Source organism: Winogradskyella sp. J14-2, assembly GCF_001971725.1.
Taxonomy (GTDB): Bacteria; Bacteroidota; Bacteroidia; order Flavobacteriales; family Flavobacteriaceae; genus Winogradskyella.
On the sequence record NZ_CP019388.1, the window covers coordinates 2,853,187 to 2,968,529 of the forward strand.

The 115,343-nt window shown below is 34.6% G+C and carries 94 protein-coding genes and 1 pseudogene (2 of these 95 only partly in view); 37 read left to right on the forward strand and 58 right to left on the reverse strand.

Features of this window, described 5'->3' with window-relative positions; translation table 11 throughout:
• Positions 1-106, reverse strand: partial view of an MDR family MFS transporter gene (locus tag BWZ20_RS12855; protein ID WP_076620516.1) — the start only. The gene continues 1,106 nt to the left of window position 1, outside the view; the window shows 106 of its 1,212 coding nt (coding positions 1-106); it begins with the start codon at positions 104-106; its stop codon lies off the left edge, out of view.
• Positions 107-340: 234 nt separating this feature from the next.
• On the opposite strand from BWZ20_RS12855, the gene BWZ20_RS12860 reads away from it, so the two are divergent.
• Positions 341-940: a DUF1684 domain-containing protein gene (locus BWZ20_RS12860; protein WP_076620517.1), complete on the forward strand. Its 600-nt coding sequence runs from the start codon at positions 341-343 to the stop codon at positions 938-940.
• Between the two features lie 110 nt (positions 941-1,050).
• On the opposite strand, the gene crcB is transcribed toward BWZ20_RS12860, so the two are convergent.
• A complete protein-coding gene (gene crcB, locus BWZ20_RS12865; RefSeq protein WP_076620518.1) occupies positions 1,051-1,416 on the reverse strand; it encodes a fluoride efflux transporter CrcB in 366 nt (121 codons plus the stop codon).
• Positions 1,417-2,430 (reverse strand): SRPBCC family protein, encoded by a 1,014-nt coding sequence (locus BWZ20_RS12870; protein WP_076620519.1) that lies wholly within the window; start codon positions 2,428-2,430, stop codon positions 1,417-1,419.
• 88 nt (positions 2,431-2,518) lie between these two features.
• Here BWZ20_RS12870 and BWZ20_RS12875 point away from each other — a divergent pair, with 88 nt between their 5' ends.
• Positions 2,519-4,558, forward strand: a complete 2,040-nt coding sequence (locus tag BWZ20_RS12875; protein WP_076620521.1) for a dipeptidyl-peptidase 3 family protein — start codon at positions 2,519-2,521, stop codon at positions 4,556-4,558.
• A 119-nt stretch (positions 4,559-4,677) separates the two neighbouring features.
• Here BWZ20_RS12875 and BWZ20_RS12880 read toward each other — a convergent pair whose 3' ends face one another.
• From BWZ20_RS12880 to BWZ20_RS12915, 8 genes are all read right to left on the reverse strand, one after another.
• Positions 4,678-5,088, reverse strand: coding sequence for a response regulator transcription factor (locus tag BWZ20_RS12880; protein WP_076620523.1), 411 nt, complete (start codon positions 5,086-5,088; stop codon positions 4,678-4,680).
• 119 nt (positions 5,089-5,207) lie between these two features.
• Positions 5,208-7,871, reverse strand: a complete 2,664-nt coding sequence (locus BWZ20_RS12885) for a T9SS type A sorting domain-containing protein (RefSeq protein ID WP_083677222.1) — start codon at positions 7,869-7,871, stop codon at positions 5,208-5,210.
• Positions 7,872-7,889: 18 nt separating this feature from the next.
• The gene (locus BWZ20_RS12890; RefSeq protein WP_076620527.1) at positions 7,890-8,954 is read right to left on the reverse strand and encodes a hypothetical protein; all 1,065 of its coding nucleotides are present in this window, start codon (positions 8,952-8,954) and stop codon (positions 7,890-7,892) included.
• Positions 8,955-9,083: 129 nt separating this feature from the next.
• On the reverse strand, positions 9,084-12,431 hold the full coding sequence (locus tag BWZ20_RS12895; protein WP_076620529.1) for a T9SS type A sorting domain-containing protein: 3,348 nt from the start codon (positions 12,429-12,431) through the stop codon (positions 9,084-9,086).
• Between the two features lie 109 nt (positions 12,432-12,540).
• Positions 12,541-13,161, reverse strand: coding sequence for a response regulator transcription factor (locus BWZ20_RS12900; RefSeq protein WP_076620531.1), 621 nt, complete (start codon positions 13,159-13,161; stop codon positions 12,541-12,543).
• Positions 13,158-14,966, reverse strand: coding sequence for a sensor histidine kinase (locus BWZ20_RS12905; protein ID WP_076620533.1), 1,809 nt, complete (start codon positions 14,964-14,966; stop codon positions 13,158-13,160). Before BWZ20_RS12905 ends, BWZ20_RS12900 begins: the two co-directional genes overlap by 4 nt.
• A gap of 24 nt (positions 14,967-14,990) precedes the next feature.
• Positions 14,991-15,545, reverse strand: a complete 555-nt coding sequence (locus BWZ20_RS12910; protein ID WP_076620534.1) for a hypothetical protein — start codon at positions 15,543-15,545, stop codon at positions 14,991-14,993.
• Between the two features lie 150 nt (positions 15,546-15,695).
• The gene (locus BWZ20_RS12915; RefSeq protein WP_076620536.1) at positions 15,696-15,881 is read right to left on the reverse strand and encodes a hypothetical protein; all 186 of its coding nucleotides are present in this window, start codon (positions 15,879-15,881) and stop codon (positions 15,696-15,698) included.
• A 110-nt stretch (positions 15,882-15,991) separates the two neighbouring features.
• Here BWZ20_RS12915 and BWZ20_RS12920 point away from each other — a divergent pair, with 110 nt between their 5' ends.
• Positions 15,992-16,378: a nucleoside triphosphate pyrophosphohydrolase family protein gene (locus tag BWZ20_RS12920; RefSeq protein ID WP_076620538.1), complete on the forward strand. Its 387-nt coding sequence runs from the start codon at positions 15,992-15,994 to the stop codon at positions 16,376-16,378.
• A gap of 29 nt (positions 16,379-16,407) precedes the next feature.
• Here the strand turns inward: BWZ20_RS12920 and BWZ20_RS12925 are convergent, their stop codons facing one another.
• Positions 16,408-17,478: a branched-chain amino acid aminotransferase gene (locus tag BWZ20_RS12925; protein WP_076620540.1), complete on the reverse strand. Its 1,071-nt coding sequence runs from the start codon at positions 17,476-17,478 to the stop codon at positions 16,408-16,410.
• Between the two features lie 119 nt (positions 17,479-17,597).
• On the opposite strand from BWZ20_RS12925, the gene BWZ20_RS12930 reads away from it, so the two are divergent.
• The 4 genes from BWZ20_RS12930 (at position 17,598) to BWZ20_RS12945 (ending at position 20,491) form a co-directional block, all read left to right on the forward strand.
• Positions 17,598-18,101, forward strand: a complete 504-nt coding sequence (locus BWZ20_RS12930) for a DUF4920 domain-containing protein (protein WP_076620541.1) — start codon at positions 17,598-17,600, stop codon at positions 18,099-18,101.
• A complete protein-coding gene (locus BWZ20_RS12935) occupies positions 18,079-18,534 on the forward strand; it encodes a hypothetical protein (RefSeq protein WP_076620542.1) in 456 nt (151 codons plus the stop codon). The genes BWZ20_RS12930 and BWZ20_RS12935 overlap by 23 nt, the downstream gene beginning before the upstream one ends.
• Entirely contained in the window at positions 18,535-19,233 is a 699-nt protein-coding gene (gene mnmD, locus BWZ20_RS12940; RefSeq protein WP_076620543.1) for a tRNA (5-methylaminomethyl-2-thiouridine)(34)-methyltransferase MnmD, read from the forward strand. It abuts the gene before it with no gap.
• Between the two features lie 352 nt (positions 19,234-19,585).
• Entirely contained in the window at positions 19,586-20,491 is a 906-nt protein-coding gene (locus tag BWZ20_RS12945) for a TIGR01777 family oxidoreductase (RefSeq protein WP_076620544.1), read from the forward strand.
• Positions 20,492-20,570: 79 nt separating this feature from the next.
• On the opposite strand, the gene BWZ20_RS12950 is transcribed toward BWZ20_RS12945, so the two are convergent.
• On the reverse strand, positions 20,571-21,347 hold the full coding sequence (locus tag BWZ20_RS12950) for an anti-sigma factor (protein WP_083677223.1): 777 nt from the start codon (positions 21,345-21,347) through the stop codon (positions 20,571-20,573).
• Positions 21,347-21,901: an RNA polymerase sigma factor gene (locus BWZ20_RS12955; protein WP_076621359.1), complete on the reverse strand. Its 555-nt coding sequence runs from the start codon at positions 21,899-21,901 to the stop codon at positions 21,347-21,349. Before BWZ20_RS12955 ends, BWZ20_RS12950 begins: the two co-directional genes overlap by 1 nt.
• Positions 21,902-22,026: 125 nt before the next feature.
• Here BWZ20_RS12955 and BWZ20_RS12960 point away from each other — a divergent pair, with 125 nt between their 5' ends.
• A complete protein-coding gene (locus BWZ20_RS12960; protein WP_076620546.1) occupies positions 22,027-22,536 on the forward strand; it encodes a fasciclin domain-containing protein in 510 nt (169 codons plus the stop codon).
• Between the two features lie 252 nt (positions 22,537-22,788).
• On the opposite strand, the gene BWZ20_RS12965 is transcribed toward BWZ20_RS12960, so the two are convergent.
• Positions 22,789-23,442, reverse strand: coding sequence for a YceI family protein (locus BWZ20_RS12965; protein ID WP_076620547.1), 654 nt, complete (start codon positions 23,440-23,442; stop codon positions 22,789-22,791).
• A 172-nt stretch (positions 23,443-23,614) separates the two neighbouring features.
• On the opposite strand from BWZ20_RS12965, the gene BWZ20_RS12970 reads away from it, so the two are divergent.
• The 9 genes from BWZ20_RS12970 (at position 23,615) to BWZ20_RS13010 (ending at position 33,133) form a co-directional block, all read left to right on the forward strand.
• The gene (locus tag BWZ20_RS12970; RefSeq protein WP_076620548.1) at positions 23,615-24,163 is read left to right on the forward strand and encodes a nucleotide exchange factor GrpE; all 549 of its coding nucleotides are present in this window, start codon (positions 23,615-23,617) and stop codon (positions 24,161-24,163) included.
• Positions 24,164-24,261: 98 nt separating this feature from the next.
• Positions 24,262-25,377, forward strand: a complete 1,116-nt coding sequence (gene dnaJ, locus BWZ20_RS12975) for a molecular chaperone DnaJ (RefSeq protein WP_076620549.1) — start codon at positions 24,262-24,264, stop codon at positions 25,375-25,377.
• A gap of 263 nt (positions 25,378-25,640) precedes the next feature.
• Positions 25,641-26,567, forward strand: coding sequence for an ABC transporter ATP-binding protein (locus tag BWZ20_RS12980; RefSeq protein WP_076620551.1), 927 nt, complete (start codon positions 25,641-25,643; stop codon positions 26,565-26,567).
• A gap of 2 nt (positions 26,568-26,569) precedes the next feature.
• Positions 26,570-27,883 carry an ABC transporter permease gene (locus BWZ20_RS12985; protein ID WP_076620553.1) on the forward strand — a complete coding sequence of 438 codons (1,314 nt, stop codon included), beginning with the start codon at positions 26,570-26,572 and terminating at the stop codon, positions 27,881-27,883.
• A 4-nt stretch (positions 27,884-27,887) separates the two neighbouring features.
• Positions 27,888-28,766, forward strand: a complete 879-nt coding sequence (locus BWZ20_RS12990) for a mechanosensitive ion channel family protein (protein ID WP_076620555.1) — start codon at positions 27,888-27,890, stop codon at positions 28,764-28,766.
• A 63-nt stretch (positions 28,767-28,829) separates the two neighbouring features.
• Entirely contained in the window at positions 28,830-29,663 is an 834-nt protein-coding gene (locus BWZ20_RS12995) for a DUF6268 family outer membrane beta-barrel protein (protein WP_083677224.1), read from the forward strand.
• Positions 29,664-29,665: 2 nt separating this feature from the next.
• A complete protein-coding gene (locus tag BWZ20_RS13000) occupies positions 29,666-30,829 on the forward strand; it encodes a sigma-54-dependent transcriptional regulator (RefSeq protein ID WP_076620559.1) in 1,164 nt (387 codons plus the stop codon).
• 11 nt (positions 30,830-30,840) lie between these two features.
• Entirely contained in the window at positions 30,841-31,719 is an 879-nt protein-coding gene (locus BWZ20_RS13005; RefSeq protein ID WP_076620561.1) for a PPK2 family polyphosphate kinase, read from the forward strand.
• Positions 31,712-33,133 (forward strand): M20/M25/M40 family metallo-hydrolase, encoded by a 1,422-nt coding sequence (locus BWZ20_RS13010; RefSeq protein ID WP_076620564.1) that lies wholly within the window; start codon positions 31,712-31,714, stop codon positions 33,131-33,133. The genes BWZ20_RS13005 and BWZ20_RS13010 overlap by 8 nt, the downstream gene beginning before the upstream one ends.
• A gap of 43 nt (positions 33,134-33,176) precedes the next feature.
• Here BWZ20_RS13010 and lysA read toward each other — a convergent pair whose 3' ends face one another.
• Positions 33,177-34,382, reverse strand: coding sequence for a diaminopimelate decarboxylase (gene lysA / locus BWZ20_RS13015; RefSeq protein ID WP_076620566.1), 1,206 nt, complete (start codon positions 34,380-34,382; stop codon positions 33,177-33,179).
• Positions 34,383-34,501: 119 nt separating this feature from the next.
• On the opposite strand from lysA, the gene BWZ20_RS13020 reads away from it, so the two are divergent.
• Positions 34,502-35,164 carry a hypothetical protein gene (locus tag BWZ20_RS13020; RefSeq protein WP_076620568.1) on the forward strand — a complete coding sequence of 221 codons (663 nt, stop codon included), beginning with the start codon at positions 34,502-34,504 and terminating at the stop codon, positions 35,162-35,164.
• A 102-nt stretch (positions 35,165-35,266) separates the two neighbouring features.
• Positions 35,267-36,457 (forward strand): ADP-forming succinate--CoA ligase subunit beta, encoded by a 1,191-nt coding sequence (sucC, locus tag BWZ20_RS13025; protein ID WP_076620569.1) that lies wholly within the window; start codon positions 35,267-35,269, stop codon positions 36,455-36,457.
• A gap of 98 nt (positions 36,458-36,555) precedes the next feature.
• Here the strand turns inward: sucC and BWZ20_RS13030 are convergent, their stop codons facing one another.
• The 3 genes from BWZ20_RS13030 to BWZ20_RS13040 form a co-directional block, all read right to left on the reverse strand.
• Complete coding sequence (locus BWZ20_RS13030; RefSeq protein WP_076620570.1) at positions 36,556-37,257, reverse strand: phosphoadenylyl-sulfate reductase; 702 nt, start codon at positions 37,255-37,257, stop codon at positions 36,556-36,558.
• An 85-nt stretch (positions 37,258-37,342) separates the two neighbouring features.
• Positions 37,343-37,585, reverse strand: a complete 243-nt coding sequence (locus tag BWZ20_RS13035; RefSeq protein WP_076621360.1) for a DUF1456 family protein — start codon at positions 37,583-37,585, stop codon at positions 37,343-37,345.
• Positions 37,586-37,587: 2 nt separating this feature from the next.
• Positions 37,588-38,400, reverse strand: a complete 813-nt coding sequence (locus tag BWZ20_RS13040; RefSeq protein WP_076621361.1) for an alpha/beta hydrolase — start codon at positions 38,398-38,400, stop codon at positions 37,588-37,590.
• 141 nt (positions 38,401-38,541) lie between these two features.
• Between BWZ20_RS13040 and BWZ20_RS13045 the strand changes: the two genes are divergently transcribed.
• Entirely contained in the window at positions 38,542-38,943 is a 402-nt protein-coding gene (locus BWZ20_RS13045; RefSeq protein WP_076620572.1) for a hypothetical protein, read from the forward strand.
• Between the two features lie 125 nt (positions 38,944-39,068).
• Here BWZ20_RS13045 and uvrB read toward each other — a convergent pair whose 3' ends face one another.
• The 14 genes from uvrB to BWZ20_RS13115 all read right to left on the reverse strand — a co-directional run bounded on the left by uvrB (position 39,069) and on the right by BWZ20_RS13115 (position 68,706).
• On the reverse strand, positions 39,069-41,075 hold the full coding sequence (gene uvrB, locus BWZ20_RS13050) for an excinuclease ABC subunit UvrB (RefSeq protein ID WP_076620575.1): 2,007 nt from the start codon (positions 41,073-41,075) through the stop codon (positions 39,069-39,071).
• 35 nt (positions 41,076-41,110) lie between these two features.
• Positions 41,111-43,465, reverse strand: a complete 2,355-nt coding sequence (locus BWZ20_RS13055) for a choice-of-anchor L domain-containing protein (protein WP_076620577.1) — start codon at positions 43,463-43,465, stop codon at positions 41,111-41,113.
• A gap of 66 nt (positions 43,466-43,531) precedes the next feature.
• Positions 43,532-48,436, reverse strand: a complete 4,905-nt coding sequence (locus BWZ20_RS13060; RefSeq protein WP_076620579.1) for a T9SS type B sorting domain-containing protein — start codon at positions 48,434-48,436, stop codon at positions 43,532-43,534.
• 110 nt (positions 48,437-48,546) lie between these two features.
• Entirely contained in the window at positions 48,547-53,382 is a 4,836-nt protein-coding gene (locus tag BWZ20_RS13065) for a T9SS type B sorting domain-containing protein (protein WP_076620581.1), read from the reverse strand.
• 428 nt (positions 53,383-53,810) lie between these two features.
• Positions 53,811-55,652 carry a gliding motility-associated C-terminal domain-containing protein gene (locus BWZ20_RS13070; protein ID WP_076620583.1) on the reverse strand — a complete coding sequence of 614 codons (1,842 nt, stop codon included), beginning with the start codon at positions 55,650-55,652 and terminating at the stop codon, positions 53,811-53,813.
• 37 nt (positions 55,653-55,689) lie between these two features.
• On the reverse strand, positions 55,690-58,152 hold the full coding sequence (locus BWZ20_RS13075; protein WP_232217113.1) for a T9SS type B sorting domain-containing protein: 2,463 nt from the start codon (positions 58,150-58,152) through the stop codon (positions 55,690-55,692).
• Positions 58,153-58,154: 2 nt separating this feature from the next.
• A complete protein-coding gene (locus BWZ20_RS13080; RefSeq protein ID WP_076620587.1) occupies positions 58,155-61,583 on the reverse strand; it encodes a T9SS type B sorting domain-containing protein in 3,429 nt (1,142 codons plus the stop codon).
• A 103-nt stretch (positions 61,584-61,686) separates the two neighbouring features.
• Positions 61,687-62,514: an ABC transporter permease gene (locus tag BWZ20_RS13085; protein WP_076620589.1), complete on the reverse strand. Its 828-nt coding sequence runs from the start codon at positions 62,512-62,514 to the stop codon at positions 61,687-61,689.
• A gap of 66 nt (positions 62,515-62,580) precedes the next feature.
• Entirely contained in the window at positions 62,581-63,498 is a 918-nt protein-coding gene (locus BWZ20_RS13090) for an ABC transporter ATP-binding protein (RefSeq protein ID WP_083677226.1), read from the reverse strand.
• Positions 63,499-63,633: 135 nt separating this feature from the next.
• Positions 63,634-64,149, reverse strand: coding sequence for an IS1096 element passenger TnpR family protein (locus tag BWZ20_RS13095; RefSeq protein WP_076620593.1), 516 nt, complete (start codon positions 64,147-64,149; stop codon positions 63,634-63,636).
• A 218-nt stretch (positions 64,150-64,367) separates the two neighbouring features.
• Positions 64,368-65,384 carry a COX15/CtaA family protein gene (locus tag BWZ20_RS13100; RefSeq protein ID WP_076621362.1) on the reverse strand — a complete coding sequence of 339 codons (1,017 nt, stop codon included), beginning with the start codon at positions 65,382-65,384 and terminating at the stop codon, positions 64,368-64,370.
• A 48-nt stretch (positions 65,385-65,432) separates the two neighbouring features.
• The gene (locus BWZ20_RS13105) at positions 65,433-66,845 is read right to left on the reverse strand and encodes a CCA tRNA nucleotidyltransferase (protein WP_076620594.1); all 1,413 of its coding nucleotides are present in this window, start codon (positions 66,843-66,845) and stop codon (positions 65,433-65,435) included.
• Between the two features lie 111 nt (positions 66,846-66,956).
• The gene (locus BWZ20_RS13110) at positions 66,957-67,805 is read right to left on the reverse strand and encodes a glycosyltransferase (protein WP_076620595.1); all 849 of its coding nucleotides are present in this window, start codon (positions 67,803-67,805) and stop codon (positions 66,957-66,959) included.
• A gap of 1 nt (position 67,806) precedes the next feature.
• Complete coding sequence (locus BWZ20_RS13115; RefSeq protein WP_076620596.1) at positions 67,807-68,706, reverse strand: polysaccharide pyruvyl transferase family protein; 900 nt, start codon at positions 68,704-68,706, stop codon at positions 67,807-67,809.
• Positions 68,707-68,793: 87 nt separating this feature from the next.
• Between BWZ20_RS13115 and BWZ20_RS13120 the strand changes: the two genes are divergently transcribed.
• Positions 68,794-69,552 (forward strand): lipopolysaccharide kinase InaA family protein, encoded by a 759-nt coding sequence (locus BWZ20_RS13120; protein ID WP_076620597.1) that lies wholly within the window; start codon positions 68,794-68,796, stop codon positions 69,550-69,552.
• A 1-nt stretch (position 69,553) separates the two neighbouring features.
• Here the strand turns inward: BWZ20_RS13120 and BWZ20_RS13125 are convergent, their stop codons facing one another.
• A complete protein-coding gene (locus tag BWZ20_RS13125) occupies positions 69,554-70,315 on the reverse strand; it encodes a glycosyltransferase family 2 protein (RefSeq protein WP_076620598.1) in 762 nt (253 codons plus the stop codon).
• A gap of 41 nt (positions 70,316-70,356) precedes the next feature.
• Between BWZ20_RS13125 and BWZ20_RS13130 the strand changes: the two genes are divergently transcribed.
• Both BWZ20_RS13130 and BWZ20_RS13135 read left to right on the forward strand, forming a co-directional pair.
• On the forward strand, positions 70,357-71,178 hold the full coding sequence (locus BWZ20_RS13130; protein ID WP_076620599.1) for a glycosyltransferase family 2 protein: 822 nt from the start codon (positions 70,357-70,359) through the stop codon (positions 71,176-71,178).
• A 7-nt stretch (positions 71,179-71,185) separates the two neighbouring features.
• Entirely contained in the window at positions 71,186-72,007 is an 822-nt protein-coding gene (locus tag BWZ20_RS13135) for a glycosyltransferase family 2 protein (protein WP_076621363.1), read from the forward strand.
• A gap of 2 nt (positions 72,008-72,009) precedes the next feature.
• On the opposite strand, the gene BWZ20_RS13140 is transcribed toward BWZ20_RS13135, so the two are convergent.
• From BWZ20_RS13140 to BWZ20_RS13150, 3 genes are all read right to left on the reverse strand, one after another.
• A complete protein-coding gene (locus BWZ20_RS13140; protein ID WP_076620600.1) occupies positions 72,010-73,074 on the reverse strand; it encodes a glycosyltransferase family 9 protein in 1,065 nt (354 codons plus the stop codon).
• A 123-nt stretch (positions 73,075-73,197) separates the two neighbouring features.
• Positions 73,198-73,899, reverse strand: coding sequence for a DUF559 domain-containing protein (locus tag BWZ20_RS13145; RefSeq protein ID WP_076620601.1), 702 nt, complete (start codon positions 73,897-73,899; stop codon positions 73,198-73,200).
• Positions 73,900-74,008: 109 nt separating this feature from the next.
• Complete coding sequence (locus tag BWZ20_RS13150) at positions 74,009-74,824, reverse strand: 2,3,4,5-tetrahydropyridine-2,6-dicarboxylate N-succinyltransferase (RefSeq protein WP_076620602.1); 816 nt, start codon at positions 74,822-74,824, stop codon at positions 74,009-74,011.
• Between the two features lie 366 nt (positions 74,825-75,190).
• Between BWZ20_RS13150 and ruvX the strand changes: the two genes are divergently transcribed.
• From ruvX to mazG, 4 genes are all read left to right on the forward strand, one after another.
• Positions 75,191-75,604, forward strand: coding sequence for a Holliday junction resolvase RuvX (gene ruvX, locus BWZ20_RS13155; protein WP_076620603.1), 414 nt, complete (start codon positions 75,191-75,193; stop codon positions 75,602-75,604).
• 38 nt (positions 75,605-75,642) lie between these two features.
• Positions 75,643-76,233 (forward strand): peptide deformylase, encoded by a 591-nt coding sequence (def, locus tag BWZ20_RS13160; protein ID WP_076620605.1) that lies wholly within the window; start codon positions 75,643-75,645, stop codon positions 76,231-76,233.
• A 10-nt stretch (positions 76,234-76,243) separates the two neighbouring features.
• Positions 76,244-76,672, forward strand: coding sequence for a DUF5606 domain-containing protein (locus BWZ20_RS13165; RefSeq protein ID WP_076620607.1), 429 nt, complete (start codon positions 76,244-76,246; stop codon positions 76,670-76,672).
• A gap of 148 nt (positions 76,673-76,820) precedes the next feature.
• Complete coding sequence (mazG, locus tag BWZ20_RS13170; RefSeq protein ID WP_076620609.1) at positions 76,821-77,594, forward strand: nucleoside triphosphate pyrophosphohydrolase; 774 nt, start codon at positions 76,821-76,823, stop codon at positions 77,592-77,594.
• A 252-nt stretch (positions 77,595-77,846) separates the two neighbouring features.
• Here mazG and BWZ20_RS13175 read toward each other — a convergent pair whose 3' ends face one another.
• The 14 genes and pseudogenes from BWZ20_RS13175 to BWZ20_RS13240 form a co-directional block, all read right to left on the reverse strand.
• On the reverse strand, positions 77,847-79,808 hold the full coding sequence (locus BWZ20_RS13175; protein ID WP_076620611.1) for a DUF349 domain-containing protein: 1,962 nt from the start codon (positions 79,806-79,808) through the stop codon (positions 77,847-77,849).
• A gap of 225 nt (positions 79,809-80,033) precedes the next feature.
• Positions 80,034-80,789: a shikimate dehydrogenase family protein gene (locus tag BWZ20_RS13180; RefSeq protein WP_076620613.1), complete on the reverse strand. Its 756-nt coding sequence runs from the start codon at positions 80,787-80,789 to the stop codon at positions 80,034-80,036.
• A complete protein-coding gene (locus BWZ20_RS13185) occupies positions 80,758-81,777 on the reverse strand; it encodes a DUF368 domain-containing protein (RefSeq protein WP_076620615.1) in 1,020 nt (339 codons plus the stop codon). The genes BWZ20_RS13180 and BWZ20_RS13185 overlap by 32 nt, the downstream gene beginning before the upstream one ends.
• Positions 81,777-82,745, reverse strand: coding sequence for a DUF368 domain-containing protein (locus BWZ20_RS13190; RefSeq protein ID WP_076620617.1), 969 nt, complete (start codon positions 82,743-82,745; stop codon positions 81,777-81,779). Before BWZ20_RS13190 ends, BWZ20_RS13185 begins: the two co-directional genes overlap by 1 nt.
• 36 nt (positions 82,746-82,781) lie before the next feature.
• Positions 82,782-84,188 carry a tetratricopeptide repeat protein gene (locus BWZ20_RS13195; RefSeq protein WP_076620619.1) on the reverse strand — a complete coding sequence of 469 codons (1,407 nt, stop codon included), beginning with the start codon at positions 84,186-84,188 and terminating at the stop codon, positions 82,782-82,784.
• 157 nt (positions 84,189-84,345) lie between these two features.
• Positions 84,346-85,521: an aspartate aminotransferase family protein gene (locus tag BWZ20_RS13200; RefSeq protein WP_076620622.1), complete on the reverse strand. Its 1,176-nt coding sequence runs from the start codon at positions 85,519-85,521 to the stop codon at positions 84,346-84,348.
• A complete protein-coding gene (locus tag BWZ20_RS13205; RefSeq protein ID WP_232217114.1) occupies positions 85,522-87,378 on the reverse strand; it encodes an OstA-like protein in 1,857 nt (618 codons plus the stop codon).
• Positions 87,379-87,418: 40 nt separating this feature from the next.
• On the reverse strand, positions 87,419-87,862 hold the full coding sequence (locus tag BWZ20_RS13210; RefSeq protein ID WP_076620627.1) for a hypothetical protein: 444 nt from the start codon (positions 87,860-87,862) through the stop codon (positions 87,419-87,421).
• Between the two features lie 14 nt (positions 87,863-87,876).
• Positions 87,877-89,157, reverse strand: coding sequence for an adenylosuccinate synthase (locus tag BWZ20_RS13215; RefSeq protein WP_076620630.1), 1,281 nt, complete (start codon positions 89,155-89,157; stop codon positions 87,877-87,879).
• Between the two features lie 13 nt (positions 89,158-89,170).
• On the reverse strand, positions 89,171-89,623 hold the full coding sequence (locus BWZ20_RS13220) for a Fur family transcriptional regulator (protein WP_076620634.1): 453 nt from the start codon (positions 89,621-89,623) through the stop codon (positions 89,171-89,173).
• A 105-nt stretch (positions 89,624-89,728) separates the two neighbouring features.
• Positions 89,729-91,934, reverse strand: a pseudogene (locus BWZ20_RS13225) (RelA/SpoT family protein).
• A 155-nt stretch (positions 91,935-92,089) separates the two neighbouring features.
• The gene (locus BWZ20_RS13230) at positions 92,090-92,530 is read right to left on the reverse strand and encodes a 2-dehydro-3-deoxyphosphooctonate aldolase (RefSeq protein ID WP_076620637.1); all 441 of its coding nucleotides are present in this window, start codon (positions 92,528-92,530) and stop codon (positions 92,090-92,092) included.
• 94 nt (positions 92,531-92,624) lie between these two features.
• Positions 92,625-93,857, reverse strand: coding sequence for a M48 family metallopeptidase (locus tag BWZ20_RS13235; protein ID WP_076620640.1), 1,233 nt, complete (start codon positions 93,855-93,857; stop codon positions 92,625-92,627).
• A 138-nt stretch (positions 93,858-93,995) separates the two neighbouring features.
• Entirely contained in the window at positions 93,996-94,793 is a 798-nt protein-coding gene (locus BWZ20_RS13240) for a TrmH family RNA methyltransferase (protein WP_076620641.1), read from the reverse strand.
• Between the two features lie 131 nt (positions 94,794-94,924).
• Here BWZ20_RS13240 and BWZ20_RS13245 point away from each other — a divergent pair, with 131 nt between their 5' ends.
• Positions 94,925-98,620, forward strand: a complete 3,696-nt coding sequence (locus tag BWZ20_RS13245; RefSeq protein WP_076620642.1) for a choice-of-anchor L domain-containing protein — start codon at positions 94,925-94,927, stop codon at positions 98,618-98,620.
• Between the two features lie 110 nt (positions 98,621-98,730).
• Entirely contained in the window at positions 98,731-99,528 is a 798-nt protein-coding gene (locus BWZ20_RS13250; RefSeq protein ID WP_076620643.1) for a DUF6503 family protein, read from the forward strand.
• A 99-nt stretch (positions 99,529-99,627) separates the two neighbouring features.
• Here BWZ20_RS13250 and BWZ20_RS13255 read toward each other — a convergent pair whose 3' ends face one another.
• The 3 genes from BWZ20_RS13255 to BWZ20_RS13265 all read right to left on the reverse strand — a co-directional run bounded on the left by BWZ20_RS13255 (position 99,628) and on the right by BWZ20_RS13265 (position 105,084).
• Complete coding sequence (locus BWZ20_RS13255) at positions 99,628-100,941, reverse strand: amidohydrolase family protein (RefSeq protein ID WP_076620644.1); 1,314 nt, start codon at positions 100,939-100,941, stop codon at positions 99,628-99,630.
• An 11-nt stretch (positions 100,942-100,952) separates the two neighbouring features.
• Entirely contained in the window at positions 100,953-103,940 is a 2,988-nt protein-coding gene (locus tag BWZ20_RS13260; RefSeq protein ID WP_076620645.1) for an amidohydrolase family protein, read from the reverse strand.
• A 76-nt stretch (positions 103,941-104,016) separates the two neighbouring features.
• Positions 104,017-105,084, reverse strand: a complete 1,068-nt coding sequence (locus BWZ20_RS13265; protein WP_076620646.1) for a DUF3810 domain-containing protein — start codon at positions 105,082-105,084, stop codon at positions 104,017-104,019.
• A gap of 210 nt (positions 105,085-105,294) precedes the next feature.
• Here BWZ20_RS13265 and BWZ20_RS13270 point away from each other — a divergent pair, with 210 nt between their 5' ends.
• Positions 105,295-106,761, forward strand: coding sequence for an aminoacyl-histidine dipeptidase (locus BWZ20_RS13270; RefSeq protein ID WP_076620647.1), 1,467 nt, complete (start codon positions 105,295-105,297; stop codon positions 106,759-106,761).
• A gap of 146 nt (positions 106,762-106,907) precedes the next feature.
• Here BWZ20_RS13270 and BWZ20_RS13275 read toward each other — a convergent pair whose 3' ends face one another.
• From BWZ20_RS13275 to BWZ20_RS13285, 3 genes are read right to left on the reverse strand one after another with little or no spacing between them, the layout of a single operon-like run.
• Complete coding sequence (locus tag BWZ20_RS13275; protein ID WP_076620648.1) at positions 106,908-108,068, reverse strand: peptidylprolyl isomerase; 1,161 nt, start codon at positions 108,066-108,068, stop codon at positions 106,908-106,910.
• Complete coding sequence (gene gldI / locus BWZ20_RS13280; protein WP_076620649.1) at positions 108,061-108,594, reverse strand: gliding motility-associated peptidyl-prolyl isomerase GldI; 534 nt, start codon at positions 108,592-108,594, stop codon at positions 108,061-108,063. Before gldI ends, BWZ20_RS13275 begins: the two co-directional genes overlap by 8 nt.
• Positions 108,594-109,610 (reverse strand): DHH family phosphoesterase, encoded by a 1,017-nt coding sequence (locus BWZ20_RS13285; protein ID WP_076620651.1) that lies wholly within the window; start codon positions 109,608-109,610, stop codon positions 108,594-108,596. The genes gldI and BWZ20_RS13285 overlap by 1 nt, the downstream gene beginning before the upstream one ends.
• 253 nt (positions 109,611-109,863) lie before the next feature.
• Between BWZ20_RS13285 and BWZ20_RS13290 the strand changes: the two genes are divergently transcribed.
• The gene (locus BWZ20_RS13290) at positions 109,864-110,283 is read left to right on the forward strand and encodes a nucleoside-diphosphate kinase (protein WP_076620652.1); all 420 of its coding nucleotides are present in this window, start codon (positions 109,864-109,866) and stop codon (positions 110,281-110,283) included.
• A 122-nt stretch (positions 110,284-110,405) separates the two neighbouring features.
• Here the strand turns inward: BWZ20_RS13290 and BWZ20_RS13295 are convergent, their stop codons facing one another.
• Complete coding sequence (locus BWZ20_RS13295) at positions 110,406-111,149, reverse strand: hypothetical protein (protein WP_076620653.1); 744 nt, start codon at positions 111,147-111,149, stop codon at positions 110,406-110,408.
• A 320-nt stretch (positions 111,150-111,469) separates the two neighbouring features.
• On the opposite strand from BWZ20_RS13295, the gene BWZ20_RS13300 reads away from it, so the two are divergent.
• From BWZ20_RS13300 to BWZ20_RS13325, 6 genes are all read left to right on the forward strand, one after another.
• Positions 111,470-111,892, forward strand: coding sequence for a DUF2141 domain-containing protein (locus BWZ20_RS13300; RefSeq protein WP_083677271.1), 423 nt, complete (start codon positions 111,470-111,472; stop codon positions 111,890-111,892).
• Positions 111,893-111,894: 2 nt separating this feature from the next.
• Positions 111,895-112,521, forward strand: coding sequence for a hypothetical protein (locus BWZ20_RS13305; RefSeq protein WP_076620654.1), 627 nt, complete (start codon positions 111,895-111,897; stop codon positions 112,519-112,521).
• A 25-nt stretch (positions 112,522-112,546) separates the two neighbouring features.
• Positions 112,547-113,905, forward strand: a complete 1,359-nt coding sequence (locus tag BWZ20_RS13310) for a histidine kinase (RefSeq protein WP_076620655.1) — start codon at positions 112,547-112,549, stop codon at positions 113,903-113,905.
• 62 nt (positions 113,906-113,967) lie between these two features.
• Positions 113,968-114,273: a 2TM domain-containing protein gene (locus BWZ20_RS13315; protein ID WP_076620656.1), complete on the forward strand. Its 306-nt coding sequence runs from the start codon at positions 113,968-113,970 to the stop codon at positions 114,271-114,273.
• Positions 114,274-114,280: 7 nt separating this feature from the next.
• Entirely contained in the window at positions 114,281-114,625 is a 345-nt protein-coding gene (locus BWZ20_RS13320) for a 2TM domain-containing protein (RefSeq protein ID WP_076620657.1), read from the forward strand.
• Between the two features lie 21 nt (positions 114,626-114,646).
• A protein-coding gene (locus BWZ20_RS13325) for an amidohydrolase family protein (protein ID WP_076620658.1) crosses the window boundary here: on the forward strand, positions 114,647-115,343 show its 5' portion. 440 nt of this gene lie beyond the right edge of the window; only the first 697 of its 1,137 coding nucleotides appear in the window; it begins with the start codon at positions 114,647-114,649; its stop codon lies beyond the right edge, outside the window.

Sequence of the window (115,343 nt, forward strand, 5' to 3'; positions counted from 1 at the left end):
TAATCATTGTCCCGGCTCTATTAATAAGCGAAATCAAAGATATATACCAAATCTCTTTAGATAATCCAGTAAAGGATTCTATATAGTTAGTGTAAAGTTTTTTCATTTTGATTGATTGTTATAAAAATAAAAAGTCCGACGGTATCGTCGGACTTTTAAATATTGTTTAATAGTATATAATTATAGCTACAATAGATAATGCATCCGAATGATTTCCGAAGAAATCGCACAGGTTTGCTTTGTATATCTATTGACTTGTTTCATTTTATTTTTAATAACTGTGACCAAAGCTACAATAAAATTTGATAAGTTGTATTTTTGAATTTTAAACTACGGTTAAATGAGACATCTTCTTTTATTATGTTTAGCGCTAATTACATTGAGTTGTGGACCAGGTAAGGAAGAATTATTGGGCGAGACGGAATGGCAACGAAAAACAAACGCTACGTTTAAAGATGCAAGTAAATCGCCCTTAAAGAAAAAAGATTTAAAGACTTTTAAATCCCTCGATTTTTTCAAATATGATTCTATTTATTATGTAGAAGCCAAATTGAAGCGTACACCAAATTCTAAATGGTTTAAAATGAAAACTACAACTGATGAAGAATCTGAAGAACGCATTTTTGGTGTTTTAACGTTTAAACTAAAAGGCAAAACGCATCAACTCAATGTGTATCAAGGTAAGGATTTAATGACAACAGAAGGGTTTGAAGATTATTTGTTCTTACCATTTTTAGATGATACTAATGGAGATACAACTTATGGTGGAGGGCGTTATATTGATTTGCAAATTCCTGAAGGTGATAGTATTATAATAGATTTTAATGAAGCTTATAATCCGTATTGTGCTTATAATGAGAAGTATTCTTGCCCAATCGTCCCGAGAGAGAATTATGTGCCTGTAAAAGTAGAAGCAGGATTAAGAGCTTTTAAAAAGTAGTTTTATTAGATGTTTATCCGTTGAATTGTTTAACTGTTTAAATCGTCTGTGAGAAAAGAGTAATCACGCTTTAAACGCTATATTAGATGCTATCTACTAATTACTATATGCTACTTAACCAAATATATTCCCAAGAACACAGCTAAAAATCCTACAATAAAACTAGCAATGGTATAAATGGCAAAATTCATAAAATCGCCTGATTTTAAAAACACGTGATTTTCATAAGCAAAGGTTGAAAACGTGGTAAAACCACCACAAAAACCTGTTGCAAGCAACAAGGTTTGGTTTTGTGTTAGGCTGTCGTTTTTAGCAGCAAGTCCAAGTATAATCCCAATTAGCAAACTACCCAATATATTAGCTGCGAATGTACCGTAAGGAATACCAGTTTCACTGCTGTTCAGCCATTTTCCAATGAGATAACGAAGTGTACTTCCAAATCCGCCACCAATAAAGACAATAATTAATTGTTTCATCTATTTTATAGGTACATAGATTTCAGTAACCCAATCTGCAGGATTTGGGTAATTTCCTGGGTCAGTAGTGTAAATTTCAAAAGGTTCTTGCTCTGTTTGTTCCAAGTTGTTCTTAGCTAAGTAAGCCATTGTTTCTTCCCAGGCTTTTGTTAGGTTAGTATAATTACCTTTTAAAGTGGTTTTTAAAACTTTGATATTTGGAATGTAGTTGAGAGAAACGTCAGAACCTTCAGGAAGTGTAATCTTTTCTTTCACTGGTATTCCGTTACTCATAATTACATTTGCGCTACTCATATCATTATAAACCGTTAATGGCATACCAGATTGTTTGATGTTGTTTTTGCCCATAAACAGCATTACGGCACCAAAATTTTCACCCATTTTGGCGCTAATATTTTGTGAATTGGCGTTAGTGGTTTTGTATAAATAATACCCACCACCATATTCAGTAACACCATCTATGGTTATTTCAAATTGTTTCATATCATCTTGTACAATGCTATCTAGTTTTTCTAAACTTCTTTCGTAATGAGGTCCAATCTGCTTTTCCATACCACCCATTAAGGTCGAAAATAATTTAAACACAAATGGTAGGTCCTTTCCAGAGATATTCCAGGTAACATCTGTTGAACCGTCCTCTTTGGCATCTAACTTCCAAGACACATCAGATTTAGGGAATTCAGCAAATTGCATTTCTTGAGTTATAGAATTGTGTGGATTGGCAGCTACGGTTGTCATGGTGCCAACACCATCTTTATCTTCCCAAGAGTATGAACCACCAACACCAACATGATTATCAGGGATAGTAAGGGTCATTTCAGGATCAGATTCAACCCAAGACGACCAATCTTCCCAAGTTTCAAAATCAATGATTTTATTGTAAAGTACAGCTTGTGGTGCTTTTATGTTTCGAGTTCTGGTAACTTCAAAAGAGTTTGGTTGTACTGCAATGTAAATTGAAAATCCTATAATTAGAACAAGCAGTAGCAGAAGAATATACTTAAGTGCCTTCATTTTTAGTATGATTTAGTAGTTACCCAAAGATAGTAATTTGTCTTATAAGTGTTACATTTGTGAGAATTCACAAAAAACTAACTTCAATATGAAACTTAAATCAATAGTTGTAATCTGCCTGATGGTGGTTTTTGCCTGGTCTTGTAAAAATGACAGTAAAGAACCTGTAAAGGACGATACTACAGAAAAAGTAGAAGATAAGTTTGATTTTAATGTAGAGCAATTTGCCGACATAAAAATCTTACGTTATCAAATTCCTGGATGGGAAAATTTGAGCTTAAAAGAACAAAAATTAGTGTACTATTTAACGCAAGCTGGCTTGGCTGGTCGTGATATTATGTGGGATCAAAACTACAGGCACAACCTTAAAATCCGTAAAGCTTTAGAAAATGTTTACACGACTTATTCTGGGGATAAAAATTCTGAAGACTGGAATGCTTTTGAAACCTATTTAAAGCGTGTATGGTTTAGTAATGGTATTCATCATCACTATTCTAATGACAAATTGAAGCCTGAATTTTCTAGGGATTACTTAAACGAATTATTCTTAGCAACCAATACAAAGTTAGACGGTGAAGCTTTTGATGTTATTTTTAATGATAAGGATACTAAAAAAGTAAATCAGGCCAAAGGTGTAGATAACGTAGCATTATCTGCTGTAAATTTCTACGGACCAAATGTTACTAATGCCGATGTAGAAAAGTTCTATGCAGCTAAAGAATCTCCAGACCCAAACAGACCACTATCTTTTGGGCTTAATTCGCAATTAGTAAAAGAAAATGGAGTTTTAAAGGAGCGTGTTTATAAATCTGGAGGACTTTACGGTTCTGCAATCGATGAAATCATCAAGTGGCTAGAAAAGGCACAAGGTGTTGCAGAAAACAAAGCACAAGGAGATGCTATCGGTTTATTGATTCAGTATTACAAAACAGGTGATTTACAAACCTGGGATGATTACAATGTGGCTTGGACAGCAGCTACAGAAGGAAACGTAGATTACATCAACAGTTTTATTGAAGTGTACAACGATCCATTAGGTTACAGAGGTTCTTACGAGACAATTGTACAAATCAATGATTTTGATATGTCTAAAAAGATGAAAGTTTTATCTGATAACGCTCAATGGTTTGAGGATAATTCGCCATTAATGGACGAGCACAAAAAGAAAAATGTAGTTGGTGTAACATACAAAGTGGTAACTGTCGCAGGTGAAGCTGGTGATGCATCTCCAAGCACACCAATTGGTGTTAATTTACCGAATGCCAACTGGATTAGAAAGGAAGTAGGAAGTAAGTCAGTTTCGCTAGGAAACATTATTAATGCTTACAATAATGCTGGTAGTACAGGTCGTTTAAAAGAGTTTGTACACGATGAAGAAGAGTTACAACTTGAGGAAAAGTATGGTCAGTTAGCTGATAAACTACATACTGCATTGCACGAAGTTATTGGGCACGCGTCAGGACAATTAAATCCAGGAGTAGGAGAGACCAAGGAGACCTTGAAAAATTATGCTTCTACCTTAGAAGAAGGTCGTGCAGATTTAGTTGGTCTATACTATTTATATGATTCTAAATTACAAGAATTAGGATTAGTGGACGATTGGAAATCTGTAGGAAAAGCAGCGTACGATGGTTACATAAGAAATGGATTAATGACACAGTTAATTCGTTTGAATTTAGGTGATGATGTAGAAGAAGCGCATATGAGAAACCGTCAGTGGGTTTCTGCTTGGGTTTTTGAAAAAGGAAAAGCGGACAATGTGATTGAGAAGGTTACCAGAGATGGAAAAACGTATTTCAATATTAATGATTACGATAAGCTACACGAATTATTTGGTCAATTATTAAAAGAAACGCAGCGTATTAAATCTGAAGGTGATTATGCCGCCGTTGAAGCTTTAGTAGAAGGTTATGGTGTTAAAGTAGACCAAGACATCCACGCTGAGGTTTTAGAGCGTAACAAGCAATTTACATCTGCACCTTATAGTGGATTTGTAAATCCTGTTTTAGTACCAGAAATGGATGAAAATGGTGAAATTACAGCAATCAAAGTAACACAGCCAGCTGGTTTCCCTGAGCAAATGTTAGAGTATAGTAAAACGTATAGTTTTTTGCCAGAAGTGAATTAACTTCTATGTAATATTAGTAATAAAAGGCAGCCTATTTTGGCTGCTTTTTGTTTGCTCTAAATTTTAAAAGAATTGTATTAATACAAAGAAGAATAAAAAGAATAATCATGGTGTGTGGTTTAAGAGTCAAAATTATGCAAGTATTGTAATCTGTAGATTAATCCAAAAACAATGAGTCCGTCTTTTCCTTTTATTTTTAGTTTTTTTCTTATGTTTTTGCGGTGTGTTTCTACTGTAGATTTACTCAAGTTAAATTCCTGAGCAATTTCTTTATTAGACAAGCCTTGACCGATCAGCAACACAACTTGTTTTTCACGCTCAGTTATTGGGCTTGTAACATGCAAGCTATTTTTTGATTGCAGTTTTAAAGAATTTGTTATTGCGTTTACAAATTCTGGATTTTTGCAAATTTGTTTAATATTCTCCAGAACTTCAATGAACTCATTTATAGTTAATAGTTTGCCTTCATTTTCTAAAGTTGAAATGAGCTTTACTAGTTGGTTTTTTGCTGTTTTTGACGGGTAATACATAACTTAAAAGTAGATATCTTTTGTATATAAAAAAATCCCCTTTAATGGGGATTTTTATCGATAGTTGATTTATTTTCACCTTAAGAGTAATAACACCTAACTATCGTGTTAACGACTCATTATTGTTTTATAAATCGTTTTGTAACTTGGGTATTATTGACATAAAGCGTAATAAAATAAACTCCTTCAGATATACTGCTAACATCTACATGAGTGCTTGGTTTTACTTTTTTAGTAACTGTCTTTCCTGTTATATCGAAAATGTGTAGCTCTGATATTTCGTGTTCTGATTCAATAAATAATAAGGATTGAACGGGATTGGGATAGAGCCTGATAACATTTTCATCGGTTTCAAAATCATTAGAGCTAAGCGTTGTATCAATGACGGTAACTATTAAAGTGATTATATCTGTATTACCAGAACTGTCTTCAATGGTTAGATCTACCGCATAATCTCCCGGTAGCGTAAACGTGTCTTGGTTAAGGCTCAACGAAAATGTACAATTATCATTAGACCCATTGTCTAAATCTGCAGCAGTAATCATAACAGAGGGTTGGCCTGCTAGATCAACGGTTATGTCCTGTCCCAAAGCTATTGGGCTTAAGTTATCAATTACAGTAACTATTGCAGGTGTACTATTAGAATTTCCGCTATCATCAATTGCAGTAAGAATTACCGTGTTGTCACCAAGGTCTTCGCAACTAAATGTAGTGTTATCTATTGAAATATCTAACAAACAGTTGTCCGATGATCCATTATCAATATCTAAAGCATCAATAGTAACTAAACCGTTGCTATCTAATGGTGCGGAAATATTTTGAGCTATTACTGTTGGAGTTTCTGTATCTATAACTGTTACGGTAACGGTAACTGAGTCACTATTTCCGTTTTGATCTGTTACTGTAAAAAAGACATCATTATCGCCTATATCATCACAGGTAAAGGCATTCAAATCTATGGTTCTATTAACAATTGAGCAGTTATCTGATGATCCATTTTCTATATCTTCAGCAGTTATAGAGGCCTCACCAATAGAATTGAGCTGTACTGTTACATCCTGAGCTACTGCAATTGGATTGGTTGTATCTGTGATGGTTACAATAGCTGTTGTCATTGCAGAGTTACCACTTTCATCTGCAACAGTGAGCGTAATTGTATTTTCTCCCAAATTTGTACAATCAAAATTAGTTATGCTCAGTGTTCTTGACACTATGCTACAATTATCGGTGGATAAGTCGATGTCGTCTGGTGTTAATGAAGCAGTGCCGTCAGTGTCAAGTGCAAGTGTTATGTTTTGTGCTAAGGCAATTGGATCTATATTGTCTTCTACTGTAATGGTTGCAGTTGTACTATTTGTGTTACCGTCTAAATCCGTAACTGTAAAGTTTACAGTGTTTGTCCCTAAATTTGAGCAATCAAAACTATTTGTGTCTATATCTATGCTAGCAATGCCGCAGTTATCTGTAGATCCGTTTTCGAGATCATTTGCTTCTACTAAAGCATTTCCACTAGCATCGAGTTGTACTGTTATGTTTTGAGCAATAGCAACAGGGTATATATTATCTACAACCGTAATGATTACATCTTCTGTACTTACTTTACCCTCTGCATCAGTGGCTGTAATTGTTACAGTATTTTCACCAAGATCATCGCAGGTATAATTAAATTGTGTTTGGTTTAGCTCAACAGAAACTAGTTCGCAATCATCAAACGTACCGTTATTAACATTGGCAACAGTAAGATTGCCTTCACCGTTTGCATCGAGCTCAACAGTAATGTTATCAAAAACAACAATTGTTGGGTTTGCATTATCAAACACATCGATTTGTAGTCCGTAATCATATAGCGACCAGCTGCCGTCTTCGTTGATAAGTCTAATGTAGAAATCATGTAAATCACAAGTTAAATCTACAGTGCTTAGATCTACAGTAAATTCATCCATGTTACCAGTAGGATTTAAGGGTACAGATGTTCCATTGCCAAAACCAGGATCTGTATCATAGAAATATTCTGCAGCAATAATAGGTGACACCTCTTGTTGTGGCGTAACAAAGAACAAGCGCTTATCATACAAACTCCATTCACCAAGATCATCTTGCGTTCTTAGATAGAGATTATGAAATCCTTCGTTTAGAGTCCCTATGGGAATGACAATATTCTGTGTTGTACTTCCAGAGTTTGACTCAACATTAATTGAGGTCGCATTGCCAAAACCAGGATCTGTATCAATGAAATATTCAATTTCGGTAATTGATGCTGCACCACCTCCTAGCTCTTCGGTAACATAAAATTTTACAGCATCGTACAGGCACCAAGTACCTAAATTGTCTTGAGCTCTAATATATAGGGTGTTAAAACCATTTAGATCTGTGCCAATAGGTATAGCGTAATTTTCTGTGATGTTGCCTGTATTAGGATTGACGGTTAAGGCTGTAGCATTACCAAAACCTGGGTCTGAGTTAATAAAATATTCTGCTGCTGTAATTTCTGTAGCGTTCTGTCCCATGGAAGTGTCAGTGATATAAAACAACCTATTGTCGTAAAGACTCCAAATATTGGTGTTATCCTTAGCTCTTACATAAAGCGTATTAAAACCAACAGCATCAGTTGGGACAGCAATAGTAAATGTTTGCGTAAGCTCTCCAGAATTACCGTTAACACTTAGCGTTGTGGCATTACCAAGACCTGGATCGGTATTAAAGAAATACTCTACTTCGCTTATAGATTGCCCAATACCCAACCAACAACACAGACAGCACAATAATGTGATATGCGTTTTCATAATAAAATGTGTTAGTTATTAATTGGTTTTTGCAGTAATGGTCACAGTAAGGTCTGAGTTTTTAGGAACGGTTGGGTCGTAACTATCTATTTTAAGGCTCGGTAGACCAGTAGGTGTACCCAAAGGTTTAAAGTTGTAACCTTCGTAAAGACCGTCATCACCAAAAGGAGAGCCAGCTTGTAGTGTAAGGTCGTCTAAAGATGAGTTAAAGGTACCAGAGGTACCGATACTTCCTGAAGCACCATCTCGATTGGTAAATAGTGGGTCTATGTTTTCTTGACTGTTACTTACCGTAATGTTAGAACCTGTTGCAAAGTTGTAGTTTGCTGTTGCATCGTAATTATATGTAAGACAATTTGTAATTTGGAAAGTTCCACTAGAACTGCTCAGGGATACTGTACCGCTTTGAAAATAGTCTGATACAAAGATACAATTGCTAATATTCATTAAATCTGGTGTATTATTACTAATAGAAACACCAAAAAAATAACTAAAAATATTATTGCTTATCAATAAGGTATCCACCATACTAAAAGATAATGAAGAACTATTAATGACATTGTTTGTGAGTAGAATATTTGATGTAGTACTTGTGATACTAATTGAGCCTTCAATAATATTACCTTGTATTAAAAAATTATTTAATGTTCTGTATTGCCCAAGACCTAGAAAACTAGTTATGCGGTTGTCTTGTAAGACAATATTTTCAATTAATGGAAATGTTCCCGAATTATCAAAAGGATCTGTAACAGTCTGAATTTTTAAACCTTTTATTGTGCTATTAGAACAGCCTTCAACTAAGTCTAGCGTGCCAATCTCAGAAACGTAAGAGGCATCACTATGTGAGCGGCCAATGATAGTTAATTCTTTATCTAAGGTAATATTTCCATAACTTGTTGAAGATTGTTGTACATGTATAATATCTCCATCTGTCGCAGCATCAATAGCAGCTTGTAAACCTGTAAAGTCTGCTGCTGTCCCAGCATTATTATTGACTATGTGCGTTGTCTGTGCAAATAATTTAGTAGCAAAAAGTAATAATGCACATAAAATTAAAGGAGTAAGTGTGTTTTTTGTTTTCATAATTAAGTATATATTGGTTAATAACATAGAGGCAAAGTAGTTGAGATATGCTAATCAAAAAATCCCCAATAATGGGGATTTTTGAATTTTCAGTACATGTAATGGTTTCAATATTATGAGTTTAATCCATTATTTTTTGATAAAACGTTGCGTGATAACTCCTAATTGTTCGTCTTCAATTTTAATTATATAGATAGCAGGTTGTAGCGTTTCTACATTCAGCGTGTTTTTCTCACCGTTTAGAATCTTAGATACGACCTTTTTGCCTTGTATATCATAAATTTCGAGTTGGGCTTCCTGAAGATGATGTGTAGAAATATTTAACCAGTTTTGTACAGGATTAGGATAAATCGATAGATTTGGCTTCTCTGACTCGTCTATGGTTAAGCTAGAGTCTACAGTAATAGTAATATCTGCTCTTATTAAAGTTAAATCTGGTAATACAGTATTCGTTATCTCACAATAATAAATTCCATTGTCAGATGTTTGCGCGTTTGTAATGGTATAGCTAGAAGCATTAGCACCAGTAATAGCCACATTATCCTTAAACCATTGGTACTGATTATTCATTGCCTCACCATTTCTATTAAGATCGTTATCGTTAACACTTATAGTAATATTAGATCCAACTGCAGTAGTGATCATTTCTTCTTGGTCATCGGTGTTTTGTGGTGAGTAGTTAAAACTTAAGTAATTACCGTTGGTTACAAACGGTTCTAAATCTCCAAAATCAAAGTTATTGTCCTGAAGGTTTATATTGGCATTTGGTGCATTAAAAGGGATTGGGCCCGAAAAGCTGCTGCCATTACCAAAAAATTCAAAACCTGTCATTTGTACATCAACCAATTCTGTGAGATTAGACAGTGAAGCAGGTAATTGACCTGTAAAATTATTGGCTAAAAAACGTATCTCTCTTAAATTAACGAGATTTCCGAAACTATTTGGTATTTCACCGCTTAGACCAGTACCTTGAATCCAAAATGTCTTTAAGTTAGTAAGGTTGCCGATAGTTGTAGGTATGGTTCCGGTTAGGTTAGTGTCGCCAAGCCCTATGTATAATGCTTCTAGGTTTGTTAGACTTCCTATATCCTCTGGAAGATTTCCATTTGGGTTAAAAGATTGTAATGCCAAACGTGTTACTTTATTGCCTGTTGTGGTAACTCCTTGCCATGTAGAAACAGGCGCTGCGGTATTCCAGTTTTCTGCGTTTGTCCAATTTGGGCCATTAGTAGCATTGTAAAGTGCAATTAGTGCATTTCTTTCGGTTTGACTTACAGCGCCTTTAAGCTCAATTAAATTTCGCCTAATTTCTAAACCAGGAACTAACGGACTAGTGGCAATGCACGTGTAGGCATCTAATTGGCTTTCTTGAATATTGTCTAAACTTAATTGGCTAGTAGTTTGGTCAGTTACTGCGGTAACACTTTGGTCAAACGTACTAAGGGTATGCCATTGATACTGTACGTTAGTCCCCTCTATACTAGACATATTGAATGTGTAATCATCACCAATTATAGCATCTAACACTATTTCTTCGTCTATGGGAGACTGTGGGCTATATAGGAAATTGGTTATGGTTGAATTATTTGAATAGTTAGGCTCAAAATCTAAAAAACTATAATCGTTATTAATGAGCCTTAAAAACTCTAGAGTAGCAATACTGCTAAAGTTTGGAATTATACCACTAAGATTATTATTGTTAAAAACTAAGCTTACAGCACTAGAAAGCTCAGTTAATGTGTTGGGTAAGCTTCCTTGTAAGTTATTATATGCCAAGTTTACATTGGTTACATTGTTGTTGCTTGTTGTAATACCAAACCAGCTAGATAGCGGAATATTTTGATTTAACCAGTTTGTGTTATTGGTCCAGCTGTCTCCATCAGTGGCAGCGTAAAGGTCTATTAAAATATTATAATCGGGACTTAATACTGGATCTTGGCCTATGATAAATTCTCCGGTTAGAAGGCTTAGGCCAGTAACAATACTGTTAGTTATACTGCAAAAATATGTGCCCATCTGCTCTGATTGTATATTGTTTATGGTAATAGATGGTGCAGTTTCACCTTCTATTGGGACATTATTAAAAAACCATTGGTATTGATTATTAGCACTTGTAAGTCCAGAATTTATTACAAGATTGTCGCCAACTTCTATAAAATTTACTTGGTCTTCTGTTACATTGGCTTGCGGTGCATATTGAAAATCATTAATATTTTGATAAGATGTAAATTGGTTTTCAAAATCTTCAAAAGTGAACATATTATTTTGTACCCATAGAAGGGAAAGTGGCAATGAAGTCATATCAGGAATTTCTCCGCTAAAACTATTATCTGCAAGATTCAAAAATTGTAAATTATTAATATTGCTAATGGTACTAGGTAAACTGCCTTCAAGATTATTTCCATTTAAACTCACATTGTTGAGATTGATAAGATTTCCGAATTCACTAGGAATAGATCCGCTAAGGTTATTAAAGAATAAAAATAATTGGGTTAGGTTGGTTAAATTACCAATTTCAGAGGGTATTGTTCCGGTTAGATTACATGCTCTAAAATCCAGATAATTTAGATTGGTTAAGTTAAATATTTCTACAGGTATAGAACCGCCAAGCGGATTATCACCTAAGTGTAGATAGGTAAGTGTATTTAGGTTTCCGAGAGCAGGTGGAATCCCACCAGAAAAATTATTAACTGCAAGTAATAGAACATTGAGCTCTTGCAAATTAGCTATGCCAACAGGTATTGTACCACTAATATTATTGGTGTTTAATTGTAACGAATTTAGATGCGTAAAATCTTCTATTGATGTTGGTAAGGTACCAGTGAGGTTATTCTGACCCAGATTAATTTGGGTTACATGTTCTGTACCACCAATATTATTGGTTGTAATGCCGTGCCATGTAGAAACAGGATTTGTAGTATTCCAATTGGTGTTATTGGTCCAATTAGCTCCATTGGTACTAGTGTATAGATCTATTAACGCATCTCTTTCTACTTGTGGTACATCAGAGACTTCGCTAAATGAAAAGTTGGTTAAGGCGTTTGCATCACTTCGGTGTATCATAATGTAATAAGATTGTCCTGTAAAAACCTGAAAACTGGTTTGTGTTCCAAAAACGCATTCAGATTCTGGCAAATGGGTTAATTCTGCCATGGATGTAGCATTTAGATCGGACGCTGTGTAGGCTATAACAAATGAATTGATTATAGAACCACCAGTTGCACCAACTGTGATACCCGCATTTACAAAAGTGTTTTCTGTAGCTGTAAATTTATAATAAACAGCACTAAAACCGCTGGTATTACAGCCGTTTGGATTGGCGGTATTTACTTCTGCGAGATCTAATCTAATACTAGACTCAATAAAGTTTAACGATGTCAGTTCGGTAGCATTACCAACAGTATCGTTTGTTGGTGCTTGTGTAAAGGATAGTTGCACCGTAATTACTACTATAATAAAAAGTATTTTTTGCTTCATAATGAGAGAGTTTTATATAACATTGTCGTAAACGTACAAAGCATAGTAAGACTAAAAAATCCCCATTATTGGGGATTTTAGTGAAATTAAATGAGATTTTACTGATTGACTAAAACTTATATTTCTTTTCTAGCGCATAGCGCATTAGTTCACCTTTGCCGTGTAGACCTAATATGCGAATCATATTTTTTCGGTGTGTATCTACTGTATGCACACCAATAAATAATTCGTCTGCAATTTCTCGAGAGGTTTTTCCTTGCCCTACAAGTGCTAAAATTTCGATTTGTCGTTTGGTTAGTTTGCCTTTTGTTTTTTTGTTGGTGTTGTTAACGTCGTCTACTTTAATGTTAGCATCAAAGTAAGTGTCGCCGTTGTATACTGAACGGATCGCTCTAAGCACTTCTTCTAAAGGTGAATTTTTAAGTAGATATCCTGAAGCACCAGCATCTAGCATTTGTTTGATTGCATCTTGCTGATCAAACATTGTAAACCCTAAAATTTTGGTGTGAGGAAAAACTTCCTTTATTTGTTTGGTGGCAGAAATCCCGTCTACTTTTGGCATTCTTATATCGGTAATAACAACATTGGGTTGTTTTAATTTTACCAATTTTAGTAGGTCTTCGCCATCATTGGTGGTACCAACTATTTCTATATCATCCTCGTATTCTAAAAGTAATTTTATACCATCAATTAATGATTGGTGGTCTTCTGCTATGGCTAGTCGTATCATAACGGTATATCTATAATTATTGTGGTTCCTTTATCTTTTTCAGACTCGATGGTCATTTTTCCGTCAAGGTGCTCAACACGTTTATCTATACTGTTAATGCCCATGCCTTTATTGGTTTTAGTGACTTGATTTGGGTTAAACCCTTTACCGTTATCTTCTACCATGATATTTATGGCATCATCATGATTGGTTAAATGAATAGTAGCTTCTGAGGCTTCAGCATGTTTTATAACGTTGGTAATAAGCTCTTGTATAATTCTGAATAAGGTTAATTCTAAACTATTTTCTAGTCGATTATCTAGACCGTAATCAATAACGTCTATTTGTATTTTGTTAGAAGCTGAAATTTTCTCAGCCATGTTCTCCACAGCTTTGAGTAAACCTTGCTTAGCAATAACACCAGAGTTTTTAGCATGAGCAACAGAACGTACTTTTTGATAGGCTTCTTCTATGAGCGTGTTTGTTTTTTCAAAAAGTTCTGGTGAGTCTTTATCCTTTAGAGCATTAAAATGTAGCTTAACTGTAGCCATAAGACCTCCTAAATCATCATGTAGGTCATTAGCAATACGTTGTCGTTCTTTTTCTTGACCTTCTATCATGGCATCAACAGCAGTTAATTCTTGCTCTTTTAAAACAGTTGCTAATTTTTGAGATTCTATTTCTTTTGCTTGTTCGGCAAGTATTTGTTTGCGTTTGGTGTTTTTTTGAACAAGTAAAAATGTTATACCGCTAAACAATAATACTCCTAAAGACCCGAATAATAAATTGCGATTTTGAATACGTTTAGCTTCACTTTCAAGGTTTTTTATTTTTAGTTCTTGATTTTCATATTTTGCAATACCCTCGGCAAGCGCTCTTCGGTTAATACTATCTGTTAGGTTAAAGTATTCTTTTTGAGCGTGATAGGCGTTTTTATAATCACCTAATTTGTAGTAAGTATCTGCTAAGCTTTCTTTTAAAATACTTCTGCCACTTAGTACATTTTCCTTAAACTTTATGGAGTCTGCTTTATGAAGATAGAGCAATGCGGCTTGAAAGTTTTTTTTGTTATGGTAAACGGAGCCGAGGTTAAGATACGTTGAGTAATAATTATCTGGATATTGAAATTTCTTGTTATTTTCTATAATATCTATCTTTTTTTGGTAGTAAAACAAGGCTGAATCTGGGTTGTTTAAAACTTCGTTATAAAGCACACCAATATTTGAGAGGATGTTAATAAATAAGGTGCTATCTCTTGGGCTAAAATTGTTTTTCAACGTCTGTTGGTAGTATGCTAAAGCCTTCAAATCATTATCTCTTAGCATATAATAGTTGCCTTTTAAGTACGAAACGACGATTTTGTATTTATTACTTTTAAATTTTTTAGCCTCGGTATCTAATTGTTCTAAATAATCCATTCTGTAGGCTATATCTTCATCATAATTATAAGATTGGGCAAGCCCAGATAGCGCTGCTAAAATGGTTAGAGTATCTTTAGTTTTTTTTCCTTTTTTTAGTGCTTCGTTATGATATTTAAAGCTTAGCGAGTCATTTTGAATAATTCGATAATAGTAAGCCTTAAAATAAGTAAATCTAGCTAATAAATTGGTCTGAAGTTTTTCTTGGGTATCAAGCTCATTGAGATAGTATTTTATAGAATCGATATTTCTGAGCTTACTGTGATAAACTAATCTGAAATAATTTTTGAGTACTGAGTTTTGCTCTCTTTTAATTCTTTCAGAAATGACTTCTTTTGGAGTAATCCTATCAAAATAATAATAAGAAGAATCACTTTGCGAAAGGCAAAGTGATTGTTGTAATAGCATCAGAAAAATTACGAGTGGCTTCAATTACTGCTCTCTTTTGTGCATTGATCTAAAAGGTTCACCTTCTACCTTAGACTTTTTCTTTTTTTCTTGTAGAATATCTATATTATCGCATCCATTTTCTTTAAAATTTTTAAAATTTACAGAAACGTAAATATCTTGTCCTTCTTTTCTAGGTAAATTAGCAACTGTTTTATGCTCAAGAATTAGGTCGTTCTCTCCATAAACTATTTTTCCGTGACCGTTACATACATATTTTAAAGTATCTACATCTTTTTTTATAAAATTTAAATTAGAGCCTTTAGGTATTGGAACACTAAAATGAGCTATGCCAGTAATTGTGTTGTATTTATTTTTACTTGTTATAGCGGCACTATCTTTACAAAATTCAAACATCGGCGGAATCCTTTCATTGAAACTAAAAGGTGTATCTAGATGGCCTTCGATTTCTTGTAGCTCTGCCTCACAACTCTCTTTGTTTTGATCTTGGTTGTTGCTTTTAGATGTTAATTCGTCACAATTAAATTGTAAAATTAATAAGAAAGCTACTAAACTGAATTTAATAAATTTGATATTCATAATTTTGGCATTTTACGGTTAATTTCAATACAAAGATGCAGCGCAGGAAGACACCAAAACATACCCATTAACAGGTATATTTCTGTCAATAAGTTATAAAATAAATATCAAATAATAAGAAAGTCAGGTCGTACGACCCAAAAAACGTGGTTATGTTAATAGAAACTTCACAGCAGCAATCATGCCAATAAACCCAATAAATGCAATAAGAATCCAAACAGTGCCTTTGTAATAGGCTTTATGGATTTTTAAATCTTTACGATATTGGTAAGCTACAGCAATAACAAAAGCTATAAAAAATAATATCCCAAAAATCAGTTGACCTGTAGTAAACATTAGCGTATTTTTATGCAAAAATAATTAAAATTAGAGCGAAATCACTAAAAAAAGACATCCTCTAAACATTATTTACGAAAAAATATTAACCTTGGTTTTTAACTAACATTATGCAAGATAAAATTAATGCCGTAAAAGCATTTCATACCGCTTTTAAAATAGGACACAGAGAAACACCGAAAGCTGATTTAGGAATAGAAAAGAACATGCTGCGCTATAAGCTTATGCGCGAAGAAAACGAAGAATATCTCGAAGCTGCTAATGATAATGATTTGGTAGAAGTTGCAGATGCGCTAGGCGATATGCTTTATATTCTTTGTGGTACAATTATAGAGCATGGACTACAGTATAAGATAGAAGAAGTTTTTGAAGAAATTCAACGTAGTAACATGAGTAAACTAGGTGAGGATGGAGAGCCAATTTATAGAGAAGATGGTAAAGTTCTTAAGGGACCTAATTACTTTAAACCAAATATTAAAGAGATTTTGGAGTCGTAAAAAAAGCAGCCAATCGGCTGCTTTTTTAATTATTTTACTTCGTGTTTCCAATCATGTTTATCTTCCGATAAATTATGTTGAATGCTTGTGAGTGTCTTTTTAAATAGCGCAGCATATGAATCTTCTAACTGTGGAATTTCAAAAATATCCTCAGCATGCTCAAATGCAGAAACAGGACTTATAACTGCCGCAGTACCAGCACCAAATATTTCTTTTAGGCTTCCATTTACAGCGGCTTCTTTAATTTCCTCAACACTTACAGGTCTTACTTCACATTCAATGCCTAAATCCTCAGCAAGTTGTATGACGCTTTTTCTCGTTACACCATCCAAAATTCTGTCACTAGTAGGTGCTGTAATCAATTTATCACCAACTCTAAAGAATATATTCATCGTACCAGCTTCTTCTAAATACTTATGAGTAGAAGCATCAGTCCAAATAATTTGATCAAACCCTTTTTTCTGAGCCAAACCAGTTGGGTAGAATTGAGCAGCATAGTTACCGGCTGCTTTTGCAAATCCTACACCACCATCTGCGGATCTACTATATTTTTCAGCAAACAAAACCCGAACAGGTTTGTTGTAATAAGCCTTTGCTGGCGAACAAATAATCATAAAACGATACGTTGCTGCGGGTGAAGCCGAAATAGCTGGCTCAGTAGCAATGACAAAAGGTCTAACATATAATGAGTTGCCTAATCCTGGTTTTATCCAGTCGCTTTCCATTTTCAATAAGGTTTCTAAACCGTTAAAGAAGTAATTTTCTGGAAATTCAGGTATAGCGAGTCTGGAAGCAGATTTATTTATTCTATGGAAATTTTGATCAGGTCTAAACAAAAATATTTTACCATCTTCATCTTTATAAGCTTTCATACCTTCAAAAACGGCTTGCCCATAATGAAACACACGAGCAGAAGGTTCTATCGTCATTGGTTGGTAAGGCATAATCTTTGGAGTTTGCCATTGACCATCTTCAAAATCGCAAACAAACATGTGATCTGTAAATACACGTCCAAATGTTAAATTATCAAAATCAACACTACTGATTTTAGAATTTTCTGACTTTACTACAACGATTTCGTTAGGGTTAGTTTCTACCATTTAAGAGGTGTTTTAAATTTGTGCAAAAGTACAAAATGATTGTGGTTAATAAAAGGTAATATTATCTTAAAATTCGTAATTTTGTAGTTCTATCGTAATCAATATTAAACAAATTAATAATGAAAAAATTAGTTATAATCTTAGCAATGGGCTTAGCCATTGTGTCTTGTAAAAACAATAAAGAAGTCACTGAAAACAAGGAGGAAGACATAAAAGAAGAGATCGCTTATGCCTCTTTCGGAATGGAAATAAATGATGCAGATGCGTTATCATCAGATCGTATGATGGAACATTATAAAGGCTTAAAAGCAGGTGATACCATCAATGCTAAAATGACAGGAAAAATCAACGAAGTGTGCTCTAAAAAAGGCTGTTGGATGACTTTAGACATGGGTAACGACAAAGAAGTTATGGTACGTTTTAAAGATTACGGTTTCTTTATGCCTTTAAATGCTGAAGGTGAAGTTGTTGTAAACGGAAAAGCCTTTGTTGAAGAAACTTCTGTAGACGAATTAAGACACTACGCAGAAGATGCAGGTAAATCTGAAGAGGAAATTGCTGCCATCACTGACCCTAAATTCGAATACAAGTTCTTAGCTGATGGAGTTCTTCTTAAACAATAAGATTCTTGCTTTTGCAGTAGTGTTGCTCTTATGTTTTAATTGTAAGAATGAAACTGAGCCAAAACCTGCTGAGAAAAAGGAAAAGCCAGAGTTAATTATGTATCAGCCGTCTGAGATGGCAAATCTTATGAATGGTATGTATGCCTATAATTTGCAAATAAAACAGCAGATTATCAACGGTGAAACACCTGTCTCTATGCCTTTAGATCTTATGAAACTCCATTCCGCAGAAATGAGTAATGGTCATGGAAGAACAGCAGTTTGGAATAGTAAGGTAGATGGTTTTATAACCGCCCAGCAAATGGTTGTAGATACCTTGTCTAATATTGAATTAAAGGAGCGTTATAATACAGCTATTAATAATTGTTTGGCGTGTCATAAAACCGAATGTACAGGACCAATTCCAAAGATTAGAAAACTTTTAATTCAGTAATTGAAGCGAAAAATAATAACCACGTCAGATGGTTCTAAAACCATTCAGATAGAAGATTGGAATGAGCAATACCATTCCATTCATGGTGCTATACAAGAAGCAAACCATGTGTTTATAAAACATGGTTTGCTTTTTTATTTTCAATCTTGTAATCCTGAACTTGATTCAGAATCTCACCCAATCAACATTTTAGAAATAGGCTTTGGTACAGGTCTCAATGCCTTTCTAACCTTTTTAAAAGCTGAAGAACTTCAGCAATCCATAAACTATGTTGGAGCTGAAGCCTATCCTGTAAAAAATGAAGAAATCCAACAACTGAATTATGTTGAATTAATTTCTAAACAGCATGAAACTGAATTTGAAAAAATGCATACGATTCCTTGGGAAGAGCAACACAATATAAGTCTAACTTTCAAGCTCGAAAAGCAAGAAAAATTCTTCAAGGATATCACTGATGAAAACAGGTTCGACATCATTTATTTTGATGCCTTTGGTGCACGCGTACAACCAGAACTTTGGACGGAAGACATCTTTAAGATTATGTATAAAGCCTTAAAAGACAATGGTGTTTTGGTTACTTATTCGGCCAAAGGAAGCGTAAGACGTGCTATGCAAGCAGTTGGTTTTACAGTTGAGCGACTTCCTGGTCCACCTGGTAAGAGGGAAATGTTACGAGCGCGTAAGCATTGGATGAAGTAAATTGAGTCAAATGATTTTTTTGAAAAAGAGCTTTTAGCATTCGGCGAAGTGCAACGAGCCAAATGTTTATTAGTAACATTCAGCGAACGCAGAGAGCTAAATGGAACTTAATGTCACTTCGAGTGATTGTGAAGCATGAACAATTGTATCGAGAAGTCTTGTAAACTGAGAATGTTCTCGATAGTTCTACTGAGCTTGTCGAAGTGTAAATTTTATCTGCTCTCGCATCTAAAATTTACTCGAACTGACATTGAGCACACCAAACGTTAAATCCAAATTAAAGTCTCCTTGCAGCCTTAATGCATGTTGTATCTTTGCTTTAAATAAAAAAGCTAAAGAAAAAGAATAAGTAATGACAGTCTTAATAACAGGAGCAACAGGATTAATAGGGCAAGAGATTGTAAAACAATGTCACGCCCAAGACATTTCTGTTCATTTTTTAACAACTTCAAAATCCAAGTTAACTACTCAGACAAACTACAAAGGCTTTTATTGGAATCCTAGTACCAATGAGATAGACCACAACTGTTTTAAAGGTGTATCTGCAATTATCAATTTGGTAGGAGCGAGTATCTCTAAACGATGGACAGACAGCTACAAAAAAGAAATCCTAGAAAGCCGTACTAAAACAGCACAGTTACTGCAAGACTCCATAAAAGCACATAATTACCAGATAGATTACGTGGTTTCTGCAAGTGCCATTGGTATTTACCCAACAAGTTTAACCAACTATTATGAGGAAGATGCCACACAAATCTCTGACACGTTTTTAGGCGACGTGGTAGAGCAGTGGGAAGCGGCTGTAGATGGGTTTAAAACTTTAGGTTGTAAACTTGCAAAAATCCGAATAGGTTTGGTATTAGCCAAAGATGGTGGTGCTTTACCAGAAATTGTAAAACCCATTAAGTTTGGTGCTGGTGCTGCTTTTGGAGATGGCAAACAATGGCAAAGCTGGATACACGTACAAGACCTTGCCAGTATTTTTATGTACGTATTGCAAAACCAATTAGAAGGCATTTACAATGGTGTAGCACCCAATGCCGTAACCAATAAAGAACTCACTAAAGCAGCAGCAAGCGTATTGCAACGTCCTTTAATATTACCAAATATTCCAAAATTTGCAATGAAATTAGCACTTGGTGAAATGCATATTCTCTTATTTGAAAGCCAACGCGTTAGCTCACAAAAAATAGAAAACAAAGGGTTTAATTTTACGTATGCTAATCTCAGACCAGCTTTAGAGGATTTGTTGGTTTGAGATTTAGCTAAAGGAAAACCATCGCTCATATTACTCTTGAATTGAGTAATGTCTAGATAGATTCTAAAACAATAATATATTAATCTAAATACACATTAGTCACCAACCGCTCAACGGTTGGGTGATCATTACCACCAGCAGGTTCAATGGTAATGTTTAGGGATTCGGCATAGTCTATATAGTTCATTGCCATAAGGTTTTGGTCTTTGGTAATCACTCCCATGTTTATCATTTCGCCTTCTACGTCTGCCCACATTTGGTAGTCGTGTTTAGCATCTAATTTTGGTAAGCGCTCTGTGTTAATTACCACAGATTTAGTGCTATGGTTTACGTAGCTTACCACTTTACCATCTGGCATTAAGGTGTTGCCTGTTAATACGTACTGTTCAGTATCAGGATGTGCTATGGTACTAAGGAGCGCAATTTCCTTATCTATTTGGTTGTTGAGGTTGTTGAGCTTATCGTTTAATTCGGTTTTTTCGGTTTCAACCGTTTGTAACAGGTCTTTTATCTCGTTTAACTCGTTATACATCCAAAAGTTTCCAAACATTAATAATGCCGCTATACTGGCTGCAATACCTAAATAATATTTAAGATTAGTGTTACTCTTATTGTTTTTAGTGTCTTTGGCTTCTCTAATATCTTGTATTAATTGGTATTTAATGCCTTTTGGTGGCTCAATGGCATTTTCTAAACCAAGGGTTTCAAAGTCTTTTTCTATAGCATCACAATATGTTTTTAGTTCGGTATCAGATGCTAAAACTTGCTCAATCTGTTCGTACTCTTGCGCATTGAGTTCACCAAGCAGGTATTGCTCTAATAGTCCGTTATCTAATATCGTTTTCTTATCCATCATCACAGCGCATTTAGTATTAGTAAAAGTACACTTAGGGTTTTGGTATAGGCTTTTCGTAATTGCTTTAAAGCTTGGCGCACATAAGATTTAAACGTGCCAAGTGGCACATTCATTTGCTGGTGTGCTTCCTTATGCGTTAAGCCTTTAAAATATACCAGCTCTATAGCTTCTTTATGGTGTTGCTCTAACGTGGTTATAGCACCATTAAGTTCTAAATACTTAGCGTCTATACTAATAGCTTCTTCTTTATTATCATATACACTAAAATCATCGGTTTGGATGAGTGGTTCTACTTTTCTGAGAAAATTTAACGTTTTGTTCCTGGCTATTCTAAATATCCAAGTATAAAAACGGCCTTTGCTAGCATCGTAGCTTTCGGCTTTATCCCAAACGGTCATAAAAGTATCTTGGAGTAAATTTTGGGCTTTGCCTTCGTCGCGTACCATTTTTACAATAACACTGTATATAGCGCCAGCATATTTGTCGTAGAGTAACGATAACGCAAGCTCATCCTTGTCTTTGAGTTGTTGAATAAGAAAGTTATCGTTCTGCATTAATGTTAAAGATTTCCCAAAAATAAAAGCTTGCTCATCCAGTAGTATCAAGCCTGTGTAAATATAAACGAAAGCACTTCAAAAACGAAATAAGTGCAATAGTTTAACCAAAAATTTAAAAAAACATGAAAAAGTTAGTATTTGTTTTAATGACAACTGTAGCCTTAACATTCTCACAAAAGACTATAGCGCAAGAAACCATTGTAGACGCAGCCGTTGGCAATGAGAATTTTTCAACTTTAGTTACAGCTTTAAAAGCAGCAGAATTAGTTGAAGCCTTACAAGGCGATGGTCCTTTCACCGTATTTGCACCAACCAATGATGCTTTTGCAAAAATCGACAAAGAAACTTTAGGCAACTTATTAAAACCAGAAAACAAAGAGACTTTAACTAAGATTTTAACCTACCATGTTGTACCAGGGAAATTAATGGCTAGTGATGTTGTAGCTGCTCTAAAGAAAGGCAACGGGTCAGTGGAGGTAAAGACATTAGCAGGAGAGATCTTAACTGTAATGCAAAAAGATGGGAAAATCTGGTTGAAAGACCAAAATGGTAATTATAGTGAGATTACTGCGACAGATGTAAAAGGTAGCAATGGTGTAATACACGTCATTGATACTGTAGTAATGCCGTAATATGGTTTTAGTGTTAATAGTTAGCGCATTACTACAACGTTATTAATCATTATTTTGGTTGATGATGGTTGATTAATAGCGAGGCAATTTTAGAGATAAGATTGCTATGGAGAAGAAAAGCACTTACGGAAACGTAAGTGCTTTTTGTATGTTATAATAGTTTATATGTCACTTCGAGTGATTGCGAAGGATGAGCAATTGTATCGAGAAGTCTCGTATGTTAAAATTCACTTGAACAGACGTTTCTTAACCTTAAGCCTTATTGGCTACAAGATTTACAGTCAACTCTATGTCATCATTGATAAACTTATCACCTAAGTCATCAAAAAACGATTTAGAACCATACTTTACGTTCCACTTAGAACGGTCAATAGTAAAAGTCTCACTTCTTAAAGTCATCTTGTCACCATCAATAGATGTTTTAACTGGGAAACTAATGTTATTTGTTTCACCTTTCATCGTTAAGTTACCAGATAACATAGTTTTGCCATCTTTCTCTTCTAAACCAGTAACTTCAAACTTTGCAGTCGGAAAACTTTTTGCATCAAAGAAATCAGGGCCAGATAGGTGGCCTTGCAAGTTTGCATTGTCTTCATCATCTTTAGGAATATCCGTTACAGCGATAGTTGCCATGTCTATAATAAAGTTTCCACTTTCTACAGCACCATCGTTTACGGCAACAGTACCTTCTTTTATATTAATTGTTCCTTCGTGCGATCCTGTAGGTTTAAAACCTTTCCACATAATAGTAGAGTTATCAGCATCTGCTCTGTAAGTTACAGCAGTAGCTTCTGCCACAGCAGCTTCTTCAGCGGCTTTTGTTTCTGCTTCTTCAGCTTTGTCTTTACAGCTAGAGAAGGCTACAAATGCTACTAAAGCGGTAATTTTTAAAAATGTTGTTTTCATGTTAGTGTTTTTTAAGAATTTGTTTGTTCAAAAGCAAAGTTAAGGATATAGCTGCTGCTAGTATTATAAAAAAATGTTAATGACATTTTGACATTATTATAATAATGGCAGTACTTTTGCAACCCTAAATCGTAGATTTAAAAATTCAGATTCAAAATAAAACAAACTCACGATGAGTAAAAAAGATAAAAATAAAGAGGTTGAAGAGCCACAAATAGACGATACTGTAACAGCAACTGCAGAACAAGAGCAAAAGGAAGAAAAAACTGCTGAAGAACAATTACAAAACCAACTAGCAGCTGAGAAAGATAAATTTATGCGTTTGTTTGCTGAGTTCGAAAATTACAAGAAAAGAACCAACAAAGAGCGTGTAGAATTATTTAAGACGGCTAGTGAAGGTGTAATGTTATCTATGTTACCAGTTTTAGACGATTTTGAGCGTGCCTTAATGCATATTGAAGAAGATAAAGAAGCCGAAGAGTTGCGCAAAGGCGTACTTTTAATTTATAACAAATTATTAAATACCTTAGAGCAAAAAGGCTTATCTAAAATTGAAGTTAACAAAGGTGACGCCTTCAATGCAGACGATCATGAAGCGGTAACTCAGATACCAGCTCCAAGCGATGATTTAAAAGGTAAAATCATCGATGTTGTAGAGCGTGGTTATAAGCTTGGTGACAAAGTTATTCGATTCCCAAAAGTGGTTATCGGACAGGCTTAGTAGATAAAGTATTAACGGTTCGTCAGTTCGATTAATTTTGAGGGGCGAAAAGTTGTATCGAGAACAATAAAAGACACCCAATTTTTTGGGCAATACACATGAAAGAAGATTATTACGACATATTAGGAGTAAGTAAAGGTGCTTCTGACGCAGAGATAAAAAAGGCCTATCGTAAGATGGCTTTAAAGTATCATCCTGATAAAAATCCAGATGATAAAGAGGCTGAGGAAAAATTTAAGAAAGCAGCCGAAGCTTACGAGGTTTTAAGTAATCCAGACAAAAAAGCACGTTACGACCAATTTGGTCATCAAGCCTTTGAAGGTGGAGGTGGCTTTGGTGGAGGTGGCATGAATATGGATGACATCTTTAGCCAATTTGGTGATATTTTTGGCGGTGCTTTTGGCGGAGGCGGATTTAGTGGCTTCGGTGGAGGCGGTAGACAGCGTGTAGTAAAAGGGAGTAACCTTAGAATACGTGTAAAGCTATCCTTAGAAGAAGTAGCTAATGGTGTTGATAAGAAAATAAAAGTAAAACGAAAAGTTCAGGCGTCTGGTACAACCTATAAAACTTGTGCTACATGTAATGGATCAGGTCAGGTAACCCGAGTTACGAATACCATTTTGGGTAGAATGCAAACAGCCACAACTTGCCAAACTTGTGGTGGCGCAGGTCAGATTATAGATAAAAAACCTTCGGATGCAGATGCTCAAGGCCTAAAAGTATTAGAAGAAACCGTTTCTGTAAAAATACCTGCAGGTGTTGTTGATGGCATGCAACTTAAAGTAACCGGAAAAGGTAACGATGCACCAGGAAATGGCATTGCAGGAGATTTATTGGTGGTAATCTCTGAAGAAGATCATCCAACATTAAAACGTGAAGGTGACAACTTACACTACGACATGTATGTAAGTTTGCCAGATGCGGTTCTAGGTACTTCTAAAGAAATTGACACGGTTACAGGTAAAGTAAGAATTAAGATTGAAGCTGGTGTGCAATCTGGAAAAATATTAAGACTTAGAGGCAAAGGCATACCGAGCATTAATGGCTATGGTAAAGGAGATTTACTAGTACACGTAAATGTTTGGACACCAAAGACTTTAAATAAAAAACAGAAAGAATTCTTCGAAAATATGAGAGATGACGAGCATTTTGAGCCAAAACCAGAAAGCTCAGACAAATCTTTTTTTGAAAAGGTTAAAGATATGTTTTCTTAAAAACCCAGTTGTTTAATAAAAAATACTATCTTTGAACTATCGCTAATGCTAATTAGCGGTAATTTTTCTTTTTCATAGCAATTTTTTCCCATCCTTATCTAACCATAAGGGTGGGTTTTGTTTTTTTACACAAACCTAAACCTAATTTCATTTTTCTTTATGTACAATAACTAAAAATATAGAATAAGTAAAATTCAAATAAAGAAAAACACATTACATTTAATATATTTACAACTTAACCTTTGTATAAAACCGCTACTCATATGAACGATTTATTAGTTGCTGATTCCGTATCTAAAAGCTTCGGAAATTTTAAAGCACTAAATGAAGTCTCAATCGCTGTTCCTAAAGGCAGTATTTTTGGATTGCTTGGCCCTAACGGAGCCGGAAAAACCACTCTAATTCGTATTATTAACCAAATAACAATGCCAGATGAAGGTGAAGTGCAATTAGATGGACAGCCTTTAAAGCCAGAGCACATAAGGGATATTGGTTATCTGCCAGAAGAGCGTGGATTGTACAAATCCATGAAAGTTGGAGAGCAAGCTTTATACTTAGCGCAGTTAAAAGGCATGTCTAAGTCCGAAGCCAAAAACCGCCTAAAATACTGGTTTGATAAGTTAGAAATTGGAGATTGGTGGAACAAAAAAATCCAAGAATTAAGTAAAGGCCAAGCACAAAAAATACAATTTGTAGTTACGGTTTTGCACAGACCAAAGCTTTTGATTTTTGATGAACCTTTTTCAGGATTCGATCCTATAAATGCCAACCTAATAAAAGATGAAATCCTTCAGTTAAGAGACGAAGGAGCAACTGTTATTTTTTCAACACATCGCATGGAATCTGTTGAGGAACTCTGTGATCATATTGCGCTCATTCACAAATCGAATAAAATTTTAGATGGTAAGCTCAACGATATTAAACGTCAGTTTAAAACAAATACTTTCGAAGTCGGTCTACAATCAAACAATAGTGAAGCGGTTATTGCAGATATAAAAAATAAGTTTGAAGTGTTGCCAGCAACCTTTAAGAATTTGAATGACGATATAAAGCTCAATGTTAAAATTGGTGCGTCAACGTCCTCAAACGATTTATTATCATTTTTAGCTTCAAAGGCAGAAGTACATCACTTTGTAGAAGTGATTCCATCAGCAAATGATATTTTTATTCAAACCGTACAAAATAACTAATAATGAATCACTTACTACTTATTATAAAACGCGAATACCTAACCAAGGTAAAAAATAAGTCCTTTATTATTATGACGTTTTTAAGTCCGTTGATTATGATTGCACTTATTGCTGTAGTGGCTTATTTATCGCAATTAAACAACGATAAAAAACGTACCATTACAGTATTGGATGAATCGGGTTTTTTAGAGGACGTTTTTCAGAATACAGAAAATACGACATACAATAGTCTTACGGATTTTAGTTTAGATGATGCAATTACTTTGGTTAAGGAAACTGAGGGTTACGGATTGTTACATGTATCTAAAGTAGATGCTTTGGGAGAGGTTACAGGAAATATTAAATTTTATTCGGAAGAGACACCGTCGTTAACATTAATATCAAGTATAGAAAGTAAGATAGAACGGCATCTGCGCGATATGAAACTTCAGAACGATGGTGTTACACTTGCTCAAATTGAATCGGCCAAAACAAATATAGACATTGCCCAAGAAAGTTTTGATGGACAGAAGAGTTCTAAATTAGATAATATTATAAAACTAGCTTTTGGTGGTGTTGCAGGATATTTATTATTCATGTTCATTATCATTTATGGCAACATGATTATGCGTAGTGTTATTGAAGAAAAAACCAGCAGAATCATTGAGGTTATTATTTCTTCAGTAAAACCAATTCAATTAATGATGGGAAAAATAATTGGAACCTCATTGGCGGGAGTAACGCAGTTTGCTATTTGGGTAATTTTGGGTGGCGTTCTAATGGTTGTAGTTTCGACAATTTTTGGAATAGATGTAGCCCAAGCTTCTTCTCCACAGCAAGAGTTAATGAATCAGGCTATCGAAGCAGAAGGAGCACAAGCAATGGCTGAAAATCTCATTAATGCCATAGGTAATTTACCACTAGTTAATTTAGTCATTGCCTTTATATTCTTTTTTATTGGCGGTTATTTATTATACAGTTCACTTTATGCTGCAATTGGTGCTGCAGTAGATAACGAAACGGACACGCAACAGTTTATGCTACCAATATTAATGCCTTTAATTTTGGCTGTGTATGTTGGTGTATTTACGGTTATTGAAGATCCTCATGGCACAGTGTCAACAGTATTCTCGTTTATTCCTTTTACATCTCCTGTGGTAATGCTAATGCGTATTCCATTTGGTGTACCGCTTTGGCAACAAGGTTTGTCATTGTTGCTACTTGTAAGTACATTTATGTTAGCGGTTTGGTTTGCTGCTAAAATTTACCGTGTCGGTATTTTAATGTACGGCAAAAAACCAACGTATAAAGAACTGTTTAAATGGTTGAAATACTAAAGTAATGACTCAAGATATTAAAGGTATAGAAGAAAAAATAACAGATAGTACCGTGTGGGAGAATATTAAAGAATTTCTTGGTCTGCATATAGATTTTAGCAAAGAAATTAGTATTTCGATTTTAGATATGCTCATTGTAATTACAGCCATTGTAATTACTACTGTAGTTTTAAAAGTATTACTTAGGGTTATTACCAGAAATCTACCAGAAGCCGATAAGGGAAAATTTAATGTTGTTTATGGCTACTTTAGGTGGCTAATCTATATCATCATACTTCTTATTACATTGCATTCTGTTGGTGTAAATGTAACAGCGGTATTTGCAGCCTCGGCAGCTCTGCTCATAGGTGTTGGTTTGGCTTTACAAACGTTGTTTCAAGATATATTTTCGGGAGTTTTTATTCTAATAGATCAGTCTGTTCATGTTGGCGATATTATAGAAATAGATGGTAAAGTTGGCAGGGTTGAAGAAATTAAATTAAGAACAACCAGAGCAGTTACTATTGATAATAAGGTGCTGGTAATACCAAATCATCTATATTTAACCAATTCACTTTACAATTGGACCCAGAATGGTACATTAACTCGAGAGAGTGTAGATGTTGGTGTTGCCTATGGCAGTGATGTACAGTTGGTAAAGAAATTACTATTACAAGCGGCAAGCACGCATCCAGATGTCATTCCAGAACCAGAGCCAGTTGTTTTGTTTATGAATTTTGGAGATAGTTCATTAAATTTTAAATTGGTATTTACGCTAAACGATAGCTTTAAAGCAACGTTTCCAAAAAGTGATATCCGTTTTGAGATTGATAGGCTTTTTAGAGAAAATAATGTCACAATTCCATTTCCACAACGCGACATTCACATTATACAAAAGAAATAAAATTATATGATTTCACGCTTTAAAAAATGTTATACAATACTCGCCTTTGTTGTACTGTGTTGTATGCATTCTGTTAAAGCACAACTTACGGACTTAGCGCGTCTGGAGTATTCTTTTATACCAAATAATAAGTCCGAAGATCAATACACAAGACTTAGGGCTTTATTTAATTATCCTATAGAAACCAGTAAAGATTGTTATTTGGTTTTGGGAGCTGAGTATAATAGAATTATACTTAATTTAGAAGACGATTATCCTTTTGATACAGCCTTACTAGAAACTATAAACATTATTGATGTTAACATTGGTTACACCTTTAAATCTAGTACTAAATGGCGTTTAGGCTTAAAATTTAATCCTAGGATTGCTTCTACCTTAACAGAAAAGCTAACTTCCGAAGACTTTTTTCTTAACGGTGGTGTGTTTGCAATAAATGATAGAACAAAGGACGAAACAGCTAAAAAACCCTATCGCTTGGTCTTAGGTCTTACCTACAATGCCACCACAGGTTTGCCTATTCCATTACCCTTTATAAGCTATTACAGACGAGTTAACGAAAAGTGGTCGTTCAATGCTGGTATACCTAAATCTAATCTCAAATATTTTTTTAATGAAAAAAATATGCTTCAAACATTTGTAACGTTAGACGGATATTTTGCGCACTTACAACGTCCACAACAAGTTAACGGCAAACAAGTAGATAATATATCATTATCTTTAGCTGTTGGTGGCCTTGGGTACGAGTATTTGTTTACTAAACATGTGGTGGCGTATATTTACACAGGTTACACGTTCAGGTTAAATAATGCCTTAAGAAACGAAGAAAGAGGTGAGATTTTTAAGTTAAATGATGTCAATACCTTTTATCTTAGAACAGGATTAAAATTTAAAATATAAATATGCCTAAAATATTAATAATCGAAGATGAAGCTTCAATCCGTAGAGTGTTAGTAAAAATACTTTCTGAAGAAAATGACAACTATCAAGTTGAAGAAGCCGAAGATGGCCTAGTTGGTATTGAAAAAATTAAAAAAGATGATTTTGATTTGGTATTATGCGACATTAAAATGCCAAAGATGGATGGAGTTGAAGTGCTTGAGGCAGTTAAGAAAATGAAACCCGAAACACCAATGGTTATGATTTCTGGTCATGGAGATTTAGACACAGCAGTAAATACAATGCGTTTGGGTGCCTTTGATTATATCTCAAAACCACCAGATTTAAATCGATTATTAAATACCGTGCGCATAGCTCTCGACCGAAAAGAACTTGTTGTAGAAAATAAGCGACTAAAGAAAAAAGTTAGCAAAAACTACGAGATGATAGGTGAGAGTGATGCTATAGCTCGCATCAAAGACATGATAGATAAAGTGGCACCTACAGATGCTCGTGTTTTAATAACAGGACCAAACGGTACAGGTAAAGAATTGGTGGCGCATTGGTTACACCAAAAAAGCGACCGCTCAAAAGGACCTATGATTGAAGTAAATTGTGCTGCTATACCAAGTGAGCTTATAGAGAGCGAGTTATTTGGTCACGTAAAAGGAGCATTTACTTCAGCAAATAAAGATAGAGCTGGTAAATTTGAAGCAGCAAATGGAGGTACTATTTTCCTTGATGAAATTGGGGATATGAGTCTCTCTGCGCAAGCTAAAGTATTACGTGCTTTGCAAGAAAGCAGAATTCAACGCGTTGGTAGTGATAAGGATATTAAGGTAAACGTAAGAGTCGTTGCCGCAACAAATAAAGATTTAAAGAAAGAAATTGCTGATGGAAAGTTTAGAGAGGATTTGTACCACAGACTGGCAGTGATTTTAATTGAAGTACCAGCGCTTAACGATAGGCGAGAGGATATTCCTTTATTAGTAGATTACTTTTCTAATAAAATTTCTGAAGAACAAGGAAATACCCAAAAATCATTTTCAGATAAGGCTATAAAACTACTTCAAAATTATGATTGGACGGGAAACATCCGCGAGTTAAGAAATGTTGTAGAAAGGTTAATTATTTTAGGAGGTAAAGAAGTTAGTGAAGCAGATGTAAAAGCGTTTGCTTCAAAGTAAAACACTAAGACATGAAAAAAATTAACATTGGCGATTTTAAAATACAGTCGCAAATTAATATCAAAGACTTACCAACAACCTATGATCTTGGTGCAGATAAAAAGGACATTAAGGAAGCTATGCGAGCGGTTAGTAAGGACTTGGCAGATATCCAAAACGCCATGTATGCTCACGGTAAATATGCTGTGTTATTTTGTATTCAAGGTATGGACACGGCAGGTAAGGATAGTTTGATTCGTGAAGTGTTTAAAGAGTTTAATGTAAGAGGAATTGTAGCTCACAGTTTTAAGAAGCCAACAGAATTAGAACTAAAACACGATTATCTTTGGAGACATTATATTGCGCTTCCTGCAAGAGGTAAGTTTGGAATCTTCAATCGGACACACTATGAGAATGTTTTAGTAACCCGAGTGCATCCTAATTATCTTAAATATGAAAATATGCCAGGCATTAAGAGTATTAAAGACGTAAATGAGGCCTTCTGGACTAGACGTTTTGAGGAAATCAATAATTTTGAAAAACATATTTCAGATAATGGAACAATTATTTTCAAATTCTTTTTAAACCTTTCTAAAGAAGAACAAAAAAACAGATTGTTAAGACGTCTTAATAGACCAGACAAACAATGGAAGTTTTCTGCAGATGATCTCAAAGAACGTAAGCTTTGGGATAAATATCAAGCCTGCTATGAAGATGTGTTAAACCGAAGTTCTAAGCCTCATGCTCCTTGGTTTAATATTCCGGCAGACGATAAACCAACAGCAAGGTATATAGTAGCTAAGATTTTGTACGATACATTAAAAACGTATACCGATATTAAAGAACCAGAATTACCAGAAAAAGAGAAAGCAAATATTGGTTTATACAAGCAAGAATTAGAAAATGAATAGAATCCTAAATATTCAATTAAAGATCATTGTATTAGGTATTATGTTAAGTTCGTTTTGCGTTTCTGCGCAATCAGACGAATCAGTATTGAAGGCTGTTTATAAAACATCTTTAACCAACGGAAAAAGTTATGAATGGCTAGATTATTTGTCTAATACTATTGGAGGTCGTTTATCTGGCTCAACCAACGCAGAACTCGCAGTGCAATACACTAAACAAGAGTTAGAAAAACTTGGCTTAGATAAAGTATGGCTACAACCTGTAATGGTACCTAAATGGGTGAGAGGAGAAAAGGAAATGGCTTACTTTGTTTCTAACAATGAATTTAATAAAGTTAATATTTGCGCATTAGGTGGTTCTATAGCAACTCCTGAAAATGGTCTAAAAGCAAAGGTTATAGAAATTAGTAGCTTTAAAGACTTAGAAAGCTTAGGTGAAGATAAGATTAAAGGTAAAATTGTATTTATTAATAGAGCGCTTCAACCAGATTTAATCAATACGTTTGAAGCCTATGGAGGCTGTTCTGTGGAACGTTACCGAGGCGCAGCTGAAGCTTCAAAATATGGTGCTGTTGGCACGATTGTCCGTTCATTAAGTTCTAGACAAGACGATTATCCACATACGGGCAGCATGAGTTATGGAGACTTACCTATAGAAAAACGCATTCCTTCTGCAGCCATAAGTACTAATGATGCGGTAAAACTCAGCCAAGCGTTAAAAGCGAATAGGGACTTAGAATTCTTTTTTGAGATGAGTTGCCAACAGTTTGATGATGTAGAGTCTTATAATGTCATTGGAGAAATTACAGGAAGCGAATTTCCTAACGAATATATTGTAGTTGGCGGTCATTTAGACTCATGGGATTTAGGTGATGGTGCACACGATGATGGAGCAGGAGTTGTTCAGTCTATGGATGTGTTGCGTTTGTTGAAAGAGAGTGGCATTAAACCAAGACGAAGTATTAGGGTTGTGCTTTTTATGAATGAAGAAAATGGATTGCGTGGAGGACGTAAATATGCAGAAGTTGCAAAAGCAAAAGGTGAAAAGCATGTTTTTGCTCTAGAGAGTGATGCTGGTGGTTTTACACCAAGAGGTTTTAGTTTTGATGGTAGTGATCTAATGCTTCAAAAGATTGATACTTGGAGACCGCTTTTTAAACCGTATTTAATCCATTATTTTGAAAAAGGGTATAGTGGTGCGGACATTAGCCCATTAAAGAATAATGGTATTTTGTTAGCTGGCTTAAGACCAGACTCGCAACGTTATTTTGATCATCATCATGCAGCCAATGATACCTTTGAACATGTGAATAAGCGCGAACTCGAATTAGGTGCCGCAACAATGACAGCTCTTATCTATTTAGTAGATAAGTATGGTGTAGAGACGTCTTTAAAAGCGAATGATATTAAGGATTAATTTAAAATTAAAAAGCGTTACAATTAGCAACGCTTATCAACTTTTACATAGCAATTTCAAGTTGATTTCTTAAGATGTCCTCAAAGGTTTCTCGTTGTCGTATAAGTTGAGGTTTGCCTTTATATATTAAAACTTCAGCAGGTCGGTAGCGTGAGTTGTAGTTACTAGACATGGTAAAACAATAGGCACCAGCATTTTTAAAACACAAAATATCTCCTTCGTTTATTTCCGAAATTCTTCTGTTATTGGCAAAAGTGTCAGTTTCGCAGATGTAGCCTACAACAGAGTAAAAACGTTCTCTACCTTTTGGGTTAGAAATGTTTACGATTTCATGTTGCGATCCATAAAGCATTGGTCTTATCAAATGATTGAAACCAGAATCTATCTGAGCAAAAACTGTAGATGTGGTTTGTTTTACAACATTTACTTTTGCTAAAAACACACCAGCTTCACTTACCAAGAATTTACCAGGCTCAAAAGCTAGTGTGAGTTCTTTGCCATAATCTTTGCAAAAGAGATTAAAGCGTTTAGACAATTTTTTGCCAAGTTCTTCAATATTGGTTTCTATATCTCCTTTTTTGTAAGGCACTTTAAAACCAGAACCGAAGTCAATAAATTCAAGGTTTTTAAAATTCTTTGCAGTTTCAAACAAAATCTCACTGGCATACAAAAACACATCAATATCTAAAATATCACTACCTGTATGCATGTGTATACCGTTTATGGTCATGTTTGTATTTTCAACAATACGAAGCAGTAAAGGAATTTGATGAATTGAAATCCCAAATTTACTATCTATATGACCTACAGAAATGTTGGTATTACCACCAGCCATAACATGTGGATTAATTCTTATACAAACTGGGATTTTTGGGTGTTTAGAGCCAAATTGTTCTAAAATAGAAAGGTTATCGATATTAATTTGAACACCTAATTCAGCAACATTTTCAATCTCTTCTAGCGAAACTCCGTTAGGAGTATAAATTATATCTTCAGGTTTAAAACCTGCTTTAAGACCAAGTTGTACTTCTTGAATAGAAACTGTATCCAATCCAGAACCCATGCTATTAAATAGTTTCAGTACAGATATGTTAGAAAGAGCTTTCACGGCATAGTTAATCCTTAAGTTGTTTACGGAATTAAAAGCTTTGGTTAAGCGCTTGTATTGTGCTGTAATTTTCTCAGCATCATATACATAAACTGGGCTTCCGTATTCTTTAGCAATTTGTAATAACGAATTGTTGTCCATTAATTTTTTTAATAAGAGCACAAACATAGAGTTAGATAAGTTATAATAGAATTTATTGTTGAATATTTACTAATTTTACACAATAAGTTAAATAATTAACAATTTTAATTCATAAAAGCGTGAAGACTATTGCCTCTTGCGTAGAAAGCATTGTATTAGAACAACCTTTTTTAGAAGAAGGTCTGGCAAAAGAAATTATTAATTATTCAGCACTAGCAGAAGCCTTGCAAGATGAAGTGTCTAAGCAACTAGGAAAACCAGTAAAAACTGGTGCGATTATGATGGCCTTGCGACGCTTTAGAGATCGTTTAGCGGTTAGTAAACCATACTACAAGTTAGATGCTTTACTAGGTCAGTTAGGAGATATTACGCTACGCTCTAATTTAAGCGACTTTACCTATAAAAATTCAAATACCTTAATAGATAGTCAGGCCGCAATCCTTACAAAAATTAAGAATAAGAGTAATATTTTTTACACATTTACAAGAGGTATTCAAGAAAGTAATATTATTATTTCGAGTTCTGAAAAATCTTCGGTACGTGAAAGTTTTAAGAACGAAGAATGCATTGCTGTAAAAGAAAATTTATCTGCAATTAGTCTCACCTTACCAAAAAGCAATACGACTGTTGCAGGTTTGTATTATCAAATTTTAAAGCGTTTGGCATGGCAAAATGTGGCCTTATACGAAGTGATTTCTACAACCAATGAATTTACAATTGTCGTTGAAGATGCCTATGTAGATAGTGCATTTTCTATTATAAAAAACCTGAATAAAAAGTAAAGTTTTCAGTCAAATACAAGGTTTGAAAATTCAACCCAAAAATTATTGGTTTAAACTAAGCGTATATGTATTTTTGTGCAACGAATTAATTTCAGATCACACATGAATTTACACGAATATCAAGGAAAAGAATTACTAAACAGCTTTGGAGTACGCATTCAACGCGGCATTGTGGCTCAAACTGCTGATGAGGCTGTAGAAGCAGCTAAGAAATTAACTGAAGAAACAGGAACAGGTTGGCATGTTATTAAAGCTCAGGTTCATGCTGGTGGACGTGGAAAAGGTGGTGGTGTTAAACTTGCCAAAAATCTAGATGAGGTTAAAGATCTTGCTGGTCAAATCATCGGAATGAATTTGGTAACACCACAAACCTCTGCAGAAGGTAAAAAAGTACATCAGGTTTTAGTTGCTGAAGATGTGTACTATCCAGGCGATAATGAACCAGAAGAATACTACATGTCTGTACTTTTAAATAGAGGTAGCGGTAAAAACATGATTATGTATTCTACTGAAGGAGGTATGGATATCGAGGAAGTTGCAGAGAAAACACCTCACTTAATCTTCACGGAAGAAATAGATCCTGCTTTAGGTCTTTTACCATTTCAGGCACGTCGTGTAGCTTTTAATTTAGGATTATCAGGTGTTGCATTTAAAGAAATGACAAAGTTTGTAACGTCGCTTTACACTGCATACGTAAAGTCTGATGCCTCTTTATTTGAAATCAATCCTGTTTTAAAAACAAGTGATGATAAAATTATGGCAGTAGACTCTAAAGTAACTTTAGATGCTAATGCATTATACAGACATAAAGATTTGGCCGAATTACGCGATAAGCGTGAAGAAAACCCAATTGAGGTAGAAGCAGGCGAATTAGGACTTAACTATGTAGACTTAGATGGTAATGTTGGTTGTATGGTAAATGGTGCTGGTTTAGCAATGGCTACAATGGATTTAATTAAGCAAGCAGGTGGTGAGCCAGCTAACTTCTTGGATGTTGGTGGTACAGCAGATGCTGCTAGAGTGGAAGCTGCTTTTAAAATCATTTTAAAAGATCCAAACGTAAAAGCAATCTTAATTAACATTTTTGGTGGTATTGTACGTTGTGACCGTGTTGCACAAGGTGTAATAGATGCATATAAAAACATGGGTAACATTAACGTACCAATTATTGTACGTTTACAAGGTACCAATGCAGATATTGCTAAAGACTTAATTGACAACTCTGGTTTAGATGTACTAAGTGCTACGGAATTCCAAGAAGCTGCTGATAAAGTACAAGAAGTTCTTTCTTAAGAAAAGAATAAATATAGAATTGAAAAAGCGCCTTAAATAAGGCGCTTTTTTTATGATAAAAATTAAAACAATTACTTTTAGATAACGTATTTTTTATTCTATAAGTGCAATCCGCATTCGGTTTTAGGGTTGTTGTTCCAACGGCCACTTCTGTCTTCTCCCGGAACTGTACAATGTTTACAACCAATAGAGTGATAGCCTTTAGCCACTAAAGGATGGAAAGGAAGGTTGTGCTCCTCTATAAAAGCATCTCGCTCTTCTTTAGTTACATCTAAAAGCGGATAAAACTTTAAAATATTGCCACGTTCTTCAAAGATATCTAAGGTTGCTCTATGGTCACTTTGCCATTCCATTAAACCAGAAATCCAAACTTTATAATCTTTCTTTATTTTTTCCAAAGGTTGAACTTTATTGATTGAACAACAGAAATCAGGATTTTTTTTCCAGGTTTCATCTTTGGTTGTAAACTCGTGTTCTTCTTTAATTGCAGAAATAGAAGTAACGTTGAGATTGTACTCTTTTTCTAAAGTAGTTTTGTATTTTAAGGTGTCTTCAAAATGATAGCCTGTATCAATAAAAAACACTTCTTGTTTATTGTTAATATCTGAAACCAACTTTAATAAAAATGCCGACGTTGCAGCGAAAGAACTGGTAAGCATTATATCTGCAATATCAAAATCTATGTATAATTGCTTTATACGTTCTTGTGCAGATAAGGGTTTGTATTTTTTATTAAATGCTTTTATTTCCTCTGCAGAAATATCTAACAAAGGAGTGTAATTTGAAGAGGTTTCAAACATGCTATTTATCAACTTTTATATTTTAAATATATAGGCTTGGTTTAAAACAAAAAAATCAATGGCTTATTTTTGCGAAGTTGATAATTTATCCTTTCTTTTTTTGTGGTTTTGGCATTGGACCTCTTAAATGAATAATTAATCCATTTAGAAAATTTCTTAGAATCTGGTCACCACATTCCATATACTTTGGATGATCTTCGCGTCTAAAAAAAGCATTAAGCTCACTTTTAGAAATTCTAAAATCTACGAGCTCTAGAATTTTCACTATGTCTTCGTCTCTGAGTTTGTGAGCAACTCTTAGTTTTTTAAATATATCGTTGTTTGTCATATTTAGTTTGTTTCTGAGAATAGCCAATTATAAGCCGCTGCAAAATTTATAGACCATAATTTCTCATTGTGTTGACCATCTTTTATAATAAGATTTTCAATTTGATTATTCTTAACACCTTTAGACTTTAATAATTCTATCATTCTGTTTAGATCTGGTACCATAGTATCACTTTCGCTGTCTCCAACTAAAAAATAGAATTTTGAAGTTGGTAATATTTCTGTAGTTTCTACCAATTCATAAATTTTTTCACTAAACCAAAAGGAAGGTGAAAAAACACCTGCTTTACCAAAGGTCTCAGGATATTTTATTGCTGCATAAAAGGATATTAATCCGCCAAGTGAAGACCCAAAGATAGTTGTATTTTCGGCTTCTGTTTTTGTGCGGTAAGTAACATCTACGTGTGGCTTTAATGTATTTTTTATAAACGTAATGTAAGCGTCTCCTTGTCCACCACCATATTTTTCGTGTTTATAAGGCGTTAACTCATCAATACGTTTTGCATTGCCGTGTTCAATTCCAATAATTATACTTTCGTTTTTAGAAAGAGTATCTAGGTACTCATCTATTTTCCATTCGCCAACATAAGAGGTTTCATCATCAAATAAATTTTGAGCATCGTGCATATAAATGACAGGATAGGCTTTTTCAGAATTTTCGTAATTCTTGGGTAAATACACCCAAATGGTTTTTAGAGTATCGAGTTGAGGTGCAGCAATTGTAAAAGTTGTAACCTGTTTAGAAGCAGTACTTTGCGCATTAATTTTAAAACAAATTAGTAGACAAAAAAATATAAAAAAATGGTTGAAACGCATGCTATTATAGGCTTTAGAGCTTGACAAAAGTTTAAAAATACCGACTAAGTACATTTAATTTTTCGACAAGATACATTATATCAACGACAATAAAATAATGTACCTGTGTAACTTTACACTATTAATTAATCCCCTCAATAAATGATCAACCGTGCTGAAAAATTGAGTCTGCTTTCTGAGATGATTGCATTTGCTCAGACAGATGAAAATATAAAAACCATTGAATATAATTTCTTGTTTAGCATAGCTAAGCAATTAGATATTTCTAAAGAAGATTTTGAATATCTTTTTGAGCATCCTGTAACTTATGTACATCTTAAAACGCATAGCGAACGCATTGTTCAATTTCATAGATTGGTCTTATTAATGAATCTAGACCACAAAATGTCTCCTAAGCAGTTAACTAAAATCCATAATTTTGGGTTACGTATGGGCTTGAGCCATGAGTCTATAAACAGAGTTTTAGATTTAATGGATAGTTTTCCTAATAAAATAGTTCCACCAGATTTTTTAATTGATATATTTAAGGTTCAGTATAATTAGATGTTTAGTCCTTGATAGGTTTATTCGTTGATGGGTGTAACTGTTTAATTGTTAAATAGTTGAAATGTTTATTTGGTGATTTGTTGATGCGTTTATTTGGTTAAGCCGTTTGTAAGTTTGACTAATCACTTCACCTTCAGTTTTTCTAACTTTTCTTGATAGGCTGTAATTTCATCTCTAAAGCGCGCTGCTTCCATAAAGTCTAAAGCTTTAGCAGCTTGTTCCATTTGCTTACGCTTTTCTCTGATTTTCTTTTCGAGTTGTGATTTTGTCAGGTATTCGCTTTCCGGTTCTGCGGCCAATTTAGCATCGAGTTCTGTTTTGTATGTACTTACAGAATTTTTAGCTAAAGCACTATCTAGACTTTTATTTAATGCTTTTGGAGTAATGTTGTTTGCCGTGTTGTATGCAATTTGTTTTTCGCGCCTGTAGTTGGTTTCGTCTATAGTCTTTTGCATACTTTGCGTTATGGTGTCGGCATACATTATTGCTTTTCCATTTAAGTTTCTAGCAGCTCTACCAACAGTTTGAGTTAGAGACCGGTTAGAACGTAAAAATCCTTCCTTATCTGCATCTAAAATAGCCACTAATGATACTTCAGGTAAGTCTAAACCTTCACGTAGTAAGTTTACACCAACCAAAACATCAAACAAACCTTTGCGTAAATCTTGCATAATCTCTACACGCTCTAGCGTATCTACATCACTGTGAATGTAGCGACAGCGAATGGCAATACGTGTTAGGTATTTTACCAATTCTTCTGCCATACGTTTGGTGAGTGTGGTGACTAAAGTGCGTTCGTCTTTTTCTACACGGTCTTGTATTTCTTCGATTAAATCATCAATCTGATTTAAACTTGGTCGTACCTCAATAATAGGATCTAATAGGCCAGTTGGTCTAATAACTTGCTCAACGTAAACTCCATCTGTTTTTTGCATTTCATAGTCTGCTGGTGTTGCAGAAACATAAATCACCTGATTTTGCAACGCTTCAAATTCTTCAAATTTTAATGGTCTGTTATCCATGGCAGCAGGCAATCTAAAACCATATTCTACCAAATTTTCTTTACGACTTCTATCTCCACCATACATGGCATGTACTTGAGAAATGGTAACATGGCTTTCGTCTACAACCATTAAATAATCATCTGGAAAATAGTCAAGCAAACAGAACGGTCTTGTACCTGGTGCTCTTCCATCTAAGTATCTCGAATAATTTTCAATACCAGAGCAGTAGCCTAGCTCACGGATCATCTCAAGGTCAAACTCAGTACGTTCTTTAAGACGTTTAGCTTCCAGATGTTTCCCAATATCTTTAAAATAATCGTGCTGTTTTACCAAATCATCTTGTATGTCTCTAATTGCGTTCTGTAGCACATCTGGAGAGGTTACAAACATGTTTGCAGGATAAATGTTTAATCTGTCATAGCGCTCAATTACCTCATTAGAATAGGGGTCAAAAGCTTCAATTTCTTCAATTTCATCACCAAAAAAATGAATTCTGAAAGCGTTGTCTGAATATCCAGGAAAGATATCTACAGTATCACCTTTAATTCTAAAGTTTCCGTTTTTAAAGTCTGCTTCGGTACGCGAGTATAAACTTTGAACTAACTGATGTAAAAGTTTTGTTCTGGAAATGACCTGATCACGCTCTAGTGTAATTACGTTTTTTTGAAATTCAACAGGATTACCAATACCATATAAACAAGATACTGATGCAACAACAAGTACGTCGCGACGCCCAGAAAGTAGAGAAGAGGTTGTGCTCAATCGCATCTTCTCGATTTCCTCGTTTATAGATAGGTCTTTTTCTATATAAACACCAGAAACAGGAATGTAAGCCTCTGGTTGGTAATAGTCGTAATAAGACACAAAATATTCAACAGCATTATTTGGGAAAAACTGTTTGAACTCAGAGTACAACTGTGCAGCCAAGGTTTTGTTGTGTGCCAATACTAAGGTTGGTCGTTGGACTTCTTCAATGACATTGGCAACGGTAAATGTTTTACCAGATCCCGTTACTCCAAGTAAGGTTTGGTAGCGTTCACCTTGTGTGATGCCACCAGCCAATTGTTTTATAGCTTGAGGTTGGTCTCCTGTAGGTTTAAATTCTGATTCTATCTTAAAGCGCATAGCACAAATTTACGATAAAGATTGTCAGCAATCAATTAACGTTTTAAAGCAAAGTGACCTTTAATTTCGTAGTTTGAAGTGTCTTGCCTAAATTTTACGATATACCAATAATCGCTTGATGGCATAGGATTGCCTTTATAATTTCCGTCCCAACTAAAACTGCCAGAATACGATTGTAGCATTATTTTTCCGAAGCGATCAAAAATCAGTAAGCTTTCAATTTGGTTGAGATCAGTATTTGTACCTACAATTTGCCATGTGTCGTTAACATCATCTCCGTTTGGTGTAAAGAATTTAGGGATGCCAACGATTGTTATGATTTCTTCAATGATACCACAACCATTCCTGTCATTTATATAAATGGTATGTTCTCCTTCAGGAATGTTAGTAAATACATTGCTCTCTTGGTAAAGACCATTAATATCATCAAGGGCATAATCGTAAAAGCCTTGCCCAGTAACATTGACGGTAATGGTATTATTTGGCGAAATACCTTCAATAGAAATACTCTCAATAATAGCTGTTTCTGATGCGCTTACAGTTATTGTTCGGCTTGAAGAACAACCGTTAGGATCGGTTACAATTACGGTATAGTTTCCTGCTTCATTGATGTCATTAAATGAGGTGCCAACATCTGTCAATGCACCATTAAAGTACCATTCGTAATAGTAGTTGTTTGGTAAGTCATTAAGAACACCTCCATTAATTGTAATGGTTTCAGGAAATGTATTTGTACAGTAAATTAAAGTTTCATCTTCTTCTAAGACAGGAGTGTAAAGTACATTAAGATTTACTGTTGAAATGCTGAAACACTGATTATCGTTTTTAATTTTCACAAAAATGGTTTGTGTATCGGCTGCTATGTTGGTGTAATTGTTTGGTAAAGCATTGCTTTCGCTTAAAGCATTTTCAAGTGTTTCATAATATGTTACTTGAGAACCTGTAGGAATTTGAGCGATAATGGAAGCTTCAATATTGTTTAAGGTAAATGTGGCAAAACCATCCATGTCTATACCATCACAAGCTCCCAAATCTGGAATTGATATTATGGTGTTTGTGGTTTGTAATTCTAAACTGGCAATAGAAAAACAATTGGCAGCATTGATAATGCGTGCATACACAGTTTGAAAGGGTAAACTATTCTGGAAATTTGCTGGATTACTTATTGGATTAGTGTTGTCTCTGGCATTTTGTTCTGAGAGATAAAAATCTGATATAACGAGATTACTGTCATTGTTTGTTAAATCGTTAGTGGCATCAAAAAGATTATAGGTTGTTAATCCATCAGTATCTATATCACATTCTGTTAAAACAGCATCTTGACCAAGAGGAAGAGGAGCGTATTCTACAATAATGTCTCCATAGGATATACAGTCATCTAATATGGTAACTTCAACATTATATGTACCTGGTTCGGTTACAGTAAAAAATCCGCAGTTAAAACAGTTTGGTGTGGTTTCTTGTAAAACACCATTTCTATACCAACTATAGGAACTTAAAGAAGGATTGTTAGCGTTTAGCTCTAAAGTTTCGCCTTCGCAAAGCGCATTGCCTGTTGCAATGAGTCTGTTTGGACCTAAATCTGTAGAAAGTTGAAAACTGCCTGCCTCTAGAAACACAGCCGAATCGTAACGATAGTTTTGCTCGTCTGCAATAACCAGCTTTACATGGTAGGACTGATTAGGGATCACATTTGCGGTTGCGGTTAAGACTGCTGTTTGACCGTTAAAATTTATTGGTGCATTATTGCCATTGTATGCGCCAAAGTAAAATTCGTTTTGAGGTGGACAAGACCCAGGAACACCCGGAGTTACCGTTGTTGCTTTTACAGGTGTATTAGTATCTGGCACCAATGCAATATTTTCGTATTGGTTTTGCCCAGTAGTTGGGCGAATTAAAAACCCAAATAGGTCGGAAAACTCACAACTGTTTGGGTTGTTTTCTTGATATTCTTCTGAAGCAAATAAATAACGAAAGCTTACTTGTGATGCTACGGCTGTAAAATCAAATTCTAGTATTGTGGCATTAAAGGTGTTACTTTCGTTTAGGGTGTTTTCTAAATCGAGATCGCCAGCCCAATTTGGTGCATCATCATCACTTAAATTATTATTTGGGCCAGGAACATTAGATAATCGACCAGTGCTCATTACTATGCCAGTTTCAAAAGGAAAATTTGTGCCAGAAGCATCAAAATAGCCATAGCTTTGATCATTTCCACCAAAATCGCCACCCACAACATTAGTGACATTGATATTTGTAATACAATTACTGTCTATTAATATATCTTCTATAAGCTGTTGTGGAGTATAGGTTTGGCTATCTACCACAATATTCTGTGCGTAGCTATAGAGTGCTATAAAAAAAACAACAAATCTTAATATTTTCTTCATCTCAATTTTTAGGGAGTGCAAAGATACGCATAGAAAGTATTAAAAAGTGTTAAGTGTAGATTATAACTATCGCCTTAAAGCAAAATGCCCTTTTACATCAAAAGACATGTTGTCTTGTCTCACTTTAGCTATATACCAATAATCTCCAGCAGGCATGGCACTTCCATTATAAGTTCCGTCCCAGCCTGGAGATGTGTGTAAAAGTGTTTTTAGAAGTTTCCCATATCTATCGAAAATATAGATGATTGTGCCTGGAAGCGTTTCTACACCAGTAATGTGCCAAGTATCATATTGGCCATCACCATTGGGCGACAGGTGTTTTGGAGTATCAATGACTAATACTTCTCTGGTAATCTGTGCACAGCCATTTTGATCTACAATTGTTACGGTATTGTAGCCAATAGGTACATTATAGAATATTCCTGAGCTTTGAAAAGGCTGGTCGTTTAATTGATATAGATAATTACCAATACCAATTACAGTAACTACAATATTATTAGGGTCTGCAAAATTAACGGTTTCTACTACTTCAATTTCTGCAGAGTTAGATTCTGAGACAGAAAATGTAGATGTGGTTTGGCACCCAAATTCATTGGTAACAGTTACCGAATAGGATCCAATAGATGTAATCTCAATTGAGGAACTGGTTTCATTCGTAGACCACTCATAACCATCAAGAGGATTGTTAGTTTCCGCAGAGACGACTAAAGGCAAATCATTGAGACAAAGCACTTGGTCTTGGATGTCTACTATAGGTTTGTTATTGATAATAACTGTAAACTGAGTTATATCAAAACAACCAGTTATATTATTTTCGAGCCTTGCGAAAATGACGTCATTGTTTGAAGCGAGGTATTGTAGGGATATCATATTATTGTTTGCAATAGCATCTTCTTCAGATTCATAATAATTTATTGAGAATTCATCAGGGTTTTGCCCGTTGAGAATAAGAGTATTCTGCTGAGATAAATCAACGGTTAACTGTCCATCAAAATCATCATCACATGCAATTATACTGTCTGGCTGATTGGCAATAGGAATTGTATTTACATGTAGTTCAAAAGGATAAATAACATAGCAACCTGTGGTGGTATATTCTACTCTTGCAACTAGGTCTTCGGTATTGTTTGTGTATACATAATCTGTATTTAAGGCATTATTGTCATTTTCGGCATCGTCTATAGTTTGGTAATAGCTAATTAAAATGTTGAAGGTATTATCTACCAAGAGTAAATCGATGTTGTGCAAGTCTATAGTGTTACTATTATTTTCACAGACATTGTAAACACCAAACTCATTAATTATTGGTGGTGCATTGATAATTAGCTCAAACGGAACAACAGAAAAACATTCAGTAGTGGCATTACGCACTCTGGCATATACGGTTTCTGGACTACTAGTATTTATATATGCAGTCGGGTTGGCAATAGCATTAACGTTGGTTTGTGCATCAGCTTCAGACGTAAAATAGGTAAAGTCGATATTAAATTGCCTCCCATCTAAAATATCGAGTTCGATAGCGGTTAAATCCCATTCTACAGAGGTATTAAAATTATTACCACAAGCTACTAAGGATTGTCCAAATATAACTTCTGGTAAGGAAAGTGTATTAATATTAAAGCTCTCAACGTTGTAACAACCAGAGTTTGCATTTTCAATTTTTGCATATATTGTTTGAGGATTGCTTGTTACCGTATAATTTAAAGAAATAGCGTTTGTGCCAAGTTCTGCATTGAGCGGTGTTGCGTGAAAAGAAATGTTTAATTCTGTGGTACTACCAAGTTCTATTTCTTCAATAGTATTGCTTAAGTCTGTGGTGGCAAAGCCAGTATTATTTATATCGCACTCAAAAATATCGGAGGGTGTGTTGTAATCTGGTGTCTCTCGTACTTCAATCTGCATAGGTGCGACTTTGTAACAGCTATTGCCAGATTCATTTTCTAGTCTAACGTATATGATTTGAGGATTTGAGGTGTTTTGATAAGGAATAGTTTTGTCTATGTTATTTTCTCTGTTTATAGCATCGTTTTCGGTTTCATAATAGAGGACTTGCATGCCAATTTGGTTGCCTATGATTTGAGCGTCGGTAGTTTCAAAAACAAAATTAGAAGGAATGCTTGGATCTGTTTCACAGTTTACCACAGTGGGTAGCTGATTTAGTTGTGGATCTGCATAGATTAAAACATCAAAATTAAAAATACTGAAACAATTTTCGGATTCTATATCTGCTCTAATAAATAGTTCTTTACTTGATGTTATATAGGCATTGGGATTGTCTATGGCTAAAAAATCATGATTTTCATTAATAGCATCATTAAATGATTCGTAGAACGAATAACTAATATCTGTATTATTTGGAAATTGCTCCAGGGCAGTATTTAGATTTACGGTTTCTATAAGGTTTTGGTCAGTATCGCAAATGATAATTGAATCTGGATTAGAAGCTTCTAGAGCTGCAGTGATATTAAGAGTTACCTCTGCGATATCAAAGCAACCTGTAAAGGCATTTGTAACCCTTGTAAATAATGTTTGTCCTTCGTTAAGGTTAAAGTTATTTATTAATGTGTTTTCTGCATTAAGTGCATCATCTTGAGTGGTAAAGAAATCTACAGCTACTATAGAGTTTGAGTTGTCTAGGATTTCGTTTCTAATTTCACTGGCTACAGATTCTAAAATTATATTCGTAGTATTATTAACGGGATCAGTGTTTCCGCAGTAATCAATATTGAAATCTGGTAGATCTAAGGCTTCTTCAACGTTGAGATTTATTTGGGCATCAATAGAGCAACTTTCTATACCATTAACTTCATAATATACTTTTATATATAGAGTTTCGGAACTGTTTACAGTAATATTATCAGTTTGATTAATTTCATTAATCTCAGCTGCTCTATCGTCTTCGGAGTTGTAGTACTCTATAAATAAATTAGGTGTATACTCTGGCGATAAGCCGTCTATAATTTCAGATCTTATCTCATCAAAATTAAAAGTTACAATACCATCGTTAGAATTATCATCGCATCTATTAATGTCTTTTTCTTCACCAATAACGTTGTATAGGTAATTTTTGTGGACTTCGAGTTCAATTTCAGAAAAGCAGTTACCGTTTTCAAAAGATATTCCAAGTCTAAAGGTGAATGATGGTGAGTTGGTAAGGGTCCACGATCTAGGGTTACCTAAGCCATATAACTCTAAAGTTCTTACACTAGATCCTGGAAAGATTGACGTTTCTATCAGTTCAAAATAACTTTCAATATCAAAAGTCACCGGAACATTGTCGTAAGTTAAAAGGGTTGTCCCATTAAACTCCTCATAGTTAGGATCTGTACAGGCATCTAAAATTAGGCGATCTGTAAATAAAGGAGGTGGGCCTATGTATATAAAGTTTAAATAGGCTAATGAGAAACAACTCTCAGGCTGAGAGTCTAGCGATATCCTGGCTACTACAAAAGGTGGTTGGTTACTAAAATCAGGAAAATCAAAAATTTCGTTTTCTAAATTTATGGCATCTTCGTCAGATAAGAAAAATCTAATATCTCTATCTAGATTATTATCTGCAAGAATACTTCTAAGTTGGTTAATGTCAATTATTCCTGGATCTGCAATTTGGTCTATGCAAACTTCTAAATCATAATTTTGTGTGGTTGGTGCCTCCTCAATTTGGATATTGAAACTTCCAACCTGCAGGCAACTACCGTCTAGACTTTCTATCCTTACAAAGATAGTTTCAGTGGTTTCGGTATTTTCATAGATCCCAGTTATTGAATTTATATTTTCTTGTGCGTCATTTTGTGAGAGGTGGTATGTAATTAGGTAGTTGTTTGATGGTAATTGCGATAGAATTTCGTCATTTTTTAACGTCTGAAAATCGAAGTCTGAAACACCTATTGGATCTGTAGTGTCACAGACTAAAATATCTTCTATAGGAGCAGCCGGCTGAAACGGGATAACTTCTAATTGTATAGTATCTGACAGAATGCAATTGCCACCAGCGAGCGGAAGTTCTATCTCAACACGATATGTGCCTTGGTCATTTGCCATTAGGGTTGAATCGTTTTCGCCTGCGATTATATTATCGTTTAAAAACCACGAATACAATGCAGATGGATTGTTAATGTCAGCATCTAATGTAATAAAGTCATTACCACAAATCTCCTGATCTGGTCCAAGATCTACGGCACCGCCAAAACCTTCGGCTTCAATAAAAACGGCAGAGTCGAAACGTTGATCGATATGGTCTGCAATTACAAATTTAATTTCGTAGACTTCATTTGGTGTGACGTCTGCATTGGCAGTTAATACAACACTTTGGCCACTGTAGTTAGTGCTTGGCAAATTATAACCTTGAAAATAGTCTTCGTTAATGGCTTCGCAAAAGCCATTAATATTTGGGTGAATTGTATTGGTGCTTATCTCTGTAGTTGTCTCTGGTACCAACGCTATGTTAACAAAAGGATCTGCACTACCAGCAGGTCTTATTAAAATACCAAATACATCTCTAAAATTACAAGGGTAGTCTTGTTGGTATTCGTCGGAGGCGAAAACATATTTAAAAGCAACAAAGTTGTTGGCTGTACTAAAATTAAACTGAATAGATGTCGCATTAAGAGTCTCATCAATACCAAGAATATTTAATACATCAGGGTCTGTTTCCCAATTTATATCTCCATCGCTAAGGTTTTCGGTTATGACGGAATTTCCAGCTTTTGTTATACTTCCAGTAGATAATATGATGCCATTCTCTAGTGGAAAGTTAGAGTTGCCTCTCTCAAAATTTCCATAACTAATAATATTATTTACAGTGCCATTGTAAGGTGATGATATGGTATTAGCAGTAGCGCAATCTTCGCCAACCAAATTTTGGATAAGTTGTTGCGGTGTTAGTGTATTGTCAGTAATAATTTTTTGAGGAAACAAATAATTTATAGCTAACAATACCAAAAGAAAAGTAAATAGACTATTCCTTAACATAGCTAATTTTTAAGAGTACATAAGCCATAGGCTTCTACTCACAAAACCAAAGATAGGAAAATGCTCTATTTTATACCTTTTTTATAGAATAATTTGATATAACCAAAAAATTAACGACGTATAGCAAAATGACCTTTTACTTCAAAAGATTGGCTTCCTCTTACTACATTGGCAACAAACCAATAATCACTAGCCGGTAGGTTGTGTCCATTTAATGTGCCATCCCAACCTGGACTATCGTGTGTTAAAGTTGTTAGGTGTTTACCATAACGATCAAAAATATGAATAATCGTTCCGGGAAGTGTTTCTACACCAACGATATGCCACGTGTCATAAAGGCCATCTCCATTTGGTGACATATGTTTTGGGATGTCAATTACCAAAATATCTCTCGTTACTTCTGAGCAACCATTTAAATCTATAATAGTTATGGTATGGTAGCCCATGCCTACATTATCAAAAAAGTTTGATTCTTGAGGTTCGCCATCGTCTAATTGATACAAGTAATCTCCAATACCGCTTATGGTTACTGTAATATTATTAGGATCTGAAAAATCGATAACCTCTGTTGCTTCTATGGTTGCAGCTTCAGATTCTGCCACACTAAATACTCTTGTGTTTTCACAACCAAATTCAGTGGTTACGGTCACCCAATAGGTGCCAATTTCCGTAATTTCAATTTCTGAGGTGGTTTCGCCAGTAGACCATATGTATTGGTCTGTTGGGTTATTAGTGTTAGCCGAAACAATTAATGGCAGGTTGTCTAAACAAATCACCTGATCTTCAATATCTATTGCTGGTAAAGGATGAATAATAACGGAAAATTGTGTTACTGAATAACATCCTGTTGCATTGTTTTCTACTCTTGCGTATATGATTTCAGAATCAAAAGCCATATAGTCTGTATCTACTGCAGATAAATTACTGTTGGCATCATCATTAGAATTATGGTAAGTTATTGTGAAATTAGAAGGGTTTTGTGTACCTAATATTTCAGTATTTTGTTGTGTTAAATCAAAGTCTAATAAACCATCAAAATCATCATCACAAGCTTCTAAATCAGTGGGTTGGTTGGCAATGGGCAGCGGATTTACATTAAGATTAAATTCGTACACGGTAGAACAATGTGTAGTACTGAATTCAGCACGTGCAAAAAGTGTATCGCTATTGGTAGAGTAGGTGTAATTTGTGTTTAATGCATTTGCGTTGGCTAATGCGTCAGCTTCTGTAGTGTGGTAGCTAAAGAGGACGTTAAAACTTTCGTCCATAATAACCTCGTTAATTTCGGTTAAGTCGAAACTATTATCCTCATTTTCGCATATGTCATAAGATTGAAAATCATTTATAACAGGAGGCATATTTACACTTAAATCTATAGGAACCAATACATAACAATTTGATATTGTATTATTTATTTTAATATAAACAGTTTGCGGATTACTTGTATTTGTGTAAGCTTCAGGATTTGAAATTACGTTACTGTTAGTTTCGGCATCTTCATAGTTTTCAAAATAAGTAATCTCAATATCATCTTGCCTCACATCTAAAATATCAAATTCAGCATTGGTTAAATCAAACTCTGTAAATCCATCATAATTGGTGTCGCATGCAACTAAAGGTACAGAAGGATTAACATCTGGCACTTGTATTACATTGAGTTCAAAAGACGTAATAGCGCTACATATTGTGCCATTATCAATTTGAGCAAAAATAGTCTGAGGATTTACTGTATTAGTATACTCAAGAGGTAATGGGTCGATGCTATTTTCAGCATTATTTAATGAGGTATAAAACGTTACAATTAAGTTGTCTGAAATACCATTTGATATTTCTGCGATTTTAGTTGATAAATCGAAGGTTTCTAAGCCATCGTTAGAGATGTCATCACACACAAACCAATCTGCAGGTTCATTAAAAAGAGGGTTTGTTCCTACTTCTATAATAAAGCTTGTAGTGCCATAACAATCTTGGTCTGAAATGTTTTCTACTCTCACAAAAATAGTTTGTGGAGTTGAGGTGTTTTGGTAAGCTACATCTTTATTAATGGCATTTGTTCTGTTATCTGCATCTTCTTGGCTTAAGTAGTATAAGACTTCTTTGCCAGTTTGTCCATTTAAAATTTCTGCATCCTTAGTATTAAAAATGAAATCGGCAAATCCGTCGCTACTATCCTCACAGATTTTATAATTTTCTATCGCAGTAAATACAGGTAAGGTGTTAACTATAATGTTTAGTACTTCTGTAGCATGGCAACCAGTAGTTGTGTTTTCTACTCTGATATAAATACTTTCAGTTTGTGCATTATAACTACTTTCACTGGTTATGGCATTGCTACCAATGTCAGCATCTGCTTGGTTATTATAGAAAGTGATTTGTCTTTCATTTGTACTACTTACTACCTCTGGGATAACGTCTAACAGATTAATAGTAAATAAACCGTCTTGATCATCATCACAAATAACAATATCACTAGGTGCAGAAGTAACAGGAGCTTCTAAAACTGTAATCTCAAAAAAGTTAACATCAGAACAACCTGTTTCGTCAGAAGTTATTCTAGGATAAACAGTAAAAGGATTTGTTGTGTTGGTATAAAAATTTGGTAGTACGTTGGTATTGTTTCTAGCGTCTTGCTCTGTTAAAAAGTAGGAGACACTAAATCCATCTAAGGCGTCGGTGACTTGAGTGTCAAATTGCGATAAGTCGGTTGTTGTAAAACCATCCTGATCTTCATCACAAACGGTTTGGCTGATAATATTTTCAAACTCATATACAGGAATAAGGATAAGATCTATTTGTTCTATATCGTAGCATGTAGCACTAGACAATCCTAAATAAATGGTTTGTGGATTACTCGTTGGTACAAAAGGTACTGATTGGTCTAATGCATTTACTTGGTTATCTCTATCATCTTCAGTTAAGTAGAATGCAACAGAAATGCCAAACTCTGATGGTAAATCATTTATAATACGTGTTGCAATTGAAGAAAAACTAAACTCCTCAACTCCATCGTTATCGATGTCACAGCGTGAAATATCATCAATATCTGTAGCTGTTAATAGTAAGTTGGTATGTATTTCAATTGGTGTTACAGAAGCACAGCCTGAGGTGTTACTTTCAACCCTTATATACACAGTCTGTTCTTCAGAGGTAATATTTGTGTAGTTAGTGTCGTCTGCTATTGGGTTAATTCCTATTAAAGCATCATCATTTGTTTCATGAAAGGTGACAGTAACATCTGTTAAACCTTGTAAGACATCAGGTATTATGCTCGTTAAATCGAAATTAGCAAAACCATCATGGTCTGCATCACACGCATCTATGAAATGATCTTCTGTATTTATAACCGGATTGTCTAAAACCGTAATATCTAAAGATGTAGTGCTTATACAACCCGTAAACTCATCTCTAACACTTACAAAAACTTGTTCGTTACTGCTAGTATTTACATATGGCATCGGTAGAGGATTAGTACCACTAGCTGCGTCTGAAAGTGTACTGTGATAGGTAACTATAAGATTAGTAAGACCGTTAGTGATTTCATCATTTTTTATATTTAGATCTATGGTTGTAAATCCATCAACAACTTGGTCATCGCAAACTTCTAATGGAGAAGGATTATTGATGTTAGGTAATGAATTAACAATAAGATTAAAGTTTGAAAAAGCCAAGCAACCGTCATTATTATCTTCAATTCTTACATATATTACTTGTGGATTTATTGTATTTTGAATTACACCATTAATGCCATTAATACCATTCTGTGCTTCAATATTAGAATAATGGTATGTTATAGTATAATTTGAAGGAGGAACAGACGCTAAAACTTCAGCATCTTTAGTCGATAAATCAAAGAGTGCTGTACCATCATTACTTATGTCATCACAAATTTCAAAGTCCGAAATAGGATCTGAAGATTGTGTGGAACTTAAAGTAAGGTTAATATCATCCTCAATAACGCAAGTGCTGCCAGAGAGAGGAATTTCTATTTCAACGCGATAGTTACCTGTAACGCTTGCATTAAAATTAGTTTGGTTCGCACCAGGAATTAAAACATCATTAAAGTACCAACTATATGTTGCTTGTGGGTTGCCTATATCTCCATCTAAAGTAACTTCACTTGCGCAGGTTGAAAAATCTTCACCTAAATCTACTGAAGCATTAAAACTATTACCTTGTATAAAAACTGCAGAATCATAGTTTTCATCAGTTTGGTCTGCAATAATTAATTTTATTTGATATTCTACATTGGGTTGTATAGCGGCAGTTGCAGACAATACTGTGGTTCTACCGTTGTAATTTGTATCACCAAGACTATAACCTTCAAAATATGCTTCATTAGAAGCTTCGCAAAATCCAACAATTTCATCATGAACTGTATTTGTGTTAACGGGAGTAGTAGTGCCAGGTACCACAGCAATATTAGTATACGGATTGTTAGTGCCAGCCTCTCTAATTAAAAAAGCAAAACCATCTGAGTACTGACAAGGAAAATTTCCAAAATATTCTTCAGAGGCTAAAATGTAATTAAATTGAATTTGATTTGATATAGAGATAAAATTAAACGCAATAGATGTTGCATTAAGAGTTCCTGTAATGCCAAGAGCAGTCTCTAAATCTGCATCAGTTCCCCAACTACTGTTACCTTCGTTTAAGGTTGCTGAATTTTCTATATTTCCTGCAGAATTGGCATTACCTGTACTTAATACAATTCCGTTTTCAAAAGGGAAATTGGAATTTGCCCTTTCAAAATAACCAAAACTACCCAAACCAGCTACACTCCCGTTTGAGGGAGAACTAATATTAGACACTTCTACACAACCTTGTATGAGATTGTTTTCAATTAAATCTTGAGGGCTGAGCGAATTATCTACCGAGATTTGCTGACCATAAGAAAAGCAAAAAAATAAGCAAAAGCATAATAGGAGGGAGCGGTTAATACAATCCATAAGTTAGGTTAAGTTTTCTGGGTACAAAGTGTTGTCATTTTTGGGGCTGACCTATTGTACGCTTATAAGCGCGAAAAATACGTGTAATGAAGATGAAACACAAAAAAACACGATGAAATACACGTAATGTTAACATTTTAAAACAATTTGTATTCTTAATCGTACAAAAAAGACCTCAAGAAGAGGTCTTTTTCCCAAATTGAAATTTCGAAAACATTACAGCCTCAACAATAATGTTCCTTAACCTGAAACTCCATATTGTTGTTTTCCTTCTCGGAAAAACATAGCTTTCGATAAATAAAATATTAAGAGGGAAAGTGTATGATAATTGGGAGGGAAATTGAAAATCAATACACAATAACTAAAATTAATTGATGATTTTCTTATCTGCAAATGAAAAAGATAAACGGACAAAAATCTTAACAATTCTAGTAATTTACGTACACCCAACCTACCATTGGTCGATAGTTAGGATCGTTAAGGTTTAAAATGTAGTAGTATGTACCAACAGGAACCGTTTTGCCATGATTATTTAAACCTCGGTTTATTTTTCCATTCCATGGTTTTTCGTTGTTGCCTTCAAAAATGATATCACCATAACGGTTGTAAATTTGTAGCTCATGCGCTGTAAAGATATCGTAAAGCCCTTGTATGTTAAACCAGTCGTTAAAAGTGTCCTCATTTGGTGAAAACCCATTTGGTACATAAGGAGGACAATTTTCTATTGAAAGCTGAAATTGATAAATCTCATAGCAAGGCGGACTCTCTAACCGTACATAAATAGTTTCAGGATTTGAAATGTTATTGTAGTTAGATGGTATTAAAATAGAATTTGATGCTGATTCTAAATCTTCCAGTGATTGATAAAAAGAGATAAGTGTTTCATCATAATTTAGATTTGTTAAGGCATCATATAGATTATAAGTTGAAGTTTCAAAACCTTCGTTACACCCGATTAAGCTTGGTAAAGTAATAATGTCTGGTATAACTAATAATTCAATATCAATAAAGTTAGTGTTATTATTTTCGTTAGTTTCGGTTACAATCCCAGACATGCTGCCATCATCATCAACACTGGCGACTATGGTTAAATTTGGATTGGAATCTTCAGGAACAGTGAAGGTGATCGTATTAGACTCTGACGCACCAATATTTAAAGGGCTCAGGGTTTGGCTTTGACCAATTAAAAGGCTATCTAAATAAAATGCAATTGGTGTATTTGCTGGTAAAATATCTGTACTATTAAAATTGTTTACAGTATAGAAAATCTCGATGCTATTATCGCCACAATTTACTATGTAATCATTAATATCTATGGTAGCATCTGGCAATTGACTGTTGAGTACTGTAATAATATTATTTAGAATTATGAGGTCTGCACTGAAACCTCCGTTTTCATTAATGCCACCAGTAGTTAATTTTATGGATACAGAAGTATCGCCAATATTTATGTTATTTTCTAAATCGTAAACGTCTAAATCTGCATTATAAAATGTGGTAGAATTGGTAAATGTATTTGTACCGTTAAAAGCATTGTCTGCAAGATTTAAAGGTGGATTTGAAATAATATTATCATTAACCGATAGCGATTCGCCATAATTAAGACTATTATCTCCTTCCCATGCCAGAAAACCAATTTTAGCACCTTGGTTATCAATAACATCAATATTTTCTAGGATAATTTCTTTTTCTTGTACATTACGGTTAATGATTTCAAGCCCTTGATATAAGTTAACTTGGTTTAAAGGCAGATTATCATTTTGATAAATGACGTAAATACTCCAACCACCAAAATTAGTCCTGTTATTGCAATATCCAGGATTTGACATTAATTCAGCGCTTATATCTAGGTCTGAAAATTCATAGTTTCCATTTCCTTGGCTAAGTACTATGTCGGTAATATCTGCGTAGCAAGAAAAATACTCAAGAGGTCCATTTAAATTATCATTAAAGGTTACACTGTATAAATCTTCACTAGAAATTTGTATGTCGTTTAGAGTAACTTCCGTATCACCAGAGCCAGAGCCTGCCCAGTACAAATAGGCTTTTATAATTTCGTTTTCTGAATTTAATGAAAGGGTTGCATCAGAGGATTCTAGAAGTGAACAAAAACTTTGATCAATATTGTTTTCTGCTTGGTTTAAAGTGTTTCCGATAGCAGTATAATCATACCTGCCATTAAACTGCTCAAACAGAGAAATATCTTGTGCAGACAATTGATATGCCAAGCCTAAAAAAAGCAAAGTGAATATGTAGTGAGCTTGTTTCAATAGGCTTAGGTTGGTTCATCTAAATTACAATATATATTTATCGCACCAAACTAAAGTGACTGGTAAACGTTCTGCCGTCTTCTAGTTGAACTTTAAACCAATAGTCGCTCGCTGGCATGTTGGCTCCATTATATGTGCCATCCCAACCAGCGCCAAGCGGATTAAGCTTTGTTAAAAGTTTTCCGTAGCGGTCAAAAATAAGAATTAAAGAATTAGCTTGAAACTGATTGTTAATCCCTTTAACCTGCCAAAATTCATTAACACCATCACCATTTGGTGTAAAGAATTTAGGAAAACCAATAACAGATACTAATTCTTCAGAAATACCGCAATCGTTTTTGTCTCTTACAAACACGGTGTAAAGTCCTGGTAAAATATCCTCAAATATAATTGAGTCTTGATAAGGCCCATCAATATCATCCAAAGCATATTCATAATCACCTTCGCCAGAGACCAAAACTGTAATCGTATTGTTGTTAGAAGCATCAACAACCTCGATAGCATCAATAGTAGCAATGTTAGATGGTAAAACAGTAATGGTTCTATCTTTAAAACAACCATTTACATTACTTACTCTGACATTGTATGTGCCAGGTGCGTCAACTTCTATAGTTGCAGTATCTTCACCAGTAGACCAATCAAATAAATAATTGCTAGGTGAGTCGTTAATAACACCAGCATCCAACACTATGGTTTCGGGAAAACTATTGAGACAGTATAAGGTTTCAAATTCGGTTTCAATATCAGGAAGTTCGTAAACCGTAAGTTCAATTTCACTTATTCCGTAACACGCATTGGCATTTTCAACACGTGCGTAGATGGTTTGATTATAAGGAATGGTATTGGTAAAATTGGCGGTAAGTGGATTGGCTTCAACTAGAGCATCTTCATAAGTTTCATAATACTGAAGGTCTAAACCAGCAGGAGCACCAGCCAAGACAATGGCATTAGTGTCATTAAGGTTAAATGTTGCAAAACCATCTTCAGTACCATCAGCATCGCATACAGCAATGCTGGCATCATTGGATGATGTGGTGCTGACTTCTAAGGTAACCTCACTAAAACTCACACAGCCTGTAGAGGTATTAGTAACCCTTGCGTAAACTATTTGCGGATTAAAGAAATTATTAAAAGTATCAGGATTAATGGCATTGCTCTCATTCTCTGCATCAGTTTGAGATAGGTAATAACTAATAATTGCATTGGCATCGTTATTAGTAATTTCGTTATTGATTTCATTAAGATTAAAGGTTGTAAAACCTTCAGGTATGCCGTCTTCATCGCACTGAATCAATGAAACATCATTGGCAATGGGTTTAGCAGCTACAACGATATTAAATGAAGTAAACCCTAGACAACCAGTATTTATATCTTCTATTCTCGTAAAAATTTCGGTTGGTGTTGCTGAAGTATTTGTATAAATAGTAGGTAAAGCTGAAGTATTAGCAACAGCATCACCTTCCGATAAATGGTAGCTTATATTGAAATTAGCACCTAAAATACCATTTTCAATTTCCTGTGTTTTGACATCAAAATCGAAAGTTGTTTGTCCATTTTGATCATCACCATCTGTATCATCATCGCACAATTGATACGTGGTAGGATTATTAAAATTTGAAAAACTAGTAATATTAATCACAATATCATTTATGATAAAGCATCCTGTAACGGTATTTTCTATTCTTATAAACACAGTTTGGGTGATTGGAAAACTCGTAAAAATATCGCCTAGAGGGTTGACATTGATGGTGGCATCGTTTTCTGATATGTGATAACTCACAGCTACATCATTAGCACCATTGATAATATCTTGGGTTAAGCTGGTAAAATCGACCTGAGTAATATCATCATCGAAAGGTGCCGTACCGTCACAGAGCTCTAAAGGAGGTAAACTTGTAATGTTTGGGTTTGTTAACACAGGATTTGAAGGACTTTCAGGGAATGTCGCTGTGCCTGTCCATTCTAATGAGAAAGGACTGTTGCCAACAGGTCTATCAATAACTAAAAAGTAAGTTTCCCCAGCAAGGACATCTAAGTCGCTCACAAAACTATCACCATCAGCACCAGGACCTTCGTTTGGGTCTGGATCGTCTGGGCTCATACCAGTTAAATTATTACCTTGGTTGGCTGCTGCTGGGTTTGTAGTTGAGCATCTGATAGTTTGCCCTAAATTACCACAAGTGGCATTAGGACCAAATAGAAAAAAGTCGTAATCCTCAGAAATAGCGGTACTACTTGGTGTCAATGTAAAGGCAAGTGTGCCAGAGGTTGCAATGGTCATTTGAAACCAGATGCTGTTATTCTCACCGCTACCACAATCGCTTAATCCTTGTACTTCCTCAACACCTTGTCCATTAACATCAAAAGTAAAACTAGAATTTCCGCAAACTGTAACTGCATTGATACAATCATTTGGCTCTTGTCCTAAACAAAACATGCTAAAGCATAAAGTGCTTATTGCTAAAAGATATTTATTTAAAAATAACAGATTTGGTTTCAATATTAGCGTTTTAAAGAAAAATGATTTGTAAAGACTCTTCCATCTTCTAGTTCTACCTTAAACCAATAGTCGCTCGCTGGCATGTTGGCGCCATTATATGTGCCATCCCAACCAGCGCCAAGCGGATTAAGCTTTGTTAAAAGTTTTCCGTAGCGGTCAAAAATAAGAATTAAAGAATTAGCTTGAAACTGATTGTTAATCCCTTTAACCTGCCAAAATTCATTAACTCCATCACCATTTGGTGTAAAGAATTTAGGAAAGCCAATAACAGATACTAATTCTTCAGAAATACCACAATCGTTTTTGTCTCTTACAAATACGGTGTAAAGTCCTGGTAAAATATCCTCAAATATATTTGAGTCTTGATAAGGCCCATCAATATCATTCAACGCATATTCATAATTACCTTCGCCAGAGACCAAAACTGTAATCGTATTGTTGTTAGAAGCATCAACAACCTCGATAGCATCAATAGTTGCAATGTTAGATGGTAAAACAGTAATGGTTCTATCTTTAAAACAACCATTTACATTACTTACTCTGACATTGTATGTGCCAGGTGCGTCAATTTCTATAGTTGCAGTATCTTCACCAGTAGACCAATCAAATAAATAATTGCTAGGTGAGTCGTTAATAACACCAGCATCCAATACTATGGTTTCGGGAAAACTATTGAGACAGTATAAGGTTTCAAATTCGGTTTCAATATCAGGAAGTTCGTAAACCGTAAGTTCAATTTCACTTATTCCGTAACACGCATTGGCATTTTCAACACGTGCGTAGATGGTTTGATTATAAGGAATAGTGTTGGTAAAATTGGCAGTAAGTGGATTGGCTTCAACTAGAGCATCTTCATAAGTTTCATAATACTGAAGGTCTAAACCAGCAGGAGCACCAGCCAAGACAATGGAGTTAGTGTCGTTAAGATTAAATGTTGCAAAACCATCTTCAGTACCATCAGCATCGCATACAGCAATACTAGCATCATTGGATGATGTAGTACTCACTTCTAAAGACACCTCACTAAAACTTACACAACCAGTTGAGGTATTAGTGACCCTTGCGTAAACTGTTTGAGGATTAAAGAAATTATTAAAAGCATCAGCGTCAATTTCATTTTGTTCATTTTCTGCATCTTCAAGAGAAAGGTAATAGCCAACGTTTCTATCTGTTTCGTTATTTATAACATCATCGCTAAATAAACCAATATTAAACGTTGTGAAGCCTTCTGGTATACCATCTTCATCACATTGTACAATAGAAATGTTATTTGCCACTGGAGCATCATTAATGGTAAGTTGAAAACTTCCTATGCTGTAACAATCTGTATTATTTGTGTTTTCTATTCTAACAAAAATAGTTTCGTTAACTGGTGTTGTATTTGTATAAGTTAACGCTAGTGCCGAGGTGTTATCGTCTGCATCTTGTTGGCTGGGATGAAAGGTTATGCTTGTGTCGGTTTCTGGTTGTTCTCCTCTAATGGATGGGATTAGGTCATTGAGTTGAATAGTTGCAATACCATCGGTTGGGTCGCCTTCATTATCACAGAACTCTATATTATTTAATTGAACGATTTGCGGTGTGTTAAACACTACGATTTGAAAACTAGTAACATCAAAGCAATTAGTATTATCTACATTATCAACTCTAACATAAATTGTATTGTCCGGATTGTTGGTGTTACTGTAAGGAAAAGTTATTTCATTTTCAAGATTATTAGCATCATCCATAGATTCAAAATAACGTACATTATATTGTGTAGCGGATTGATTTAAAAGTGCTTCACTATTTTTATTAGTAAAATCTAAACCGTCAACAATACCATCGTTTCCAAAATCATCACAGACAATAACATCTGAAACAGAGTTTGCAACAGGAATATCAAAAACACCAACAACTGCACTGCCTTCAATAGGGCAGTCGCCATTATTGGGTTCTATGTAAACTTCATAAAAACCAGGAGTATCAATAAATAGCTGTGCTTGGTTATTTCCTGCAATAGGATTACCATCAAAAGACCAAACATAATCGGCACCAAGAATATCGTCTGCCTGTAATGTATAACTATCTCCAGTACATAATCGTAATTCTGTTGTGCTAATTCCGTTTCTAATAATATCTATTTCAGAGCCAAGAAAGGAGGTAATAAATGGTGGTAAACCTAAAGCAGCAAATGTTCCGGGTGCTAGTGTTTGCCCAGAAGGAATATAATTACAAGCTAACCCACTAAGAGCAGGTTGATCTATTACATCTAATCTATTACCATTTGCTGAATTGCACACATAAATTTTATTGTTAGGAGCTAACTGCATTGAAGCAATAAAACCTGCATTTGGTGCTTGCTGATGTATTATGGTTTCGGCATTATTATTTTCTAAGTCAAATTGCCTAACATTATTTCTATTCGTTACATATACTTTTTTAGAGTCAGCCGAAAATTCTGTACCATAAGTTGACGTATTGGACAGCAGATTAACAGGATTACTAATAATTCCTGTTTCATTATCAAAATCATAAAGCCAAAAACTACCTGTATTAAAAGAATTATTATCATCACTTGGGAGGTCGATGTTCTGTGCATGGCAAACGGCTATTTTTGTACCATCTGGAGAGGACTTAATGTAACCTATACCATTTCGTCTGTAACCTTGTGTGGTAATATTGGGTGGTACGATTGAAGTTACTGGAGTTAAATCATTAAATCCATTGGCGTCTATTTTAAAGGCATAAAAGGTATCAACAAACTGTGTAATTACCCACATGGTTTCACAATCTGCTCCTTGAACGGCTGTTATTTTTTCGGCACATTTATATAATGATTGGTCTTGTTGCGAGGCGTCATAGGTTATAAGATGCACATTTTTTTCAGTAGGTACAACATCTCCTAAACCACCATTTAACGTCATATCTACCAATGAGTAGTTAAAGCCATTATTAAAACCGTCATCAGCAACAGGTACACTAAAAGAACCAACTGAGGTTTCTTGATACTCATTTAAAGGATTCCCATTTTGGTCTGCTGGCCCTTGGTTAGGAAATGCCCACGCATTATTATGGTGTGGCTCATCTACGGTAAAGATGTAGTATAAGTTATTGTTTGTAGGATGCGGTACAATAACTCCAGAAGAGGTGCTAGACGGATCTCCTAGCAATCCTGTACCACCAAAATAATTGCCATTGGGCATAATCTGGTGGTTTCTATTCCAAACGGTTCGCCCATCTGTATAAAATTGTAAAATGCCATTTTCATCAGAAATCGAAGAACACCCTTCTGAGGTGCTTATGGCAGTGGTAACAGGAGTTACGTTTCCTGTTGCTAAATCAAAATTAAGACCAGCATTATTGCCAAATGCCCAATTAGTAGTTTCTTCTTGGGCAAGTGATAAGACACTAAAAATTAAGGTGAATATTAAAACTAAGCGCTTTTTCATAATAACTGTAGTGTGCACTACATAGTTTAATACAATATAACAAGGAGAACTTAAAAACTCCTAGGTTTTGTATTAAAATTACATAGCAATTACCTCAAAGTTATTATAAATCTCTCTTTTTTAATAATTGATAAGATAAAAAGATGAAAAGTGCAGACCAACCAAGTACTATAGCAATCTCGTACCAGTGTACCGCGTAGTCATAGGCAATGTCCGTTTTTTCGGGATATTTGGTCATTACAATGCGTTGTATTGGTTGGTCTATGAGTTTATACATAGACTCTAAGGGTAGAAAGTTTTTAACATTAAAGGCTTTGTCTGCACTGTCAAAAACTTCGTAAGCTCCCCAAAAAATTAACCATTCAAAAATATAAAGTACAAATAGGAATCCTAGGGCAAAAGCAGAGCGCTGAAGCAACATACCGAAGAGCAAACATAAACTAAAGAAGCCTACAAGTTTTACAAAATATGCCAGTAAAAATTCAACTTCTCTAAAAATAATTGATGCCTCAGTATAACTAGAATAGTACAATCCTATAATAAATGAAGCCACTCCGATTAGTACGGTTGCGCAAAGCGAAAAGAACACTATGGTGTAGAATTTTGATAGGATGAACTCCTTTTTGCTTAAGCCATCAATAAGATTCTGCTTTAGTGTTTTGTTGCTGTATTCGTTACCAATCATACTCACTACAACAATAGCAAAGAAGAACTTAAAATATGAGGCAAAAAAGGTGGTAATATGCCAAATTATAGGAAAGTTGAAGATGCCTAAATCGCCTAATTCTAAGGTGAAAAAACCAAAAAAATTGATTTTTATTGAGGATAGTACTAATACTGTAAAGGGTAATATAAATGATACAAAAATAAGGATACGGCTCACCTTGTTTAGCCATAGTTTTTGTAATTCTAGTTTTAAAAGTCGTAACATTTGTGGATTGGTTATTTGTTTTTTCACATCTCTGTTTTGATTGATGTGACATTGAATGATTGCTTTTTAATTTTGAGCAGTCTCTTTTAAACTGTCCGTTAATTGCAAGAATTGTTCTTCGAGACTCTCTTTTCGTTTTACCAGATGCGAAAGCACTATACCTCTTTCAAACATTAAAGTATTGAATTCTGAAGCGGACATGGGTTCGTTTAAAAATGCTGTAATTAAGTCTCCTTCGACCTTGATTTTTCCAAAATCAGAATTATGCTCTAGTAGTTTCAGAAGTTCATCATGCCTTTCTGTCTTAAGCTCAAAGAAACCATGGCTATTTATCATCTCGTCTACACGACCAGAGTACAATTTTTCTCCCTTTCTAAGTACCACAACGTGAGAACACACTTTTTCGACTTCATCTAAAAGGTGAGACGCTAATAAAATAGTGGTGCCATTAGCAGCAATCTCTTTAATGATTTGACGTATTTGATGAATTCCCTGTGGGTCTAACCCATTTGTAGGCTCATCTAAAATTAAAATCTCAGGGTCATTAAGCAGAGCAGAGGCAATGGCCAAACGCTGTTTCATGCCCAAAGAGTAGGTTTTAAACTTATGGGTTTTTCTATCCAAAAGTCCAACAACTTCCAATTTCTCATCTATTTTGCTGTAATCTACACCTTTAATTCTGCAAACTAACTTTAGGTTTTGTTCTGCAGTCATATAAGGGTAAAAGTTAGGTCGCTCAATGATAGCACCAACCTGTTTTAGTGCATCATGAGTAGAGGTGTTGCCATCAAACCAATGAAAGCCTCCACTAGTTTTATTAACCACATTGAGTACGATACCCAAAGTGGTGGATTTACCACTTCCGTTTGGCCCTAAAATACCGTAAACGTTTCCCTTGTTGATAGTAAAACTTAAATCTTTTACAGCGGTGAGGTAGCCAAATTTCTTTGTGAGATTATTTATTGTTAGAATCGGTTGTTCCAAAATTGATCGGTTTTGTAATACTGAAAGCTCAATATTGATTTATTGTGTAAGTAAGACGAGGGTATCCTTTTTTTGTTACAGGAAAATAAAAAAAGCACCAATTTTGGTGCTTTGTATTTTGATTATATTATTCTTTTAATTCCAGTTTTCGTCAAAATCCAGATTTTCGTAATCATCTATATCCAAATCATCATCAAATTCATTAAAACCCTCATCTTCATCAGCCTCAAATGTTTTATCTGGCGCTTCATCAGGGATTTGTCCATGCACAAACATTAAATTAGGGTAGTCTGTACCTTTAGCTTCTTCCACAATTTCAGCAAGTTCTACATAGAATGTCCACATACTCAAGAAATCATAGACATAGATGAGCTTTGGTGACGCTTCGTGAACCACATCTTTAATAATGGTCGTACTCATCATCTTAACCTCATTACCAGCTTCACTCATATCCATCATAGCGATTTCCTCACCTTGGTTCCACTCGTCATCACTTATGTAAAAAGAAGCCATTTCCATACCATCAAAACCAAAAGATTGGGTAATGATGTTATGTAAATCTTCCATGGTGTCGGTTTCACGGATTTCTAAATCGCGAAACACATCATCTTCTGTATCGTTGTCTAATATGACTCTAAATCTGTAAATCATGTCGCAAAGATAAGCTTTCTATATTCCAAATTCCAATATCAAAATTCTAAAAAAACAAGAATTTTGTTAGGTGTTAAGTAAATGGTTTAAAGGTTTATTTGTTTATCTGTTGAATTGTTTATGTATTTAGTAAATATCTAACTACTAACTACTAACTACTAACTACTAACTACTAACTACTAACTACTAACTACTCACTACTAACTACTCACTGCTAATTACTTGCTAAAACGATGTAGCGTAAAAACCATACAACTCAACAAAATAAATGCAACTACCTGATGTAAAACACCTAGCCAAACAGGTACAGCAAGCAATAGTGTAAGAACACCTAGTAAAAATTGAATTCCTACAACAATTAAAAGGCTATTAACACCTTTTGTTTGCCATTTTGATAGGTCGTTTCGTGTGGCTTTGTACCAAATAGTTAGAATGAAAATAACAACTACATAAGCTAATGTTCTGTGCATAAACTGCACGCCACTTTTTCCTTCAATAAAATTAAGATATGTTGGGTTTAGTTCTGTATAAACCGTTTCATGCATCAGTTTGCCTTCGTTCATAAAAGGCCAATGATTGTGTATCCAACCAGCATCTAAACCAGCAACAAAGGCTCCATAAATAATTTGAATGATTAAAACCACCAAACCTAGTCGAATAAAGTTTCTAAGTTTAGTATCAATAGCTTTTTTACTTGGAAAGATAAGATCTAGTGCCACCCAAAATGTATAAGCAAACGTTAAAAATGCAGTTGTTAAGTGTGCTGCTAATCTGTAATGGCTTACGTCTGGTCTATCTACAAGACCACTCTTTACCATATACCAACCAAGAAAGCCTTGAAATCCACCCATAATGAGCAACACGATTGCTTTCTTAGTAGTAGATTTTGTGAGTTGTTTTCTAATTAAGAAATAAATAAACGGAATTATAAAGACCAGACCAATAAAACGACCGATAACACGATGAATCCATTCCCAAAAATAGATATCCTTAAATTCTTCTAAGGACATGCCATAATTAAGTTTTTGATATTCTGGGTATTGCTTATACAAATCAAATGCCTCATTCCACTCTATCTCGTTCATTGGTGGTATGACTCCAGAAATCAGTTTGTAGTTTGAGATGGACAGCCCAGAATGCGTAAGTCTGGTGATACCACCTACAATAACCATAATAAAAATTAAAAAACAACCGGTTAGTAGCCAATAAATAACGGCTTTGTTATCTTTTTTCATTTTCGTTTCTTTTTCTTTTTCTTTTTCTTTTTGCAATTTTTATAATCATCAACTAGTTTTTAATCCTAGTTTTTTTCCTTGTTCTATCATTAGTTTATAGGCAGCTTCGTGTTCGTTAGGAATATCTCCTTCTAATATTGCTTCTTTAATAGCCTCTTTAATGATGCCTATTTCTCTAGAAGGCTTTAAATTAAATGCTTTCATAATTTCTTCGCCTGAAACAGGTGGTTGAAAATTTCTTACTCGATCACGTTCTTCGACTTCAACAATTTTGTCTCTTACACGTTTAAAATTGTTATGGTATTTTTTGAACTTTTCAGGATTTTTAGTTGTAATATCGGCTTCGCAAAGTGTCATTAAATCATCTACATGGTCACCAGCATCAAATACCAATCGCCTTACCGCAGAGTCTGTTACTTCACTGGCTAAAACTATTGGGCGAGAACTCATTAATACCATTTTTTGCACAAATTTCATTTTGTCGTTTAATGGCATTTTGAGTCGTTTAAATAATTTATAAACCATCTTAGAACCTACAAACTCATGGGCATGAAAAGTCCAGCCAATTTTTTTATGGAACTTTTTTGTTGGTGCTTTCCCGATGTCATGTAAAAGTGCAGCCCAACGCAACCACAAATTATCAGTAGTTTTTGCAATATTGTCTACTACCTCTAAGGTGTGGTAAAAGTTATCTTTATGCCTTTGGCCTTCTTTTTCATCTATACCTTTTAGTGCTGTTAGTTCTGGTAGGATATGGTCTAGGAGTCCTGTTTTTTCTAAAAGTTTAAAGCCTATTGAAGGCTTGTCGCTTTCTAGAATTTTATGCAATTCTGTTACAATGCGTTCTTTGGTTATAATTAGTATTCTATCCTTGTTGGTTGTTATTGCTTTTAAGGAGTTATCTTCGATTTTAAAATTAAGCTGCGTTGCAAAGCGTATAGCGCGCATCATACGAAGTGGGTCATCACTATAAGTAATATTAGGATCTAAAGGTGTACGGATAATACCTTTATCTAAGTCTTCAATGCCATTAAAAGGGTCTAATACCTTCCCGAAGTTTGTTTCTTTGAGACTTAGAGCGAGTGCATTTATTGTAAAATCGCGTCGGTTTTGGTCGTCTTGCAAAGTGCCGTTTTCTACAATAGGATTTCGGCTGTCTTCGTTGTAACTTTCTTTTCGTGCACCAACAAACTCTATTTCAATATCTCGGTAACGTAGCATTGCAGTGCCATACGTTTTAAATATTTGTACTTTAGGATTTGTTGCTAGGTTTTTTGAAACTTGTAGCGCCAAGTCTATGCCGCTGCCAATGGCCACTATATCGATATCTTTGGCATTACCGCGCTCTAATAGATAATCGCGCACATAACCTCCAATAACATAAGAATCTATATTTAATTCTTTTGCGGATTGCGAGATGGTTTTAAAAATACGGTGTTTTAGAGCCTGTTTGTGATTCATTTTTATGCGTTAAAAATGGTTTTGCAAAGATACGACTTATAAATATTTATCAGTATTAATGGCTCGATCTAAATAAAAGATAATATTATTTTTGCGCGACCATTGCGTAGTCTATTTAAACTTATATACTCCCAACGCTTTTTTAAGATTTTTGTAATGATAGTTAAGGTGAGACTTAAGTCTCATTTTTATATTGTTAGATTCCCAAATATTAGCTGCTACTAGGTTGTTTTTAATATGGTCTTCTTGGTTTTTGGTTATTTTAAACGTTTTTAAATAATCTTCAATATTGACGTTTCCGTATCCGCCAAATCCATTGACTTTGTTTTCTAAGTGCGAAACTGCTGTCCAAACGTTTACATTTCTAACAAAAAGGACATTTTTTTCTCTTTTCCAGTGTGAGTGACTAGCACTCCAAACGGTTTTTGGATTATCGTTTTTTTCAATGAGGCTTATAAATGGAGAGTATTGGTCTATTCGTTTACCAATTTTTACATCTGGTTTTATTTGTAAAGAGTAACCGTCAATAAAATCTATAGCCATAAAGTTTTGGCGATTAAACCGCTTTTGAACTTCATTGATATAGTGTTTACTAATACAATCATCATTATCTAGACGACTGGTAATAAGAAATTCGGTATTGTAGTTAGAAATATATTTCTTAATGGAAGGTAAAAATACATCCATTCCGTCTATGTAGATGGGAATGAAATTGTCCATTCTAGATTTAAAAGTATCAATAGTTTCTCTAAATTTTTGTGGTGTCGTTGTATCGAAAAAAACGAGCCATTGAAAATTTTGATTGGTTTGTGCTTTAACACTTTCAAAACAAAAATCATTAAACAGTTTAAATCTGTTATGGTGCCATTGATCCGTTAAGACAGGTGCATTTTTTTTGTCTGCCACCCATTTAGGATTTCTAAGATTAAATCGAGTAATTAAAAAATGGTTGTATTCCATTTTACGATACGTTTAGGTAATTAAATACTTTGTGGGCAAAGTTATGATTAATCTCTCGACATTCTTCTAGAATTCCCGAATAACTCTGTCCCTTTTTTATATCGTTTTCAAAGTTGTCGAACGATGAAAAAACGGGTTTGTATTTAAAATCATAAAATTTAGATGAGTTAGGTATTGCAATGACTTTTTTGTTTAAAAGCATAGACCAGTACATGGCATGGTAACTGTCTGTAATTATGGTTTCTGATTTTCCTATAAAACCTACCATTTCTTCTAGATTGGTTGTATTAGAGCTTGTTGGGTAGTTTTCTAGCCGTTTTAGAAGGTTATTTTTCTTTAAAGTATCTTTATGAAAAATAATACCAGTTTCTTGGGTACTTGTGTAATTTTTATCGAAAATATTGTGCATGCAGCTTACACAAGGCACGTACTCGCCAGGCATACTATAATCTCTTGTGCCAACTAAGCCAAATTTAGAGGTCTTAATGTTATACGCTACATTTTTATTAAAGGTCGATGGATCTTTGCGGTTATGACCTAGTCCCCAAAGTACTATTTTCTTGTTTTTATCGGTTAGCTTTTCAAACATTTTCATCTGTTTAGAAAATCCAGAACGGTTTAGTAATCCACCACCACCAATAATTAAACTATTGTTAGAGATTTTTTTGATGAAATTAGCGGTCACATTTTTATCATCAACTTTATAATCAAAAATATCTAAGGATTTACCTTTTAAAACATCGAAATAAAGGTGAGGTGCACAATAAAAATCACCGACATTATTGCGGTCTATTCTATGCAGATTAATTACAGAATTATTTTGTTGATCTGTATTTAGAATAGCGTTTATGGTTTTATTTTTTATCCGTTTTCTTTTTAATGAAGATAAAATGTTTTTCATTTTTTATGGTCTCAAAAATCGTTGAAGGTTTGTTTCAATATCGGCTAAATTAAAGTAAATGTTGTAAACTAATTGTAATTTTGTTGTATGAATAGAGTAATTGCAGAAAATTTTAAAGCCATTGCGGCACATTTAGATGATGGTATTATAAATTTTGATACTACAGGAACTCCCTTTGGAAATCAAGATAGAAATTCTTTAAAATTATTTGAAATAGAAGGAAAAACAATAAACGTTAAGTCGTTTAAGGTTCCAAATTTTATAAATCAAATAGCTTATAGGTTTTTTAGAAAAAGTAAAGCGCAACGCTCATATGACTATGCAAAAAAATTAACAAATCTTAATATTGGCACACCACAACCCATTGCCTACTATGAGTTTAAGACTGCTTTACTATTCAAAAAAAGTTATTATGTAAGCGAGCAATTAGATTACGACCTAACTTACAGAGAGTTAACCACAGATTTAAACTATCCTAACCACGAAGAAATTTTAAGAGCTTTTACAAGATTTACATATAATTTGCATGAAAAAAACATCAATTTTTTAGACCATTCGCCAGGTAATACACTTATAAAAGTTAATGACAGTAATTACAATTTTTATCTTGTAGATCTTAATCGTATGCAATTTGGTTTTATGAATTTTGAGACCAGAATTAAGAACTTTGCAAAATTAACAACGCATAAGTCTATGGTAAAAGTTATGAGTGATGAGTATTCTAAATGTTGTAATCAGCCTTATGATAAAGTGTTTAGTCTTATGTGGAATGCTACTCAAACATTTCAAGAAAAATACTACAGAAAAAAAAGATTGAAAAAGAAACTAAAGTTCTGGAAGACATAAACTATGATAGTTTTTTATAAATCTCACGTAATTTAGAATACTTTAAAAACGTAATGTTTGCGGTCTGCACACAAATAACAAAGCCGTTAAAGCCATCTAAAAATCCAAGCCTTAATATATACGACTTAAAGAATGCCCAAGTCGGATTCCAAATAATTTTCCAAATAGGTGCTGTTTTTCCTTTATCGTAATAAGCTTTGGCTGCAATTGAAGAAAAGTGTTCCGTTTTTTTATTGAATTCAGAATAGGTTTGATACGTCCAGTGCAGAATGTCGCCTTTTAAGTATCCACTTTTAGTTGTATTATCGTAAAACTGAACATTGTCATGTGGATTAATACCTTTCCATTCTGCCTTGGTTTTATCAAAAACACGCAACTTTTTGTTAGGATACCAATCACTGTGTTTTATCCATTGGCCACAAAAATTATTATAACGGTTGGCGTAATAACCATCAAAAATCCAGTTATTTTTTAAAGCATTTATAGACTTTTGAAGTTCTTTAGAAAGTGCTTCATCACCATCAAGAGAAACAACATGGTTATGCGTAGCTTGCTCTAATGCAAAGTTTTTCTGTTCTATATAACCCAAAAACTCCTGCTCAATGAACTTTACATTAAATTTTTGGCAAATGGCTTTGGTATTATCTGTAGAGTAGGAGTCTACAACAACAATTTCATCAGCAATATTAACTAAAGACTGTAAGCAGCGCTCAATGTTTCGCTCTTCGTTAAAGGTAATAATAACACCAGATAGTTTTAGCATAGTTGTGATTTCACTGCCGTAAAAATAGTATTTTTGTGCTTATGCAATTAGCACCTAAAGCATCAGTTATAATAAGTACTTACAATCAGCCAAAATGGTTAGCGTTGGTGTTGCATAGTTATAACATTCAAACCGAATCTAATTTTGAATTGATTATAGCAGACGATGGCTCTGATGAGGAAACAAAAGTAGTGATTGATACGTTCTCTAAACAAACAGATTTAAACGTTATTCATGTTTGGCAAGAAGATAAAGGCTTTAGAAAAACCAAAATTCTCAATAAAGCTATTGTGGTTTCAAATTCAGAATACCTCATATTTACAGATGGAGATTGTATAGCAAGAGCAGATTTTGTAGAAACACATTTAAAATTAAAACAATCTAATTGTGCACTTTCTGGAGGGTATTTTAAGTTAACGAAAACATTATCACTAAGTATTAATAAAGCGATCGTAGATAGCCAAAAATGTTTCGATAAACAGTGGCTTTTGATCAAAGGTCAACCCAAAACGTTTAAGCTTAATAAACTAACGACATCTAAAATTAAAGCTATTGTATTAAATGCATTAACACCTACAAAAGCCACTTTTGATGGCATGAATGTGTCTTGCTATAAAAAGGATATTATGGCAGTTAATGGGTTTGATGAACGCATGCAATATGGTGGTGAAGATAGGGAAGTTGGTGAGCGAATGATGAATAATGGTGTTAGATTTAAACAAGTACGTTATAGTGCCATTTGCGTACATTTGCATCACGAAAGACCTTATAAAAACGAAGAAGCAGAGGCTCTAAATCTGAAAATTAGACTAGAAACAAAAAAAAATAAATTAATATATACCAAGTTTGGTATTAAGAGATAAAAAATTCATGGCGTTACCAAAAATCACAGTCATTATTGCTACTTATAATAAAACCGATTGGTTAGAAAAAGTGTTGTATGGCTATAGCGTACAAACGTACAAAGACTTTGATATTATTATTGCTGATGACGGTTCTACAGAAGAAACCAAAAATTTAATTGATAGATTTAAACAAGATTATCCTGTAGAAATTACGCACGCTTGGCATGAAGATGAAGGTTACAGACGCCAAAAAATTTTAAATGAAGCTATAGTCATGGCAAGGCATAACTATATCTTATTTACAGATGGAGACTGTATACCGCGTGAAGATTTTGTAGAAACCCATGCTAAACACGCCGAAAAGGGCTACTTTTTATCTGGCGGTTACTGCAAACTCCCAATGAATATCAGCCAAACTATTGCTGAAGACGATATAAAATCTAAGCGTTGTTTTGAGGTAAAATGGCTTAAAGAACAGGGAATATTAAGTGGAAAAAATAAGTTGAAACTTTCTGCTAAAAATGGCCTAGCTAATTTCTTGGATGTTGTAACTCCAACAGGCGCAACATTTAACAACTGTAATTCCTCGGCATGGAAATCTGATTTAATTGCAATAAATGGTTATGACGAACGTATGCAATATGGTGGTCCAGATAGAGAATTGGGTGAGCGTTTAGTAAACAACGGTATTAAAACGAAACAAATACGTTACAAAGCCATTTGTTTGCATCTAGATCATGCACGTGGTTATAAAACACAAGAATCTTTAGATAGAAATTTAGCGATTAGGGCTAAGGTGAAAAAAGAAAATTTAAAGTGGACCGAATTCGGTATTAAAAAAGATTAAGTCTATAATTTTTCTAAAAATTTAACCAAGTCTTCTTCAAAAAGAGAAGGCTTAAATTTTAAATACAATTCAGAAGCCTTAGACTTTAAAACTTTTGGATGCTCAATATTGGCATAAGACCTGTCATCATAATCTTTTAGATGAACCGAAACGTGCTTTTTACCATCATCAAACATATTCCAAGCTTCTTTTTTTATCCAAGGAGAGAATATAGTGAATGTTGGAATACTTAAGGCTTTTGCCATATTTATAGCACCTCCTTCATTTCCTATTAGTGCATCACAATGCTGTGTTATGGCTAAAAAATCTCTCAAATTTTTACCAAAAACGTTAAAATGAATGTGCTGTTGAGTTTTGGGGTTGCACAAATCTAAGATAGTTTTTGCATCAGCTTCTTGTTTTGGTATATAATTGAATAAAATCTGACTTTCGGGTTGAGTTGTTACGATTGTATCAATTACAGAAGCCATATAATCAAACGGATAAGTTTTGGCAGATCCGCTACCCAAAACACCAATCATATATAGTGGTTTGTTGGTGTCAATGTTATTTGATTCTAAAAATGCTTTGGCTTTAGATTCTTCCGCTTTAGTAAGATATATTTTGGGTCTTACTATTTTGCTGCTGTCTATATCTATAGGCTGCAGTAGTTGCAGTCGATTTTCTATGGCCAAACCTGCATTAGTATCTGCTTTGGCCTTGTGTTTGTATAGATGCGTGTATAATAACTTATTTTTGCCTTTATCTATAGAAATTTTAATTTTCGCTTTAGAAAATAAAGTAATGAGGTTACTCGATAATTTAGAGTAAACATCTATAACAACATCATAATTTTCTTTTCGAAGTTGTTTAGCAAGCTTAAAAAGTTTCAGTTTACTTTTTTCGTGTTCTGGAGTAAAAAACTGAACCTTATCTATATGAGGGTTTTGATCTACAACAGGAAATGTGTGCGTATTTATAAGGTAATGCAATTCTGCATCAGGATAGTGATGTTTAATGGCTTCAAACAAAATGCTCGAAGCCAAAACATCGCCAATCATTTTTTGCTGTATAATTAGAATTTTCAAAGTTTAAGAAACGGTATCGTATAATCGTAAGTTACGGATTAAAGTTAAAATAATTTTCGTTTAAGTACTTACGCGCCCAATTCCGAGTGAATTCGGACGTAGTCGAATCCGCCGTAGTTGCGATTATACGTTGTTAGGTACTGGCTTTAATTCCATTGACTTTTTAATAGTCTCAATAACGTTTTCAATTTTTTCTCTAATTTCTTTTCCAGTAAACCTCAAACAAACAAATCCTAAATTTTGTAATTCTCGGTCAATATTTCTGTCACGTAATGCTTGATATTCAGTTCTTTCGTGATAAGTGTGTCCATCTGCATATATGCAAATCTTTTTGTCGGAAGTCTCAATGTAAAAATCAGGTAAAGTCAAAATCGTTTTTCTGTCAACTTGAAATTCTTTCGAATATCCTGTTCCATCTTTTCGTATTCTCCTTTGTAATTCGGAATCAATATTTGAGTTTTTCAAGGCAACGTAAAGTTTTTGCTCTAAAGGACTTTGGCAAGTATAAATACAATCAAAACAGACTAAATTCTTTTGGGGACAACTTTTGCAAATTTTTTCACTCTCTTGATAGTCAGAGATTTTTTCAGCTTCTTCTATTGAACAATTGAATTTTTCAGCAATTTCTTTAAATCCAAGCACATCATTTAGCTCATTTCTAAACTTGATTAAGTCTTTTCTATGAGCAATATGTGATAAATCCCATTTTTGATTCTTTTCCTCAATTTGAATTAAGAAGCTTTCACTATATTTATTTTCGTTGAGTCCTCTAAAAATTTTTCTTTCTTGAAGTATTTTTGAAACTGAGATTGGTATTCTTGCCATATTATATTTTCTATTTCAGTTTTTTTAACTTGTGGCTAACTAATTATTATTAAATTATATAGAATATTGAATACTGATACTGATACTGATACTGAATACTGCCAACTGCTTAAACCGCTACATCATACTCGCGTAAAGCATCGTTCAAAGAAGTTTTCTTATCTGTACTTTCCTTACGTTTTCCAATAATTAAAGCACAAGGTACTTGGTATTCTCCTGCTGCAAATTTCTTAGTATAACTTCCAGGAATTACTACTGAACGCGCAGGTACTCTACCTTTCATTTCTACAGGTTCATCACCAGTAACATCTATAATTTTAGTACTCATAGTTAATACCACATTAGCACCAAGTACTGCTTCTTTTTCTACATGTACTCCTTCTACAACAATACAACGGCTACCAATAAAAGCACCATCTTCAATAATAACTGGTGAAGCTTGTAATGGTTCTAAAACACCACCAATTCCAACGCCACCAGAAAGGTGTACATTTTTTCCAATCTGAGCACAACTACCAACAGTTGCCCAGGTGTCTACCATTGTACCTTCATCTACATAAGCGCCAATGTTAACATAGCTTGGCATCATAATAACACCTTTAGAGATATAGGCTCCATGTCTTGCTACAGCATGCGGAACAACTCTAATGCCTTTTTCCATATAGTTGCGTTTCAATGGTATTTTGTCGTGATATTCAAAAATACCAACCTCGTGTGTTTCCATTTTCTGAATAGGAAAGTAGAGTACAACCGCTTTTTTAACCCATTCGTTAACTTGCCAGCCATCTTTAGTTGGTTCTGCTACTCTGAGTGTACCAGCGTCAATGAGATCAATAACACTTTTTATAGCATCTACGGTTACATGGTTGGTTAACAAAGAACGATCGTCCCAGGCATTTTCTATAACAGTTTGTAGTTGTTTCATGTGTTAAAAATTTCAGCAAAGATAAGGTGTTAAGTAGCCTTGGTAAAATATTTTTACTAAGAAATGTGACTTAATCCAAAACGCTGTGTCTTAATAACATTAAATGCGATGTAGATTTATTTCATGTAAGTTTATCTGAGAATTTAATTAATAGCTAATTACGAAAACTCCTCTCCCCTTAAATTGAGGAGTTTTCTTTTTTTTTTGAAAAAAATGTGACCATTTAAAAGATATGGTGTCTTAATGATGTAATTAACGTGATTTATTTATAGAGGGTAATAAAATCAACGACTTAATTAATAACTAATTTTAAAAACGCTTCTTTTTTGTGGAGAAGCGTTTTTTTATTACACTATCTTTGCAACTATGGGAAGAGTCTTAGCTATAGATTACGGTACTAAACGAACAGGATTAGCTGTTACAGATCCTCTGCAGATTATTGCTTCGGGACTAACAACTGTTGAAACGAAAGAATTACTTCAGTATTTAAAAACTTACGTTGAGACTGAGCGTGTGGATAAATTTGTTGTAGGCGAACCTAAACAGATGGATAACACTGCTTCAGAGAGTGAAGTTCATATTCAAAAGTTTTTAGAAAAATTACAAAAAGAAATTCCGCAAATCCCAATCGTTAGAGTAGATGAGCGTTTTACTTCTAAAATGGCATTTCAAACCATGATAGATAGTGGTCTAAAGAAAAAACAAAGAAAGGATAAAGCGCTTGTAGATGAAATAAGTGCCACCTTAATATTGCAGAGTTATTTGGCTTCAAATTCTTAAATAAGAATTGTACTTTTGCATCCGAAAATAACGATATTATGATTTTACCAATAGTTGCATATGGAGATGCCGTATTAAAGAAAAAGGCTAAGGAAATCGATAAAGATTACCCTCAGCTTAATGAGTTGATAGAAAATATGTACGAGACTATGTATGGTGCTTATGGTGTTGGTTTAGCTGCACCACAAGTGGGTTTGCCCATCCGTTTATTTTTGGTAGATACTGAGCCTTTTTCTGACGATGAAGATCTATCTGAAAAAGATAGAGCGCAAATGAAGAATTTTAAGAGAACATTTATCAACGCTCAAATTTTAGAAGAAGAAGGAGATGAATGGGCTTTTAATGAAGGCTGTTTAAGCATTCCAGATGTTAGGGAAGATGTGTTTAGAAAGCCAAAAATAAAAATTCAATATCAAGATGAAAATTTTGAAACGCATGTGGAAGAATACGACGGTTTAATCGCCAGAGTTATTCAGCATGAGTACGACCATATCGAAGGAATTTTATTTACCGACAAACTCTCGTCGTTTAAAAAACGTTTGATAAAAGGGAAGTTGACAAATATTTCAAAAGGAAAAATAAGAATAGATTATAAAATGCGTTTTCCTGCAATGAGCAGAAAGCGTTAATACAAAATATATGAGCTTAGAAAAAATATTAGCTATTTCTGGTAAACCAGGACTATACCAAATTGTAACACAAACAAGAACAGGCGCTGTTGTACAATCTTTAATTGATAAAAAGAGAATTACTGTAGGAGCACACAGTAACATCAGTATACTAAGTGAAATCGCTATTTATACTTTAACCGAAGAAGTGCCTTTAAAAGATGTGCTTAAGAAGATTAAGGACAAAGAAAATGGTGAACAAACATCGATTAGCCATAAAGACGGAAAAGATACTTTAGAAGAATATTTCTTCGAAGTTTTACCAGATTATGATGAAGATCGCGTATATGCATCAGACATTAAAAAGGTGGTTCAGTGGTACAATTTATTGCACAAAAACGATCTTTTAGAATCTCTTGAAACCGAAGAAGAAGTAACTGCTCTTGACGAAGAAGAATAATTACAGACGTCAGTTCTAGTGATTCCAAAGAATGACGAATTGTATCGAGATTTCAAAGTTAGAAATTCTTATTCTCGATAAAAATCTCATTCATTTCAATCATGAAATTCACTCGAATTGACGAATTTTATATAGCTATAAATTAACAATGTCGGATAAAACTGCCCAGCTAAAAGCTTTTGAACGCTTGCTTCTTATTATGGACGAGTTGCGCGAGCAATGTCCTTGGGATAAAAAGCAAACTATGGAATCGCTGCGTCATCTCACTATAGAAGAGGTGTACGAACTTGGTGATGCCATTTTAGATAATGACTTAGATGAGGTAAAAAAAGAGTTGGGAGATGTGTTACTGCATATTGTTTTTTATTCTAAAATAGGAAGCGAAACAGACAATTTTGATATCGCAGATGTATGCAATAGTATCTGCGATAAACTTATAGATCGTCATCCTCACATTTATGGTGATGTAAAAGTTGAAAACGAGGAAGACGTAAAACGTAATTGGGAGCAATTAAAACTCAAAGAAGGTAAGAAGAGTGTTCTTGAAGGTGTACCCAAAAGTCTGCCAGCTATGGTAAAAGCCAATCGCATACAAGATAAAGTAGCAGGTGTTGGTTTTGATTGGGAACAACCAGAACAAGTTTTTGAAAAAGTAGAAGAGGAGTTAGCTGAATTAAAAGCAGAAATAGCAAAAGGTAATCAAGATGCTATAGAAAGTGAGTTTGGCGATGTGATGTTTTCTATGATTAATTATGCGCGCTTTCTAAAAGTTAATCCCGAAAATGCCTTAGAACGTACCAATAAAAAATTCATAAAACGCTTTCAATACCTAGAAAGTAAATCTAAAGCGCTTAATAAACCATTAAAAGACATGACCTTATCTGAAATGGATATTTTTTGGGAAGAAGCGAAATCTCTTTAGTTGTTTGCCATTCCGTATTTGTTTTAGAATCTGATAATGTTAAAATTATCCCAAAACGAAATATGGAACATCCAAACAGAAATTCCCCACGTAAATAAAGTATATAAAAGCAAAACGTTTTTATAATCTTAGTAGGAAATCTTAATTATTATTAAGCGGTTGTAATTAAGGTTAATTTAGTTTAGTTAGGACAAAACCCATCTGTTAGTAACAGATGGGTTTTGGTTTTTATCTAATAAAGAGGTTAAGAAACTAAGAATACATTCCACGAAGCTTAGATAATTTAGCTTTCCAAGTTTCTAATTCTTTTTTGTGCTTAGCAATGTTTTTATGCACGTCTTTTACCAATGGATTATCTGAATCTACATTAGTGAAAAATTGCAAGTTATTTTCAAGCTGCGTTATTTCTGATTTTACCTCGCCAATTTTTTTGCGGATAAAGTTTTGTTCGTTATCTAAAAGTCTGGTATCATCATCATTGTTGGCTAAATTTTCAAGCTTGCTTTCAAATTTTATCATTTCTAACTTAGACTTCTCCATTTTTAGCTTATCAAAAGCATCGTCTATTGCTTTGTAGAATTTACCATCTATGTAGCGTTTATTTTGTGGTACATAGCCAACTTCTTTCCATTCGGCAATTTTTGTTTTTAAAGTTTCTACATCAGCTTTATTGTCACCACTTAGTTCCATGGCTTTTAAGTCATCAAGTAGCTTTACTTTTTTATCAAACGCATCATACAAATGTTGGTTTTCAGCCTTACGTTGTGCATGCATTCTGTCAAAATAGTGGTTACATGCATTTTTAAACTGTTTCCAGATTTTATCGCTATCGCGTCTTGGAACATGACCAATTTTTTTCCAATCGTTTTGAATTTTCTTCATTAAAGGAGTAACAACTGTAAAGTCGTCACTGTCTTTGTTTTCTTCAGCAATTTTTATAAGTTCTTTCTTCTTTTGAAGGTTTTCGTATTGGTCTTTCTTTAAATCTTTATAAAATTTATTTTTACCGCGATTAAAGTTTCGTACCGTGTCTTTAAACTTTGCCCAAGTAGCTTCGTTTACCTTTAAAGGCACTTTACCTGCATTAAAAAATGCTTCACGTAGTGCTTCAACTTCTTTTATTTTCTTTTGCCAAGCACTATGAGCATTAGCTTTATCATCTGCAATAGCTTGTATTTTGGCTATGATTTCTTCTTTCTTTTCAAGATTCTTTTCATAAGCTTTGTCTAAATCTGCATAGTAAGCTTGGCGCTTATCATGTATTGTTTTTGTGGCATTGCTAAAACGTTCCCAGATGTCTTCTCTATGTTCTTTGGCTACAGGTCCAAGTTCCTCTTTCCAAAGTTTATGTAATACCTGCAGCTCTCTAAAAGCACGATTTACGTTGTCATCCTTAGCAAGTTCTTCGGCACGTTCTATAATCTTTAATTTTTGATCATAGTTGTGTTTAAAGTCCATGTCACGCAAGTCGTTATTAAGATGTAAAAAATCGTAAAAACGCTCTACATGATGATGGTAGGTGTTCCAGGCATTATTGTATTTATCTCTTGGTATTGGGCCAGCATTACGCCATTTTTCTTGAAGTTCTTTAAAGGTTTTATAGGTAGTACCCATGTTTTCTTCTACAGAAAGAAGACCTTTAATTTCTTCAATAATAGCTAATCTGTTTTCGAGATTTTGCTTTAAGTTATGTTCGCGCTCTTTGTAGTAGGCACTTATATTTTGTTTGTAATCTTTATAAAGTTGGTTGAATAATTTTTTGGTGTCGTTAGTGTAGTAGAAGTCTATTTCGTTACCACCATCGTTTATAAATTCTTCTTTTTTCTCCTCTAAAAGCTCACTGAATTTAGCATTAAATTCGGCTTTAATTTCATTGACTTGCTTTGAGATGGTCTGAATTTTGTGATGTTTTAAAAGTCTGTTTAATTCTTCAGCTAAATCTTGCATAGACATAGCATGGTAATCTTTTTCTTCGACATCATGACGCTCTGCATTTGAGTCGTCTTCTGCGTCCTCTGCATTAGAAGCTTCAATTTCTGAATGTGCATCAGCGTCTACCTTAGGTTCATTGTTAGGAGCTTTAGTAGTTTCATTTTCATTTTTCACATCAGTATGTTCTTCAACTTGTGGTGTTGATTCTTCTTGCGGAGCAGTGTTTTGTAACTCTACTTCTTTTTTTCCGTCTGCATCTTGCAGGTTATCATTCTCAGACATATGTCGAAATATTTGTTAAGGGTTAAAGATACTAACAACGTGTTGAATTACAAAGGAAATAAAGTGGTGAAGTTTATTTGTGTAATTGTTTAATCGTTGATGTGTTTATTTATTTAATCGTTGGCTAAAAAGAATGTTGAAGGCTTTGAATAAAAGTTTATTCGAATTTAGTTTCACCAATCACCAATCACCAATCACCAATCACCAATCACTAATCACTACTCACTACTTATTCCAGATTTCCCAAGATTTTTCAGCTTGGAGCTTTAGCATGTCTAAGCCATTTATTGTTGTAGCTCCTTTTATCTTTCCGCAATAAAGGAATTTAGTTTCTTCAGGATTATAGATAAGATCGTATAAAATATGGTTGTCTGTTATGCCATCGTAAGGCATGTCAGGACATTCGTTTATATTAGGAAATGTTCCTAAAGGTGTACAGTTTATAATGATTTGAAATGACCTAATGATGTCTTCAGTCAATTCAGAATAGATATAGTTAGCGCTTTCTCTTTTGATGCGTGATACATAATGATATTCAATACCAAGTTTCTTCAATGCATGCGCAATGGCTTTAGAAGCTCCACCTGTACCCAGAATTAAGGCACGTTTATGATGTTTTTTTAAATGTGGACTTAATGAATTTTTGAAGCCATAGTAATCGGTATTATAACCAATTAGCTTACCTTTTTTAAATTTTATAGTGTTAACGGCACCTATTTTTTTGGCACGTTTATTCAATTTGTCTAGTAGCGGAATCACTTCTTCTTTGTAAGGAATGGTAACGTTAAGACCTTTTAAGTTTGAAGTATTTTCAATAATGTCCTTTAGTTTGTCAATTGATTCTAAATCAAAATTCACATACGTATGCGGTAAGCCCTCGTTTGAAAATTTGTCTCCAAAATACCCTCTTGAAAACGAATAGGAGATGTTTTTTCCTACCAGTCCGAATTTAAGCTTTAATTTGTCTTGTGCGTTGTCCATACCATTCTAATCCCAAAACAATGAGAATTCCCAGGCCAATATACGCAATTGCAATATAAGTTTCGGTCGTAGCTTCAGGGAAAAAACGCTTGTAATTTGCAATGACTTGTTTACCAGTAGAATCTAAAATGTAACTGCCATCCATGTTGGTTTTATAGACAGTTTCTTTCCATGGCCAAACTACGCCGAGCGACCCAATAATAAATCCAACAATAGTAGCCAGCGTAATATTTTTGTAATGGTGTAAAATGTAGTTTAAAACGTGCGAAAAGGTCACCAAACCTGTTACAGAGCCGAGCGTAAATATACCAAGCACTTTAAGCATTCTAATTCGAGCTTCATTTTTAATAAACTCAAAATTACCAGTAAAAATGTCTGAAAGCGTATCGTAAAGGGCATTAACAGAATCCACTAGAAGAAGGACATAATTTCCCAGTAGAATTAAAATGAACGAACCTGAAAATCCAGGAAGCGTCATACCAGAGACGCTAATAATACCGCAGAAAAACACAAACCATAAGTTGTCATTTTCTTTTGCAGGATCTAAAAAACTAATGCTTATACCAACAACTGCACCAAGAATCAATGCTATAATGGTTTTGCTGTTCCACGCTTTAAAATCTTTACTTATGTAATAGATAGAACCAAGTATCATACCAAAAAAAGCGCTCCAAACATAAAGTTGAAAGTTAACGATGAGGTAATCGAGTATTTTAGAAACACTAAAATAGCTCACCACCATTCCTAAGAATAAAAGCCCTAAAAATTTTCCGTTTATGTATTGATAAAAACTTTTAAAACGCCCATTAAAAAGTAGTTTAAATGCGGTCTTATTAACGCGCTGAAGTGAGTAAATAAACTCTTCGTAAAAACCTGCCACAAAAGCTACGACACCACCAGAAACACCTGGAACTTTGTTAGCAGCTCCCATTGCCAGTCCTTTAATGACCAAAAAAATACGATCCTTAAAAGTTCTGGTGCTTTGCATTAGACTTTGTTTTTTTGATCTCCTAAACGCTCTAGAATTAAAATTGTTACAAAGCCAATAACAATAAAAATAATAGCTAAAAGCATTTGGTTATCGCTTTCATAAGCTGAAGGTAAGATGCTCTGGTCTAAGAGTGTCACTACTTCTCCATCAGAATTAACTCTGGTTTTTAAAACTTTTTTCCAGGGCCATATTTTGTTAAGAGAGCCAATCATAAAACCCGTTAATATAGCAAGGGTCAGATTTTTTTTGTGTTTAAACATCCAGTTAAGCGCCTTTGAAAACACTTTCAACCCAACAACTGCGCCAACAGCAAGTAAAACAAACTTTAGTAAAGCGTCTTTAAATAATTCCATGTTACCATTAAGTAGTCCATCTCGTAAATTGTTTATGGTATCAATAGCTGTTTGATAAGCTCCAAGAATTAAAAGGATAAATGCACCTGAAACTCCTGGTAAAATCATAGCGATAATGGCAATAAATCCGCAGAATAATAAATAAAATGGACTGTCTGGAGATGCAAATGGTTCTGCCAATGTTATATAGTAGGAAAGAGCAGAAGTTGCTATTATGGCTATAATTATTTTTGGCGACCAACCTTTTATTTGCTTGGCGATGTAGACTATACTTGCTAAAACCAACCCAAAAAAGAACGACCATAACAATACAGGCTCGTTGTGTAAAAGCCATTTTATAAGTTTTGCCAACGATAAAATACTAATAGCAACTCCAGAAAATAATGCCAAAAGGAATGAGCCATTGATAGATTTCCAAGCCGCTTTAAAACCTTGTTGTTTCCATACTTTAAAAACACCGAGATTTACTTTGTCGATGCTTTCAATAAGTTCTTCGTAAATACCAGATATAAAAGCTATAGTGCCGCCAGAAACACCTGGGACAACATCCGCAGCACCCATGGCTACACCTTTAAAAGCGATAATAAGATAGTCTAAAAAACGTCTTTGCATTTCTTTTTTATAAGAGGTGCTAAGGTATGGATTTTTTTAGTCTATCGTCTTCTTTGCTTGCGAAATTATGGCCTTTACCATTGGTCTATGCGCAAGCATAGGAAAGAGTTCCGTAATGATAAAACAATAATCTATATTAAGTCTCAATGCGTTTTTTAAATGAAAACGTCCTTCTTCAGTTTGGTATACCATAAAATACAATCCACCAAGTCTGTATTCTATCTCAGGATTTTCAGGATAAAACTCAGCAGCTTGAAGAAGGTTGTAAATTGAAGCATCATATTCACCTAAAGCCAATAGAATGTCTGAGCGATCTAACCAAGTATCAAGTTCGTAGTTACCAAGTTCTAAAGTGCGCTTATATCCTATTTCGGCTTCTTCGAGAAAATTTAACCGCTTGTTAATAGTAGCATAGAGTTTCCAGTATAGTACGTTTTCACCATCGATATTTACGGCTTTTTTTATAAATTTTAACGCTTTATTGTAGTCTAGGCGTTTCATGTAGAATTTGGTAATGGCTATCCAGCCTTTATCTAATAAGGCATCATCTTCAATGGTTTTGTTAAAAAACTGTACGGCCAAATCGTCTTTGCCAAGTTTTTCATAACAATACCCTATTCTTAACAAAGCAAACGATGTGGGTTCATCTAGCGCTAAGGTTACCTTGTAATTTTCTATAGCTTCTTCATATTGTTTTAGTTTTTCTAAAACTTTTCCTTTTTCAATATAAGCACCAACAAAAGTATCATCAGAGATAATTGCAAAATCAAAGGCAGCATTAGCTTTTGCATAATCCTTTATGGTGAAATACTGACGTCCTAACTGATGCCAAGCTACTTCACAATAAGGGTTTGAGTCTAAAAAGTTATTAAGGTAGCTTATGGCTTCTTCATTCTGGTCTAAAAAATCATAACAGTAAACAATGTTGTGCAGTGCTGAATAGTCTGAAGTGTCGCTTTCTAAACACTTTTTAAAATAAATGACAGCATTTTCGAACTGGTCTAGGAACAGGTATTCCATACCTATTAAGGCATACAAATCAGAGTCATCTTCAGGTGTAGAAGAAATATCTATCGCAATTAGAAGCGTGTTTATTGCTTTTTCGTGTTGATCTTGCTTAGACAGTACATTGGCTTTCTGAATGTAGATTTCTTCGTTGTTAGGTTCAATATCATGAAGCATGTCTAAAATTTCGTCTGCTTCGGTAAATTTGTTCTCTATAACCAGAATTTCAACCTGAAATAGCCTAAGATTTATTGATGCTGGGTGTTGTTCTAATCCGAGTTTAATAGCGCGCTTTGCTAAAGCAATTTTTCCGTTTTCGAGATAATGGTGGATGATGTTTTCAAATTCATCTGAATCAAAAAACAAAATATCATTTGTTTTTAACATGGATTCAAATCTTGTAAGCGGATAGTTTTCGTCTTCGTGACTATAATTCATAAGCGGTTTTAAGATTCACTAATCTAAATTACAGTTATCATCAAATGTTAGAGGTTTTTTGCGTTTTTGTTTTTAACAAATTAATTAACATTGATTTAAACTTTGATTAAAGCTTGTTTTTGGTTGTTAGTCAGTTAATTAAAATAAAAGGAAAGGATTAAATACTGTCTAATATTGAAGTTATTATTTTACAACCTTTAATAATTTCCTCGTTAGAAATGGTGAGTGGAGGTGTAATTCTTATGGCATTGGGCTCAAAAAGTAGCCAAAATAAGATTAAGCCTTTCTTTTGAGCTTTGAGAATGACTTGATTGGTTATTTCAGAATTTTCTACAATAGCAGCGAGCATTAATCCTTTTCCTCTAATTTCTTTTATATGTTTATGTTTAAGATATTGCCTAATTAATTTTTCTTTTTTGAGTGTGTCTTCAATAAGATTAGACTCTGTTATTTCTTTTAAAGTGGCTAGGGCTGCTGCTGCAATTACAGGATTGCCTCCAAAGGTGGTTATGTGACCTAGTTTTGGTTTATCGCTTAGTGATAGCATCATATCTCTAGATGCGGTAAACGCACCGATAGGCAAACCTCCACCTAAACCTTTGCCTGTAACTACAATATCTGGTTGGCAATTGTAGTTTTCAAAGCCAAATAGTTTACCAGTTCTTCCAATTCCTGGTTGAATTTCATCTAATATAAAAACAGCACCAACGTCATTACAGCGCTGTTGTACTTTTTGAAGGTAGTCATTCTGTGGCTCGATAAAACCTGCACCACCTTGTATGGTTTCTAAAATGACGGCAGCTGTATTATTGGTGATTTTTTGGAGACACCAATCGCAATTAAAAGCAATATGGTTAACCTCTGGAATCAACGGCAGAAAAGGGGTTTTACGTTCTTCATAATCCATAAGACTCAAAGAGCCCATTGTATTGCCGTGATAGGAGTTTTTAGCAGCTATGATTTCTGCTCTACCAGTGTAACGCCTAGCCAACTTAAGGCTACCCTCTATGGCTTCTGTGCCCGAATTAACCAAATAGGTGGTTTTTAAGGGGTCTGGTAAATGCTTGGCCAAAAGCTTAGCAAGTTCTATTGCTGGCTCTTGTATATATTCGCCATAAACCATGACATGAAGATACTTGTCTAATTGTTGTTTAACGGCATTAACTACCTTTGGGTGAGAGTGACCTAATGAACAAGCCGAAACGCCAGCAACAAAATCTAAGTAGGCTTTTCCTTTTTTATCAAAAATATAAGAACCCTTGGCATGGCCAACTTCCATGGCTAACGGATGCGGTGTTGTTTGTGCTTGGTATTTAAAAAAATCGGCTTGCAATTAATCTCCCCCTTTTGCTTTCAACTTTTTCTTCTCTTCAGAAACCTGGGCAGGCTTAGGTTTTGGTGACCAATCTGCCTTTGGTTGCATGGTTTGTTCTTTTTTTGATTTTGTGTTTTCAGAATTTTCGTTATCCTCTTTTTCGGGAAGATTTTGAGCTGCTTTGTTTGGTTTGTTTGGTGTGGCTTTTCCTGCTTCTTCAATCCGTTCTGCAACGCTGTCATCAATGAAATCTTCGGGTGGAACGTAGTCCTCTAAGCCAGAAATTTTAGGCAATACTAAAGGCGGATCGTCTTTAAATAAATCCTGGACAGATCCTGGGCGTTCTTCACCACGCCAATCAAAACCTCTTAAACGTCTTGCGTTTCTCGGAAAATCGGGTTCTGGAAAAATATTGCCATCAATCTGATTGATAAATCTCACTTCTTCTATGGCTTGTTCTACAATCTGAATATTAATACTGCCAGATTTTGATTTCTGAATACCAATGAGTTCATTTGTTTCATTGCGCATATACCGAATCGTTTCAGCATTTTTTATAATATCTACATTATAAAGCGCATTGTCTTTAAACAAACCAATAAGCCGCTGACCTTTTATTTGATTATAACCATCCTCGCTAATAGTGTCCTTGCTCACTAAAAAGGCATTGTTAAACACTTTTAAAGAGTCTAGTTTTTCAGTTTCTGTATTAGAAATTAAATGAATGGTATCTCCAGTCATTTGGTTGCCAATGTTCCATAATACTGGCTTACGAGCTGTTGAAAAAGCATCACCAGAGCTAAATCTACTGAGGTTTATGAGCTCTGTTAAACCTGTTTTGTGGTCTACATGAATAGAATCTGCTTTACCTGCTAGATCACTTTTGTAAAGCCTAGCGTTGTAATAGGCTCTTGTTATACGATGGTCTTCTTTACCAGTTACCATTAAAGTGTCTGCATGCAAATACACAGAATCTTTTTCTTGTACAGTAATTGCTAAGGCTCGTTTGGTAATGAAAACAGAATCTTTATCGCGCCAAACTTCGGCATAATGTCCTTTAACAATGCTATTATTTATAGTGTCTGTAACGGTGATATTGTTAGTGGCAGAAGCAAAACTTTTGTTACGATTAAAATAAATACTATCTCCTTCAATTGTTCGGTTGTCGTAATCTATTTTAGCATTACGTTGAAAATAACCTGTATTGGCATTGGTATCATAAAAACCACGTTCTGTATAAATGTTACTTTCTTCACCAACTATGGTTGAAGGCCCAAATAAATAGGCGTGGCCATTATCTGGAAAAAAATCTAAGCGTTCAGTTTTTAAAGTATAATCCGGATTTACAAGAACAACATCTTTTGTGAATTGATACTTTTTAGCATTCATATAATAGCGACCTATTTGACTGGTAATGGTACCAGACGAATCTCTTACCACCTTCCCGCTAGTGTCATAATAAGCGAGTTGTCGCGTTCTGTCAAAATAAAGTTTATCTGTTGTTAATACCGAATTTGGTTCGGTTAATACGACGTCTCCTTTTGCGACGGCAATTTCAGTTTTACCACTATAGTCTATATATTTTGCAACCATAGATATAGAGTCGCCTTGCTTCATATTTACGTTGCTAAACGCTTCAATATAATCTTGGTCCTGGTAATAAACTGCCTTGTCGCACCATAGATTTACACCTTTATGAATGAAATGCACTTGTTGGGAATCATCTCTTAGAAAAATTAAAGCTCCATCTTCAATCTCCGGATCAGATGTTGTAATACCAGCATACTCTATGGTAATCTTTTGTTTTTCTTGTGCAAAGCTACATGCCGAAAGAAAGACTGTTATGATGAAAACTAGATTCTTTATGAGATTCAAAGCTGTATGTTTTTTATAAGATAACATTCATCAATCAGCTTTAGTATGAGTTAACAGTTTTTTTAACGTTGTTTAGCTTATCTTCAAAGTTAATTGAAAACTTTAAATCTTTAGGGACATTCAATTTTTTTCTAAGTAATTTAAACTGTTCTAATGTATAAAATGGAGCTTTGTCATAGCTACCTTTTCTAATCTCTTCTATATCTATAATATGATAGTAAATTTTATCATTAAACCCTTCTGGACGACTTTTAATGATAATAAACTTATCATTATAACCAACTTTTAATATTGTTCTATCTACTAATGTATAAGAAATGTTATGGTCTTTATCAGAATAGTATAGTTCTGTTTCTTCGTAAGAACCACTTGCAAAAAGCCAAAAGCTGTCTACTAATTCATGTTCAACAAGTCCAACACCAAATAAGCAAGAGGTTAAATTAAGAAGTAAAAAAAATATAACAATAGCTTTAGACCTTAGCATGGTTTATTTTACCCTTAAAGTGCTTTTCTAACAATCGTCTGCTTACGATCAGGACCAACAGACACTATTGTAATAGGAATATTAAGTTCTTTTTCTAAAAACTCAACATAGTCATTAAAGGCTTTTGGTAATTGTGATGCTTCGGTCATTTCCGTTAAACCTTCTGACCAACCTTTTACTTCTGTGTAAATCGGAGTGACGTTTTCTTCTTCAATATTATATGGAAGGTGAGTGATTGTTTCACCTTTGTACTTGTAAGCTGTACACACTTTTAAGGTCTTAAAACCAGAAAGTACATCGCCTTTCATCATAATTAATTGCGTAACACCATTAACTTGGCAGGCGTAACGAAGTGCTACCAAATCTAACCAGCCACAGCGTCTTGGGCGACCTGTTGTTGCGCCAAACTCATGGCCAACACGTCCCATGGTTTCACCATCTTCATCGAACAATTCTGTTGGAAAAGGACCAGAACCAACTCGAGTTGTATACGCTTTAAAAATACCAAAGACATCTCCTATTTGGTTTGGTGCCACACCTAAACCTGTACATGCACCTGCAGCTGTAGTATTGGATGATGTTACAAAAGGATATGTGCCAAAATCGATATCTAAAAGCGATCCTTGAGCACCTTCTGCTAAAATCGTTTTACCAGATTGTTGTGCTTGGTGAACGTACTCTTCCGAGTCTATAAACTTTAAGGTTTTAAGTGTCTCGATGGCATTAAAAAAGTCTGCTTCTAGCTCTTTTAAATCGTATTGTATATCTACATTGTAGAAGTCTATCATAGCTTCGTGCTTATCGGCTAAAGCTCTGTATTTTTCTTTCCAATCTGCTAGTTCAATATCACCAACTCTAATACCATTTCTACCAGTTTTGTCCATGTATGTTGGCCCAATACCTTTGAGCGTAGAGCCTATTTTTGCTTTCCCTTTTGAAGCTTCGCTCGCAGCATCCAATAAGCGATGCGTAGGTAAAATGATATGTGCCTTACGCGAGATGCAGAGGGATGTTTTATAGTCAACATTCTGTTCGTCTAATTTGTCTAATTCTTTTTTAAAAATAACAGGATCTATAACTACTCCGTTACCGACCAAATTTACGGTATTGTCATGAAAAATCCCAGAAGGTATAGTATGTAACACGTGCTTTCTGCCATTAAAAACTAAAGTATGACCAGCGTTTGGCCCACCTTGAAAGCGTGCAATAATATCGTATTTAGAGGTGAATACATCGACAATTTTCCCTTTGCCTTCATCTCCCCATTGTAATCCAAGTAGTAAGTCTACTGCCATTTTAAAAAATTAGTTAGTCGTCTTTTTTACGATTGCCGTAAAAGTATAGTGAATGATTAGTTATCTCAATATTAAAAACCTCTTCGATGGTTTTTTTTATGGACTGAATGCGAGGATCACAGAATTCTATAACCTCACCTGTATCGGTAAGAATTACATGGTCGTGCTGCTTATCGAAGTATGACTTTTCGTAATGCGCTTGGTTTTGACCAAATTGGTGTTTGCGCACCAATGCACATTCTAAAAGCAATTCTATGGTATTGTAAAGTGTGGCCCTACTCACACGATAGTTTTTGTTTTTCATTTTAATGTAGAGTGATTCTATATCAAAATGTTCTTGACTATCGTATATTTCCTGAAGTATAGCATAGCGTTCAGGTGTTTTTCTATGGCCTTTATCTTCAAGGAATTGGGTAAAAACACGTTTTACAATTTCCTGATTACTTTCTTCTGTAGTTGCATTCATAATTGAGGTACAAATTTACGTAAAAATATAGGATATGATTAATTTAATTTTACATTAAAACTGAAAGAAATGAACAAGTTTTCAATAGTTTTTAAACCGAAAAAATCAAACTCTTGTCACCTTATCAATACCATTAATTTTTTTGAGTTTATCGATTAGATTTTTTAGCATGGTTTGGTTTTTAACTTCAACCGTTATATCTCCGTTAAAAATACCGTCATCACTAGAAAAGCTTATACTTTTCATATTAACATGAAGGTTTTCTGAAATGAGTTTTGTAATATCATTTACCAAGCCAAGATTGTCAATCCCAGATAATTTAATATGTGAGGTATACGTTCGTTGTGATGAATCTATCCATTTAGCTTGCATTATTCTGTAGGCATAGTTAGATTGTAAACTTACAGCGTTAGGGCAGTTTTTTTTGTGTACCTTAATACCATCGTTTATGGTAACAAAACCAAATACCTGATCGCCAGGAATTGGATTGCAACAGTTGGCCAATGTATAATTAAGACGCTCTTCTTCCTTACCAAAAACAAGCATATCGTACTTGGATGTAATCTCATCCTTATCGATATCTTTAGAAATATCTGGTTTACGAATTTTATTCTTTATATAAGTCATAAAAGCATTGCTTCTTGATGAAGCAAAGGCTTTAAGCTTTGCATTGTCTATAGTGCCAATACCAACACGGTAAAATAAATCTAACGAGGTTTTTAGCTTAAAGTAGTTGACCAACTCGTTTACCGCCTTTTGGTTAAGTGTAATTTTGAGCTGTTTTAATTTACGCCTCAAAATTTCCTTGCCCTCTTCGGCAATCTCTTTAGTATGTGCGTTTAATGCCGATTTAATTTTACTTCGTGCTCTGGCAGTGGTTGCATAATCTAACCAGTTTGCGTTTGGTTTGGCATTATCTGAGGTTAAGATTTCTACACGGTCACCACTTTGCAACTCATGGCTAAGTGGCACCAATTTACCGTTAACTTTAGCTCCGCGAGTTTTCATACCCACTTCAGTATGAATACTAAATGCGAAATCTAGAGGAGTGGCACCTTTGGGTAAGGATTTTAAGTCACCTTTTGGTGAAAACACAAAGATTTCTTTTGAATATAAATTAAGTTTAAACTGCTCTACAAAATCCACAGCATTAGCTTCATTATTTTCTAACGCTTCTTGGAGTCTTAATCCATAGATCTAAATTATCCTCTTTGTCGTTGGCATTTTTGTATTTGTAATGTGCGGCATAGCCTTTTTCGGCAATTTCGTTCATGCGTTCACTTCGGATTTGCACTTCTACCCAACGACTTTTTGGTCCTACAACAGTTATATGCAGTGCTTCGTAGCCTGTAGATTTTGGAGACGAAATCCAATCGCGCAAACGAATTGGATTTGGCGTAAAGTGGTCTGTAACTATGGAATAAATTTTCCAAGCCAGAAACTTTTCGTTTTCAAAATCTGATTTGTAGATTATTCTAACCGCAAATTTATCATAGACTTCATCGAAGGAAACCCCTTGTTTTACCATTTTTCGTCGTATACTAAAAATGGATTTTGGTCGTCCTTTAATTTCGTAATTGAGACCCTCTTTATTTAACGATTTTTCAATGACTTTAGAAAAGGCGTTAATATAGGCATCTTGTTCTTCCTTACTCTCTTGCATTTTCTCTGCAATGTCATTATAAACTTCGGGTTCAGTGTATTTTAGGCCTAAATCTTCAAGCTCTGTTTTAATATTGTAAAGCCCTATTCTGTGTGCTAATGGTGCATAGATATATAAGGTTTCTGATGCGATTTTTACCTGTTTATCGTCTCGCATAGAATCCATGGTCTGCATATTGTGCAAACGGTCGGCGATTTTAATAATGATAACACGGACATCTTCATTAAGCGTTAGCAACATTTTGCGGAAATTTTCTGCTTGCAACGACACATCCATTTCTCTATTGAGCACAGATATTTTGGTGAGTCCATCGACAATGCGAGCAACGGTATCGCCAAAAAGGAGCTCCATATCTGCAATGGTGTAATCTGGGTTATCCTCAACTACATCGTGAAGCAGTGCTGCAGCAATAGAGGTAGCATCTAAACCAATTTCTTGAGCAACAATTTTTGCCACAGCAATTGGATGAAATATGTAGGCTTCACCAGATTTGCGTCGTTGGTCTTTGTGCGCATCTAATGCTACCTCAAAGGCATGGCGAATTAATTTTTTATCGTCTTTGCTTAAGGTTTGATAGCTTACTCGGAGTAACTCTTTGTAGGCTTGTGCAATGGCTGCATTTTCTTTTTCAATGTCTACTTCCGTCATAACAACTAAAGTAAACAAAGTCTATGAGATAGGCAATGGGATTTTTGAAGGAAATTTTTGGTGGTTTTGTTAGCGTTATGGATATGAATCCGTTTTGATACTTCGACCTCGCTCAGTATAGGTTGATTATATCCACCGATAACGAAGTTCGTCTTTTATTCTTTGATTGTAAACCCAACAGGAGCTTTTAGTTTTGAGGAGTCATACATGTTAATGTATATTGAAACTGTATCTTTTGCATTTTTCCAAGTAACACGATAGTTATCTAACATCACGCTACCAAAGCCATAAGGGTCATTGCTACTTTTAATAGGGCAACAACTCCCAGCTCTATAGTATGAGATTTTTTCGCCATTTGGTCCTGCAAGTGCATTAAGAAATCTTCTTTCATTTCTTGGGCCTTCAGAGTTTTTAGCACCACCAACCTCAACTGGATTTTTTGGTGAATAGCCATAAGTTTTATCAGTAGATATTTCTGTAACCAAAAATGTACTATTATCACGAAGGATTTGAGCAGTATTTTTGGATGCTTCCTTGGTTGAAGCGCAAGAAAGAAAGATTGAAAATATTCCTAATGTTAATATTTGTCTATTCATTTATTGTTTGTTTTGATCGTTCAGACGTTTTAGAAAATAAATTTATATCCTTTGATTACGAAGTTCGTCTTTTTATTTTATTAAGTCAAGTGCATCACTTGCTTAAATTCCTAACTCTTTGTAACAACGTCGGATGCGAGTAATGCATAAACACATACGCTTTGTGAGGTGTGAGGTTGCTCAAACTATTTTTTGAAAGCTTTTTTAAGGATGTAATTAATGGCTCAGCCTTGTATGTGTTTTTGGCATAATCATCGGCTTGGTATTCAAAAACTCTTGAGACGTAATTCATTATTAAATCTGTGAGTTCCGAAATTGGTGAATAGAGCAATCCAAAAGCAATGAGACCAACATGAAAACTAGGATTTGCTACACCAATGGCATTAGACAATAATGGATTGGAAATAAAAATTGATAATACATAAAGTGTAAGTCCTGTGAGCAGAACAGAAGAGACCAAATTAAAAATAATGTGCTTGCGTTTGTAGTGCCCAACCTCGTGTGCTAAAACCGCTACGATTTCTTCATCCTCTAAATCATTAACTAAAGTGTCGTAAAGCGTAACGCGTTTTTCACTTCCAAAACCTGAGAAATAGGCATTGGCTTTGGTACTGCGTTTAGAACCATCGATAATGAAAATTTTATTGAGGCTAAAGCCAACAGACTTTGCATAATCTGAAATTTTATTGCGTAGCTCGCCATCTTCTAAAGGGGTTTGTTTATTGAACATGGGTACGATTAATCGTGAGTAAAACATATTCATAAAAACCGTAAATACCGTTACAATTCCCCAAGCATAGAGCCAGAATTGGCTTTTAGTAAGTTGATAAAACCAAATAATTAAGGCAATAATGGCACCACCAAGAAGAATCATCATCAGTAAGCTTTTTAGCTTGTCTAACACAAAGGTCTTTTTTGTGGTTTTATTAAAACCAAATTTTTCTTCAATCACAAACGTTTTGTAATAAGCAAATGGTGTTGTAATGATATCACTAGCAATCATAATAATACCGAAGAAAATCAAACCAATAATTATTGTATTTTCAGAATAGCTCCTTGCTATATTATCTACATATTCAAAACCATCCAAAAACAGAAAACCTAAAGTCAATACAAGTGAAAATAAGGAAGACCAAATGCCAAATCTGTAATTAGTGGCTTTGTAGGCTTGCGATTTTTTGTACTCGTCTTCATCGTATACATCATTTAATTCTACTGGAATTTTGTCATTAAAATGTTTGGCATTTAATGCGTCTAGAATTTTATCCTTTATAAAGTTGATAAGGATTATGGCTATGATGATGTAGAAAAGAATATCTGCGGTCATTGCTTTGTGATATGTTTTGTTCCGTCACTTTGAGTGAAATTCTCTTAGGAATTTTGTATCGAGAAGCTTTTTACCTTATTAGGTTCTCGATACGATTTTCTCATTCTTCGAAAATCACTCGAACTGACGTTGTTCAATTCATTTAAAATCTCGTTGTCTTTTAGCTTCAAAAATAAGAATTCCTGCGGCAACAGACACATTCATAGAATCGATAACACCTTGCATGGGTATGCTAATATTTTGGGTTGTGGCATCTCGCCATTCTTGGGTTAAACCTGTAGCCTCTGTGCCAACCACAATAGCTGTTGGTAACGTATAATCTTGATTATGATACGGTTGTGACTCTTGCAGAATAGCCGAAAAAATATTGAAACCGTAATATTTTAAAAAATCGATAGCTTCGGTAGTGCTTGCCATAGCAATTTCAGTCGTAAACACACAACCTACACTAGAGCGAATAATATTTGGGTTGTATAAGTCTGACTTTGGATTAGCAATAATCACAGCATCTACATTAGCAGCATCAGCGGTTCTCAACAATGCGCCAACATTGCCAGGTTTTTCTGGTGCTTCAGCAACTAAAATCAGAGGGTTTTTATTGGTGAGTTTTAAGTCTTCAAGTCGATGTGTTTTGCTATTTACTACTGCAATAACACCTTCTGTTGTGTCTCGATGTGCCAATTTTTGGAATACCTCTTTTGAAATTTCAATGATGTCAATACCATAACGACTCATTGATTTGGCTTCACTCTCTGAAAATAAATCTGGAAAGAACAAAACTGTTTCAATATTGTAGCCACCTTTTATAGCCAAAGAGAGTTCGCGCTTCCCTTCAATTAAAAACTGCCCAGTTTTCTTTCGTTGTCTCGACTTTTCCTTTAATTGAACCAAGTTTTTAATTAATGGGTTTTGTGTGCTGGTTATTTGTTTTGACATATATTGAAGCGTCCTTTTATAAGTGCAAATTTACAGCATATATTATTAAGAAATTGAAATAAAACTTAATTGAGGCGCAACCCTTTTACAGTTTTACTATCTACATTATAGAACTATCTAATCAATCCACTATGAAAAAATTATTACTCACGGTTTCTTTTTGCTTCTTTTTATTAAATGCATTTTCTCAAATTGCTAATCAACCATCGGACTTAGTTGTTTGTGATGATGACAATGATGGGTTTGCAGAGTTTGATTTAACAATTTTGAATGCGCAAATTATTGGAAGTCAGACAAATGTGATAATAACATATCATGAGACTTTAGCGGATGCAGAAAGTGGAGTAAATGCTATTCCGTCATTATATACTAATATATCTAACCCACAAACCATATTCGCAAGGGTAGAAGGTTCAACAGGAAATTATGACACCACGTCTTTTGATTTAATTGTGAATCCAACTCCTATAGCTATACAACCAACACCTCTTGAATTTTGTGATGATAATGGTGATGAAAATACTGTTTTTGATTTAACAGTAAAAGATAGTGAAATAACGGGAGGCAATGTCACTTGGGCAGTAACTTATTATGAGACTCTAGACGATGCTGTTGCACAATTTAATGCAATACAAAACCCAACACAATACACAAACACCTTTAATCCGCAGGCGATTTATGTTGTAGTAACTGATACAGATACAGGGTGTTATAGTATAACTACTTTTGATTTAATTGTAAATCCAACACCATTTGCCAACCAACCAAACCCTCTTCAATTGTGTGATGACGATAATGACGGATTCGAATCGTTTGTATTAGAAGATGTGTTGGCACAGGTTTTAGATAATCAAATAGGTGTTACAGCATCGTTTCATGAAACTTTAGTTGATGCCGAGAGTGGTATAAATGCTCTTCTTTCACCTTATACAAATACATCAAATCCACAGACGATTTTTGTAAGATTGGAAGATGATGTTACAGGTTGTTATAACACAACTTCTTTTGATTTAATTTTGGATACAAACTGTAATACAGAAGAAGTTATTACAATGCAAAATGGCACTTTTAGCGCTTGTAGTGGCATTTTTACAGATTCAGGTGGTTTAGATGAAAATTATTCTAATGATGAAAATTACACCATTACATTTTGTCCTGATGTAGATGGTGATCTTATAGGATTAAATTTTACATATTTCACCTCACAATTAAGTGCAGATTCGTTATCAATATATGATGGAGATAGCACGAATGCTAATTTAATAGGCATATTTTCTGGCCTAAATACTCCAGGAGAAGTGATAGCTTCAGAAATTAATGCTAGTGGATGTTTAACGGTTACTTTTATTTCAAATGTATCTGGAAACACGAATGGCTGGATGGCTGATGTTAATTGTTTTCAATCTTGCCAAGATATCACTCCTTCAATTGATAGTACTGTTCCAGAAGCCAATGAAAACGGAGTTATAATAGCTTCAAATATTGAAGAAGTTACTTTTAGCGCTGGTGCGACGTTTTCAGATAACGGAACAGGTGCTATCTTTAATTGGGATTTTGGAGATGGCAATACAGCTACAGGAGAAAGTGCGATGCATACATTTACAGTTCCTGGCACATATGATGTTACGCTAACTGTACAAGACAATAACCCTATAGGATGTGAAGAAAGTATGATAATTCCGGTTGAGATATTGGACAATATAGTATCTATTAATAACGCTAATGATCCTGAATCTTATTTGTCATTAGAAGAGCTAATCTTTAACGTTTTTACATCAGAGGATGCTTCTGTAAACATTTTTTCTTCTCAGGTAAACGGAAACCCTACAGATCTAGAGACAAAAAACTACGGTTATTTCAATAGAGAAGGCGCTCAGAATTTTCCATTTGAAGAAGGGATAGTTTTATCTACGGGAGTTGCCTATCAAGGCGGTAATACTACCGTTACTAGTTTAGTAAGTAATGATATTGGTCAGCCAGGTGATATAGATTTAGAAAACGCTCTTAATATTACCAATACTAACGATGCAGCGTTTATTAAATTCAACTTCATACCAAGAGGAGACCAGATTAGCTTTAGGTATTTATTAGCTTCTGAAGAATACGACGGTAGTTCGGAGTGTTTTTTCTCAGATAGTTTTGCTTTCTTATTAAGAGAGGTAGGTACTACTGAATATACAAATTTAGCAGTATTACCGGACGGAACACCAGTAAATGTTACTAATGTTAATAATGCTCAAAATTGTGCGAGCAATACAGAATATTTTGAAGGCTATAGTATTGGAGATACTAATTACAATGGTAGAACAGCTGTTTTAACAGCATCAGCTTCTGTAATACCAAATACTGAGTACGAAATAAAACTAGTTGTAGCTGACCAAAGTGATAGCATTTGGGATACCGCAATTTTTTTAGAAGGCGATAGTTTTAATTTGGGTAATATTGGACTAATTAATGTTAGTGCTTTTAATGACTTTAACAATAATGGCACAATTGATATTGACGAAACAGCTTTTACAAATGGATCTTTTACCTACGAAAAAAATAACGATGGTATTGTAAGCGTGGTTAATACATCAACAGGAAGTTTTACAATAGCTAGTACAGATGAAAATGATATTTATAACATTTCATTTTTAGTAAATGAAGATTCTTCAAGTTGTTATACACAAAGTCTATCTTCTATTGAAGATGTTGGAGTTTTATTTGGTGAAGTTGCTAATATAGATTTTCCTGTGGTAGACAATCTAGCTTGCGAAGACTTAGCTGTGTATTTAGTCAACCCTTTTGCACCACCACGTCCTGGTTTTGAGCATACCAATTTGTTGATTATTGAGAATCTACTCGGTGGAGATATTGCCAATGGCTCAATTGAATTTACTTTAGATGAAAACTTGGAAATTAACTCGACTACGCTAAGTAACCCTAACATGTCCATCACAACAACGGCTTCTGGCTTTACATTAGACTTTGTAGATTTTACAGCTGGTTCTAGTGAAACAGTAGAAATAACTTTACAGACACCTGTAACTGTAGCTTTAGACGAGATCGTTACTAATTCTGCTTCTTATATAACAGATACTAACGATACGGTTGCAAATAATAATACCTCAACTTTAACCGAAGTAGTGGTCGGTTCTTACGATCCTAATGATAAAATGGAAGCTCATGGACCAGAGATTGTATATGATGAATTTGTAACTAGTGATCAGTGGTTGTATTATACTATTCGTTTTCAGAATTTAGGTACAGCCGAAGCTATTTTTGTAAGAATAGAAGATGAACTAAATGCTCAACTAGATGAATCAACATTTCAGATGTTGCGTTCCAGTCATGACTATGTAATAACGAGAACAGGTAAGGACTTAGAATGGTATTTTGATAATATTAATTTACCAGCAGAGCAAGATGATGCAGCAGGTAGTATCGGTTTTGTGTACTTTAGAATAAGGCCACAGCCAGGATATGCGCTTGGTGATATTATACCGAATACCGCAGCCATTTATTTTGATTTCAATGCACCTGTAATTACAAATACATTCAATACAACTTTTGTTGAGCCACTTTCTATCAATGATTTTGAAGGTGTAGAGATTAGTGTTTTCCCAAACCCAGCAAAAGACAAAGTAAAGGTTACATTAAGTCAAAATGTTTTAAATTCAACGACGGTATCTTTGGTAGACATTCAAGGTAAGATGATTAATATTCCGAATAAGGAATTTAATAATACTGTAGAATTAGATGTATCTACCTTAAATTCAGGATTGTATTTTATTCAACTAAGAAGTGGAAATAACACCATTACTGAAAAGTTGATTGTTGAATAAAACATAAGATTATAATATTCTTCGAAAAAAAGCTTCAGATTAATTCTGAAGCTTTTTTTGTAATGTTTAAAAATAGATTTCGTCCAATTTAGCAATTAATAAATCTAACCATGAAAAAAACAATTTGCCTTTTACTTATTACCGTATTATTTTCAGCTTGTAAAAACGAAAAACAGACAGAATCTACAGTTGTCAATGAAGTGTCAAAAGAAGACATTACCACTAGTATTTATCCAGAGTCAATTACCAAAGTGTTTAATGCACATGGTGGAATAGATACTTGGAATACCATGAAGTCGCTTTCCTTCACCATGGAAAAACCAAACGGAAAAGAAGTGACCACCTTAAATCTAAAAACCAGAGCTGAAGTTATTGAAACACCAGATTATAAAATGGGTTATGATGGTACAACGCAATGGGTTTTAGAAAAGAATAATAAACAGTACAAGGGCAATGCAAAGTTTTACAAAGGTTTAATGTTTTATTTTTACGCCATGCCTTTTGTTTTAGGTGATGATGGCATTATGTATGAAGCTATTGAATCACTTACTTTTGATGGAAAATCCTATTCAGGAATTCTAATTTCTTACGAATCTGGAGTTGGTGAGTCTCCAGACGATCAATATAAAATATACTATGATGAAGCCACAGGAGAAATGGCATGGTTAGGATATACAGTAACTTTTGGTAAGGATGAAAAAAGTAAAGATTTTCATTTTATTCGTTATAACAATTGGCAAATCATTAATGGTTTAAAATTACCTAAATCTGTAGATTGGTATAAGTACGAAAACAACCTGCCAACAGAAAAACGAAATACAGTTGAGTTTACAGATGTTTCGCTATCTAAAAGAGCACCAGAAGCAACAATATTTAAAATGCCAGAAGGTGCAAATATTGTACAATGATAGAAATTTGTCAATCTGAACTTGTTTTAGATTCTGAAACGAGTTAAGAATGACGGCAAATAAAAAAAAGCGAGCTATTTAGCTCGCTTTTTTTAGTTTCTAGTTTTCCTGATTCTTATATTTTTCAGAATAACGTTTCCAAAGCTTTGTTTGATGTGTTTCTAAACTTATGTTTCTACCATCAATAAAAGCATGTGTCAACTTATTAGTTCGCATATCTAAAGCATCACCTTCGCTAATAAAAAGAGTTGCGCTTTTACCAACTTCTAAGCTTCCATATAGATCGTCAATACCCATTATTTTGGCCGCATTTAATGTTATTAATTGAAGCGCTTGCTCTTTCGTTAATCCGTGAGCAACTGTTGTGCCTGCGTAAAATGGTAAATTTCTAGAGTTCATACGTTCCATTTGTCCGCTAGTTTCTAGAGAGACCAATACACCTGCATCCACTAATGCTTTAGCTTGTTTAAAGGTGTAATCATAATCATGGTCTTCTAATTCTGGTAATGAATGTACACGTCTTAACATTACTGATACATTATTTTGTTTTAAAACATCAGCCACATCGCTAGCTTGGTAGCCACCAACAATAGTTAGCTTTTCTATACCTTGATTTTTTGCAAAGTTTACAGCGTCCGTAATACTTTTAGCATCATCTGCATTAATATATAAATGTTTAGAACCATCAAACAGACCAGACATTGCTTCATATGGCAAGTGTTTGTCTTTTTTACTGCCTGTATTGTAAGCCTTAGCTTCGGCAAAATAATCTGATAATTCTTTAACCTGAGTGCTATAATTTTTGTTTGGTTTTAATCCAGGATCTTCACCCAGCCACCAACGACCACGACTAAAGCTACTAGGCCAGTTAATATGAATACCATCGTCTGTTTTAATAGATGCATCTTCCCAGTTCCATGCATCGTATTGTACAATAGATGAGGTTCCTGTAATACGTCCACCTCGAGGCACTACTTGACCTAGTAAAACACCATTAGGTCGCATAGATTCTACTACTTTAGACTCGGCATTATAAGCAATAATGCTACGAACATTAGGATTAAAAGTACCCATTTCAGAAAGATCGTTAGAGGCTTTTACGGCATCGACTTCAACCAAACCTAAGGTTCCGTTAGATACTATAAATCCAGGATACACGTGTTTGCCTTTGGCGTCAATGATATCCATAGCCTGTCTTGTAAGTGGAGTAGAAGTTTCAGGACCAATCGTTGTTATTTTACCATTGCTTACTACAATGATACTATTTTCAATAACATCTCCGTTGCCAATATGTGCTGTTGCACCAACAATAGCAAAATCCTTAGTTTGTTGTGGTGCAGGTGTTTGCTGTGCAAAATTGAAAGTAACACACAGCATTAAAAGAACAATATTTATAGATTTTAATGTTTTCATTTTAATAAGTTTTAATGGTGATGTGTAGTATGCTCTCCATCCATAGAATCGCAATGCAATAATTCTTTTTCTTTCTTCTGGATAGGCTGTGTTTTCAACCCTTTATTTTTCTCTTGAAGCATGCTATTAATAAGCTCGCTTTTTTCTTTTTTAATGGCTTTTCGCATTTGTTTGTCGCGTTCTAAATCAAAGTAAGTTACACCTTCAATGATTGTTTTTTCAGGTTTTGCATACACTGAAAGTGGATGGTCTGACCATAAAACAACATCAGCATCTTTACCAACTTTTAGGCTACCAACTCTGTCATCTAAATGCAGCAGTTTCGCCGGATTTAAAGTCACAAATTTTAATGCATCTTCTTCGCTAACATTACCATATTTTACAGACTTTGCAGCTTCTTGATTCAATCGACGTGCCATCTCTGCATCATCACTATTAATCGCAGTAACCACACCTGCATTGTGCATTATGGATGCGTTGTAAGGTATGGCATCATTAACTTCGTATTTATAAGCCCACCAATCACTAAAGGTTGAGCCACCAACACCATGATCTTTCATTTTATCAGCAACTTTATAACCTTCAAGTATATGTGTAAAGGTGTTAACGTTGAAGTCGAATTGCTCTGCAACTTTCATTAACATATTTATTTCACTTTGCACATAAGAGTGGCAAGAAATGAAGCGTTCTTTATTTAAAATTTCAGCTAAAACTTCCATCTCATAATCCTTACGATATGGTTTGCCGCTTTTTTTGGCATCGTCATAAGCTTTTGCTCTTGTAAAATAATCTACAAAAACCTGCTCAACTCCCATACGCGATTGTGGGAAACGCTCATTTCTACTAGATCTCGATTGTTTTACGTTTTCACCTAAAGCGAATTTTATAAACTTTGGCGAATTATCGTAAATGAGGTTATCTGCAGATTCTCCCCATTTTAATTTAATAATCGCAGAGCGACCACCAATAGGATTTGCAGAACCATGTAAAATCTGAATCGATGTCACTCCACCAGCAAGGTTTCGATATATATTAATGTCTTCCTCGTCTATAACATCTTCAATGGTAACTTCGGCAGAAGAGTTTTGTCCTCCTTCGTTAATAGAAGCAGCTGCAATGTGTGAATGCTCGTCAATGATTCCAGCAGTGATGTGTTTTCCTGTAGCATCAATTACGGTAGCATTTTTGTCTGAAAGGTTTTTACCGATTTTTGAAATCTTACCGTTTTTAATTAGCAAATCGGTATTTTCTAAAATACCATCATTTTCGTTGGTCCAAACCGTAGCATTTTTGAATAATAAGGTTTCAGATTTTGGTTGTTCTGTAAATCCGAATGCCAGATTAGGATAGGTGATAGGACTCATACTTTCGTTTGCGGCTTCTGAGTCTTTCTTAACATTTTTCTTAGAGTCGTCTTGCTCGTTTGAACTTGCTTTACTGGCAAAGAATGACAATTCGTTACCATTAGGTAAAATGGCTTTACCATTAAGACTGTTGTTATTTGCGGCATTGGCTACAACTCTAATGAATTCACTCTTAGTACTATCTGCAGTTTTAAAGGTGAGGTTGACCCAATCATTTGCGTAGTTTAATTTAGAACCTAATTGATGGTCTCCACTTTCAAGTTTTGCACTAGGTTTTGATGTACTCCCAGAAATGGATAGTTTGTAATCTTCGCCTGCTAATTTAAATGTGTAATCACCGTCAATATCTCTGGTGTTCATGTCTTCAATAACATGCGCTTCACCTTGCACCCAGTTTTCAAAGAGTTTTGTGTTCTTTTCAAAAATATCTCCAGAAGTAATTAAAAAGTTGGCATAGCTACCAGCTTTTAAAGTACCTAAAACATCGGATTTTCCTAATAACGAAGCAGGAACTGTAGTTAACGCTTCAAGTGCTTTTTGTTTGGAAAGTCCGCTTTCTATGGCTTTTAGTAAATTAGATTTAAAGGATTTTTTAGACTTTAAACCATGTGTTGTTAAGGCGAAATTGATTCCATTTTCAGCTAATAATCTTGGGTTATGTGGCTCTTGATTCCAAGCACGCATATCGCTCAATGATAATGTTGAAGCTAAGTGTGCATTTTCAACATCGTAAGCCAATCTAAAGTCAATCGGTAGAATAATTGTAGCATTAGTTTGCTTTACTTCGTTAATGCGTTCGTATTCATCACCACCACCAACGATGGTATATTGCACGTTAGATTCATCACCAACTTTATCAGCTCTTAATAGATTAGCTCTACTACCAGCTTCAAAAATTTGTAAAAGCGATGTGTTTTTATTTAAGGCTTCTAATGATAAATCTTTAGTGTCTACATTGCCACCTGCATACCATTTGGCATCGTTGTACATTTGTCTCAATAACGCCATGCTTCCCATAATGGATGAAGGGTAAGATTGACGTGATTTTACACTTTTACGAAACGAAAAATGCTGTGTGGTTTCGCCATCGACAACGCGCAGAGAATTATCCGCATCATTATTTAAGGCAATAAGCGCACCAGTTCCTCTAACTATACCATCTGGCATGTGCGTATTAACTACACCAAAACCAAGTTGGTGCAGTTCTGATGCTGATTTAGAATCGTAGTTAAAACTTGCCATTACATCTTGTTCTGGCATCACGTGGTCATTCCAATAAAAGCCACTTCTGCTAGCACCATATCTTGGGCCATTGCCACTACGTTCTGGGGTTTTTACACCAAACGTCGTGTAAAGATCTATAAATGATGGGTAAATGGTTTTTCCTGAAACATCAATAGTTGTGGTGTTTTTCGGAATGTTTACTGAAGTACCTACGTTTACAACTTTACCGTCTTTAATTAATAAAGTAGCATTGTTTAAAACCTCTGTTGGAGAAACGTAAATTGTAGCATTGGTAAGCGCAGTGTAATTAGTATTTTTAGATTTTACACCAGTATTACTTGGAAAGTAATCTTGCGCAAATAGCGAAAAACTGAACATAAGGATGAGCAGCCGTAAAAAAACTTTTGTCATAAAATGGTTAGTTAATTAGATTTTGAAAGATACTAATTAAAGACAATTTTGAAATTGAATTTAGTTTTTTTAACGTTTATAGTGACTGGTTTTCGAAGTAGTTAACCAGTAAAGCCACAACATAACTATAGCTTTTCATACCGTCAGCTTGGTTGTTTGCTTTTAGGAAATTATCAAAGGTTTTTTCAAAAACGGGTTCAATTGGGTTTTCGTAAGACTTCCAAAAATCCTTGACTTCTTGGTAATTCATTAAAATACCTTTATTCACGGTGGCTAGAATTTCATAGTACAAATCTTTATCGCGTTTAAAGATTTCTACCAAACAATAGCGTAATCCAAAAGTATAACCAGAATATTTAAAATGAAGATCTTTATTATAAATAGCGGCTAAGCAACCAATAAAATTAGCTTCATTTTCAGCTGCATAGCCCAATTGATGCGCAACTTCGTGGCATGATGTGGTTGGGAATTTGTAGGTTGGAATTAAGTCATCTACCTGTGCTTCATTAGTAAAAGGATTCAAATAGCCTGAAAATCCCATGTAAGTTAGAGGCACGCTGTAAATGGACTTTTTAATACTTACAGGATTATAATCTAAATGCGGATAGGTTTCAGACAATGTTTTGTAACTGTCTTTTACCATATCAAAAACCTCAGATTTGGTAAAAGGCATGTCTACTTTTGTTGAATCGTTAAGGGCTAGTTGATTGTGTAGATTATTCGATTTTTCAATCAATCGCTTTGTGAAATTAACCAGCTGTTCTGTGGTGTATTCTGCTTCAAGATCTAACGATTTGTATAGTGGAAGCCTGTAATAGTTAAATGCCCACAACACGTGAAACGCAAAATAAGCTAAGGACAAGGTTGCTAAAATGTCTAATAACCAATTTTTAGTGTCCTTATAAATGCGTTTTCGGTTAATGATAATCCAGCGAATAATATAAATACCAGCTAAAGTATAAAACACATCACCTACTGAAAATGGTAACCAACCAAAGGCATAGCGCATTAATTTAGAGGTAAAAACATAAACAACATTACTGTAAAATTGCTCTACAAATTCAGGGAATAACTTTAAGATTTGAATAGCAAAAATCTGGACAATCAAGAAAAGTGCAATGATGAGTTTTTTGTTTTTCGGCATGACTCAAAAATAGGAAAAACTTGTCATTCCGCACTTGATGCGGAATCTATATTTATTCAAGATTAGCACTTCAATTGCATACATATTTATGACGTTCTATTAAAGAAACGCGAGCTTAGAACACTAAATATTCCGTTATCATTTTTGTACTTTTGTAATCGAAAATCAAGTATTAATTTAAAAAGATACTCACTTCCGTGGGTAAGTAATATGAGTCAAGATATAAGAAGCCTTGAGCCAAAGGCACTATGGAACAAGTTTGCAGATCTTAATGCAGTACCACGTCCTTCAAAAAAGGAAGAGCGTGTTATAAAATTCATGAAGGATTTTGGTGAAGGATTGGGTTTAGAAACTATGGAAGATGAGGTTGGTAACGTCATCATTAGAAAGCCAGCAACCGCAGGAATGGAAGACCGTAAAGCCATTGTTATGCAATCGCATTTAGATATGGTGCATCAAAAAAATAACGATACCGTTTTTGATTTTGATACACAAGGTATCGATATGTATGTTGCTGGAGATTGGGTAAAGGCAAAAGGTACAACGCTTGGTGCAGATAATGGTCTTGGTGTGGCGACAATTATGGCCATTTTAGAAAGTGATAGTATTGCGCATCCTGCTTTAGAGGCGTTGTTTACCATAGATGAAGAAACTGGTATGACAGGCGCTATGGGTCTTAAAGGTGGTTTGCTTAATGGTGAAATACTACTGAATTTAGATACCGAAGAAGATGATGAAATTGGAGTTGGGTGTGCAGGTGGAGTAGATGTTACTGCCACACGCACATACAACGAAGAGCAAACACCAGAGTTTAAAATTGGTTACACCATTGAAGTAAAAGGTTTAAAAGGTGGTCACTCAGGTATGCAAATCCATGAAGGTTTAGGAAATGCAAACAAGTTAATGAACCGATTATTATTTGACGGTTTTGAAAACTATGGTTTACGTATTTCTGAAATTGATGGAGGTAGTTTACGTAATGCCATACCAAGAGAAAGTAAAGCAGTTGTTGCGATTGATGCTGTTAACGAAGCAACTTTTGAAGCTGAAATGAAAACTTTGGTAGATACCATTAAGCATGAGTATAAAACCATGGAGCCAGACTTAGAAATAAAAATTTCTAAATCTGAAACACCAGAAAAAATCATGGATTTAGGTGTGCAAGAAGGATTAACAAGAGCATTGTACGCTGCCTTAAATGGCGTGTATAGAATGAGTCCAAATATTAAAGATTTGGTAGAAACTTCTAATAATATTGCCAGGGTTATTGTAAAAGATGGCGCGGTGAAAATTGGATGCTTAACACGTAGTTCTGTAGAAAGTTCTAAATGGGATTTAGCCAATACACTTCGTGCAACTTTTGAGCTAACAGGTTGTGAGGTTGAATTTTCAGGAAGTTATCCAGGTTGGGCGCCAAATATGGATTCTGCTATTTTAAAAGTAATGGTGCCAATTTATGAGCGTCTTAATAATGGAGAAAAACCTCATGTTGCAGCTTGCCATGCAGGTTTAGAGTGTGGAATCCTTGGGCAAAATTATCCAGAAATGGACATGATTAGTTTTGGACCAAATATTAAAGGTGCGCACTCACCAGATGAACGTGCTCAGATTTCATCAGCAAAGAAATATTGGGAATTTGTTTTAGAGATTTTGAAAAATATTCCGAAGAAAGCTTAATTGTATTTGTTATGTTGAACTGTCACACTGAGCTTGTCGAAGTGTTGTTCAGCGTTTGGTCACGGTTTATAAAATCAAAAAAGGCAACTGGTCACTGAGCGTAGTCGAAGTGCAGTTGCCTTTTTTATTATAATTCTGTTATCTGCTTATTCAGCAATACTTGCAATCTCTATATCAAAAACTAGGTTTGTTTTAGGTGGAATTAAAGGTGCTCTACCAGTATCTCCATAGCCTAAATAATATGGAATAAATACTCTGGCTCTGTCACCAACTTTCATGTTTAGCATTGCTTCTCTAAAACCGGCAACTAAACTTGCAGTTTCATTATAAGGCATTGTAAAGGGTTTATACTGTCCTGCTTGGGCTTGTCTTTCGTCTAACTTGCCGTTTTTCTCAGCAACTTCTTCCCAGGTTGTCCAGAATAACTCGCCGTTTTCAAAATAGCCAGCACAGTCTATATTTACGCGATCTGTAGACTTTGGTTGCACACCATCACTTTCGTTTGTAAAAATCATGGCCATTCCTGTAGGAGACTCAATACGACGACCATCCATAGATTCATTTTTCTTAAGCCATTCTTCTTTAGCTTTTTGAGCTAATTCTGCAGCTTTTTTCTTAGCTTCTGCCTCTTGCTGTTCTCTTTTCTCTATGATTTTAGGCATCTCTTCTTCAAATACCTTTGGTGCATCAAAAAATTTGGCGTCTTTTCCTTTTCTTATGATGTTAAGCTCAGTAATAACAACATCTTCAACAGGCTTGTGATTTCTTCTTGCAGGATCAATTACCTTAACGTTAGAGATAGAATCGTGTACGTCCATACCTTCAATAACCTGTCCGAAAACAGCATGTCTGTTATCTAAACTTGGCCATTCTTTTTCCATGATAAAGAACTGACTTCCGTTGGCATCTCTACCAGGATTTGCCATTGATAAAACACCAGGCTTATCGTGCTTTAAATCTGGATGAAATTCATCCGGAAATTTATAACCAGGATCTCCCATTCCTGAAGCAGTAGGATCTCCACCTTGAATCATAAAATTGTTTACCACTCTGTGAAAAGTAATACTATCATAATAGCGTTTTCCTTTGTATTCTTCTTTTACCATGGGATGATTACCTTCGGCTAAAGCGACAAAATTTGCTACTGTCACAGGTACTTTATCATAATGTAGTTTGGCAATCATTGTACCTTTATTGGTAACAAATTCAGCATAAAGTCCATCTTCTAAATTTGGATATTTCTCTTGGCAAGAGATATTTGCCAATACAACTAATATTATAAACGTTGTAAGTGCTTTTTTAATCATTTTCTTGGGTTATAGTGTTTAAAGTTACTTCGCAAATTAATGGAACATTTGTTCCTATTCTGTTTTCATCACCATAGTAGCCGTATGCTTTTTGTGATGGAAAGATAAATGTTATTTCATCTCCTGCAGTCATGAGTTTTAAACCTTCACGCAAACCAGTAAAAAGCTCCTGCTTATCCATTACATACGTTCTTTCTGCAGTTGCGTAGATTTCATTTCCGCTAAGGTCAGACACGTTGTATTCAAAATTAATAATGTCGCCAAAATCTGGTTGAATAGTATCTTTTTCAGCTTTGGTGTTATAGTAGTACCAAAACCCACTTTCTGAGGCGATATAATCTTTATCTGGATTATTCTTTATCATCGTTTGAATAATCTCTTGCTCTTTTTCGTTTAGTTTTTTGTTGCGCTCTGCCGATTCTTTAAGGAAAGAACCAGACTGTACCGTTTCTGGCATTCTGGCTTCGGGCGATTTACAACCCACTAAAACAAAAGTTGCAATTAGTATGTAGAGTAGGTGTTTCATTACTGGGACAATTCATTTTTATATTGTGGTAATATACTAATAAATTTCTCAATCGTAGCTTCTAAGCTGTCTTCACTGCGTCCACCAGCAGCATTGGTATGGCCTCCACCATTAAAATGTGCTCTCGAAAATTCATTTACAGAAAATGTTCCTTTACTGCGTAAAGATATTTTTACGATACCCTCTTGCTGGTTTTCAATAAAGATAGCTGCAAAGATGATATCCTTTAATGATAATCCATAGTTAACAAACCCTTCTGTATCTCCTTTTTTAAAATTGAATTCATCCAACTCAGCTTGCGATAAGGTAATGTAAGCTGTGCGTAATTCTGGTATGACCTTTAGGTTTTGCATTGCTCTGCCTAAAAGTTGCAAACGACTGTAACTGTTGGTGTCGTGGATTTTATTATGAATATCCGAATTCTTAGCACCACGCTTCATTAAGTCTGCAATAACTTCATGCGTTCTGCTTGTGGTAGACGGAAAACGAAACGAACCAGTATCTGTCATAATACCTGTGTACAAGCAAGTAGCAATGGCACTATCTATTTTATCTAAATCACCTAGCATTTCAATAAAATTGTAAACCATTTCGCAGGTAGAAGACATACTCACATCAGAGTAGATATACTTAGCATAATCATCGGGTTGCTGATGATGATCTATCATAATTTTGGTAGCCGATGACTGTTCTAAAGATAATGCCATATCACCAGCACGATGTAAGGCATTAAAGTCTAAAGTGAAAATAAGCTGTGCTTTGTTTATTATTGCTTCGCATTGGTCTTGCTGAGACTCAAAGATTAAAACGCTGTCATTTTCTGGTAACCACTTTAAAAAATCTGGATAATCATTAGGTGCAATAACAGTTACTTGGTGATTGTAAGTTTTTAGATAATGAAACAGGCCTAATGTAGAGCCCATAGCATCACCATCTGGATTTTTATGTGGCACAACCACAATATCTTGTGGTGTATTGATTAGTGTTTTTAATTCTGGAATTTGTGTTTTAATCATAGGAAGCGAATTTACAATTTTTAGTGTTTTTGAAAACGTTTTTAATATGAAATTAAGAATCGTTCTTATTCCTGCGAAGGCAGGAATCTATTAGTTGATTTGAAATGAGATTCCGTATCGAGTGCGGAATGACAATATAGAGTTGCTTTAACAGTGCTCAGAGCTACAGTATGTAGTAACATTAATTTAATAATTGAGGCGCTTGATAAATTAAAGAAATGCATTACTTTTGCACCCAATTAAAAAATTACAAATGGCAACTAACAGAACATTTACAATGTTAAAGCCAGATGCTGTTGAAAAAGGACACATTGGCGCAATATTAGAAAAAATTACAGCTTCAGGATTTAGAATCGTAGCAATGAAGTTAACTCAAATGACAAAGGCAGATGCTGAGGAATTCTACGGAATCCACAAGGAGCGTCCATTCTTTGGTGAATTGGTTGAGTACATGACGCGTGGCCCAATCGTAGCAGCGATCTTAGAAAAAGACAATGCTGTTGAAGATTTTAGAACCTTAATTGGAGCTACAAATCCTGCGGATGCTGCAGAGGGTACTATCCGTAAAATGTATGCTGATTCTATTAGCGAAAACGCTGTACATGGTAGTGATAGTAATGATAACGCTGCTATTGAAGGTGCGTTTCACTTTGCTGGCAGAGAGATGTTTTAAGAATAAACACTTTATATATAGTTGAAAAGACCATCTGTAAGGATGGTCTTTTTGTTTTAAAATTTGTGAAGTACAGTTGGAAACAGCGCCAGTACTAATAGCTATTTATGGCAACTTTTATGCTATTCGTATTCAAATTCTCTTATATAAATAAGGGATTTTTCATCTTCGATTTGGTAAACTCTGTTTTCGGCATCAAACTCATAAAAATAGTCGTAGAAGGTTAAAGGTTGCGTATAGTCACCTCCTTCAAAAGGGTATACTTTTTCCGTGCCAAATATATTTTTAAAATAAGGTTTGTAATCAATTCTTAAGATACCTATAGACTCGATTAAGTGTAAGGGATTTCTTTTGTCTAAGTCATAATCTAAAAACTCAACATATATTTCGGTTTCGTTCTCAATCGAAATTATATTTTGATTTGAATCATAGTTGAAGAATTTTGTTCTAATAGTATTGGTGTTAAATCCTGTTTTATAGTAAGTTAATATAGTTCCGTTGAAATTGAATTCTGAAATTTTTACATTTTGACTATTATACACCTCTGCAAGATCATTAGTCCAATTAATATTAAAAAAAACGTCTCCATCCCTAACTTCTTGAATAATTCGTCCATTGTCATCATATGCAAACGTGCTATAATGGTTGTATTGAGGGTTATTTATGTTAGTGTAATTTTCAGAAACAACTTTTCCGTTATTATCAAAGACATATTCCTGAATGTAAAGGATCTGAGTTGGATCACTTTTTAATTTTAAAGAATACTTGAGATAAGTTTCGTAGCTTTCTTCTACGTTTTCGTCTTTATCATCAGGATTGCAACCTAAAACTATCAATCCTAAAAACAGCAACACTATATTTTTCATAAAATTATATTTTAATGGTTACAGCAAAAAACAGATCTATTACATAGCTACACCGTATTACATTTTAAAGGTAACTAAATTTTAATGGTTGCGCTAAAGCTAGGTTTTTGCTTATGCGTAATTGCGCAGTAATTGTTCACGTACTAATTTCTTGGCAATCGGCTTTAAAAAATGGCATTCTGGAATTATTCATTTGCTTGGGTTTTTCAAAAGGATACAATTCATCCTTAAAAAGCGACAATTCGGTAATGCTCTTTTTAAGAAGCTAGAAATGTGACGCATATTTGTATCATAATTATTGCATATTAATGAAAAGCATAATGAGTACACTAGTAAAAATTGCAGTTGCCATCATTATAAGTATCTTGTCTGCTAATCTATACGCACAGGAAACTTGTAAATTGACGATACAGGTTGCGGATGTAGATAGCGACGATGGACAAATATTTGTGTCGGTATACAATAAGGAGGCAAACTTTTTGAATAAGTCCTACAAAGGGATAACCTCTAAAATAGTCAATAATAGCTGCGTTGTCACTTTTAAAAACCTACCAAAAGGCACCTATGCGGTTTCTATTTTTCATGACGAAAATGATAATGGACAATTAGACTGCAACTTTCTTGGAATTCCCAAAGAAGATTATGGCTGCTCTAATGATGCAAAAGGGATTATGGGACCGCCAAAATGGGACGATGCCAAATTTACATTACAAAGAGATAAAACTATAACTATAATACTTTAATTATGAAATCTATACTATTTATCGCATTATTTACAATCACAGGACTAACGCATGCGCAAACCAACTTTGAAAAAGGAATGACCAAAGCTTTTGATCTTTGGGAAGCAGGCAAATTGGACGACGCTGAAAATATGTTTGAGCGCATCTCAAAAGCCGAAGAAGATGAGTGGTTGCCTAACTACTACATTGCACAAATGAACAGTCTAAAAAGCTGGAACGAGAAGGACGAAACCGTATTAAAAGCGCAGTTAGAAAAAGCACAAGTACACTTAGATATTGCAATGACCAAAAGTGATAAAGACAACTCAGAGCTTATAGTAATGCAAGCTCAGATATATACCAATTGGGTGGCTTATGATGGTGCAACTTACGGCATGAAGTATGCTGGCAAGATTGCAGAGCTGTATGCCAAAGCCGTAAAACTAGACCCAGCAAATCCAAGAGCAGCATTTGGTAAAGCAGATTGGGAAATGGGAAGTGCCAAATACTTCGGTCAGGATACAGCTCCATTCTGCAAAGAAATTGAAGCAGCAATAGAACTTTTTGATACCTTTAAGCCACAGAGCGATTTTCATCCAAACTGGGGAAAAGAGCGTGCAGAACAAGTATTAGCAGAGTGTAAAGAATAAACGTATTAATTTGTAAGTAAAAAATATGAAGAGATTTTTTAAAACGGTAGTCTCTGGTATCCTAGTAGGTATTGTAATTATGATTGTAGACCAGTCTATACGCTATTTTACAGGCATGGCTATTGAGTTGAACGAAAATTTCTACCGTACGTTTGCTTACTATATTATTTATTCTGTACCATTAAGTTTGGTTAACTCTTATTTTTTTGACTATATCAATGGTTTAGATGTCTGGACGCGTTATAACAAATACAGATTAGCCACAGGATTTCTAGGGTCGGTAATCATCACGCTAATAACAATTTTTTTTATCAGAGCATTTATAGAAATCGTTCTAGAAGGCGAGTCTTGGATGGAGTTTGTCAACTCTGAACGACCAGAGTTTTACATTAGCGCGCTCCTTATAACACTAGTTATTTCCTTGTTTTTTCACGCGGTTTATTATTATAAAGAATTGCAAAAAACCAAGGTTAAGGAACAAAAAGTAATTGCTGGCGCAGCTAGTGCTAAGTTTGATGCACTAAAAAATCAATTAGATCCACATTTTCTTTTTAACAGTCTCAATGTTTTAACGAGTTTAATTGAAGAAAATCCGGATAGTGCACAAAAATTTACAACAGCGCTATCAAAAGTATATCGCTATGTTCTAGAACAAAAAAATAAGGAGTTGGTTACGGTAGATGAAGAGTTAAATTTTGCCAGAACGTACATGTCGCTATTAAAAATGAGATTTGAAGATAGTATCATTTTTGAGATACCAGATAACTCATCAAATCCTGAGAGTAAAGTTGTGCCTTTGTCCTTACAGCTGTTATTAGAAAATGCAGTAAAGCACAATATGGTAACCTCGAGTAAACCATTACACATAAAAATATACGAAGACGGAAATCATTTAGTGGTGATGAACAATCTTCAGCCAAAACAAATTGTAAAGAAGAGTAGTGGAGTTGGTTTAGAAAATATAAAGCAGCGCTATCAGTTACTTACAGAACGAAAAGTTTACATCAATCAACGAGAGAAAGATTTTGCAGTTGCAATTCCTATGCTCACCAAACAAGTATCAATAATGAGAACAGCACATAAATCGAACGATCGTCTTAACAACGATTATGTCAGAGCTCGCAAGCGTGTAGATGAGTTAAAGGCATTCTACTATAGTTTAATATCGTATGTCTTAGTTATACCATTTTTAATTTTCATATGGTATAGATTTTCGCAACATACCATTCAATGGTTTTGGTTTCCAATATTTGGATGGGGAATTAGTTTAGTGTTCCAAGCCTATCGTGTATATGTAGATAATGGCGCATTGGGTGCTAAATGGGAACAACGCAAAATTGAAGAATACATGCGTAAGGAAGATGAAAAAAACCGTTGGAACTAAAAGCTCATCCTAACTTTACCAAAAGGAAAGAGTTGAAGTTGGTAATCTAAAAAATTAAAAAAATGAAAGATCAGAATTTAAATTACATAAAAGCCAAACGCAAAGTTGAAAAAGAGAAAGGATTTTACACGCACCTTATCATTTACTTACTCGTTAACTCAGTTATAACTCTAATAAAAGTTTGGGGAAATTTTAATAGTTGGGACGGTTTTGTAGATGCATTTTTAACCATTAACGTTTTAAGTTCATGGACAATTTGGGGAGTATTTGTAATCCTACATTTTTTATCATTTAAGTTTGGTGCTAAATGGGAAGAACGTAAAATTGAAGAATACATGAAGAGAGAATTGTCTAACGATTCAAATTAATAAAGACATGGAAAGATACAGTTTAGAACCCTATGAAGATAAAGACGAGGTTTCAGATTTTAGAAAAGAAGAAGCGTATTTAAGAGCCAAGAAAAAAGTAGATGCCTTAATTGGGTTTTACTGGCATTTTGCAGTTTACATTGTTGTTAATCTGTTTTTAATATTGTTGATAGGACTTAACTCAGAAAGCGGCTTTAGAGGTTTTGGGCCTTATGCCACAGCAGTATTTTGGGGCATAGGTTTAGCGTTTCATTTTATTGGCGTATTTGGACCAGATTTCTTTTTCGGTAAAGATTGGGAAAAACGGAAGATTCAAGAGTTTATGGACAAAGAAGACCGTAATTGGGAGTAGTTTCATCTTTAATTTAGTAATATGAAGGCGCTAAAATTGTTTTTAATTTTCACATTTTCGGTAATCACGCTAAAAGCTCAAAATAGCTTTGTTATTAAAGATGTAAGAGTTTTTGATGGAGATACAATCATTGATCAAACATCAGTAAGAGTTGCGAATGGAAGAATCGTAGAGATTTCAGAAGCTATTATTCTACAAAAGAAGGATGAAATAATAGATGGCAAAGGAAAAACTTTGATTCCTGCACTTTCTAATGCACATGTGCATGCTTGGTCTCCACAATCGTTAAAAGATGCTGCAAAAGCTGGTGTACTCAATGTAATGGATATGCATGGTGTAGAACCTTATCAAACGGCAATGCGGCAACTTAAAGATTCCACTGATTATGCTAGGTACTATGTGGCTGGTTATGCAGCAACTGCACCTAATGGACATGGCACACAGTTTGGTTTTCCTGTACCAACATTAACCAAACCAGAAAACGCTGTATCTTTTGTAGAAAACCGTATAAAAGCCAATGTAGATTATATTAAAATTATTGTAGAACCTTGGAAAGAAACCTTGTCCTTAGAAACAGTATCCGAGATAATCGAAGAAACGCATAAAGCCAAAATGATTGCAGTAGTGCATATTAGTAGGCTAGAAGATGCTATAAATGTACTTAATAAAAATGCAGACGGATTAGTGCATATTTGGTGGGATAAACCTATAGAAACTT

Coding starts and splice junctions, on each gene's coding strand:
- BWZ20_RS12860 (WP_076620517.1), top strand. CDS start 341: ATGAGACATCTTCTTTTATTATGTTTAGCGCTAATTACATTGAGTTGT.
- crcB (WP_076620518.1), bottom strand. CDS start 1,416: ATGAAACAATTAATTATTGTCTTTATTGGTGGCGGATTTGGAAGTACA.
- BWZ20_RS12870 (WP_076620519.1), bottom strand. CDS start 2,430: ATGAAGGCACTTAAGTATATTCTTCTGCTACTGCTTGTTCTAATTATA.
- BWZ20_RS12875 (WP_076620521.1), top strand. CDS start 2,519: ATGAAACTTAAATCAATAGTTGTAATCTGCCTGATGGTGGTTTTTGCC.
- BWZ20_RS12880 (WP_076620523.1), bottom strand. CDS start 5,088: ATGTATTACCCGTCAAAAACAGCAAAAAACCAACTAGTAAAGCTCATT.
- BWZ20_RS12885 (WP_083677222.1), bottom strand. CDS start 7,871: ATGAAAACGCATATCACATTATTGTGCTGTCTGTGTTGTTGGTTGGGT.
- BWZ20_RS12890 (WP_076620527.1), bottom strand. CDS start 8,954: ATGAAAACAAAAAACACACTTACTCCTTTAATTTTATGTGCATTATTA.
- BWZ20_RS12895 (WP_076620529.1), bottom strand. CDS start 12,431: ATGAAGCAAAAAATACTTTTTATTATAGTAGTAATTACGGTGCAACTA.
- BWZ20_RS12900 (WP_076620531.1), bottom strand. CDS start 13,161: ATGATACGACTAGCCATAGCAGAAGACCACCAATCATTAATTGATGGT.
- BWZ20_RS12905 (WP_076620533.1), bottom strand. CDS start 14,966: ATGCTATTACAACAATCACTTTGCCTTTCGCAAAGTGATTCTTCTTAT.
- BWZ20_RS12910 (WP_076620534.1), bottom strand. CDS start 15,545: ATGAATATCAAATTTATTAAATTCAGTTTAGTAGCTTTCTTATTAATT.
- BWZ20_RS12915 (WP_076620536.1), bottom strand. CDS start 15,881: ATGTTTACTACAGGTCAACTGATTTTTGGGATATTATTTTTTATAGCT.
- BWZ20_RS12920 (WP_076620538.1), top strand. CDS start 15,992: ATGCAAGATAAAATTAATGCCGTAAAAGCATTTCATACCGCTTTTAAA.
- BWZ20_RS12925 (WP_076620540.1), bottom strand. CDS start 17,478: ATGGTAGAAACTAACCCTAACGAAATCGTTGTAGTAAAGTCAGAAAAT.
- BWZ20_RS12930 (WP_076620541.1), top strand. CDS start 17,598: ATGAAAAAATTAGTTATAATCTTAGCAATGGGCTTAGCCATTGTGTCT.
- BWZ20_RS12935 (WP_076620542.1), top strand. CDS start 18,079: ATGGAGTTCTTCTTAAACAATAAGATTCTTGCTTTTGCAGTAGTGTTG.
- BWZ20_RS12945 (WP_076620544.1), top strand. CDS start 19,586: ATGACAGTCTTAATAACAGGAGCAACAGGATTAATAGGGCAAGAGATT.
- BWZ20_RS12950 (WP_083677223.1), bottom strand. CDS start 21,347: ATGATGGATAAGAAAACGATATTAGATAACGGACTATTAGAGCAATAC.
- BWZ20_RS12955 (WP_076621359.1), bottom strand. CDS start 21,901: ATGCAGAACGATAACTTTCTTATTCAACAACTCAAAGACAAGGATGAG.
- BWZ20_RS12960 (WP_076620546.1), top strand. CDS start 22,027: ATGAAAAAGTTAGTATTTGTTTTAATGACAACTGTAGCCTTAACATTC.
- BWZ20_RS12965 (WP_076620547.1), bottom strand. CDS start 23,442: ATGAAAACAACATTTTTAAAAATTACCGCTTTAGTAGCATTTGTAGCC.
- BWZ20_RS12970 (WP_076620548.1), top strand. CDS start 23,615: ATGAGTAAAAAAGATAAAAATAAAGAGGTTGAAGAGCCACAAATAGAC.
- dnaJ (WP_076620549.1), top strand. CDS start 24,262: ATGAAAGAAGATTATTACGACATATTAGGAGTAAGTAAAGGTGCTTCT.
- BWZ20_RS12980 (WP_076620551.1), top strand. CDS start 25,641: ATGAACGATTTATTAGTTGCTGATTCCGTATCTAAAAGCTTCGGAAAT.
- BWZ20_RS12985 (WP_076620553.1), top strand. CDS start 26,570: ATGAATCACTTACTACTTATTATAAAACGCGAATACCTAACCAAGGTA.
- BWZ20_RS12990 (WP_076620555.1), top strand. CDS start 27,888: ATGACTCAAGATATTAAAGGTATAGAAGAAAAAATAACAGATAGTACC.
- BWZ20_RS12995 (WP_083677224.1), top strand. CDS start 28,830: ATGCATTCTGTTAAAGCACAACTTACGGACTTAGCGCGTCTGGAGTAT.
- BWZ20_RS13000 (WP_076620559.1), top strand. CDS start 29,666: ATGCCTAAAATATTAATAATCGAAGATGAAGCTTCAATCCGTAGAGTG.
- BWZ20_RS13005 (WP_076620561.1), top strand. CDS start 30,841: ATGAAAAAAATTAACATTGGCGATTTTAAAATACAGTCGCAAATTAAT.
- BWZ20_RS13010 (WP_076620564.1), top strand. CDS start 31,712: ATGAATAGAATCCTAAATATTCAATTAAAGATCATTGTATTAGGTATT.
- lysA (WP_076620566.1), bottom strand. CDS start 34,382: ATGGACAACAATTCGTTATTACAAATTGCTAAAGAATACGGAAGCCCA.
- sucC (WP_076620569.1), top strand. CDS start 35,267: ATGAATTTACACGAATATCAAGGAAAAGAATTACTAAACAGCTTTGGA.
- BWZ20_RS13030 (WP_076620570.1), bottom strand. CDS start 37,257: ATGTTTGAAACCTCTTCAAATTACACTCCTTTGTTAGATATTTCTGCA.
- BWZ20_RS13035 (WP_076621360.1), bottom strand. CDS start 37,585: ATGACAAACAACGATATATTTAAAAAACTAAGAGTTGCTCACAAACTC.
- BWZ20_RS13040 (WP_076621361.1), bottom strand. CDS start 38,400: ATGCGTTTCAACCATTTTTTTATATTTTTTTGTCTACTAATTTGTTTT.
- BWZ20_RS13045 (WP_076620572.1), top strand. CDS start 38,542: ATGATCAACCGTGCTGAAAAATTGAGTCTGCTTTCTGAGATGATTGCA.
- uvrB (WP_076620575.1), bottom strand. CDS start 41,075: ATGCGCTTTAAGATAGAATCAGAATTTAAACCTACAGGAGACCAACCT.
- BWZ20_RS13055 (WP_076620577.1), bottom strand. CDS start 43,465: ATGAAGAAAATATTAAGATTTGTTGTTTTTTTTATAGCACTCTATAGC.
- BWZ20_RS13060 (WP_076620579.1), bottom strand. CDS start 48,436: ATGTTAAGGAATAGTCTATTTACTTTTCTTTTGGTATTGTTAGCTATA.
- BWZ20_RS13065 (WP_076620581.1), bottom strand. CDS start 53,382: ATGGATTGTATTAACCGCTCCCTCCTATTATGCTTTTGCTTATTTTTT.
- BWZ20_RS13080 (WP_076620587.1), bottom strand. CDS start 61,583: ATGAAAAAGCGCTTAGTTTTAATATTCACCTTAATTTTTAGTGTCTTA.
- BWZ20_RS13085 (WP_076620589.1), bottom strand. CDS start 62,514: ATGTTACGACTTTTAAAACTAGAATTACAAAAACTATGGCTAAACAAG.
- BWZ20_RS13095 (WP_076620593.1), bottom strand. CDS start 64,149: ATGATTTACAGATTTAGAGTCATATTAGACAACGATACAGAAGATGAT.
- BWZ20_RS13100 (WP_076621362.1), bottom strand. CDS start 65,384: ATGAAAAAAGATAACAAAGCCGTTATTTATTGGCTACTAACCGGTTGT.
- BWZ20_RS13105 (WP_076620594.1), bottom strand. CDS start 66,845: ATGAATCACAAACAGGCTCTAAAACACCGTATTTTTAAAACCATCTCG.
- BWZ20_RS13110 (WP_076620595.1), bottom strand. CDS start 67,805: ATGGAATACAACCATTTTTTAATTACTCGATTTAATCTTAGAAATCCT.
- BWZ20_RS13115 (WP_076620596.1), bottom strand. CDS start 68,706: ATGAAAAACATTTTATCTTCATTAAAAAGAAAACGGATAAAAAATAAA.
- BWZ20_RS13120 (WP_076620597.1), top strand. CDS start 68,794: ATGAATAGAGTAATTGCAGAAAATTTTAAAGCCATTGCGGCACATTTA.
- BWZ20_RS13125 (WP_076620598.1), bottom strand. CDS start 70,315: ATGCTAAAACTATCTGGTGTTATTATTACCTTTAACGAAGAGCGAAAC.
- BWZ20_RS13130 (WP_076620599.1), top strand. CDS start 70,357: ATGCAATTAGCACCTAAAGCATCAGTTATAATAAGTACTTACAATCAG.
- BWZ20_RS13135 (WP_076621363.1), top strand. CDS start 71,186: ATGGCGTTACCAAAAATCACAGTCATTATTGCTACTTATAATAAAACC.
- BWZ20_RS13145 (WP_076620601.1), bottom strand. CDS start 73,899: ATGGCAAGAATACCAATCTCAGTTTCAAAAATACTTCAAGAAAGAAAA.
- BWZ20_RS13150 (WP_076620602.1), bottom strand. CDS start 74,824: ATGAAACAACTACAAACTGTTATAGAAAATGCCTGGGACGATCGTTCT.
- ruvX (WP_076620603.1), top strand. CDS start 75,191: ATGGGAAGAGTCTTAGCTATAGATTACGGTACTAAACGAACAGGATTA.
- def (WP_076620605.1), top strand. CDS start 75,643: ATGATTTTACCAATAGTTGCATATGGAGATGCCGTATTAAAGAAAAAG.
- BWZ20_RS13165 (WP_076620607.1), top strand. CDS start 76,244: ATGAGCTTAGAAAAAATATTAGCTATTTCTGGTAAACCAGGACTATAC.
- mazG (WP_076620609.1), top strand. CDS start 76,821: ATGTCGGATAAAACTGCCCAGCTAAAAGCTTTTGAACGCTTGCTTCTT.
- BWZ20_RS13175 (WP_076620611.1), bottom strand. CDS start 79,808: ATGTCTGAGAATGATAACCTGCAAGATGCAGACGGAAAAAAAGAAGTA.
- BWZ20_RS13180 (WP_076620613.1), bottom strand. CDS start 80,789: ATGGACAACGCACAAGACAAATTAAAGCTTAAATTCGGACTGGTAGGA.
- BWZ20_RS13185 (WP_076620615.1), bottom strand. CDS start 81,777: ATGCAAAGCACCAGAACTTTTAAGGATCGTATTTTTTTGGTCATTAAA.
- BWZ20_RS13190 (WP_076620617.1), bottom strand. CDS start 82,745: ATGCAAAGACGTTTTTTAGACTATCTTATTATCGCTTTTAAAGGTGTA.
- BWZ20_RS13195 (WP_076620619.1), bottom strand. CDS start 84,188: ATGAATTATAGTCACGAAGACGAAAACTATCCGCTTACAAGATTTGAA.
- BWZ20_RS13210 (WP_076620627.1), bottom strand. CDS start 87,862: ATGCTAAGGTCTAAAGCTATTGTTATATTTTTTTTACTTCTTAATTTA.
- BWZ20_RS13215 (WP_076620630.1), bottom strand. CDS start 89,157: ATGGCAGTAGACTTACTACTTGGATTACAATGGGGAGATGAAGGCAAA.
- BWZ20_RS13220 (WP_076620634.1), bottom strand. CDS start 89,623: ATGAATGCAACTACAGAAGAAAGTAATCAGGAAATTGTAAAACGTGTT.
- BWZ20_RS13230 (WP_076620637.1), bottom strand. CDS start 92,530: ATGAATAGACAAATATTAACATTAGGAATATTTTCAATCTTTCTTTCT.
- BWZ20_RS13235 (WP_076620640.1), bottom strand. CDS start 93,857: ATGACCGCAGATATTCTTTTCTACATCATCATAGCCATAATCCTTATC.
- BWZ20_RS13240 (WP_076620641.1), bottom strand. CDS start 94,793: ATGTCAAAACAAATAACCAGCACACAAAACCCATTAATTAAAAACTTG.
- BWZ20_RS13245 (WP_076620642.1), top strand. CDS start 94,925: ATGAAAAAATTATTACTCACGGTTTCTTTTTGCTTCTTTTTATTAAAT.
- BWZ20_RS13250 (WP_076620643.1), top strand. CDS start 98,731: ATGAAAAAAACAATTTGCCTTTTACTTATTACCGTATTATTTTCAGCT.
- BWZ20_RS13255 (WP_076620644.1), bottom strand. CDS start 100,941: ATGAAAACATTAAAATCTATAAATATTGTTCTTTTAATGCTGTGTGTT.
- BWZ20_RS13260 (WP_076620645.1), bottom strand. CDS start 103,940: ATGACAAAAGTTTTTTTACGGCTGCTCATCCTTATGTTCAGTTTTTCG.
- BWZ20_RS13265 (WP_076620646.1), bottom strand. CDS start 105,084: ATGCCGAAAAACAAAAAACTCATCATTGCACTTTTCTTGATTGTCCAG.
- BWZ20_RS13270 (WP_076620647.1), top strand. CDS start 105,295: ATGAGTCAAGATATAAGAAGCCTTGAGCCAAAGGCACTATGGAACAAG.
- BWZ20_RS13275 (WP_076620648.1), bottom strand. CDS start 108,068: ATGATTAAAAAAGCACTTACAACGTTTATAATATTAGTTGTATTGGCA.
- gldI (WP_076620649.1), bottom strand. CDS start 108,594: ATGAAACACCTACTCTACATACTAATTGCAACTTTTGTTTTAGTGGGT.
- BWZ20_RS13285 (WP_076620651.1), bottom strand. CDS start 109,610: ATGATTAAAACACAAATTCCAGAATTAAAAACACTAATCAATACACCA.
- BWZ20_RS13290 (WP_076620652.1), top strand. CDS start 109,864: ATGGCAACTAACAGAACATTTACAATGTTAAAGCCAGATGCTGTTGAA.
- BWZ20_RS13295 (WP_076620653.1), bottom strand. CDS start 111,149: ATGAAAAATATAGTGTTGCTGTTTTTAGGATTGATAGTTTTAGGTTGC.
- BWZ20_RS13300 (WP_083677271.1), top strand. CDS start 111,470: ATGAGTACACTAGTAAAAATTGCAGTTGCCATCATTATAAGTATCTTG.
- BWZ20_RS13305 (WP_076620654.1), top strand. CDS start 111,895: ATGAAATCTATACTATTTATCGCATTATTTACAATCACAGGACTAACG.
- BWZ20_RS13310 (WP_076620655.1), top strand. CDS start 112,547: ATGAAGAGATTTTTTAAAACGGTAGTCTCTGGTATCCTAGTAGGTATT.
- BWZ20_RS13315 (WP_076620656.1), top strand. CDS start 113,968: ATGAAAGATCAGAATTTAAATTACATAAAAGCCAAACGCAAAGTTGAA.
- BWZ20_RS13320 (WP_076620657.1), top strand. CDS start 114,281: ATGGAAAGATACAGTTTAGAACCCTATGAAGATAAAGACGAGGTTTCA.